General features: G+C 71.7%; 115 protein-coding genes and 1 tRNA gene. 68 read left to right on the forward strand and 48 right to left on the reverse strand.

Annotation, left to right across the window (positions count from 1 at the left end):
* Positions 1-78: 78 nt before the first annotated feature.
* Complete coding sequence (locus ABEB00_RS04280) at positions 79-639, forward strand: GNAT family N-acetyltransferase (protein WP_345617523.1); 561 nt, start codon at positions 79-81, stop codon at positions 637-639.
* A gap of 12 nt (positions 640-651) precedes the next feature.
* On the opposite strand, the gene ABEB00_RS04285 is transcribed toward ABEB00_RS04280, so the two are convergent.
* The 6 genes from ABEB00_RS04285 to ABEB00_RS04310 all read right to left on the reverse strand — a co-directional run bounded on the left by ABEB00_RS04285 (position 652) and on the right by ABEB00_RS04310 (position 7759).
* A complete protein-coding gene (locus ABEB00_RS04285) occupies positions 652-2082 on the reverse strand; it encodes a type IV secretory system conjugative DNA transfer family protein (protein ID WP_345617524.1) in 1431 nt (476 codons plus the stop codon).
* Between the two features lie 22 nt (positions 2083-2104).
* The gene (locus ABEB00_RS04290) at positions 2105-3517 is read right to left on the reverse strand and encodes an ATP-binding protein (RefSeq protein WP_345617526.1); all 1413 of its coding nucleotides are present in this window, start codon (positions 3515-3517) and stop codon (positions 2105-2107) included.
* 12 nt (positions 3518-3529) lie between these two features.
* Positions 3530-5089, reverse strand: a complete 1560-nt coding sequence (locus tag ABEB00_RS04295) for an SCO6880 family protein (protein ID WP_345617528.1) — start codon at positions 5087-5089, stop codon at positions 3530-3532.
* Entirely contained in the window at positions 5086-6432 is a 1347-nt protein-coding gene (locus ABEB00_RS04300) for a hypothetical protein (protein ID WP_345617529.1), read from the reverse strand. Before ABEB00_RS04300 ends, ABEB00_RS04295 begins: the two co-directional genes overlap by 4 nt.
* Complete coding sequence (locus tag ABEB00_RS04305; RefSeq protein ID WP_345617531.1) at positions 6422-7252, reverse strand: DUF8175 domain-containg protein; 831 nt, start codon at positions 7250-7252, stop codon at positions 6422-6424. Before ABEB00_RS04305 ends, ABEB00_RS04300 begins: the two co-directional genes overlap by 11 nt.
* Positions 7253-7450: 198 nt before the next feature.
* Complete coding sequence (locus ABEB00_RS04310) at positions 7451-7759, reverse strand: hypothetical protein (RefSeq protein ID WP_345617533.1); 309 nt, start codon at positions 7757-7759, stop codon at positions 7451-7453.
* Between the two features lie 573 nt (positions 7760-8332).
* Between ABEB00_RS04310 and ABEB00_RS04315 the strand changes: the two genes are divergently transcribed.
* Positions 8333-9280: a C40 family peptidase gene (locus ABEB00_RS04315; protein ID WP_345617632.1), complete on the forward strand. Its 948-nt coding sequence runs from the start codon at positions 8333-8335 to the stop codon at positions 9278-9280.
* A gap of 229 nt (positions 9281-9509) precedes the next feature.
* Positions 9510-10226 (forward strand): phosphatase PAP2 family protein, encoded by a 717-nt coding sequence (locus tag ABEB00_RS04320; RefSeq protein WP_345617535.1) that lies wholly within the window; start codon positions 9510-9512, stop codon positions 10224-10226.
* A 69-nt stretch (positions 10227-10295) separates the two neighbouring features.
* Here the strand turns inward: ABEB00_RS04320 and ABEB00_RS04325 are convergent, their stop codons facing one another.
* The gene (locus tag ABEB00_RS04325; RefSeq protein WP_345617536.1) at positions 10296-11885 is read right to left on the reverse strand and encodes an FAD-binding oxidoreductase; all 1590 of its coding nucleotides are present in this window, start codon (positions 11883-11885) and stop codon (positions 10296-10298) included.
* Positions 11886-12021: 136 nt separating this feature from the next.
* Positions 12022-12201, reverse strand: coding sequence for a hypothetical protein (locus ABEB00_RS36010; RefSeq protein WP_425586431.1), 180 nt, complete (start codon positions 12199-12201; stop codon positions 12022-12024).
* A gap of 76 nt (positions 12202-12277) precedes the next feature.
* On the opposite strand from ABEB00_RS36010, the gene ABEB00_RS04330 reads away from it, so the two are divergent.
* Together ABEB00_RS04330 and ABEB00_RS04335 are read left to right on the forward strand one after the other, a co-directional pair.
* Entirely contained in the window at positions 12278-13144 is an 867-nt protein-coding gene (locus ABEB00_RS04330) for an SCO4651 family lipoprotein (protein ID WP_345617537.1), read from the forward strand.
* 71 nt (positions 13145-13215) lie between these two features.
* Positions 13216-13389, forward strand: a complete 174-nt coding sequence (locus ABEB00_RS04335) for a hypothetical protein (protein WP_345617538.1) — start codon at positions 13216-13218, stop codon at positions 13387-13389.
* Between the two features lie 118 nt (positions 13390-13507).
* Here the strand turns inward: ABEB00_RS04335 and ABEB00_RS04340 are convergent, their stop codons facing one another.
* Positions 13508-13885, reverse strand: a complete 378-nt coding sequence (locus ABEB00_RS04340) for a metal-sensitive transcriptional regulator (RefSeq protein ID WP_345617539.1) — start codon at positions 13883-13885, stop codon at positions 13508-13510.
* 236 nt (positions 13886-14121) lie between these two features.
* On the opposite strand from ABEB00_RS04340, the gene ABEB00_RS04345 reads away from it, so the two are divergent.
* Both ABEB00_RS04345 and ABEB00_RS04350 read left to right on the forward strand, forming a co-directional pair.
* The gene (locus tag ABEB00_RS04345; protein WP_003974832.1) at positions 14122-14742 is read left to right on the forward strand and encodes a DUF47 domain-containing protein; all 621 of its coding nucleotides are present in this window, start codon (positions 14122-14124) and stop codon (positions 14740-14742) included.
* A 9-nt stretch (positions 14743-14751) separates the two neighbouring features.
* Entirely contained in the window at positions 14752-15750 is a 999-nt protein-coding gene (locus tag ABEB00_RS04350; protein ID WP_345617540.1) for an inorganic phosphate transporter, read from the forward strand.
* Positions 15751-15853: 103 nt separating this feature from the next.
* Here ABEB00_RS04350 and pstB read toward each other — a convergent pair whose 3' ends face one another.
* From pstB to ABEB00_RS04385, 7 genes are all read right to left on the reverse strand, one after another.
* Entirely contained in the window at positions 15854-16630 is a 777-nt protein-coding gene (gene pstB, locus ABEB00_RS04355) for a phosphate ABC transporter ATP-binding protein PstB (protein ID WP_345617541.1), read from the reverse strand.
* Between the two features lie 33 nt (positions 16631-16663).
* Positions 16664-17740 (reverse strand): phosphate ABC transporter permease PstA, encoded by a 1077-nt coding sequence (gene pstA, locus ABEB00_RS04360; RefSeq protein WP_345617542.1) that lies wholly within the window; start codon positions 17738-17740, stop codon positions 16664-16666.
* The gene (pstC, locus tag ABEB00_RS04365; RefSeq protein WP_345617543.1) at positions 17737-18741 is read right to left on the reverse strand and encodes a phosphate ABC transporter permease subunit PstC; all 1005 of its coding nucleotides are present in this window, start codon (positions 18739-18741) and stop codon (positions 17737-17739) included. The genes pstA and pstC overlap by 4 nt, the downstream gene beginning before the upstream one ends.
* Before the next feature lie 131 nt (positions 18742-18872).
* Positions 18873-20006 (reverse strand): phosphate ABC transporter substrate-binding protein PstS, encoded by a 1134-nt coding sequence (gene pstS / locus ABEB00_RS04370; RefSeq protein WP_345617544.1) that lies wholly within the window; start codon positions 20004-20006, stop codon positions 18873-18875.
* A gap of 236 nt (positions 20007-20242) precedes the next feature.
* A complete protein-coding gene (locus ABEB00_RS04375) occupies positions 20243-20680 on the reverse strand; it encodes an NUDIX hydrolase (protein ID WP_345617545.1) in 438 nt (145 codons plus the stop codon).
* Between the two features lie 21 nt (positions 20681-20701).
* Positions 20702-21958 (reverse strand): CHAD domain-containing protein, encoded by a 1257-nt coding sequence (locus ABEB00_RS04380; protein ID WP_345617546.1) that lies wholly within the window; start codon positions 21956-21958, stop codon positions 20702-20704.
* A complete protein-coding gene (locus tag ABEB00_RS04385) occupies positions 21939-24302 on the reverse strand; it encodes an RNA degradosome polyphosphate kinase (RefSeq protein WP_425586432.1) in 2364 nt (787 codons plus the stop codon). Before ABEB00_RS04385 ends, ABEB00_RS04380 begins: the two co-directional genes overlap by 20 nt.
* Positions 24303-24633: 331 nt before the next feature.
* Between ABEB00_RS04385 and ABEB00_RS04390 the strand changes: the two genes are divergently transcribed.
* The 5 genes from ABEB00_RS04390 (at position 24634) to ABEB00_RS04410 (ending at position 29406) form a co-directional block, all read left to right on the forward strand.
* Positions 24634-25173, forward strand: a complete 540-nt coding sequence (locus tag ABEB00_RS04390; RefSeq protein ID WP_345617548.1) for an RNA polymerase sigma factor — start codon at positions 24634-24636, stop codon at positions 25171-25173.
* On the forward strand, positions 25170-26042 hold the full coding sequence (locus tag ABEB00_RS04395; protein ID WP_345617549.1) for a cupin domain-containing protein: 873 nt from the start codon (positions 25170-25172) through the stop codon (positions 26040-26042). Before ABEB00_RS04390 ends, ABEB00_RS04395 begins: the two co-directional genes overlap by 4 nt.
* Before the next feature lie 142 nt (positions 26043-26184).
* Positions 26185-27057, forward strand: coding sequence for an ABC transporter ATP-binding protein (locus tag ABEB00_RS04400; protein WP_345617550.1), 873 nt, complete (start codon positions 26185-26187; stop codon positions 27055-27057).
* Entirely contained in the window at positions 27054-28601 is a 1548-nt protein-coding gene (locus ABEB00_RS04405) for an ABC transporter permease (protein ID WP_345617551.1), read from the forward strand. The genes ABEB00_RS04400 and ABEB00_RS04405 overlap by 4 nt, the downstream gene beginning before the upstream one ends.
* A gap of 148 nt (positions 28602-28749) precedes the next feature.
* The gene (locus ABEB00_RS04410) at positions 28750-29406 is read left to right on the forward strand and encodes an ABC transporter (RefSeq protein ID WP_345617552.1); all 657 of its coding nucleotides are present in this window, start codon (positions 28750-28752) and stop codon (positions 29404-29406) included.
* Between the two features lie 139 nt (positions 29407-29545).
* On the opposite strand, the gene mshD is transcribed toward ABEB00_RS04410, so the two are convergent.
* The gene (gene mshD / locus ABEB00_RS04415; protein WP_345617553.1) at positions 29546-30472 is read right to left on the reverse strand and encodes a mycothiol synthase; all 927 of its coding nucleotides are present in this window, start codon (positions 30470-30472) and stop codon (positions 29546-29548) included.
* A 245-nt stretch (positions 30473-30717) separates the two neighbouring features.
* Between mshD and ABEB00_RS04420 the strand changes: the two genes are divergently transcribed.
* The 3 genes from ABEB00_RS04420 to ABEB00_RS04430 all read left to right on the forward strand — a co-directional run bounded on the left by ABEB00_RS04420 (position 30718) and on the right by ABEB00_RS04430 (position 34976).
* Positions 30718-32550, forward strand: coding sequence for a bifunctional metallophosphatase/5'-nucleotidase (locus tag ABEB00_RS04420; RefSeq protein WP_345617554.1), 1833 nt, complete (start codon positions 30718-30720; stop codon positions 32548-32550).
* 434 nt (positions 32551-32984) lie between these two features.
* Complete coding sequence (locus tag ABEB00_RS04425; RefSeq protein WP_345617555.1) at positions 32985-33113, forward strand: hypothetical protein; 129 nt, start codon at positions 32985-32987, stop codon at positions 33111-33113.
* Positions 33114-33224: 111 nt separating this feature from the next.
* The gene (locus tag ABEB00_RS04430) at positions 33225-34976 is read left to right on the forward strand and encodes an ABC transporter ATP-binding protein (protein WP_345617556.1); all 1752 of its coding nucleotides are present in this window, start codon (positions 33225-33227) and stop codon (positions 34974-34976) included.
* Here the strand turns inward: ABEB00_RS04430 and ABEB00_RS04435 are convergent.
* The gene (locus ABEB00_RS04435; RefSeq protein WP_345617557.1) at positions 34942-35220 is read right to left on the reverse strand and encodes a hypothetical protein; all 279 of its coding nucleotides are present in this window, start codon (positions 35218-35220) and stop codon (positions 34942-34944) included. The two genes, ABEB00_RS04430 and ABEB00_RS04435, sit on opposite strands and share 35 nt — an antisense overlap.
* Positions 35221-35339: 119 nt before the next feature.
* Between ABEB00_RS04435 and ABEB00_RS04440 the strand changes: the two genes are divergently transcribed.
* The gene (locus ABEB00_RS04440) at positions 35340-36167 is read left to right on the forward strand and encodes a helix-turn-helix domain-containing protein (protein WP_345617558.1); all 828 of its coding nucleotides are present in this window, start codon (positions 35340-35342) and stop codon (positions 36165-36167) included.
* Positions 36164-36370: a DUF397 domain-containing protein gene (locus ABEB00_RS04445; RefSeq protein ID WP_345617559.1), complete on the forward strand. Its 207-nt coding sequence runs from the start codon at positions 36164-36166 to the stop codon at positions 36368-36370. Before ABEB00_RS04440 ends, ABEB00_RS04445 begins: the two co-directional genes overlap by 4 nt.
* Here ABEB00_RS04445 and ABEB00_RS04450 read toward each other — a convergent pair.
* The 5 genes from ABEB00_RS04450 to ABEB00_RS04470 all read right to left on the reverse strand — a co-directional run bounded on the left by ABEB00_RS04450 (position 36361) and on the right by ABEB00_RS04470 (position 41943).
* Positions 36361-37803 carry a sensor histidine kinase gene (locus ABEB00_RS04450; RefSeq protein WP_345617560.1) on the reverse strand — a complete coding sequence of 481 codons (1443 nt, stop codon included), beginning with the start codon at positions 37801-37803 and terminating at the stop codon, positions 36361-36363. The two genes, ABEB00_RS04445 and ABEB00_RS04450, sit on opposite strands and share 10 nt — an antisense overlap.
* Positions 37800-38534: a response regulator transcription factor gene (locus ABEB00_RS04455; RefSeq protein WP_345617561.1), complete on the reverse strand. Its 735-nt coding sequence runs from the start codon at positions 38532-38534 to the stop codon at positions 37800-37802. Before ABEB00_RS04455 ends, ABEB00_RS04450 begins: the two co-directional genes overlap by 4 nt.
* 146 nt (positions 38535-38680) lie before the next feature.
* A complete protein-coding gene (locus ABEB00_RS04460) occupies positions 38681-39760 on the reverse strand; it encodes a S1C family serine protease (RefSeq protein WP_345617562.1) in 1080 nt (359 codons plus the stop codon).
* Between the two features lie 165 nt (positions 39761-39925).
* The gene (locus tag ABEB00_RS04465) at positions 39926-40948 is read right to left on the reverse strand and encodes a LacI family DNA-binding transcriptional regulator (RefSeq protein ID WP_345617563.1); all 1023 of its coding nucleotides are present in this window, start codon (positions 40946-40948) and stop codon (positions 39926-39928) included.
* 176 nt (positions 40949-41124) lie between these two features.
* The gene (locus ABEB00_RS04470) at positions 41125-41943 is read right to left on the reverse strand and encodes a winged helix-turn-helix transcriptional regulator (protein WP_345617564.1); all 819 of its coding nucleotides are present in this window, start codon (positions 41941-41943) and stop codon (positions 41125-41127) included.
* A gap of 318 nt (positions 41944-42261) precedes the next feature.
* On the opposite strand from ABEB00_RS04470, the gene ABEB00_RS04475 reads away from it, so the two are divergent.
* The 8 genes from ABEB00_RS04475 to ABEB00_RS04505 all read left to right on the forward strand — a co-directional run bounded on the left by ABEB00_RS04475 (position 42262) and on the right by ABEB00_RS04505 (position 47681).
* Positions 42262-43110, forward strand: a complete 849-nt coding sequence (locus ABEB00_RS04475) for an alpha/beta hydrolase (RefSeq protein ID WP_345617565.1) — start codon at positions 42262-42264, stop codon at positions 43108-43110.
* Positions 43111-43165: 55 nt separating this feature from the next.
* On the forward strand, positions 43166-43420 hold the full coding sequence (locus ABEB00_RS04480; RefSeq protein WP_345617566.1) for a MoaD/ThiS family protein: 255 nt from the start codon (positions 43166-43168) through the stop codon (positions 43418-43420).
* Positions 43421-43423: 3 nt separating this feature from the next.
* Entirely contained in the window at positions 43424-44749 is a 1326-nt protein-coding gene (locus ABEB00_RS04485) for a hypothetical protein (protein ID WP_345617567.1), read from the forward strand.
* Between the two features lie 138 nt (positions 44750-44887).
* Positions 44888-45625 (forward strand): LmeA family phospholipid-binding protein, encoded by a 738-nt coding sequence (locus ABEB00_RS04490; protein WP_345617568.1) that lies wholly within the window; start codon positions 44888-44890, stop codon positions 45623-45625.
* A gap of 284 nt (positions 45626-45909) precedes the next feature.
* Complete coding sequence (locus ABEB00_RS36015; RefSeq protein ID WP_350310325.1) at positions 45910-45990, forward strand: putative leader peptide; 81 nt, start codon at positions 45910-45912, stop codon at positions 45988-45990.
* Positions 45991-46121: 131 nt separating this feature from the next.
* Positions 46122-46967: a sulfurtransferase gene (locus tag ABEB00_RS04495; RefSeq protein ID WP_345617569.1), complete on the forward strand. Its 846-nt coding sequence runs from the start codon at positions 46122-46124 to the stop codon at positions 46965-46967.
* An 80-nt stretch (positions 46968-47047) separates the two neighbouring features.
* On the forward strand, positions 47048-47335 hold the full coding sequence (locus ABEB00_RS04500; protein WP_345617570.1) for a DUF1416 domain-containing protein: 288 nt from the start codon (positions 47048-47050) through the stop codon (positions 47333-47335).
* Between the two features lie 88 nt (positions 47336-47423).
* Positions 47424-47681, forward strand: a complete 258-nt coding sequence (locus ABEB00_RS04505) for a DUF3099 domain-containing protein (RefSeq protein ID WP_345617571.1) — start codon at positions 47424-47426, stop codon at positions 47679-47681.
* A gap of 7 nt (positions 47682-47688) precedes the next feature.
* Here the strand turns inward: ABEB00_RS04505 and ABEB00_RS04510 are convergent, their stop codons facing one another.
* Positions 47689-48051 carry a DsrE family protein gene (locus ABEB00_RS04510; protein ID WP_345617572.1) on the reverse strand — a complete coding sequence of 121 codons (363 nt, stop codon included), beginning with the start codon at positions 48049-48051 and terminating at the stop codon, positions 47689-47691.
* Between the two features lie 135 nt (positions 48052-48186).
* Between ABEB00_RS04510 and ABEB00_RS04515 the strand changes: the two genes are divergently transcribed.
* The 9 genes from ABEB00_RS04515 (at position 48187) to ygfZ (ending at position 56278) form a co-directional block, all read left to right on the forward strand.
* Positions 48187-48984, forward strand: coding sequence for a hypothetical protein (locus tag ABEB00_RS04515; protein WP_345617573.1), 798 nt, complete (start codon positions 48187-48189; stop codon positions 48982-48984).
* On the forward strand, positions 48981-49817 hold the full coding sequence (locus ABEB00_RS04520) for a hypothetical protein (RefSeq protein ID WP_345617574.1): 837 nt from the start codon (positions 48981-48983) through the stop codon (positions 49815-49817). Before ABEB00_RS04515 ends, ABEB00_RS04520 begins: the two co-directional genes overlap by 4 nt.
* Positions 49814-50716, forward strand: coding sequence for a hypothetical protein (locus ABEB00_RS04525; RefSeq protein ID WP_345617575.1), 903 nt, complete (start codon positions 49814-49816; stop codon positions 50714-50716). Before ABEB00_RS04520 ends, ABEB00_RS04525 begins: the two co-directional genes overlap by 4 nt.
* 226 nt (positions 50717-50942) lie before the next feature.
* Positions 50943-51518: a heme-binding beta-barrel domain-containing protein gene (locus ABEB00_RS04530; RefSeq protein ID WP_345617576.1), complete on the forward strand. Its 576-nt coding sequence runs from the start codon at positions 50943-50945 to the stop codon at positions 51516-51518.
* Positions 51519-51792: 274 nt separating this feature from the next.
* On the forward strand, positions 51793-52461 hold the full coding sequence (locus ABEB00_RS04535) for a hypothetical protein (protein WP_345617577.1): 669 nt from the start codon (positions 51793-51795) through the stop codon (positions 52459-52461).
* A 15-nt stretch (positions 52462-52476) separates the two neighbouring features.
* Positions 52477-54171: an N-6 DNA methylase gene (locus tag ABEB00_RS04540; protein ID WP_345617578.1), complete on the forward strand. Its 1695-nt coding sequence runs from the start codon at positions 52477-52479 to the stop codon at positions 54169-54171.
* Positions 54168-54836 carry a restriction endonuclease subunit S gene (locus ABEB00_RS04545; RefSeq protein ID WP_345617579.1) on the forward strand — a complete coding sequence of 223 codons (669 nt, stop codon included), beginning with the start codon at positions 54168-54170 and terminating at the stop codon, positions 54834-54836. The genes ABEB00_RS04540 and ABEB00_RS04545 overlap by 4 nt, the downstream gene beginning before the upstream one ends.
* A 28-nt stretch (positions 54837-54864) precedes the next feature.
* Complete coding sequence (locus ABEB00_RS04550; protein ID WP_345617580.1) at positions 54865-55302, forward strand: Fur family transcriptional regulator; 438 nt, start codon at positions 54865-54867, stop codon at positions 55300-55302.
* A gap of 10 nt (positions 55303-55312) precedes the next feature.
* Positions 55313-56278: a CAF17-like 4Fe-4S cluster assembly/insertion protein YgfZ gene (gene ygfZ, locus ABEB00_RS04555; protein WP_345617581.1), complete on the forward strand. Its 966-nt coding sequence runs from the start codon at positions 55313-55315 to the stop codon at positions 56276-56278.
* A 72-nt stretch (positions 56279-56350) separates the two neighbouring features.
* Here the strand turns inward: ygfZ and dtd are convergent, their stop codons facing one another.
* A complete protein-coding gene (gene dtd / locus ABEB00_RS04560; protein ID WP_345617582.1) occupies positions 56351-56776 on the reverse strand; it encodes a D-aminoacyl-tRNA deacylase in 426 nt (141 codons plus the stop codon).
* A 169-nt stretch (positions 56777-56945) separates the two neighbouring features.
* On the opposite strand from dtd, the gene ABEB00_RS04565 reads away from it, so the two are divergent.
* Positions 56946-57563 carry an RsiG family protein gene (locus ABEB00_RS04565; RefSeq protein ID WP_345617583.1) on the forward strand — a complete coding sequence of 206 codons (618 nt, stop codon included), beginning with the start codon at positions 56946-56948 and terminating at the stop codon, positions 57561-57563.
* A gap of 185 nt (positions 57564-57748) precedes the next feature.
* Here ABEB00_RS04565 and ABEB00_RS04570 read toward each other — a convergent pair whose 3' ends face one another.
* A complete protein-coding gene (locus ABEB00_RS04570; RefSeq protein ID WP_345617584.1) occupies positions 57749-57871 on the reverse strand; it encodes a hypothetical protein in 123 nt (40 codons plus the stop codon).
* A 34-nt stretch (positions 57872-57905) separates the two neighbouring features.
* Between ABEB00_RS04570 and ABEB00_RS04575 the strand changes: the two genes are divergently transcribed.
* Positions 57906-58820, forward strand: coding sequence for an asparaginase (locus ABEB00_RS04575; protein WP_345617585.1), 915 nt, complete (start codon positions 57906-57908; stop codon positions 58818-58820).
* 108 nt (positions 58821-58928) lie between these two features.
* On the forward strand, positions 58929-60341 hold the full coding sequence (locus ABEB00_RS04580) for a GNAT family N-acetyltransferase (protein ID WP_345617586.1): 1413 nt from the start codon (positions 58929-58931) through the stop codon (positions 60339-60341).
* A gap of 207 nt (positions 60342-60548) precedes the next feature.
* On the opposite strand, the gene ABEB00_RS04585 is transcribed toward ABEB00_RS04580, so the two are convergent.
* Positions 60549-60734 (reverse strand): hypothetical protein, encoded by a 186-nt coding sequence (locus ABEB00_RS04585; RefSeq protein ID WP_345617587.1) that lies wholly within the window; start codon positions 60732-60734, stop codon positions 60549-60551.
* A gap of 192 nt (positions 60735-60926) precedes the next feature.
* On the opposite strand from ABEB00_RS04585, the gene ABEB00_RS04590 reads away from it, so the two are divergent.
* Complete coding sequence (locus ABEB00_RS04590; protein WP_345617588.1) at positions 60927-61841, forward strand: FadR/GntR family transcriptional regulator; 915 nt, start codon at positions 60927-60929, stop codon at positions 61839-61841.
* 6 nt (positions 61842-61847) lie between these two features.
* Here the strand turns inward: ABEB00_RS04590 and ABEB00_RS04595 are convergent, their stop codons facing one another.
* The gene (locus ABEB00_RS04595; RefSeq protein ID WP_345617636.1) at positions 61848-62090 is read right to left on the reverse strand and encodes a hypothetical protein; all 243 of its coding nucleotides are present in this window, start codon (positions 62088-62090) and stop codon (positions 61848-61850) included.
* Positions 62091-62243: 153 nt separating this feature from the next.
* Between ABEB00_RS04595 and ABEB00_RS04600 the strand changes: the two genes are divergently transcribed.
* From ABEB00_RS04600 to ABEB00_RS04620, 5 genes are all read left to right on the forward strand, one after another.
* On the forward strand, positions 62244-63173 hold the full coding sequence (locus tag ABEB00_RS04600) for a winged helix-turn-helix domain-containing protein (RefSeq protein WP_345617633.1): 930 nt from the start codon (positions 62244-62246) through the stop codon (positions 63171-63173).
* Positions 63173-63904 (forward strand): HAD family hydrolase, encoded by a 732-nt coding sequence (locus ABEB00_RS04605; RefSeq protein ID WP_345617589.1) that lies wholly within the window; start codon positions 63173-63175, stop codon positions 63902-63904. Before ABEB00_RS04600 ends, ABEB00_RS04605 begins: the two co-directional genes overlap by 1 nt.
* A 129-nt stretch (positions 63905-64033) precedes the next feature.
* Complete coding sequence (locus ABEB00_RS04610; RefSeq protein ID WP_345617590.1) at positions 64034-65167, forward strand: phosphotransferase; 1134 nt, start codon at positions 64034-64036, stop codon at positions 65165-65167.
* A complete protein-coding gene (locus ABEB00_RS04615) occupies positions 65164-65769 on the forward strand; it encodes a TetR/AcrR family transcriptional regulator (protein ID WP_345617591.1) in 606 nt (201 codons plus the stop codon). Before ABEB00_RS04610 ends, ABEB00_RS04615 begins: the two co-directional genes overlap by 4 nt.
* 87 nt (positions 65770-65856) lie before the next feature.
* Entirely contained in the window at positions 65857-67869 is a 2013-nt protein-coding gene (locus ABEB00_RS04620) for a HelD family protein (RefSeq protein ID WP_345617592.1), read from the forward strand.
* A 26-nt stretch (positions 67870-67895) separates the two neighbouring features.
* Here the strand turns inward: ABEB00_RS04620 and ABEB00_RS04625 are convergent, their stop codons facing one another.
* Positions 67896-69119, reverse strand: a complete 1224-nt coding sequence (locus ABEB00_RS04625; RefSeq protein WP_345617593.1) for a GDSL-type esterase/lipase family protein — start codon at positions 69117-69119, stop codon at positions 67896-67898.
* Between the two features lie 65 nt (positions 69120-69184).
* A complete protein-coding gene (locus ABEB00_RS04630) occupies positions 69185-69769 on the reverse strand; it encodes a TetR/AcrR family transcriptional regulator (RefSeq protein WP_345617594.1) in 585 nt (194 codons plus the stop codon).
* 105 nt (positions 69770-69874) lie between these two features.
* Between ABEB00_RS04630 and ABEB00_RS04635 the strand changes: the two genes are divergently transcribed.
* The gene (locus ABEB00_RS04635) at positions 69875-70366 is read left to right on the forward strand and encodes an FBP domain-containing protein (RefSeq protein ID WP_345617595.1); all 492 of its coding nucleotides are present in this window, start codon (positions 69875-69877) and stop codon (positions 70364-70366) included.
* A gap of 43 nt (positions 70367-70409) precedes the next feature.
* On the opposite strand, the gene ABEB00_RS04640 is transcribed toward ABEB00_RS04635, so the two are convergent.
* Positions 70410-71102 carry a TetR/AcrR family transcriptional regulator gene (locus ABEB00_RS04640; RefSeq protein ID WP_345617596.1) on the reverse strand — a complete coding sequence of 231 codons (693 nt, stop codon included), beginning with the start codon at positions 71100-71102 and terminating at the stop codon, positions 70410-70412.
* Between the two features lie 53 nt (positions 71103-71155).
* Here ABEB00_RS04640 and ABEB00_RS04645 point away from each other — a divergent pair, with 53 nt between their 5' ends.
* A complete protein-coding gene (locus tag ABEB00_RS04645) occupies positions 71156-72274 on the forward strand; it encodes an FAD-dependent oxidoreductase (protein ID WP_345617597.1) in 1119 nt (372 codons plus the stop codon).
* Positions 72275-72390: 116 nt separating this feature from the next.
* Here ABEB00_RS04645 and ABEB00_RS04650 read toward each other — a convergent pair whose 3' ends face one another.
* The gene (locus tag ABEB00_RS04650) at positions 72391-72639 is read right to left on the reverse strand and encodes a hypothetical protein (protein WP_425586433.1); all 249 of its coding nucleotides are present in this window, start codon (positions 72637-72639) and stop codon (positions 72391-72393) included.
* Between the two features lie 71 nt (positions 72640-72710).
* On the opposite strand from ABEB00_RS04650, the gene ABEB00_RS04655 reads away from it, so the two are divergent.
* The 5 genes from ABEB00_RS04655 to ABEB00_RS04675 all read left to right on the forward strand — a co-directional run bounded on the left by ABEB00_RS04655 (position 72711) and on the right by ABEB00_RS04675 (position 75451).
* A complete protein-coding gene (locus ABEB00_RS04655; RefSeq protein ID WP_345617598.1) occupies positions 72711-73304 on the forward strand; it encodes a hypothetical protein in 594 nt (197 codons plus the stop codon).
* Positions 73305-73335: 31 nt separating this feature from the next.
* Positions 73336-73680 carry a hypothetical protein gene (locus ABEB00_RS04660; RefSeq protein ID WP_345617599.1) on the forward strand — a complete coding sequence of 115 codons (345 nt, stop codon included), beginning with the start codon at positions 73336-73338 and terminating at the stop codon, positions 73678-73680.
* 120 nt (positions 73681-73800) lie between these two features.
* Complete coding sequence (locus ABEB00_RS04665) at positions 73801-74304, forward strand: helix-turn-helix domain-containing protein (RefSeq protein WP_345617600.1); 504 nt, start codon at positions 73801-73803, stop codon at positions 74302-74304.
* Positions 74305-74378: 74 nt separating this feature from the next.
* Positions 74379-74999 (forward strand): hypothetical protein, encoded by a 621-nt coding sequence (locus ABEB00_RS04670; RefSeq protein WP_345617601.1) that lies wholly within the window; start codon positions 74379-74381, stop codon positions 74997-74999.
* A gap of 116 nt (positions 75000-75115) precedes the next feature.
* The gene (locus tag ABEB00_RS04675; protein WP_345617634.1) at positions 75116-75451 is read left to right on the forward strand and encodes a DUF2516 family protein; all 336 of its coding nucleotides are present in this window, start codon (positions 75116-75118) and stop codon (positions 75449-75451) included.
* 86 nt (positions 75452-75537) lie between these two features.
* Here the strand turns inward: ABEB00_RS04675 and ABEB00_RS04680 are convergent, their stop codons facing one another.
* From ABEB00_RS04680 to ABEB00_RS04690, 3 genes are all read right to left on the reverse strand, one after another.
* On the reverse strand, positions 75538-76908 hold the full coding sequence (locus ABEB00_RS04680; RefSeq protein WP_345617602.1) for a PP2C family protein-serine/threonine phosphatase: 1371 nt from the start codon (positions 76906-76908) through the stop codon (positions 75538-75540).
* A 248-nt stretch (positions 76909-77156) separates the two neighbouring features.
* Entirely contained in the window at positions 77157-78299 is a 1143-nt protein-coding gene (locus tag ABEB00_RS04685; RefSeq protein ID WP_345617603.1) for a C40 family peptidase, read from the reverse strand.
* 137 nt (positions 78300-78436) lie between these two features.
* Entirely contained in the window at positions 78437-79264 is an 828-nt protein-coding gene (locus ABEB00_RS04690; RefSeq protein WP_345617604.1) for a class I SAM-dependent methyltransferase, read from the reverse strand.
* A 256-nt stretch (positions 79265-79520) separates the two neighbouring features.
* Between ABEB00_RS04690 and mshA the strand changes: the two genes are divergently transcribed.
* From mshA to ABEB00_RS04705, 3 genes are all read left to right on the forward strand, one after another.
* A complete protein-coding gene (gene mshA, locus ABEB00_RS04695; protein WP_345617605.1) occupies positions 79521-80858 on the forward strand; it encodes a D-inositol-3-phosphate glycosyltransferase in 1338 nt (445 codons plus the stop codon).
* Positions 80851-81354, forward strand: a complete 504-nt coding sequence (locus ABEB00_RS04700; RefSeq protein WP_345617606.1) for a type III secretion system chaperone family protein — start codon at positions 80851-80853, stop codon at positions 81352-81354. The genes mshA and ABEB00_RS04700 overlap by 8 nt, the downstream gene beginning before the upstream one ends.
* A 111-nt stretch (positions 81355-81465) precedes the next feature.
* Positions 81466-82266, forward strand: coding sequence for a hypothetical protein (locus tag ABEB00_RS04705; protein WP_345617607.1), 801 nt, complete (start codon positions 81466-81468; stop codon positions 82264-82266).
* Here ABEB00_RS04705 and ABEB00_RS04710 read toward each other — a convergent pair.
* Entirely contained in the window at positions 82259-83140 is an 882-nt protein-coding gene (locus tag ABEB00_RS04710; protein WP_345617608.1) for a helix-turn-helix transcriptional regulator, read from the reverse strand. The genes ABEB00_RS04705 and ABEB00_RS04710 overlap by 8 nt on opposite strands.
* On the opposite strand from ABEB00_RS04710, the gene ABEB00_RS04715 reads away from it, so the two are divergent.
* Complete coding sequence (locus tag ABEB00_RS04715) at positions 83139-83696, forward strand: DUF2000 family protein (protein ID WP_425586434.1); 558 nt, start codon at positions 83139-83141, stop codon at positions 83694-83696. The genes ABEB00_RS04710 and ABEB00_RS04715 overlap by 2 nt on opposite strands.
* A gap of 21 nt (positions 83697-83717) precedes the next feature.
* On the opposite strand, the gene ABEB00_RS04720 is transcribed toward ABEB00_RS04715, so the two are convergent.
* Positions 83718-85076 carry an MDR family MFS transporter gene (locus tag ABEB00_RS04720; RefSeq protein ID WP_345617610.1) on the reverse strand — a complete coding sequence of 453 codons (1359 nt, stop codon included), beginning with the start codon at positions 85074-85076 and terminating at the stop codon, positions 83718-83720.
* A gap of 170 nt (positions 85077-85246) precedes the next feature.
* On the opposite strand from ABEB00_RS04720, the gene ABEB00_RS04725 reads away from it, so the two are divergent.
* Positions 85247-86008, forward strand: a complete 762-nt coding sequence (locus tag ABEB00_RS04725) for a phosphoglyceromutase (RefSeq protein ID WP_345617611.1) — start codon at positions 85247-85249, stop codon at positions 86006-86008.
* A gap of 125 nt (positions 86009-86133) precedes the next feature.
* Here ABEB00_RS04725 and ABEB00_RS04730 read toward each other — a convergent pair whose 3' ends face one another.
* Positions 86134-86532, reverse strand: coding sequence for a hypothetical protein (locus ABEB00_RS04730; RefSeq protein ID WP_345617612.1), 399 nt, complete (start codon positions 86530-86532; stop codon positions 86134-86136).
* 420 nt (positions 86533-86952) lie between these two features.
* On the opposite strand from ABEB00_RS04730, the gene ABEB00_RS04735 reads away from it, so the two are divergent.
* Genes ABEB00_RS04735 through ABEB00_RS04745 form a run of 3 tightly spaced genes read left to right on the forward strand, consistent with a single transcriptional unit; the run spans position 86953 to position 89269 of the window.
* Positions 86953-87279, forward strand: a complete 327-nt coding sequence (locus ABEB00_RS04735) for a hypothetical protein (protein ID WP_345617613.1) — start codon at positions 86953-86955, stop codon at positions 87277-87279.
* Positions 87279-88562 (forward strand): putative T7SS-secreted protein, encoded by a 1284-nt coding sequence (locus tag ABEB00_RS04740; RefSeq protein WP_345617614.1) that lies wholly within the window; start codon positions 87279-87281, stop codon positions 88560-88562. Before ABEB00_RS04735 ends, ABEB00_RS04740 begins: the two co-directional genes overlap by 1 nt.
* Positions 88559-89269: a hypothetical protein gene (locus tag ABEB00_RS04745; RefSeq protein ID WP_345617615.1), complete on the forward strand. Its 711-nt coding sequence runs from the start codon at positions 88559-88561 to the stop codon at positions 89267-89269. Before ABEB00_RS04740 ends, ABEB00_RS04745 begins: the two co-directional genes overlap by 4 nt.
* A gap of 92 nt (positions 89270-89361) precedes the next feature.
* Here ABEB00_RS04745 and ABEB00_RS04750 read toward each other — a convergent pair whose 3' ends face one another.
* Complete coding sequence (locus ABEB00_RS04750; protein ID WP_345617616.1) at positions 89362-89799, reverse strand: ATP-binding protein; 438 nt, start codon at positions 89797-89799, stop codon at positions 89362-89364.
* A 242-nt stretch (positions 89800-90041) separates the two neighbouring features.
* Between ABEB00_RS04750 and ABEB00_RS04755 the strand changes: the two genes are divergently transcribed.
* Complete coding sequence (locus ABEB00_RS04755) at positions 90042-90827, forward strand: GntR family transcriptional regulator (protein WP_345617617.1); 786 nt, start codon at positions 90042-90044, stop codon at positions 90825-90827.
* A 495-nt stretch (positions 90828-91322) separates the two neighbouring features.
* Here ABEB00_RS04755 and ABEB00_RS04760 read toward each other — a convergent pair whose 3' ends face one another.
* The 4 genes from ABEB00_RS04760 to phoU all read right to left on the reverse strand — a co-directional run bounded on the left by ABEB00_RS04760 (position 91323) and on the right by phoU (position 93222).
* Entirely contained in the window at positions 91323-91658 is a 336-nt protein-coding gene (locus ABEB00_RS04760) for an SCO4225 family membrane protein (RefSeq protein ID WP_345617618.1), read from the reverse strand.
* 171 nt (positions 91659-91829) lie between these two features.
* Entirely contained in the window at positions 91830-92078 is a 249-nt protein-coding gene (locus ABEB00_RS04765) for an SCO4226 family nickel-binding protein (protein WP_345617619.1), read from the reverse strand.
* 154 nt (positions 92079-92232) lie between these two features.
* Positions 92233-92388 (reverse strand): hypothetical protein, encoded by a 156-nt coding sequence (locus ABEB00_RS04770; RefSeq protein ID WP_345617620.1) that lies wholly within the window; start codon positions 92386-92388, stop codon positions 92233-92235.
* A 144-nt stretch (positions 92389-92532) separates the two neighbouring features.
* Positions 92533-93222: a phosphate signaling complex protein PhoU gene (gene phoU / locus ABEB00_RS04775; RefSeq protein WP_345617621.1), complete on the reverse strand. Its 690-nt coding sequence runs from the start codon at positions 93220-93222 to the stop codon at positions 92533-92535.
* Between the two features lie 191 nt (positions 93223-93413).
* Here phoU and phoR point away from each other — a divergent pair, with 191 nt between their 5' ends.
* Positions 93414-94682, forward strand: a complete 1269-nt coding sequence (phoR, locus tag ABEB00_RS04780) for a two-component system sensor histidine kinase PhoR (protein ID WP_345617622.1) — start codon at positions 93414-93416, stop codon at positions 94680-94682.
* A gap of 5 nt (positions 94683-94687) precedes the next feature.
* Complete coding sequence (phoP, locus tag ABEB00_RS04785) at positions 94688-95359, forward strand: two-component system response regulator PhoP (protein ID WP_486389426.1); 672 nt, start codon at positions 94688-94690, stop codon at positions 95357-95359.
* Between the two features lie 158 nt (positions 95360-95517).
* On the opposite strand, the gene ABEB00_RS04790 is transcribed toward phoP, so the two are convergent.
* A complete protein-coding gene (locus ABEB00_RS04790) occupies positions 95518-96228 on the reverse strand; it encodes a copper chaperone PCu(A)C domain-containing protein (RefSeq protein WP_345617624.1) in 711 nt (236 codons plus the stop codon).
* 691 nt (positions 96229-96919) lie between these two features.
* Here ABEB00_RS04790 and ABEB00_RS04795 point away from each other — a divergent pair.
* The 6 genes from ABEB00_RS04795 to ABEB00_RS04820 all read left to right on the forward strand — a co-directional run bounded on the left by ABEB00_RS04795 (position 96920) and on the right by ABEB00_RS04820 (position 103564).
* Positions 96920-97402, forward strand: coding sequence for a CarD family transcriptional regulator (locus ABEB00_RS04795; RefSeq protein WP_003953493.1), 483 nt, complete (start codon positions 96920-96922; stop codon positions 97400-97402).
* A 283-nt stretch (positions 97403-97685) separates the two neighbouring features.
* A complete protein-coding gene (ispD, locus tag ABEB00_RS04800) occupies positions 97686-98462 on the forward strand; it encodes a 2-C-methyl-D-erythritol 4-phosphate cytidylyltransferase (RefSeq protein ID WP_345617625.1) in 777 nt (258 codons plus the stop codon).
* A complete protein-coding gene (gene ispF, locus ABEB00_RS04805; RefSeq protein ID WP_345617626.1) occupies positions 98452-98958 on the forward strand; it encodes a 2-C-methyl-D-erythritol 2,4-cyclodiphosphate synthase in 507 nt (168 codons plus the stop codon). Before ispD ends, ispF begins: the two co-directional genes overlap by 11 nt.
* A gap of 154 nt (positions 98959-99112) precedes the next feature.
* Positions 99113-100513 carry a cysteine--tRNA ligase gene (gene cysS, locus ABEB00_RS04810; protein WP_345617627.1) on the forward strand — a complete coding sequence of 467 codons (1401 nt, stop codon included), beginning with the start codon at positions 99113-99115 and terminating at the stop codon, positions 100511-100513.
* Between the two features lie 122 nt (positions 100514-100635).
* Complete coding sequence (gene rlmB, locus ABEB00_RS04815) at positions 100636-101577, forward strand: 23S rRNA (guanosine(2251)-2'-O)-methyltransferase RlmB (RefSeq protein WP_345617628.1); 942 nt, start codon at positions 100636-100638, stop codon at positions 101575-101577.
* A 124-nt stretch (positions 101578-101701) separates the two neighbouring features.
* Positions 101702-103564, forward strand: a complete 1863-nt coding sequence (locus ABEB00_RS04820; protein WP_345617629.1) for a DoxX family protein — start codon at positions 101702-101704, stop codon at positions 103562-103564.
* Positions 103565-103638: 74 nt separating this feature from the next.
* Here the strand turns inward: ABEB00_RS04820 and ABEB00_RS04825 are convergent, their stop codons facing one another.
* From ABEB00_RS04825 to ABEB00_RS04835, 3 genes are all read right to left on the reverse strand, one after another.
* On the reverse strand, positions 103639-104373 hold the full coding sequence (locus ABEB00_RS04825) for a nucleotidyltransferase family protein (RefSeq protein WP_345617630.1): 735 nt from the start codon (positions 104371-104373) through the stop codon (positions 103639-103641).
* 174 nt (positions 104374-104547) lie between these two features.
* A complete protein-coding gene (locus ABEB00_RS04830; RefSeq protein WP_345617635.1) occupies positions 104548-105003 on the reverse strand; it encodes a hypothetical protein in 456 nt (151 codons plus the stop codon).
* A gap of 260 nt (positions 105004-105263) precedes the next feature.
* A complete protein-coding gene (locus ABEB00_RS04835; RefSeq protein ID WP_345617631.1) occupies positions 105264-106400 on the reverse strand; it encodes an ABC transporter ATP-binding protein in 1137 nt (378 codons plus the stop codon).
* Positions 106401-106704: 304 nt separating this feature from the next.
* On the opposite strand from ABEB00_RS04835, the gene ABEB00_RS04840 reads away from it, so the two are divergent.
* Positions 106705-106778: transfer RNA gene (locus ABEB00_RS04840), tRNA-Thr, on the forward strand.
* Positions 106779-106840: 62 nt separating this feature from the next.
* Here the strand turns inward: ABEB00_RS04840 and ABEB00_RS04845 are convergent.
* A partial coding sequence (locus ABEB00_RS04845; protein WP_425586435.1) for an NADase-type glycan-binding domain-containing protein occupies positions 106841-107701 on the reverse strand: 861 nt, incomplete at its 5' end.

Consider the following 107701-nt stretch of genomic DNA (forward strand, 5'->3'; position numbering starts at 1 on the left):
AAAGCCCCGCATCTTATGATGCGGGGCTTTTCGCATTTCCGGGGCAGTGCGCTCTGCCGGCGTATTACGGTGATCGGTATGACTGCCTTGCCCCCTGGGGATTACGTGATCCGTCCGGTCCGTGCCGATGAGTGGATCGCCGTGCGGGAGCTGCGGCTGCGGGCGTTGCGGGACCCGGTGGCGCACCTGGCGTTCCTGGAGACGTACGAGCAGGCCGTGGAGCGGTCGGACACCTACTGGCAGGAGCGGACCGTCCGCAGTGCGGAAGACGCTGAGGGGGCCCGGCAGGTCATCGCCGAGGGGCCGGGCGGGCAGTGGCTCGGGTCGGTCACCGTACTGATCGAGGAGTCCGGGACCATCGACTGGGCGGGTTTTCCCGTCGAGCGCCGGCAGGGGCACATCGTGGGCGTGTTCGTACGGGGCGAGTGGCGGGGGAGCGGACTGACGAAGGCGCTCTTCGCCGCCGGGCTCGACTGGGCGTGGGCGAGCGGGGCGGAACGGGTACGGCTCATCGTGCACGAGGAGAACGGGCGCGCGCGGGGGCTGTACCGCAAGCTGGGGTTCGCGCCGAGCGGGGTCACCGTGCCGCTGGCCGCGGCGCCCGGCGCGGTCGAGGTGGAGTACGTCCTCGAACCCTGAGGAGCCGCGGGGCTACACCGGGAGTTCGTCGTGCGGCCAGCGGGCGCGGGCCTGTTCGCGGGAGCGGAGCAGGGCCAGGGTGGGCAGGCCCCGGTCCGCTCCCGTGGCCAGCAGCTCCGGCAACTGGGGCAGCGGAGCCACGGCGGCGACGTCGTCGAGGACGAGCGTCAGTGGTGGGTCGAGCCGACCGGAGGATGACCGTGCGGCCATGCGCCGGCCGTGCTCGACCACGCTGGAGGCGAGGGCCGTCAGGAGGGGCATGGCGCCCGGGTGTGTCCTGGGGTCCTCGATGGATTCACCGATCAGATAAAGAGTTCCCCCTTCCTGGATGAAGGAATCCAGGGCGACGGCATCAGTTCGGTGCGGGGTGCAGGATTCCCGGATGTTGACCGTGGCGAGGGCCGACAGCGCGCGGTTCGTCAACTGCTGTGCCATGTCCCGGCGTTCGGGGTGGGCGGTGAGAGCGGCTTCCAGCTCGCCGGCGGCGCCCGGGGCGGCCTCGGAGTGGGTGCGCAGGACGCGTACGGCGTCCTGGACCTGGATGCCCTGGCTCCAGCGGTGGACATGGCGGACGGTGCGGGCGTCTATGGCGGCGGCGTGCAGGTAGCTGCGGAGCAGGGTCTGCGCGGTGTCGGCGACGGCCTGGTCGAGTTTGGCGGTGGGGCGGACCGGGGCGAGCAGGGCGGCGGCTCTCGCGGTGGCCGTCTCCTTGTCCTCGCAGCCGGCCGTGGGGGACCAGTGGAGGCGGGCGGGGGTGTCGCAGCGGTGGGTGGGGTCGTAGAGGTGGACGGGGCCCAGTTTGGCGCGGGCGTCCTTCGTCTCCTGCCAGAGGGACGGGTTCGAGCTGATGACGAGGGCCGGACCGGCCGCGTCCTGGACCGCCTGGGCCGCCGTGCTGTGGCGGGTGGCCGGGGGGCCGTAGCGCACCGTGCCCTCGACGCGGCTCATCTCCCACGGGGGTGCCGCGGGCGTCGGGGGCCGCGGTGCCCTCGGGGTCGGGACCTCGTGGACCGGCATCGGCTGCGGCGCCCGCTCCGGCTCCGGCTGCCACACCGGTGTCGGCTCCGGCGGCTGCTCCCGCCTCCGTCGCCGTACCGCCTTCCAGCGGGTCACCGTGCCCAGTACGAAGACCGTCAGGACCACCAGCACCATGAACTGGCCGATGAACAGGCCCCAGAACAGGCCGTACCCGGGAAGATCCGCGGGCGGGGTGTCGGGCCAGGCACCGGGGACGTCCTCGGGCCGGCCCGCGAGGTGACGTATGGCCAGGGGCGTGTGGGCGAAGGTGACGGCGGCCGGCCAGGAGCCGTGGGCGAAGAGACCGGCCAGGCCGGTCGCCGTCCACACCAGCACCGTCAGGCCGAGGAGGAAGGCCAGCAGGCCGAGCAGCAGGCCGTCGGGGACGCCGCCCCGGTCGTCCTGCCGCCGGTCGTCGGGTCTCATGCGGTCCGTGTCCCCCTGTCGCCTAGGCGACCGTCGATTCGGACGAGTCGCCGAGGTGCTGTTCCATGAAGGCCGCCGCCCGCTCCTCCGCCTCCAGCTCGGCGGCGCGCAGCGCGTCGTCGGCGAAGTCGAGGGAGGACTGGGTCATCGCGCGGTCGGTGAAGACCAGCGGGCGTTCGGTCTCGGTGATCAGATGTTTGACGACCTGCACGTTGCCGTTGACGTCCCAGACGGCGATGCCGGGGGTGAGGGAGGGGATGATCTCCACCGCCCAGCGCGGCAGGCCGAGGACGCGGCCGGTCGCCCGGGCCTCGTCGGCCTTCTGGGCGTAGATCGTCCGGGTCGAGGCCATCTTCAGGATCGCCGCGGCCTCCTTCGCCGCCGCGCCGTCGACCACGTCGGAGAGGTGGTGGACGACGGCCACGAAGGAGAGGCCGAGGCGGCGGCCGAACTTCAGCAGCCGCTGGAAGAGCTGGGCGACGAACGGGCTGTTGATGATGTGCCACGCCTCCTCGACCAGGAAGATGCGCTTCTTGCGGTCCGGGCGGATCCAGGTGTGCTCCAGCCACACGCCGACGATCGCCATCAGGATGGGCATGGCGATGGAGTTGCGGTCGATGTGGGAGAGGTCGAAGACGGTGAGGGCGGCGTCGAGGTCGATGCCGACCGTGGTGGGGCCGTCGAACATGCCGCGCAGGTCGCCGTCGACGAGCCGGTCGAGGACGAGCGCCACGTCCAGGCCCCAGGCCCGTACGTCGTCTATGTCGACGTTCATCGCCTCCGCGGACTCCGGCTCGGGGTGGCGGAGCTGCTCGACGATGTCGGTGAGGACGGGCTGGCGCTCGACGATGGTCTCGTTGACGTAGGCGTGCGCGACCTTGAGGGCGAAGCCGGCCCGCTCGTCCAGACCGTGCCCCATCGCGACCTCGATGATGGTGCGCAGCAGGGCGAGCTGGCCGGTGGTGGTGATCGCCGGGTCGAGCGGGTTGAGCCGGATGCCCTGGTCGAGGGCGGCCGTCGGGTCCAGGCGGATGGGGGTTATGCCCAGTTCCCGGGCGATGAGGTTCCACTCGCCGGCCCCGTCCTCGCCCTGCGCGTCCAGGACGACGACCTGCCGGTCGCGGAAGCGGAGCTGGCGCAGGACGTACGTCTTCTCCAGGGCCGACTTGCCGTTGCCGGACTCCCCGAGGACCAGCCAGTGCGGGGCGGGGAGCTGCTGGCCGTAAAGCTGGAAGGGGTCGTAGATGTAGCCCTTGCCGGAGTAGACCTCGCGGCCGATGATCACACCGGAGTCGCCGAGTCCGGGTGCGGCGGTCGGCAGGTAGACCGCCTGTGCCTGGCCGGTGGAGGTGCGTACCGGCAGGCGGGTCGTCTCGACCTTCCCGAAGAGGAAGGAGGTGAAGGACTCGGTGAGGACGGACAGCGGATCCCGCATCAGGCTCAGCCCCTACCTTCGGATGCCGGTGGCGAACGGAAGTGTGTTCACGAAGGCGCGGTGGTGCTCGCGGTCGCACCACTCCAGTTTCAGGTACGACTTTCCGGCCGAGGCCCGGATCGTCCGCTTGTCGCGGGCGAGCGCCTCGGGGGAGCGGGAGGAGACGGTGAGGTAGCCGACCAGGTTGACGCCGGCGGCGCCGCTCGCGAGGTCCTCGCCGCGCTGGTCCAGGCGGGTGTGGGCGGCGAGGTCGCGGGGGTCGACGGTGCGGTTCATCTTGGCGGCGCGGGACGCCTCCGCCACGTCGTTCGTCTTCTCGGTCAGCATGCGTTCGATGGCGACCTCGGTGGGTTCGAGGTCCATGGTGACGGCGACCGTGCGGATGACGTCCGGGGTGTGCACGAGGAGCGGGGCGAGGAAGTTGACGCCGACCGGGGTCATCGGCCACTCCTTCACCCAGGCCGTGGCGTGGCACCAGGGGGCGCGGGTGGTGGACTCCCGGGTCTTGGCCTGGAGGAACGTGGGTTCCATGGCGTCCAGTTCGGCCGGCCAGGCGTTGCGCTTGGTCATCGCCTGGATGTGGTCGATGGGGTGGTCCGGGTCGTACATGGAGTGGATGAGGGAGGCGAGGCGGCCTTGGCCGAGGGGCTGCCGGACCCGGATGTCGGCCTCCTGGAGCCGGGAGCAGATGTCGGTCAGCTCGCGGGCCATGACGACGGCGAGACCCGCGTCGCGGTCCAGCTTGCGGCCGCCCTGCGGCCTGCTGGCGCGGGCCATGGCGTGCGCCTCGGAGGCCAGTTCACGGGTGTAGTGCATGCAGGCGACGAGGTAGGCGCGGTGCTGCTCGCTGCTGGTGGAGACCATCGACTGCAACTGGTCGTAGGACTGCTGGAGCCAGGGCGGGGACTTCTCGTCGCCGCGGACGGAGACGTCCTTGGCGTGGGCGTCCGGGTCGGCGGGCAGGGTGCGGGCCAGCATCTGGATACGGGTGACGAAGCCGTCGCCGTTGGCCACGTGCTTGAGCAGGGTGCCGAAGCGGTCGACCAGGGCCTCCTGGTCCTCGGAGTCGCGCAGGCCGACGCCGGGGCCCTCGATCTCGATGGCCGCGGTGACCGTCTTGCGGTCGGCGTGCAGCAGGACGGCGATCTCGTCGGGGCCGAAGGGCGCGGCCAGCCAGGTGATGCGGCCGATGCCGGGGGGCGGGCCGACCTCGACCTCGCGGCCGTCGATCCGGGTGCCCGCCTCGACGACTGAGGAACGGTACGCCGTGCCCCGCTTGAGTGTTCTCTTGTAGCTGCGGTTGATCTCGAACCACTTGTAGAACGTGCGGTGCTTGTACGGGAGGTAGACCGCCGCGATCGCGAGCATCGGGAAGCCGGCCAGCAGCACGATGCGCAGGGTGAGGACGGGGACGAGGAGGCCGCACATCATGCCGAGGAACGCGCCCACGATGATCAGGGCGATCTCGCCCGTCTCGCGGTTGCGTCCGACGATCGCGTTCGGCCGGGCCCGGCCGATCAGATATGTACGGCGGGGCGTGACCGTGTGGGACACGTGGGACTCGGTCGTCAACGCCCTTCACCTCCCGTGCGGTTGGTACTGCTGTTGCGGGTGTTGCTTGCGTGGGGCGTGTTGACCGGGCTGCCGGAGCGCGGTGCGGGGGCGGCGGTGGGGGCGGCCGCTCCGCCGCCGTTCGAGGTGCGCCCGCTGTGCGCGGCGACTCCACCGGAGGCGGGGTTGGCGGGACGCGGGGTGGACGAGGCGGACTGGCCGCCCCCCGAGTCGCCGTTGTGGCGGCTGCTGTGGGTCTTGATGCCCTGGGCGACGAGGCTGGCCGGGGAGCTGATCACGGCGGCGGCCTTGCCCTCGGCGCCCTGCATGAGGCGGTTGTTGCGGGAGCCGGCGATCTCGTCGCCGAAGCCGGGGACGAAGCGGTAGATCATCGCGGAGGCGAAGATGGCGAGCAGGATGATCGCGAGGCCGGAGACGACCGCGGAGAAGGCGTCCGGGCCGCCGTCGGCCGAGAGGGCGCCGGCCAGGCCCAGCACGATGACGATGACCGGTTTCACCAGGATGACGGCGATCATGATGCCCGCCCAGCGGCGGACGTGGCCCCACAGGTTCTTGTCGACGAGGCCGGCGTAGACGACGGTGCCGAGGAGGGCGCCGACGTAGAGCAGGGCGGCTCTGACGACCAGTTCCAGCCAGAGGATGCCGGCGGCGAGGATGGAGACCAGGGAGACCACGATCAGCATGATCGGGCCGCCGCCGATGTCCTCGCCCTTCTCCAGGGCGCCGGAGAAGGTGCCGAAGAAGGTGGTGGTCTGGTCGCCGGTGGCCTTGGCGAGGACCTCGGTGACCCCGTCGGTCGCGGAGACGACCGTGTAGAGGATCAGCGGGGTGAAGGCCGAGGCGAGGACGGTGAGCCAGAGGAAGCCGACGGCTTCGGAGAGGGCGGTGGTCAGGGGGACGCCGCGGACGGCCCGCTTGGCGACGGCCAGCAGCCACAGCAGGAGGGTGAGGATCGTCGAGGCGGCGAAGACGACGGCGTACTGCTGGAGGAACTTGGGGTTGGTGAAGTCGACGTTGGCGGTGTCCTCGACGGCGTCGCTGAGCTTGTCGACGGTCCAGGAGGCGGCCTCGGCGCAGCCCTTCGCCAGGGAGGAGAGGGGGTCGGCGGTGGAGGTGTCGGTGAGGGAGGTTCCGCTGCGGGAGCCGCTCGGGTTCTCGCCGCGTCGGCAGTATTCCCCGGCCTTGCCCGGGATGATGTCGCAGTCGCTGCCGCTCTTGGTCGGTGACGGCGTGGGGCTGGGCGTGGGCGCGGCGACGGCACGGGTCGCCAGCAGTACGACAGCGGTCTGGACGGCTGTGACCGCTCCGGCCAGCTTGAGCACACGACGCGGGCTACCGGGCATACGTGAACCCTCCGTACTCCTGGATGGCCTTGCTGATCTCCTCGGAGGTGGCGGCCCTGTCGTCGCCCGGGACCGGGGCGGGGCCGTTCTTCTGGGAGTCCGTGACGATCTTCCAGTCCCCGTCCGACCAGCGAAGGTCGAACGTCCAGGTCTGCCACGTCGAGGTGACGGGGTCGGTCGACCTCTCCCCCGACATGCCGAGCAGCCCCATGCACCAGACGGCGACCCGGGTGTCCGTGTCGCCGTACTTCTTCACGGTGCTGCCCAGCGGGCTCAGGCGTGAGACGAACGTGTTCCCCTCGGGCGGGTTGCCGTCGGCGTCGAGTCCCAGTTTGGCGAGGAAGGCGGTCGAGTAGGCGTCGTCCATCGGGGCCTTGAGCTTCGCCGCGGCCTCGGGGGTGTAGAGGGAGTCGAGGAGGGCGTGCCTGGTGTCCTTCAGGAACATGCCGGTCGATCCGAGGGCCACGGCGTAGTTGGCCGCGGCGGATTCGGCGCCCTGCCGGTCGTGGGCGTACCCCGAGGGAATCCCGCCGGTTCTCGACCGCACCGCCTCCTCCCCCGAAGGGGCCGTCGGGGAGGTCCGGGGCTTGTCGGCGGATTCCGCGGTGGGTGTGGAACCGTCGCCGCCGCGGTTCGCGAAGGCGATCGCGGCGATCAGGACGACCACCACGCCGACCACCGTGACCAGGCTCCGGGACGACGAGCGGCCGCCGCGGCGCGGGTTGCCGTAGGGGTCGCTGCCGGTGTCCGGCAGGTGGGTGCGGGTCTGGCCGGTGCCGCCGTAGCCGCCGGAGGTGTGCTCCTCGTCTCCGAGACTCATGCCGGGTACGCCCCCTCGACGTCGTGCGGAACCGTGCCGTAGAGGTACGACGGTAGCCGCGCTGGTTCCCGCGCGGGCGCGGTGTGGTGACTCGACATCAGGGAGACGCAACCTCAGCCGGGGGACACGGGCGGGTGGAGGGAGGGGTGGGCGGGGGAGGCCCGGGCGGGCCCGCGGGACGCACGGGCCGCCGGGGCGTTACACGGCCATCCCGTACACGATGGTGAAGAGCGTGCCCAGGGACCCGATGATGAAGACTCCGGTCAGACCGGCGACGATGAGGCCCTTGCCCTGCTCGGCGCTGAAGGTGTCGCGGAGCGCGGTGGCGCCGATGCGCTGCTTGGCGGCGCCCCAGATGGCGATGCCGAGACAGAGCAGGATGGCGACCGCCATGACCACCTGGACCAGCGTCTTCGCCTCGGTCCCCAGTGCCCCGAAGGGGCCCCAGTCCGGAGCGATCCCGCCGATGATGGTGTTGATGTCTCCCTTGTCGGCCGCAAAGAGCATGTAAGTCACCGCCCCTGTTGGGTAGTTCCGCATCCTCTGCGGGCGCGCAGAGGTCAGGCATCATTCTCGCTGACAATGACGCCGTCTGATGTCGACTTGGCGTCATTGATTGGCGGGTTTCGTACGAATCCCTTGCCGCCGGGTCACGCCGGGCACCCTCGGGAGGCGTGGCCGGCAGGCGCGGGAGATCATATCGTCACTCTGTGTATCACGGCAGGTCACGCCCGGCAACGAGGTCGGAGCGGAACCTGTCGTGTGGTTCCGTCGTTGTGCCCTTTTCAGGACCCTGGACCGGTTCCTGACGGTCGGTCGGGTGAGCGGTCGCGTCGGTGGCATCGGTGGCATCGGTGGCATCGGTGGCATCGGTGGTGTCGGTGTTTCCGGGGTGAAGGCTACTCGGCCCGGGTGGCGGGTGCGGTGGGGCGGCATCCGGCGGGCAGTGATCACCCCGTGACGGCACCGCCGCCTCTACACTGAGGTCCCGACGGACTTGCGGGCTGCGAGGGGCGGTTGACGGTGCGTAAGGGATGGATCGTGGCGGTCGCCGCCCTGGGATCCGGTCTCGCCTTCGTGATGCTGCTCGTCGTCGGGGTCTACCTCGTCGCGGGCAACGTGGCCGGCGGCGGGTCCGGCGCCGGCGGCAGGACGCTGGCGAAGGGCTCGGTGCCCGCCGCCTACCTGTCGCTCGTCCAGAAGTGGGGCAATCTCTGCTCCGCCATCAACCCGGCCCTGCTCGCCGCCCAGCTCTACCAGGAGAGCGGCTTCAACCCGAAGGCGCAGAGCCCGGCGGCGGCGCAGGGGATAGCGCAGTTCATCCCCGGCACCTGGGCGACCCACGGCATCGACGGCGACGGGGACGGCGACCGGGACGTGTGGGACCCGAGCGACGCGATTCCCTCGGCCGCCTCCTACGACTGCTCCCTCGCCTCGCACGTCGACGACGTTCCCGGGAACTTGACCGAAAACATGCTCGCCTCGTACAACGCCGGTGCCTACGCGGTGATCAGGTACCAGGGTGTGCCGCCGTACGCGGAGACGCGGAACTACGTCAAGACGATCACCACGCTCGCGGAGAGCTTCGCCGCGCCGGAGAGCCGGGTCGATCCCTCCGAGCAGGCCGCCGCGGCCATCGCGTACGCGCAGAAGAAGCTCGGCACGCTCTACCTCTGGGGCGGCAACGGCACCCCTGAGCAGGGCGGACGCTTCGACTGCTCGGGGCTGACCAAGGCCGCGTACGAGAGTGTGGGGATCGAGCTGCCCCGGGTGGCCAACGACCAGTACAACGCGGGACCGCACCCCGCCCGGGACGAACTGCTCCCCGGCGATCTGGTGTTCTTCTCGGACGATCTGACCAATTCCCGCGCCATCCGGCATGTGGGGATGTATGTGGGCGGCGGGTACATGATCAACGCGCCGCGTACGGGTGCCGTGATCCGGTTCGACCCCATTGACACCCCGGACTACTTCGGTGCCACACGGGTGACCGAGGATGGCGCGAAAGCGCTCCCCAGCAACGTCTGAACCGAGCGTGAACCCACCCCCTGAGCTGCGACGATGAGTCTCTCTTCGGTAACGTCTGCGTGATCATTCGGTGGAGTGTGGAACGTATCAACGGGGACCGTGCGTTCCTGTTGGCGTAGGTGTGCGAACCGGGCAAGGCAAGCGGGTCGAGCGGATCTACAACCACGGGGGTGGCAGGAGCGGCGTGCGCACAGGTGCGTCGAAGACTTGACGAAGGGGCCGCAGCACCATGGCTGGACTCGCCGAATCCGGGTCGAACCCCGACGTCGACCTGCTCTACGACATCAACGGCCTGGCCAAGGACGCGCCGCACTGGTTCGACCGCGTCATGGAGTTCACGGGCGAGTACGGCCTGCTGTTCGCGGTCCTGCTGCTGGTGCTCTGGTGCTGGTGGACCGTGCGGCGGCGGGGCGGCGAGGAGGCGGCGTCGTCGGTGGCCGCGCTGATCTGGGCGCCCCTCGCCGCCGGAGTCGCCGTCCTGGTCAACGTGCCGATACGGGGCTTCGTGGAGCGGCCCCGGCCGTTCAAGGACCACGAGGGCCTGGAGGTCCTCGTCTCCGGCAAGAACGACTTCTCCTTCGTGAGCGACCACGCGACGCTGGTGATGGCGATGGCCGTCGCGCTGTTCGTCGCCCACCGCAGGTTCGGCCTGGTCGCGCTCGTGCTGGCGCTGTTCGGCGGGTTCATCCGGGTCTACATGGGCGTGCACTACCCGACCGACGTCATCGGCGGCTTCGCGCTCGGCACGGCGGTCGCCCTGCTGCTCTCGCCGGTGGCGATGGCGCTGCTGACCCCGCTGACCAAGGCCGTCGAGCGCTCCCCGCGCGTGGGGTGGCTGATCAGCGCGCGGGGGCGATCCTCGTACGGGGGCCGGGACACCGTGATCTCGGGGGCGCGCGCCGAGCGGGAGCCCGCCGGGGCGGAGCAGAGCGACCTCGCCGCGTAGCGCGCGCCATCGTCGACCCGACCCGACCCGACCCGACCCGGGCGGGCGGCGCACGGTGTGCTGCGGGGCCTACAGCCCCTGCGGGTAGCTGAAGACGCGGTCCGGGTCGTACCGCTTCTTCAGCTTCGTCAGCCGGGCCGCCGCGTCCCCGTAGTACGCCGTGCGCCAGTCGGTCAGGGTCGGGTCGGTGTAGTTCTGGTAGGCCGCGCCCGAGGCGTACGGGCGCATGGCCCGGTGGGCGGCGGTCAGCCAGGAGCGAGCCGTGGAGCCGCTCTCGCCCTCCGGCCAGGAGACGTAGTACTGGGCGAGCATCCGTGAGCGCCGGTGCACGAAGGCGGTGGCCGTCGGGGAGACCCGGTTGACCGCGCCGCCGAGCGCGGTGAACGCGATGGAGCCGGTGCCGCCGCTGACCGAGCCGACCTGCGACAGCAGGGCGCGGAGGCCGGCCGCCGACAGTGAGCGGTCGAAGAAGTCCGAGGCCGCGGCGTACGTCTCGCGGTGCAGCGACCCCTGCGGGGAGCGGCCCGGGGTGGCGCCGGGCAGGTGGCACTGGGCGTCCGCCGAGAAGGACGAGCAGCCCGCGTACACCTCCATCGCCTCCTCGTAGCCGCGGCGCCGCAGGGAGACGCTGCTCGCCGGGGAGCCGATCCGGTCGGCGAGGCGGTCGACGGCGTTCTGCAGTTCGCCGTAGGTGCCGAGCGAGAAGACGGAGAGGGAGACCGTGGGGGTGCGGCCGGCCGCGCGGTCCAGGTGCAGCGAGGACCAGATCTCGTCGGGCTGGCCGGGGCCCCACTCCTGCCAGACCCGGAAGACGTCGGCGGCCTTCGCCCAGGGCCAGGACAGGTAGCCGGAGACGCCCTGCGGCGCGGGGCGGGTGCGGAAGCGCAGCTCGGTGACGACGCCGAAGTTGCCGTTGCCGGCGCCGCGCAGGGCCCAGAAGAGGTCCTTGTGGTCGGTGGCGTTCACGGTGAGCGGCGTGCCGTCGGCGGTGATCAGGGTCGCCTGGGTGAGGTGGTCGCAGGTCAGGCCGTAGGCCCGGGAGACGACACCGTGGCCGCCGCCGAGGGTGAGGCCGGAGATGCCGACGGTGGGGCAGGAGCCGGCCGGGACGGTGGTGCCCTTCGCGGCGAGCGCCCGGTAGACGTCGATGAGCTTGGCGCCGGCGCCGACGACGGCCTCGCTGCCCGAGGCGCGCACGCGGTTCAGCTTCGAGACGTCGATGACCAGCCGGTCGTTGCCGGAGGAGTAGCCCGCGTAGGAGTGGCCGCCGTTGCGGATCGCCGTGCGGACCCCGTGGGCGCGGGCGTACGCCAGGGCGGTACGGACGTCGTCGGGGTGGGCGACGTAGACGACGCCGGCGGGCCGCAGCGTGTCGAAGCGGGTGTTGTAGAGCTGCCGGGCGGTCTTGAACTCCGCGTCGCCGGGGCGGACCAGCGTGCCGTCGAGGGAACGGCCGAGGGCGGCCCAGTCGGCGGGGGCGGACGCGGCGGCCGTGGTGGCGGCGGTGCGGGAGGTGCCGCTCTCTCCGCCGGGTCCGCTCGTCCGTTTGCCGTCGTCCGTACTACTGCCTGCGTCGCCGGCGTCCGCCCGGCACGCGGCCGTCGTCGTCGCCGTGAGGGCGGCGGCAGTGGTGCCGCCTATGAATGTGCGCCGGTTCATGTGCGCCTCGCCTCCCGTGGGGGTCCGTGGAACGAGACGGAGGGAGGCGGGCGCGGGTTCCATGGCCGCTACAGGTTCCTTGGCCGGTACGGATTGTTCGGCCGCGGGCGGCCGGGCGGCCGGGCGGGCGGCCGGGTCAGGGATCGACGTGTGCGCGGGCGTCCGTGCGGGCCAGGCTTCTGGCCCGGCGGGCCGGGCCGCGCCAGCCGCAACTGCACCGGGCCGAGCAGAAAGGACCCTGCTCGACCGTGGTCGTCCGATGGTCCGGGAGATCCCGGGGGGCTTCAAGACTGTCCTGCTGCGCCACGGCGACCACGTTACCGCCGTCGTCCGCACGTCGTTAAGCGGTCGACGGGGGGCCGGTACCCGCGACGGCTGGGGGTAGGCAGGCGATGAGCAGGAGGCAGGGGCCGCACCGGCGGCCGCGACGGTCCGGTGCGACGGGTGTGGCACTGGGGGTGGTCGCCTGCGTCGGGCTGGGCGTCTCGGGGTGCTCCGGCGGCGCCGCCGCACGGGACGCGCGCGCCGGTGACCCGGTCGAGGTGGTGCGGCGGGCCGCCGACCGCCTGGTCGAGGCGGGCAGCGCCAAGGCGCGTACGTCCATGGAGATGGCCAGCGGCGGGACCCGGGTGACCATCCGGGGCGAGGGCGTCTATGACTTCGCCGCGCGGCTCGGGCGGCTGAAGGTACTGCTGCCGCAGGACCCGGCGGGCACCAGCGGCCGGCGGCCGATCACCGAACTGCTCACGCCCGGCGCGCTCTACATGAAGAACCGGGGCGCCGGCGTCCCCGCCGACAAGTGGGTACGGGTCGAGACCGCGGGCCTGTCCGACGGGAACCTGGTCACCGGCGGGGCCACCGACCCGCTCGCCGCCGCCGAGGTGCTCGGGGGCGTGCGCCGGGCCACCCTGCTCGGCCGCACCGAGGTCGCGGGCACCCCGGTGCGCCACTACCGCGGGGTGGCCGACCTGGCCGGCGCCGCCGAGCGGGCCGGCGCCGGGACCCGGGCGTCCCTGCGGGCGGCGGCGAAGGGGTTCGCCACCGCCGAGGTCCCCTTCGACGCCTACCTCGACGACGAGGGCCGGCTGCGCAAGCTCCGCCACCGCTTCAGCTTCTCGGGCGGCCTCCGGCGAGGCACCGTCGGGGTCGCCTCGACGACGCTGCTGTACGACTTCGGCGTCGCCGTCGCCGTACGCCTGCCGGACGAGGACGACATCTACACGGGGAAGATCGCGGAGGAGCCGGACGGCAAGAACTAGCCCGTCCGTGCCATGCGCCGCGCGTCCGCCGCTCTTTACTCTAGGAAGTCGGTGACGGCAGAGACGAGGTGATGCGCGTGGCTCCGGTCGGCGGTACGGCGGTTCAGGACCACGTGGCCCTCGCCGAGATCGAACTGTGCGGAGAGCTGATCATCGCGGCCTCGGCCGCCCCCGAGCGGCTCAGCCTGGCGAGCATCGACGAGGTGCTGCGCGTCACCGAGGAGCGGGAACCCGGGGATCGGTGACGCGGGGAGCGCTGACGCGGGCGCCGGGAGCGCCGGGAAGCGCCGGGAAGCGCCGGGAAGCGCCGGGGGCGAAAACGAGCCACGCGTGCCCCGGGAGTCGAGCGCGTACCGTCCGGTGTCAGGTGCGCAGCAGGCGTCCGATCGCCTTCGTGGCCTCCTCGACCTTCGCGTCGATCTCCGACCCGCCCTGGCGAGCGGCGTCGGCGACGCAGTGGCGCAAATGCTCCTCCAGAAGCTGCAGGGCGAAGGACTGCAGTGCCTTGGTGGAGGCGGAGACCTGGGTGAGTATGTCGATGCAGTAGACGTCCTCGTCGACCATCCGCTGCAGGCCGCGGATCTGGCCCTCGATCCGGCGGAGTCGCTTGAGGTGCTCGTCCTTCTGCTGGTGGTAGCCGTGCACACCCCGGTCGTGGTCGGTCACCACGGCCGCGCCGTCCGTCGGCCCGGGTGTCGTCGCGGTGGAGGGCGTGCCCGCGCCGGCCTCGGTGGTCGTCATGGCGTCCTCCTGTGGAAAAGATCGGCTTGATACCCCTGGTGGGTATATGGTAACGAACCTCGTTGGGTATAGACCCCTTGGCCAATGCCATGCACGGAGTCCGGGGAAGAGCCTGGGCCGCCCCCCTGCTCATCACGCTGCCTGATGGGCGACACTGGAGGACGGCCCGTTAGCCGTGGCCGGATGATGCGCCTAGCATCAGCCTGACCGAAACCAATGCATCCCGAGGACCCCACGTGCGCTTTCGTCTGACCCCCAGGGAGACGAGCTTCTATGACATGTTTGCCGCGTCCGCGGACAACATCGTCACGGGCTCGAAACTCCTGATGGAACTGCTCGGGGCGGACGCATCCGCCCGGGCCGAGATCGCAGAGCGTATGCGGGCCGCGGAACACGCAGGTGACGACGCCACGCACGCGATCTTCCACCAGTTGAACTCCTCGTTCATCACGCCCTTCGACCGCGAGGACATCTACAACCTCGCCTCGTCCCTCGACGACATCATGGACTTCATGGAGGAGGCCGTCGACCTGGTCGTCCTCTACAACGTCGAGGAACTGCCCAAGGGCGTCGAGCAGCAGATCGAGGTGCTGGCGCGGGCGGCGGAGCTGACCGCGGAGGCGATGCCGAACCTGCGGACCATGGACAACCTCACCGAGTACTGGATCGAGGTCAACCGGCTGGAGAACCAGGCCGACCAGATCCACCGCAAGCTGCTCGCCCACCTCTTCAACGGCAAGTACGAGGCCATCGAGGTGCTCAAGCTGAAGCAGATCGTGGATGTCCTGGAAGAGGCGGCCGACGCATTCGAGCACGTGGCGAACACGGTGGAGACCATTGCGGTCAAGGAGTCCTGAGGCGCGTCCATGGACACCTTCGCTCTGATCGTGACCGTCGCGGTCGCGCTCTTCTTCACGTACACCAACGGTTTCCACGATTCGGCCAACGCGATCGCGACCTCCGTGTCGACCCGGGCACTCACGCCCCGGGCGGCGCTCGCGATGGCGGCCGTGATGAATCTCGCCGGCGCGTTTCTCGGCTCCGGGGTCGCCAAGACCGTCAGTGAGGGACTGATCGAGACGCCCGAGGGGTCGACGGGGATGGGCATCCTCTTCGCCGCGCTCGTCGGCGCGATCGTCTGGAACCTCGTCACCTGGTACTTCGGTCTGCCCTCGTCCTCCTCCCACGCGCTGTTCGGCGGCATGGTCGGCGCCGCGCTGGCCGGCGGTACGACCGTGTACTGGGACGGGGTGATCGACAAGATCGTGCTGCCCATGTTCATCTCGCCGGTGATCGGCCTGGGCGTCGGTTACCTGGTCATGACCGCGATCATGTGGCTGTTCCGGCGGTCCAACCCGCACAAGGCCAAGCGGGGCTTCCGCATCGCGCAGACGGTCTCGGCGGCCGGCATGGCGCTCGGGCACGGACTGCAGGACGCCCAGAAGACGATGGGCATCGTGGTGATGGCCCTGGTCATCGCCGACGTCGAGGACTACGGCGACCCGATCCCGGTCTGGGTGAAGATCGTCTGCGCGCTGATGCTGTCGCTGGGCACGTACGCCGGTGGCTGGCGGATCATGCGGACGCTGGGCCGGAAGATCATCGAGCTGGACCCGCCGCAGGGTTTCGCGGCGGAGACCACGGGCGCGTCGATCATGTTCGGGTCGGCGTTCCTCTTCCACGCGCCGATCTCCACGACGCATGTGATCACCTCGGCGATCATGGGTGTGGGGGCGACGAAGCGGGTCAACGCCGTGCGGTGGGGGGTCGCGAAGAACATCGTCCTCGGGTGGTTCATCACGATGCCGGCGGCGGGCCTGGTCGCCGCGGTGTCGTTCTGGATCGTGAAGCTGGCGTTCCTCTGACGGGAGGAACCCGTCGCCGTAAAGGGTCGGGCCCGCCCCCGGTGAACCAGGGGCGGGCCCGATCGTCCTCGTGGTGGCACCGCCATGCAGCACCACGAGGGGCTTATCCGAAGCGGCCCGAGATGTAGTCCTCGGTCGCCTGCACCGACGGGTTGGAGAAGATCCGCTCCGTCTCGTCGATCTCTATCAGCTTGCCCGGCTGGCCGACCGCCGCCAGGTTGAAGAACGCGGTGCGGTCCGAGACACGCGCCGCCTGCTGCATGTTGTGCGTCACGATGACGATCGTGAACTGTTCCTTCAGCTCCCCGATCAGGTCCTCGATCGCGAGGGTCGAGATCGGGTCGAGGGCCGAGCAGGGCTCGTCCATCAGCAGCACGTTCGGCTCGACGGCGATCGCCCGCGCGATGCACAGCCGCTGCTGCTGACCGCCGGAGAGGCCGGAGCCCGGCTTGTTCAGGCGGTCCTTCACCTCGTTCCAGAGGTTCGCGCCCTTCAGCGACTTCTCGACCACATCGTCGAGCTGGGACTTGCGGACCTTGCCGTTGAGCTTCAGGCCGGCCGCCACATTGTCGTACACCGACATCGTCGGGAACGGGTTCGGGCGCTGGAAGACCATGCCGACCTCGCGCCGCACGGCCACCGGGTCGATCCCGGCGCCGTACAGGTTCTCGTCGTCGAGCATCACCTTGCCGTCGACCCGGCCGCCCGGGGTGACCTCGTGCATGCGGTTGAGCGTGCGCAGGAAGGTGGACTTGCCGCAGCCGGACGGGCCGATGAAGGCCGTCACGGAGCGGGGCTCGACGGTCATCGAGATGTCCTCGATGGCGAGGAAGGAGCCGTAGTAGGCGTTGAGGCCGCTGACATCGATGCGCTTGGCCATGTGAATCACTGCTTCTTTCGGGTCGGAAGGGCCTTAGCGACCGGTCTTGGGGGCCTTCCAGCGGGCTATGCCGCGGGCCACCAGGTTGAGGATCATGATGAACGCGATGAGCGTCAGAGCCGCCGCCCAGGCACGGTCGTAGGCCGCGCCCTGGCCTCCGCTGTTGGTGAACTGGAGGTAGATGTACATCGGCAGCGACGCCTGCGGGTCCTTGAAGGGGTTGGCGTTGATGAAGTTCGAACCCCAGACCAGCAGCAGCACGGGGGCCGTCTCGCCGGCGATACGGGCGACGGCCAGCATGACGCCGGTGGTGATGCCGCCGATCGAGGTCGGCAGGACCACCTTCAGGATGGTGCGCCACTTCGGGATGCCCAGTGCCAGGGACGCCTCGCGCAGCTCGTTCGGGACGAGCTTCAGCATCTCCTCGGTGGAGCGGACGACGACCGGGATCATCAGGATGGTCAGGGCCATCGCGCCGGCGAAGCCGGAGTAGCCCATGTCCAGGATCAGGATCCACACGCTGAGGATGAACAGACCCGCGACGATCGACGGGATGCCCGTCATGACGTCGACGAAGAAGGTGACCGCCTTGGCGAGCTTTCCGCGGCCGTACTCGACCAGGTAGACCGCGGTCAGCACACCGATCGGCACGGAGATCACGGTGGCCAGGCCGACCTGCTCCAGGCTGCCGAGGATGGCGTGGTAGATGCCGCCGCCCGGCTCGGTGTCGGCGACCACGCCCATCGAGTGGGTGAGGAAGAAGACGTCGAGGACGCTGATGCCGCGCTTGACCGTCGCCCAGACCAGGGAGGCCAGCGGGATCACGGCCAGGATGAAGGCGACCCAGACCAGGCTGGTGGCCACCCGGTCCTTGGCCTGCCGGCCGCCCTCGACCTTGGCCGAGATGCCGTAGGTACCGGCGACGAAGAGGATCGCGGCGATCAGGGCCCACTGGACGGAGCTGTCCAGGCCGGCCGCGGCGCTGATGCCGATACCCAGCAGGACTGCGCCGGCGGCGACCGCCCACGCGAACCACTTGGGCAGGGTGGCGCCGCGCAGCGAGCTGGGCGGGCGCTCGGCCGGCTTGTCGGTGAGAGTGGCGTTGCTCATGCGTTGGCCCCCGAGTACTCCTTGCGGCGGGCGATGATCAGTCGGGCCGCGCCGTTGACCACGAGGGTGATGACGAACAGCACCAGACCGGAGGCGATCAGCGCGTCCCGGCCCATCTCGGTGGCCTCGTTGAACTTGCTCGCGATGTTCTGCGCGAAGGTGCCGCCGCCCGGGTCGAGCAGGCTGGCGGTGATGTCGAAGGTCGGGGAGAGGACCATGGCCACGGCCATCGTCTCGCCGAGCGCGCGGCCGAGGCCCAGCATCGAGGCGGAGATCACGCCGGAGCGGCCGAAGGGCAGTACCGACATGCGGATGACCTCCCAGCGCGTGGCGCCGAGGGCCAGGGCGGCCTCCTCGTGCATCTGCGGGACCTGCCGGAAGACCTCACGGCTCACGTTGGTGATGATCGGCAGGATCATGATCGCGAGCAGGATGCCGACGGTGAACAGCGAGCGGGGCGCGCCGCCGTTCCACTGGAGGACGCCGGTCCAGCCGAGGTAGTCGTCCAGCCAGCCGTACAGGCCGTTCAGGTGCGGCACGAGGACGAGGGCGCCCCACAGGCCGTAGACGATGGACGGGACGGCGGCGAGCAGGTCGACCACGTAGGCGATGGTGCCGCCGAGCTTGCGCGGGGCGTAGTGCGTGATGAACAGCGCGATGCCCACCGCGACCGGAACCGCGATCACCATGGCGATGACCGACGACACGACGGTGCCGAAGACCAGGACGGCGATGCCGAACTGGGGCGGCAGACCGCTGGGGTTCCACTCGAAGGTGGTGAAGAAGTTGGCCTCGTCCTTGCTGATCGCGATCGCGGCACGATACGTCAGGAAGGCCGCGATGGCGGCCATGAGTACGAGGACGAAGATGCCCGAGCCGCGTGAGAAACCGAGGAAGACCCGGTCGCCGGGACGAGTGGCGCCGCGGGCGGCGCGCTTCTGGTCGGCCTCGGTGGGCTGGGGTGCTGGGGGGGCTGTGGGGTTCTGTGTAGATATGTCCATCGGTTTCTCCGGTCTGCGGAGCCGTCGTGCCGGACGGCTCGGAGGGAGCCGCCCGCGTGTCGGGGGCTCCTGGCGGCGGTGCACCGGACGGTACGGCCCGGCCCCCTGGGGGACCGGGCCGCACGCTTGGGTCAGCTCAGGCCCGAGATGGTCTCGCGGACCTTGGTGATGATCTCCGCGGGCATCGGGGCGTAGCCGGCGTCCGCCAGCAGGCCCTGACCGTCCTCGGAGGCGATGTAGTTCAGGAAGGACTTGGTGGCGGGGAGGGTCTCCGCCTTGTTGCCCTTGTCGCAGACGATCTCGTACGTCACCAGGGTGATCGGGTACGCGCCGTCGGCGGTCGGGGTGTAGTCCAGCTCCAGCGCCATGTCCTTGCCGGTGCCGACGACCTTGGCGGCGCCGATGGCCGCGGTGGCGTTCTCGACGCTGGCCTTGACCGGCTCGGCGGCCTCGGTCTTGATGTCGACCGTCTTGATGCCGTCCTTGGCGTAGGACAGCTCGAAGTAGGAGATGGCGCCCGAGGTCTGCGTCACCTGCTGCGCCAGGCCGGAGGAGCCCGAGGCGGACTGGCCGCCCTTGGCCTCCCACGACTTGCCCGGCTCGTACGACCAGTCCTTGGGCGCGGCGGCCTTCAGGTACTTGGTGAAGTTGTCCGTGGTGCCGGACTCGTCCGAGCGGTGGAAGGGCTGGATCTTCAGGTCGGGCAGCTCGGCGTCGGGGTTGAGCGTCGCGATCGCCTTGTCGTCCCAGTTGGTGATCTTGCTGTCGAAGATCTGGGAGAGCGTCGGGGCGTCCAGGACGAGGGAGTCGACACCGGGGACGTTGAAGCCCACGGCGATCGGGCCGCCGACCATCGGCAGGTCGATGCCCTGACCGCTGGAGCAGACCTTCTTGGAGGCGGCGACCTCTTCGGGCTTCAGCGCGGAGTCCGAACCGGCGAAGGCGGTCTGGCCCTGGGTGAAGGCCGTGATGCCGGCGCCCGAACCCGTCGGGTTGTAGTTGATCTGCACGCCCTTGCAGGCCGCGGCGAACTGCTTCACCCAGGCGTCGATGGCGTTCTTCTGGGCGGAGGAGCCCGAGGCCTGGAGCTGGCCGCTGGCGTCGTCACACTTGATGTCGCTCGCGGCCGCCGTGCTGCCGGCGCTGGAGCTGCCGCCGTCGCTGTTGCCCGTGTCGTCGGAGCCGCACGCCGTGAGGGCCAGGGCGCCGGAGACGGCGAGAGCACCGAGAGCGAGGGCCCGCCGGTTCATGCGCTGAAGCTTCACTTGAGGAATTTCCTTCCAGGAGCCGCCGGCCTGTTCGGCGGCGTGCGAAGACTGTGCGATACAGACGCGTTTTCGAAGTGCGCCCCGTATCGGGTAAGGCCGAAATTAGGCAGATCAGGTGAAGGCGCCAATGGCCATGAATGAACGCGGGGTGAACCCCTGAAGGCGGTGCGGTGAGGTAACGGAACGCTTACGTCGAGGACACAGGGTGATCCCGGTGATGGCGGGTGGCTCGACTATGCCAGGTGCGCGGTGGCGAGCAGGGCGTCGATCAGGTCGCGGTCCCTCGGTCGGGTGAGCCGGACGCGGGCCGCGGCGGGCGGCAGCCACAGGACGCGGTCGACCTCGTCGTTCGCCGTGAAGGTGCCGGAGACGGCCTCGCCCGCCCAGTAGCGCACCTCTTTGGGCCGGCCGGCCACCTCGTAGCGCGCGGTGGGCAGCTCGGCGCCGGGCGCGGCGGTGTGACCGGTCTCCTCGGCGACCTCGCGCAGGGCGCCGGCGAGGGCGTCCTCGCCGTGCTTCAGCTTGCCCTTGGGGTGGGACCAGTCGTCGTACTTGGGGCGGTGCACCAGACAGATCTCGGTGCGGCCGGTCACGGGCGAGCGGCGCCACAGGACACAGCCGGCGGCCAGCACGGGGGTGTCCGTGCGGCCGGTTCCCTCGGACGTGTTCACCGTCGACCCCCTCCCTCGCCCTTAGGGGGCGCTCACCGAGTCCTTGCGCCAGCAGTGCTGGAACGCGTACCTCGCCGCTTCCACTTCATGCCGCTGGTCGGCGTGGAGCACGCCGAGCGCGTACGCCGTGGCCGGGGCGATGCGGGGCGTACGGGCCGCCTGGGCGGCGGCGCCCGCCGCCTCCGAGGCGTCGCGGTGCCGGTCCAGCGCCTCACCCGCGGCGAGCAGACGTCCGTCGACGGGGGCGACGGGGGCGACAGGGGCGACAGGGGCGACAGGGGCGAGGGGAGTGGCGGGGAGACCGGGGACGCCTGCGAGGTCGGGGGCACCTGGGGTGCCTTGGGTGCCTTGGGTGGCGCAGCCGACGACGACCTCACGGGCGTAACGGTGCAGGCGCAGCAGCAGGCGGACCTGGTGCCAGGGCGCGTCCTGCGGGTGCGGGGACGGGTCCGGGGACAGGCCGTGGATCAGGGCCTCCGCGTTGTACGGGCTGCCCGCGGTGATCAGCGGCAGGGCCGCCACGGCGTCGGTGAGGCGGTCCCGCGCCGCCGCGGCGAGCGGTCCGAGGTCGGCGGTGGCCGCGGCGGGCGCCAGGGGTACGTCACTGGCGAGTACGGCGACCTTGTCGGCCACCGCGTGGAACCGGCTGCTGCCGAGGGCCTGGAGCGCCGTGGAGTGGGCCCGGGTGCGGGCCAGGGTGAGCTGGCGGTCCAGCAGGGCGCCCGCCTTGGCCGCGCCGACGGTGAGGGTGCCGCGCTCGGGGGCCGAGGGGGCCGAGGGGGCCGAGGCGGTGGCGGGGGTGGCGAGGACCGCCGGGGCCGGGTGGGGCACGCGGCCCCGGCGGTCCTCGGCGGGGCGGGCCGGCGTGGCGCCCGGGGCCGGGGGCGGGAACGCCGACGAGCCCGAGAGGCGGTGCAGCGCCTGGAGCAGCCGCTCCAGACGGGAAGCGCACGCGTGTTCGAGTGCGAGGGTGCCGGAGAGCCAGGCCAGCTCGGGGCGCATGCTCTCCGCCCAGTCGCTGTCGAGCAGCGGCTGGAAGGTGTGCAGGCTGCCGCTGATCCGGCGGGCCGCGCGCCGCAGCGCCCGGGCCGCGTCGGCGGACCCTTCGGTGCCGTGGGCGCCCGTGCCGTTCTCCCGGTGCTGGCGCAGTGCCCGGAGGAACTCCGTGGCCTGCGCCCTCAGGTACGCCGCGAGGGCCTCCGCCGGTACGGGCGCGCCCGTCGCGGCTCCCGCCGGACCGGCGGTGGGGTGCGTCGGTTCAAGGTGTCGCTGTGCCACGCCGGCGCCTCCGGGCGTCTATGAGCATCTCCTGGACGTTGCGCAGGGGGTGGCCGTCCGCGTCGGTCGCGTGCCGGGTCCATTCACCGTCCGGGCCGAGGTGCCAGGACGCGGTGGTGTCGGACATGCCCGTCTCCAGCAGGCGGTTCAGGGCCGCCCGGTGGGCCGGGTCGGTGACCCGGACCAGCGCTTCTATACGACGGTCGAGGTTGCGGTGCATCATGTCGGCGCTGCCGAACCAGACCTCGGGCTCGCCGCCGTTGCCGAAGGCGAAGAGCCGGGAGTGTTCGAGGAAGCGGCCGAGTATCGAACGGACCCGGATGTTCTCCGACAGGCCCGCCACACCGGGGCGCAGGGCGCAGATGCCGCGCACCCACACGTCGACCGGGACGCCCGCCTGCGAGGCGCGGTAGCACGCGTCGATGACGGTCTCGTCGACTATCGAGTTGGCCTTGATGCGGATGTAGGCCGGGCGGCCCGCGCGGTGGTGCTGGATCTCCTTGTGTATGCGGGAGACCAGGCCGTCACGGAGCGACTTGGGGGCGACCAGGAGACGGCGGTAGGTCTCGCGCCGCGAGTAGCCGGAGAGCCGGTTGAAGAGGTCGGAGAGGTCCGCGCCGACCTGCGGGTCGGCGGTGAGCAGGCCGAGGTCCTCGTAGAGACGGGCCGTCTTCGGGTGGTAGTTGCCGGTGCCCACGTGGCTGTAGCGGCGCAGCGTGTCGCCCTCCTGGCGCACGATGAGCGACAGCTTGCAGTGGGTCTTCAGACCGACGAGGCCGTAGACGACGTGGCAGCCGGCCTCCTCCAGCTTGCGGGCCCACTTGATGTTCGCGTGCTCGTCGAAGCGGGCCTTGATCTCGACCAGGACCAGGACCTGCTTGCCGGCCTCGGCCGCCTCGATGAGCGCGTTGACGATGGGTGAGTCGCCGGAGGTCCGGTACAGCGTCTGCTTGATCGCGAGGACGTCCGGGTCCTCCGCGGCCTGCTCCAGGAACGCCTGCACGGAGGTGGAGAAGGAGTCGTACGGGTGGTGCAGCAGGACGTCCCTGCTGCGCAGCGCGGCGAAGATGTCCGGCGGCGAGGCCGACTCGACCTCGGCGAGGTCGCGGTGGGTGCCGGCGATGAACTTCTGGTACTTCAGCTCCGGCCGGTCCAGGCTGTGGATGCGGAAGAGGCCGGTGAGGTCCAGGGGGCCGGGGAGGGGGTAGACCTCGGCCTCGCCGATCTTCAGCTCGCGCACGAGCAGGTCCAGGACCTCGCGGTCGATGGACTCCTCGACCTCCAGGCGGACCGGCGGGCCGAAGCGGCGCCGCATCAGTTCCTTCTCCAGCGCCTTGAGGAGGTTCTCGGTGTCGTCCTCCTCCACCTCCAGGTCCTCGTTGCGCGTGACGCGGAAGGTGTGGCTCTCCAGGACCTCCATGCCCGGGAACAGCTCCTCCAGGTGGGCCGCGATGACGTCCTCGATGGGGACGTAGCGGCCCGGAGCGGCCTCCAGGAAGCGGGAGAGCAGCGGGGGAACCTTGACGCGGGCGAAGTGCTTGTGGCCGGTGACCGGGTTGCGGACGATCACCGCGAGGTTGAGGGAGAGCCCCGAGATGTACGGGAAGGGGTGCGCCGGGTCCACGGCGAGGGGCGTGAGGACCGGGAAGATCTGGTGGCGGAAGAGGGTGAACAGGCGGGCCTGGTCCTTCTCCGCGAGTGCGCTCCAGCGGACCAGGTGGATGCCTTCCTCGGCGAGGCCGGGGGCGACGTCCTCGTGGAAGCAGGCGGCGTGCCGGGCCATCAGCTCGCGGGAGCGGGCCCAGATCATCTCCAGGACCTCGCGGGGCTGGAGGCCGGAGGCGGAGCGGGTGGCGACGCCGGTGGCGATCCGGCGCTTCAGGCCGGCGACCCGGACCATGAAGAACTCGTCCAGGTTGCTGGCGAAGATCGCGAGGAAGTTGGCGCGCTCCAGAAGGGGCGTGTTCGGGTCCTCGGCGAGTTCCAGGACCCGTTCGTTGAACGCGAGCCAGCTCCGCTCACGGTCGAGGAAGCGGCCCTGCGGGAGCCGGGTGCCGGGGCCCGCGTCGGTGCCGTCGGCCGGGGTGTCCTGGTCGTCCTCGTAGACGTCGAGGTCGGCGTCGAGATCGGGTTCCAGGTCCGAGACGGTGGCGGCGACCGTGTGCGGGCGGTGCGCGGCGATGGAGCCCACGGAGGGCTGCGTGTGCTGGACCTCTGCCTGGGGGTGCGGCTGGCTCATGGACCCATTCTTCCGCGCCCCGAGCAGGACGGGCGCGTCGGAGCGGAGGAGCGGGAGCGCGGGTCCCTCCGGGGATGGCGTCGGCTCTGGCAGGGCGGGCTGCATTCGGTGAGGGTCGCAAGCCCGTCTGAATCGATGGTTACGGCGACATGACGTGTGGGATAGCGGGGGGCGGCTTGGAGGGGGCGGGGTGGGGTGAGGCCCGTCGGCGGGGTGCGGTGGGGATGCGGTGGGGGTGCGGTGGGGCTGCGAAGGTGTGAACCGGTGGGGAGGCGGGCTGGCGGGGAGGCGGAGCGGCGGGGAGGCGGAGCGGCGGGGAGGCGGAGCGGCGGGGAGGCGGACCGGTGGGGAGAGGAACCGGTCGTGGTGTGGATCGGTCGTGGTGTGGATCGGTCGGGGTGTGAACCGATCGGGTGGGGTCGTGCGATGAGGGGGTGTGAGCGAGACGAGAAGCGACGGGGAGCTGGTGCGGGCCGCCGCGGACGGCGACCGGTGCGCCTTCGAGGAGCTGTACCGGCGGTACGCGCCGTGGCTGGCGGCCCGGCTGCGCGGCCGGTGTGCCGACGCGGGCGTCGTCGACGACGTCGTGCAGGAGACCTTCCTCGCGGTGTGGCGCGGCAGCGCGCGGTACCGGGAGGAGGGGGACGTGGCCGGCTGGCTGTGGCGGATCGGGTCGCGGCGGCTGATCGACGTACTGCGCGGCGAGGGGGCGCGGGGGCGGCTGCGGCAGGCGCTGGCGAGGCTGCGGCACCGGGAGGAGGTCTCGGCGGAGGAGCGCGTGCTCGCCGGGGTCGAGCACGGGGACCTCGCGGGGGCGCTGGTCCGGCTCTCCCCGGAGCTGCGCGCGGTGCTCCAGGCCACGGTCGTCGACGGGCTGACCACCCGCGAGGCCGCAGTCCTGCTCGGCATTCCGCCGGGCACGGTCAAGACGCGGGCGATGCGCGCCCGCAAGCAGTTGCGGGAGGCGCTGGCATGACGGCACACATCGACGGCGGCTGGCACGTGCCGGACGAGGACCTGCGGGCGTACGGGCGCGGCGAGCTGACGCCGCCCGCGCTGTGGTCCGCCGACACCCACCTCGCGGCGTGCGCGCGGTGCCGCGCCGTGCTGGCCCGGGCCGCCGACCCGGTCGCGCTGGACGCCGGCTGGGAGCGGCTCGACGCCGAGCTGGACGCGCCCCGGCCGGGGATCTTCGAGGCGCTGCTGGTGCGGCTCGGGGTCGCCGACCACACCGCGCGGCTGCTGCTGGCGACACCCGTGCTCCGCCTCTCCTGGCTGGGCGCCGTCGTCGCGGTGCTGGCGATGTCCGTCGGCGTGGCCCTGGCGTCCGAGGGGGCGGCCTCGCCCACGCTCTTCCTCGCGCTCGCTCCCCTGCTGCCGCTGGCCGGGGTGGCCCTGTCCTTCGGGCCCGCGCTGGACCCGACGTACGAGATGGCGGTGGTGGCGCCGATGCACGGCTTCCGGCTGCTGATGATCCGCACGGTCGCCGTACTGAGCGTCGGCATCGGGCTGAACGGCCTGGCCACCCTCGCCCTGCCGGGATATGGCCTGCGCGCGCTGACCTGGCTGCTGCCCGCGCTCGCGCTGACCGCGGCGGGGCTGGCGCTGACGCCCCGGCTGGGGCCGGTGGCCGCGCCCTCGCTGGTCGGCGGCGCGTGGGTCGGGCTGCTGGTGGCCGCCGACGCGGCGCGGGCCTCCGCCGACAGTCCGCTCGCGCCGTTCACGGCGGCCGGGCAGGCGGCGTGCGGGGTGGTCGCGGCCCTCGCCGCCGGGCTGCTCTTCCTGCTCCGCGACCGGTTCGACTTCTCGCAGCGGCCCGCCCCCTCCCCGGGGCGTGCGGCATGAGCCTTTGCCGTACCTGACCACCTCCACGCTCCGCCGCCTCCTTCCGTCTTCTCCTTCTCCTTCTCCCTCGTCCCCTCGTCCCCTCGTCTGCTCGTTTCCTCGTCCCCTCTTCCCTGTTCCCTTTTCACCACGGGAGTTCTCTATGTCGTCCACGACCGTCTCGGCCTCCGGGCTGAGCCTTCATTACGGGCGGATTCGCGCCCTGGAGGACGTCGAGCTGCGGCTGGGTCCGGGTGTCACCGGGCTGCTCGGGCCCAACGGGGCCGGGAAGACCACGCTGCTGCGGGTGCTGGCCACGGCCGTCCCCGCAGACCGGGGCTCCTTCACCGTGCTGGGGCACGATCCGGGGAGCGCCCGCGGCCGCCAAGAGGTGCGGCGCAGCCTCGGGTATCTGCCGCAGACGCCCGGCTTCCACCCGGACTTCACCGCCTTCGAGTTCGTCGACTACGTGGCGATCCTGAAAGAGCTGACCGACCGGGCCGGGCGCCATCGCGAGGTGCGGCGGGTGCTGGAGGAGGTCGACCTGGGCGAGGTGCGCGGGCGGCGGATGCGGAAGCTGTCCGGTGGCATGCGGCAGCGGGTGGCGCTGGCCGCCGCGCTGGTCGGGGACCCCGGTTTCCTCGTCCTGGACGAGCCGACGGTCGGCCTCGACCCGGAGCAGCGGATGCGGTTCCGGGAGCTGATCGCCCGCGCGGGGGAGGGGCGGACGGTGCTGCTGTCGTCCCATCAGACGGAGGACGTGGCGATGCTCTGCCACCGGGTGCTGGTCATGGCCGGCGGACGGATCCGGTTCGACGGAACACCGGCCGAGCTGACCGCGCGGGCGGCGGGACGGGTGTGGAGCGGCGCGGAGCGCGACCCGGGGGCGAAGGCCGGGTGGCGTACGGGTACGGGGTTCTTCCGCCACGTCGGCGATCCGCCGCCCGGCGCCGACCTGGTCGAACCCTCCCTGGAGGACGGCTACCTGCTCGTCCTGGACGGCTTGGACGGCTTGGACGCGGAGGCGGCGGCATGAGCGGCGACACCATGAGCGGCGTGCTGGAGCCGGCGCCCCCGGCGGCCGCCCCGCACGACCAGTCGCGCGGGCCGTGGGCGGCCGTGTTCGCCCTCGCCCGCTTCGAAGCACGCGATCTGCTGGGCTACCTCCCGGTCGTGGCCACCCTGCTCCTCAACCTCGGGTACACCGGGTGGCGGCTGGTCTCCGCCGAGGGAACGGACGCCTACCCGGCGCTCCAGGACGCCGACCGGGCCACCCAGGGCCAGCCGCTGCTCCTGGGCATCGTCCTGTTCGTCTGCGTCAACCGGGCCGTCCTGCGGTCCCGCCGGCGCGACACCGACCGGCATTTCGACGTCCTGCCGGTGGCGCCCTGGCGGCGCACGATCGCCCACCTGCTGTCGGTGGTGCCGTTCGGCGTGTTCACGGCGGCTGTCGTGCTGGGCGAGTTCACCTGGCAGGCGCTGCGGCCGGGCGCGGTGGGGCACGGCTCGGCCGGCGAACTGGCCGTGGGACCGCTGACCGTGCTTCTGTGCGGCGCGCTCGGGGTGCTGGCGGCGCGGCTGGTGCCGCACACGTTCGCGGCACCGGTCCTCCTCGTCGGCCTGTACACCCTGTTCGTCTTCGTGACGACGGGGTCGACCGAGGCGAATTGGAGCCGGTGGCTGTCGGCGGCCGTCGGCGAGAACGACGGCGAGACACTGCCGTCGGACCTGATCGGGCGTCCCGCGGGCTGGCACGCCCTCTATCTGACCGGCCTCGTGCTGCTGGCGGCCTGCGTCGGGGTGCTCGCCGCGGGGGGCCGGGCCCGGCCCCTCAAGGTGTGCGCCGCGGTGGCCGTCGGCCTGACGCTGACCGGCGCGGTCGCCCAGTCCGGCGGGGTGTCGGCGGAGCTGGCCGCGGCCCGGAAACAGGCGACGGTGACGCCGGAGAAGGTCCAGTCGTGCGCCGAGCACGGCTCCTCCGTCTACTGCGCCTACCCGGAGTGGACGGGCCGCGCCGGCACCTGGGCCACCGTTGTCGACCGCGTCCAGTCCCTGGCGGGCGGTACGGCGGCTGGGCAGCGGCTGCTCGTACGGCAGCGGGTCGACTCCACCTACGGTCTGGAGAGCGACACGGCGCTCAATGCGTCCACGACGCCCGGCCAGGTCACCGTCGGCACGCGCTGGGGCGGGACCCGGGTCCCCGAGTTCGCGACCGCCGTCGCCTCCGTGCTGGTCGCGGGGGACGAGGAGGCGGGCGGCGAACTGTGCGACGGACGGGTGGTGACCGTGATGTGGCTGGCGCTGGGCGGCGCCGAGGACCCACTGGCCGAACTGCGCACGGTCCGCCTCGACGACAGCGTCAGGGGTTCGGCGATCGCGCTGACGCCGACCGGCTCGCTCAGCATGTCCGCGGGCCAGACGGGCGTGGTCGTGGAACTGCTCGAACGGCCGCGCGCCGAGGTCGCCGCCGCCGTGCGCGCGCACTGGGACGAGCTGACCGGTCCGGGCGTGACCACGGCCGAGGCAGCCCGGACACTGGGCGCCGACGTGCCCGAGGGGGGTGACGAGTGTGAGAGGTGAGGTGAGCCGGGGCCGGCCGCGGGGCGAGCCGGACCGGCAGGTCCGGTGCCGGACACCGGGCGCGGAAGCCGGGCGCGGCCCGGCCCGGACGCGGGAGGCGCGGGACGGGCGCCGCACGCCGGGGGTGGGTGGCGCGCTCATACGGGCGGTGGGGCGCACGGTGCCTTGGCGGGCGCTGGTCCTGGGCGCCGGGGTGGGGCCGGTGCTCGTCGCGCTGCCCCGGCTGTCGGAGGGGCAGCCGGACCCGTGGCTGTCGCTCGTCCTGCTCCGCGCCGCCGTTCTGGCCTTCGTGCTCGGCCTCGCTTTCCTGCTGGACGACCCGGCCCGGCACCTCACGGTCCCCGTGGCCACCGGGCGTTGGGTGCGGACGGGACTGCGGGTGGCGTGGGCCGCGCCGCTCGCGGGCCTGTGGTGGTGGGCGGTTCTGGCCCTCGTGCCCGCTGGCGCGCGGCCCCCGGTCGGCGCGACCACGCTGGAGGCCGCCGCGTCCGCCGTCCTCGTCCTGGCCGCCGCCGCGGCCGCCGTACGGTTCGCGGACGAGTCCGAACCAGGGCTGTCGGTCGCGACCGGGCTGTTGGCCGCGGCGTTCCTGGCCCTGCTGTTCCTGCCGGGGCGGTGGGCCCTGTTCGTCACCGTCGACGACCCGCGCTGGGAGGCTGCCCACCAGCGCTGGGCTCTGCTCCTGGCCGCGGCGGCGGTCGTGTGGGTGGCGTGCGGGCCGGAGCCGGTGCGAAGACGGCGGCTCCGGCCCGCACGCCACCCACCGGCCCCCAGGACCTGCCCAGCGGGCAGCGGCAGACTCTAGCCGCTGGGATTTCGGCGATCCCTGGTATTTCGGCAGCCCTCGGGACCTTGGCAGTCCCCGGAATCTCGGCGGTCCCCGGGACCGTGGCAGTCCCCGGAACCTTGCCCGTCCCTGGGACCTCAACTCTCCGTGCGGTACCTCAGCTCTCCGTGCGGTACATCAGGTCCGTCTCGTGTGTGACGAACCCCAGCCGCTCGTACACGGTCACCGCCGCCTTGTTGTCCGCGTCGACGTACAGCATGGCCGTCGGCAGTCCGCGCCCCGCCAGATGCCGCAGGCCGACCGCGGTGAGCGACTTGCCGAGTCCCCCGCCCTGGACATCGGGCCGGATGCCGAGGACGTACACCTCGCCGAGCCCCTCCGCCTCGTGCACCTTCGTCCAGTGGAAGCCGATCAGCTCACCCGCCCGCTCGGCGAGGAAGAACCCCGCCGGGTCGAACCACGCCTCGGCCTTGCGGTCGTCCAGGTCCCGCTGCGTGAGCGACCCCTGCTCGGGATGGTGGGCGAAGGCGGCGGCGTTGACGGCGAGCCAGGCCGTGTCGTCCTGCCCCGGCACGAACGCGCGTACGGTCACGCCCTGCGGAAACACCGGGTCGGGCAGGTCGAGGCCGGCCAGCGGCCGCCGCATCTGCCGCAGCTCGCGGAAGAGGGTCAGGCCGAGGACCTGGGCGAGATGCCGTGCGGCGGAGTGCCCGCCGTGCGCCCACACCCGCAGCCGCTTGCCGGAGGCGGCGAGCAGCGCCGAGCCCAGCGCCCGCCCGTGCCCCTGCCCGCGGTGCGAGGGATGGACGACCATCTCGGCGGCCGGCGACTCCACCGGGTCGGTGTCCTCCAGTTGGGCGTAGCCGAGGAGTTCGCCGCCGGCCGTGAGCAGGAGATGGGAGACGCCTTCGCGGGCCTCGCCGCGCAGTTGCAGCCGGCCCTGTTCGGACACGGCCTGCTGACCGTCCGTCCGGGCGGCCTCGGTGAGCAGCGCGAGGACGGCCTCGGACTGCTCGGTGGTGAGGGCGGAGTACGTCTCGATCGAGCGGGAGCGGCCGGGCCGCGCGGTGTCGTCGCTGGTCATGCGTACGAGGGTAAGGGGCGGACCCGGCGGAGCGGCGGCAGAAGGTAAACCAGGATGTAACCGCGAACCCCCTGTCGCGCTACGCGCGTTGACTTTAGGCTGCGCCGACGAGCCGACTCCCGCACGGCTCCTCCGCACCGGCCCGTACGGACCCATACAGACACGCACAGAACCGTGCGGACCATACGGACCGATACGGACCCACACGGAAGCACGTATACCCACACAGGCCCACAGGGGGGCGCATGTCAGTCACAGCACAGCCGCGGCAGCCGGGCGGTCGTCGCCGCCGTACGACCCGTCTGCTGGCGGTCGCCGCCGGAGCCGTCACCGTCGGCGCGCTCGCCGCGGCCGCGCTGCCCGCGTCCGCGCACACGGGCGGGCCCGGCAAGGGCGACCACCGCCCCGGCGGTCACCAGCAGAGCCGTTACCAGGACGTCCAGCTTCTCTCCTTCAACGACCTGCACGGCAATCTGGAGCCGCCCGCCGGTTCCTCCGGCCGGGTCACCGAGGTCCAGGCGGACGGCAGCACGAAGACCGTCGACGCGGGCGGCGTGGAGTACCTCGCCACCCACCTGCGCCAGGCCCGTAAGGGCAACCCGTACTCGATCACCGCGGCCGGCGGCGACATGGTCGGTGCCTCCCCGCTGATCTCCGGGCTCTTCCACGACGAGCCCACCATCGAGGCGCTGAACAAGCTCGACCTGGACGTGACCAGCGTCGGGAACCACGAGTTCGACGAGGGCGCCCAGGAACTGGCCCGCCTCCAGAACGGCGGCTGCCACCCCACCGAGGGCTGCTACTCGGACAAGAAGTTCAAGGGCGCCGACTTCCCCTACCTGGCCGCCAACGTCCTCAAGGAGAAGACCGGCAAGCCGGTCCTCGCTCCCTACTGGGTCTGGAAGAAGAACGGCGTCAAGGTCGGTTTCATCGGCGTGACCCTGGAGGGCACCCCGGACGTCGTCTCGGCGGAGGGCGTCAAGGGCCTGAAGTTCAAGGACGAGGTCGAGACGATCAACAAGTACGCCAAGGTGCTCCAGCAGCAGGGCGTGAAGTCGATCGTGGCCCTCGTCCACGAGGGCGGCTTCCCGGCCTCGTCCTCCTACAACTACGACTGCGACGCCGCGGGCGCCGGCTCCGGCATCTCCGGCCCCATCGTGGACATCGCCAAGAACGTCACGCCCCAGGTGGACGCGCTGGTCACCGGCCACACCCACAACGCGTACGTCTGCACGATCCCCGACCCGGCGGGCAAGCCCCGCATGGTCACCTCGGCCGCCTCCTTCGGCCGTCTCTACACGGACACCACGCTGACCTACGACCGCCGTACCGGTGACATAGCCCGTACGTCGGTGGAGTCGGCGAACCACGTGGTCACCCGGGACGTTCCCAAGGCCGCCGACCTGACCGCGCTGGTCGGCAAGTGGAACGCGCTGGCCGCGCCCATCGGCAACCGCGCCGTCGGCCACATCTCCGGTGACATCGGCTCCACCGGCACCGAGTCCCCGCTCGGCGACCTGATCGCCGACGCGCAACTGGCGTACGGCAGGGAACTGGACGCGGAGACCGACCTCGCGCTGATGAACCCGGGCGGTATCCGGGCGCCGCTGACCTACGCGGCGAGCGGCGCCGAGGGCGACGGCGTGGTCACGTACGCGGAGGCCTTCGCGGTCCAGCCGTTCGCGAACACGGTCAACCTCCAGGACCTCACCGGCGCCCAGGTGCTCCAGGTCCTCAAGGAGCAGGTGAGCGGCGCGAACGAGGCCGCGCCGAAGATCCTGCAGATCTCGTCCGGGCTGACCTACACGCTGGACCTGACCCAGTCGGGTGCCGACCGCGTGGTGACGGACTCGGTGCGGCTGAACGGCGCGCCGCTGGACCCGGCGGCCACCTACCGCGTCGCGAGCAACAGCTTCCTCGCGGGCGGCGGTGACGGCTTCACGACGCTGGGCCAGGGCACGGGTGACGTCGTCGGCGCGGACGACCTCACGGCGCTGGAGCAGTACCTGACGGCCCACTCCTCGGCCACCGCCCCGTACGCCCCGCCGGCGGCGGACCGCGTCACGATCGTGCGGTAGCGCGCCGCGGTTCCCCTGAAGCGGGCCCGTGACCGGACACCTCCGGTCACGGGCCCGCTCTCTTTTCCTGTCGCTTTCCGCCGTGTCGTCTTCCGCCGCTTAAATTCTGTGTCAGTTCCCGCCCGGTTCCCCCTCTTCCCTGAATTTCATCTCAGCTCTTCTTCATTGAGGTCTCAGTGGAATCGGTCCTTTTTCGCGCTTGCCTCCCGTAGTGTTTTCCATGTCGACAGCGAACGACACCAACGCAAACGACGAAGGAGATCAGCATGAGCTTCCACAAGGTCACCCCGGTGAAGCAGAGCCGCAAGCCCGCGCCGAAGAAGGCCAAGCCCGCGCCGAAGAAGGCCGCTCCGAAGCGCCGCCCGGTCTCGCACAAGGGCTGAACTGCTTCACAGTCGTAAAGCATCATTCACATAGAGCTGAGAGGTAATTCCATGAGCTTTCACAAGGTCGCCCCGGTGAAGAAGAACCGCAAGCCCGCCGCCCCGGTCGCGAAGAAGGCCGCGAAGCCCGCGCCGAAGAAGGCCGCGCCCAAGCGTCGTCCGGTCTCGCACCAGGGCTGAGGCCACTCACGAGGCGGGGCCGCCGGAGCAGCCAGTGCGCTCCGGGGCCCCGCCTCGGGCACGTCCGGTGGCGGGTGGCCGGTGGCCGGTGGCCGGAGGAGAGAGTTGATCATGAGGGAAGTCCGTGCGGCGTTCCGCCGTTTCTGGCCGCTGACCCGCGGCGACCGCGGGTGGCTCGTGGTGATCGTGGCCTGCGTGGTGGTCGCCGCGCTCGCCGAGACCGCGTCCATCCTGCTCTTCGCGGAGTTGACGGACAACGCGCTGAAGGCCGGTTCGCTCTCCGCCTTCTGGGGGCCGGCCGGTGGCTGGCTGGCCGTCGCCGTGCTCGGCGCGCTCGTCGGCTACCTCGGCAACTCCCTCGCCACCTGGACCGCCGAGAGATTCGTCCGGCGCCTGCGCGCGGGCGTCTTCCACCACCTCCAGGGCCTGCCCCCGCACTTCTTCCAGCGGCACCGGCGCGGCGATCTGGTGGAGCGGCTGACCGGCGACGTCGAAGCGATCGAACAAATGGTCGTTTCGGGGGTCGTCGGCACGGTCTCCGCCGCGTTCTCGGCCGTCTTCTACGCCGCCGCCGCCCTCTACCTCCGCTGGGACCTGGCGCTGGTCACCTTCGTCCTCGCGCCCCTGTTCCTCCTCGCGGCCCGCCGTTTCTCCGGCCGTATCCGCACCGCCTCCCAGGACGAACGGGTCGCCGACGGCGCGATCACCTCCGTGGTGGAGGAGTCCCTCGGCAACATCGTGCTGACCCAGGCGTACAACCGCCGCCACGCGGAAGAGGAACGGCTCGACCGCGAGGCCCGCGCCTGGCTGAAGGCGTCCGTGCGCGGTGCCCGGCTGAGCGAGATGTACGAGCAGTTCGTCGAGGTGGTCGAGACGCTCTGCGTCCTGACGGTGATCGGCCTCGGTGTCTGGGAGATCTCCGCCGGCCGCATGACCCTCGGGCAGCTCCTCGCCTTCGCCGCGTTCATCGGCTACCTCTACCCGCCGGTGCGCAGCCTCGGCCGGCTCGGCCTCACCCTCACCGCCGCCACCGCCGGCGCCCAGCGCCTCGGCGAGATCCTCGACGCCCGCCCCGCCGTCACCGACCCGCCGGCCCCCGTCCCGCCGTGGCCGGTACGCGGCTGGGTCGCCTTCCACGACATCACGTTCCACTACCCGGGGACCGGCCGGCCCGCCCTGCGCGAACTGTCCCTCACCGCCGCCCCCGGCCAACTGGTCGTCGTCACCGGCCCGAGCGGCGCGGGCAAGTCGACGCTGGCCAAGCTCCTGACCCGCTTCTACGACCCCACCACGGGCACGATCTGCCTCGACGGCATCCCCCTGCCGCACCTGTCCCTGGACTTCCTCCGCGACCGGATCACCCTGCTCCCGCAGGAGACCCTGATCCTGCACGGCACGATCCGCGAGAACATCGCGGCCGGGCGCCCCGGCGCGAGCGACGAGGACATCGAACGCGCGGCCCGCTCCGCCGCCGCCCACTCCTTCGTCACGGCCCTCCCCAAGGGTTACGACACCCTCATCGCCCCCGGCACCGCCGCCCTCTCCGGCGGTCAGCTCAAGCGCCTGACCATCGCCCGCGCGATGCTCCGCACGGCCCCCGTCCTGATCCTGGACGAACCGACCGCCGGCCTCGACGCGGTCGCCGCCCGCCGGATCGTCCAGCCGCTGCGCCACCTGATGTCCGGCCGTACGACCCTGATGATCACCCACGATCTGACCCTGGCCCCCGACGCCGACCGCATCCTGGTGCTGGACGGCGGCCGACTGGTGGAGTCGGGCACCCACGAGGAACTGCTCGCGCACGGCGGCACGTACGCGAGCCTCGCCGTCACGAGCCGTCCCGCACCCGCTCTCCCCGGCTGATCGCGACCCGCAGCACGTCCCCCAGCGACTCCACGGCCCGCGTCAACGCGAAGCGCACAGCGCGTTCACCGGCCTTCGGATCGTCCAGCACGGTCCGCGCCGCCTCCCACACCTGCGTCCCCGACGTCAACTGGGCGTCCTCCATGTCGTCCGCGAGCCGCGAGAGCCGACTGTGCGGACCGGCCGCGCTCAGATAACAGGGCTTGCCGTCGGGGGTGCTCCAGGGCAGGAGGCGGTAGGCCATGGTCGGTTCTCCTCGTACGAGCGACGATCACTTTGTGTGGGTAGATCGTCACTGGTTGCGCGTACGCTGCGGAAGGGGGCCCGTGTTGCCGGTGGCCCCGGGCACCGAGGAGGGCTGACGTGACGGAAGTGGTCGACGGGGAGCGGGTGTCGGGACGGTCCGTACTGGGGCGGACGCTGAAGTATCTGCGCGAGAAGGCGGGGAAGTCCCTGGGCCAGCTCGCGGAGGAGTCCGGGTACGACAAGAGCTACCTGAGCCGGCTGGAGTCGGGGGAGCGGCTGTCGAAGATCACGGTGATGGAGGATCTCGACAGTTACTACAAGACCGGGGACTTGTTGGTGAGTCACTGGAAGATCGCGCGCATCGACGCGTTCAAGGACACCTACAAGGAGTACATGCGCCTTGAGGCGACGGCATGCCTCATGTGGGCCTACACGTCCGACGTCCCGGGGCTGTTGCAGACCGAGGACTTCGCCCGCGAGGTGTTGTCGGGGCCGGGGGCAACGGCCGCGGACCCGGAGGCGAGCGAGGAACAGGTGGCCGCCCGCCTCGGCCGACAACTGCTGTTGACCCGCAGGCCCGCGCCGAGCGTGCGTTTCGTCATCGACGAACTCGCCTTCCGCCGCCCGTCGGCCAGTCAGCAGACCTGGATCGGCCAGTTGAGGCATGTGACGGGAGTGCTGGACCAGCGCAACGTCGTCGTCCAGGTGCTGCCGTTCTCCGCCGGAGTGCACCACCTCATGGGGAAGGGATCGCTCACCCTGTTGTGGCAGATGGACGGCACCGCCGCCGCCTACACCGAGGGCGACAGCAGCGGACTGCTGACGGACGAACCGGAAGAAGTCCTCCGGCATCGCTTGTCCTACGATCGGCTCCGAGATCTGGCGCTGTCGCCGTCGGACTCGCTGACGTTCATCAAGGACGTACTGGAGGAGCACAGGTCATGAAGCACACTCCCGACCTCAGCCACGCCGCTTGGCGCAAGTCGAGCTACAGCGACGGGGGAGCGAACAACTGCGTCGAGATCGCCCAGGGTGTCCCCGGCGCGACCCCCGTCCGCGACAGCAAGCTCACGGCCGGGCCGGTCCTCGTGTTCGGGACGTCGGCGTGGAGCGCGTTCCTGGAGGGGGCGGCCCGGCGTCACTCCTGAGCCGGTGGGGGCACCGGTGCCCCCGGCAGCCGTACCGTCGCCGCCGTGCCGGTGCCTTCGGGGGCCGGGGCGAGGGACACCTCGCCGCCCGCCTGCTGGACCGTGCGGGCCACGATGGAGAGGCCGAGGCCGGAGCCGGGCAGGGAGCGGGCCGACTCCGAGCGCCAGAAGCGGTCGAAGACGTGGGGGAGTTCGGCCTCGGAGATGCCGGGTCCGTGGTCGCGGACGGTGAGGACACCGTCGGTGAGCCGTACCTCGACCGTGCCGGCCTCGGGGCTGAACTTCACCGCGTTGTCCAGGATGTTGACCACCGCCCGCTCCAGGGCGGACGGCTCCGCCCGTACGTACCAGGGCTGGACGTCCGCCGTGATCGTCAGCTCGGGGCCGCGCAGCCGGGCGCGGCGCAGGGCCGAGGCGACGATGTCGTGCCAGGCGATGATCTGCGTGCGGCTCGCGTGCTGGTCGGTGTCCGGGCGGGAGAGTTCCTGGAGGTCGCCGATGAGCGCCGCCAACTCGGTCATCTGCGCCTTCACCGAGGCGAGCAGTGCCTTGCGGTCGGCCTCCGGGATCGGGCGGCCGGTCTCCTCGCTGCGGGTGAGCAGTTCGATGTTGGTGCGCAACGAGGTGAGCGGCGTGCGCAGTTCGTGACCGGCGTCCGCGATGAGCTGCTGCTGGAGGTCGCGGGAGCTGGCGAGGGAGGCGGTCATGGAGTTGAAGGAGCGGGAGAGCCGGGCGACCTCGTCGTCGGAGGCGTCCTCGACGGGGATGCGGACGGTGAGATCCTCGGTGCGGGCGACGTGTTCGACGGCCTCGGTGAGCTTGTCGACGGGACGCAGCCCGGCGCGGGCGACGGTGAGCCCCGCCGCGCCGGCGCCGAGCACGCCGATGCCGGAGACGAGGAGCAGGACCAAAGCCAGGTCGTTCAGCGTGGACTGGGTGCCCTTCAGCGGCACGGCCGCGATGAGGGCGGCGTGCGAGCTGGCCTCGGTGATGGGGTTGCTGAGGGTGAGCTGCACGGTCAGCACGCGCAGGGCGTTGCCGTCCTCGTCGGTGCCGTTGCGCAGGAGGTTGGGTTGGGCGCCCGCGCTGTTGATGACCTTCCGGTCGGCCGCGGTGACCGCGATCTCCCCCACCGAGTCGGTGAACAGGCAGGTGGTCCCGTCCGCCGTGACCACCTGGGAGTAGGTGTTGCGGAAGCCTCCCCCGCGGGAGTCCTGCGTGCAGTTGGCCAGGGCGTCCCTGAGCTGACTGACCTGCTGCGGGTCCTTCAGGACCGTGGCCTTGCGCAGCTCGTTGTCGAGCTGGTCGTAGAGCTTGCCCTGCACGATGAACCAGCAGGTCACCGACACCGCTGCGACCGCGAACGCCACCGCCGCCGCCACCAGCAGGGCGAGGCGGGAGCGCAGGGGCAGGTTGCGCAGACGCCTGATCACTCCGCGCCGCCCTGGCGCAGGACGTAACCGACACCCCGGACCGTGTGGACCAGGCGCGGTTCGCCGCCGGCCTCCGTCTTGCGCCGCAGATACATCACGTACACGTCCAGCGAGTTGGACGACGGTTCGAAGTCGAAGCCCCAGACGGCCTTGAGGATCTGCTCCCGGGTGAGGACCTGGCGCGGGTGCGCCATGAACATCTCCAGCAGCGTGAACTCCGTACGGGTCAGTTCCACCGCCCGCCCGCCCCGCAGCACCTCCCGCGTCGAGAGGTCCATGCTCAGGTCGGCGAAGGCGAGGACGTCGTCGTTCTCCGCGGCGGCGGCCACCGCGGACGCGTAGGAGCTGCGGCGCAGCAGTGCGCGGATGCGGGCGAACAGCTCGTCCAGTTCGAAGGGCTTGACCAGGTAGTCGTCGGCGCCCGCGTCGAGGCCGGTGACACGGTCGCCGACGGTGTCGCGCGCGGTCAGCATCAGGATCGGCGTGGTGTCGCCGGTGGCACGGATGCGGCGGGCGGCGGTCAGACCGTCCATGCGCGGCATCTGGATGTCGAGGACCAGCAGGTCGGGCCGGTACACCGCCGCCTTCCGCAGAGCCTCCGCGCCGTCGACGGCGACCTCGGTGCCGTACCCCTCGAAGGCGAGGCTGCGCTGGAGTGCTTCGCGGACCGCCGGCTCGTCGTCGACGATCAGGATGCGCTGGGTGTCACGGTCACCGTCTGCGGGGCTCATGGCTCGGTTCCTCGGATGCAAAGGGAGACAGGGGGCTGGACGCCTTCAGCCTCGCACGTCCGCGGGCGGCGCGGGAAAGCTGTGGACAAGCCGCCTCGCGGGTCGGAAAAGCTGTGGAAAACCCGCCGTCCGGGATCAGGTGCCGGCTACTTGTCGGCGCCGCCGGCCCGCAGCGTGTCCAGGTCGGCCTTGACCGTGTTGACCGGGATCGCGAAGCCGAGGCCCACGCTGCCCGCGTCGGACGACGACGAGGACGAACCGGAGGCCGAGTACATCGCGGAGTTGATCCCGATGATGTTGCCGTTCATGTCGATCAGCGCGCCGCCGGAGTTGCCCGGGTTGAGGGAGGCGTCGGTCTGGAGCGCCTTGTACGTGGTCGTGGACGAGCCGGTGTCGCCGTTGAAGTGCTGGCCGCCGAACTCGAACGGCCACTGGCCGCCCTGTCCCTGCTGCTGTTGCTGCTGGCTCTCGTCGGTGGAGACGGTCACGTCACGGTCGAGGGCGGAGACGATGCCGCTGGTCACCGTGCCGGTGAGGCCCTCGGGGGACCCGATCGCCACGACCTCGTCGCCGACCTTGACGCCGTCGGAGTCGCCGAGGGTGGCCGCGGTCAGACCGGAGGCGTTCTCCAGCTTGATCAGCGCCAGGTCCTTGGAGGCGTCGGTGCCGACGACCTCGGCGGTGTACTCCTTGCCGTCGCTGGTCGACACCTTGACCGAGGAGGCACCGGAGACCACGTGGTTGTTGGTGATGATCTCGCCGTCGCTGGTGATGATCACACCGGAACCGGTGGAGGAGCCCGCGTTCGAGGTCGCGCTGATCTCCACGATGCTCGGGCTGACCGCCTTGGCGACCCCGGAGACCGTGCCCTTGGCGCTGGACGGCACGACGCTGGTGCTGGCGGAGGCGGCGGCGACGGTGTCACCGCCGGTCAGCTCCTGGAAGCCGTACGCGGTGCCGCCGCCCACCGCGGCCGCGACGATCGCCACGGCGGCGAGCAGGGCGAACGGGCGCCGGGCGCGCTTCCTGGGGCGCTCCGCCTCCCCGGCGGGGTGTACCGGGGGCTGCGCGGGCGGAGCCGGCCACTCGGGGTTCACCGGCGAGGCGGCGTAGCCGTACTCGGGGGCCGGCGGAGCGGAGGCGTGCTGCTGGGCGCCCTCGTAGGGGTGGGCGTACGGGTTCTCGGAGGTCTCGTACTCGCCGCTGCGGCGGATGCTCTCGGTCATGTCAACGAGCATGTCCGCCGACGATGAGAGCTTGCTGAGTGCTGCCTGAGAAGCCCGGCAGAAGCTCGTACACCCGTTGCGTCACCCGTTGCGCGTCACCCGTCACCCGTCGCGCGTCACCCTTTACGGGTCACGCGTCACCCGTTACGGGTCACGCGATACGAGCTACTCGCAGCCGCAGGACTTGCGGAGCACCAGCCGGGACGGGAACACCTTCAGGCGCTCGCGCCGGGAGCCGGCCACCCGCAGGCCGTCGTCCAGGACCAGGTCCACCGCGGCCCGCGCCATCGCCGACCGGTCCGAGGCGACCGTGGTCAGGCCCGGGTCGGCCAGCCCGGCCTCCTTGATGTCGTCGAACCCGGCCACCGCCAGTTGGCTCGGCACCTCCAGGCGCAGCTCGCGCGCCGCGCGCAGCACGCCGATCGCCTGGTCGTCGGTGGAGCAGAAGATCGCGGGCGGGCGCCGGGGCCCGGCGAGGATCTCCAGCGCCACGTCGTACGCGTCGTAGCGGTTGTACGGCGCCTCGAAGAGCCGGCCCTCGGTGGGCAGGCCCGCCTCCTGCATCGCGCGCCGCCAGCCCTCGACGTGGTCGGAGACCGGGTCGCCGACGGCCGGGGTCTCGGCGGTGCCGCCCATGCAGGCCACGTACTCGTAGCCGTGTTCCAGCAGGTGGCGTACGGCGAGCTGGGCGCCGCCCAGGTCGTCGGTGACGACGGCGACGTCGTCGATGGCCTCGGGCCGCTCGTGCAGCAGGACGACCCGGGCGTCCCACGCGTCGATCTCGGCGGCGGCCATGTCGTTCAGCGCGTGGCTGACCAGGATCAGGCCCGAGACCCGCATGCCGAGGAACGCGCGCAGGTAGTGCACCTCGCGCTCGCCGACATAGTCGGAGTTGCCGACCAGCACCATCTTCCCGCGCTCGGCGGCGGCCCACTCGACCGCGTGCGCCATCTCCGCGAAGAACGGCTGCCGCGCGTCCGGCACGATCAGACCTATCAGGTCGGTGCGCCGGGAGGCCATCGCCTGGGCGACCCGGTCGGGCCGGTACCCCAGCTCCTTGATCGCGGCGAGGACACGCTCGCGCGTGGCCGGGGCGACCGGCCTCGGTCCATTGTTGATGACATAGCTGACGACGGCAGTGGAAGTCCCTGCCAGCCGCGCCACATCATCCCGAGTCACCTTGGCCACGCGCGGAGTCTACGCGGATGGACCCGCGGTGGGCAGGGCGTTTCGGACCTTGGTCCAGTCCCAGGTCAGTCCCAGGTCAGTCCCAGGTCAGCCCCGGGTCAGTCCCGGGTCTGTCCCAGGTCAGGGCCGTGGTCCGGTCCTGACCTGGTCGCCCCGCCCCCACGCGTGCGCGTGTCTCAGGCGTCGGCGCGGACCTCGGTCGAGGTCGCGCCGGCCCCGCTGTCCGCTTCCTCCGCCTTGGCGTGCTCCGCCTTGGCGTGCTCGGCCTTCGCCTGCTCCGCCGCCTTGGCCTTGGCCTTCGCCTCCTCGGACGCGCGCTCCGGCTTCTCGGGCGTCACGAAGCGGTAGCCGACGTTGCGCACGGTGCCGATCAGCGACTCGTGTTCGGGGCCGAGCTTGGCGCGCAGCCGCCGTACGTGGACGTCGACCGTGCGGGTGCCGCCGAAGTAGTCGTACCCCCACACCTCCTGGAGGAGCTGGGCGCGGGTGAAGACCCGGCCCGGGTGCTGCGCGAGGTACTTCAGCAGCTCGAACTCCTTGAAGGTCAGGTCCAGGACCCGGCCCTTGAGCTTGGCGCTGTACGTCGCCTCGTCCACCGACAGGTCACCGTTGCGGATCTCCATCGGGGAGTCGTCGTTGACGATCTGCTGGCGGCCCATGGCCAGCCGCAGCCGCGCCTCGACCTCCGCCGGACCGGCGGTGTCGAGGAGCACGTCGTCGATGCCCCAGTCCGCGGTGACCGCGGCGAGGCCGCCCTCGGTGACCACGAGGACCAGCGGGCAGCCGGGGCCCGTGGAGCGCAGCAACTGGCACAGGCTGCGCACCTGCGGCAGGTCGCGGCGGCCGTCGATGAGGATCACGTCGGCGCCCGGGGTGTCCACCAGGGCCGGTCCCTCCGCCGGGGCCACCCGCACGCTGTGCAGCAGCAGGCCGAGAGCGGGAAGCACCTCCGTGGACGGCTGAAGGGCATTGGTCAGGAGCAGCAGAGAACTCATCGCACCCCACCTGCCCGGGTCGTCTTGCGTTCGTGCACGGTTCGCTCGCCCATAACGTCTTGGTTCCTCCTCGGTCCCTGCGAGGACGTTTACGGCACTGCTTCGTACTGCGTCGTACTTGTTCGTACTGCGTCGTACGGCGGAGCCGGGGTGCCGCGAGTCCCGCGCCCCGGGACCCGCCGCGGTCCCGTAGGCCCGCTGTGCGCTCGGAGTGCCCCGTACACCTGCGGTTTCCCGTGTCGTATACAGCGCTTCCGAAAGCACAAAAGGACCCGGGGGCTTCGCTGCCCGAGTCCTCTGCCCAGCACAATAGCCGACATGAGCGACGGTCCGGCAGGTCATGTGGTGCGTTCCACCGTTCGTCCGAATTCCGAGACGGGTCGAAAAGGCCCGCTACGGAGGTTTCTCCGCACGTCCGACGGGGTGCGGATCGATTCCGTATACGACCCGGGACCGGTTGTATACGAAAACGGATCGGGCGCCGGGAGTTCACCCGCCGGTGATCCCGTGTTCGTTGTCGCGCACGGTTTCACCGGTGACGTCGACCGTCCCCACCTGCGTCGGATCGCCGAGGCCCTCGCCCGGCACGGGGCCGTGGTCACGTTCTCCTTCCGGGGCCACGGGGCGTCGGGCGGGCGCTCCACGGTCGGCGACCGCGAGGTGCTCGACCTGGCGGCGGCGGTCGCCTGGGCCCGCGACCTCGGGCACGCGCGGGTGGCGACCGTCGGCTTCTCCATGGGCGGCTCGGTGGTGCTGCGGCACGCGGCGCTGCACCGGGGCGTCGACGCCGTCGTCTCGGTCAGCTCTCCGGCCCGCTGGTACTACCGGGGCACGGCACCCATGCGCCGCCTGCACTGGCTGGTGACCCGCCCCGAGGGCCGGGTCGTCGGCCGCTACGGCTTCCGCACCCGTATCCACCACCGCGACTGGAACCCGGTCCCGCTGTCGCCGGTGGAGGCGGTGCCCCGCATCGCGCCCGCGCCCCTGCTGGTGGTGCACGGCGACAGCGACGGGTACTTCCCCGTCGACCACCCCCGGATGCTGGCCGAAGCCGCCGGTGACCACGGCGAACTCTGGCTGGAGCCCGGCATGGGCCACGCCGAGCACGCCACCGGCGAGGACCTGTTGCGCCGCATCGGGGACTGGGTCACCGCGCGGGCGGGCTAGCCTGACCGTGTCCACAGGCGATTCCCAGCGACGAGGAACCGAGGAAGCGAAGCAGATGGCAAAGGTCACGGTGCGCTACTGGGCGGCCGCGAAGGCCGCGGCCGGGACGGCCGAGGAGGCGTTCGAGGCGGCCACGCTCGCCGAGGCGCTCGACGCCGTGCGCGAGCGCCACCCCGGCGAACTCACGCGTGTGCTGCCGCGCTGCTCGTTCCTGATCGACGGCGATCCCGCGGGCAAGCGCGGACATGAGACGGTACGGCTGGCCGACGGCGGCACGGTCGAGGTGCTCCCGCCGTTCGCAGGAGGGTGAGCGATGACCAACCAGCCGTACGAGGAGTACGGGTCCCACGACCCGTACCGCCAGCAGCAGCAGCCAGCGCCCGCCGAGGGCGCGTGGCACGGGTATCAGGGTTACGACGACCCGCAGGCCGCCCAGCAGGACGCCGAGCGGGCTGCCCGGCAAGGCGCCCAGCAGTGGCAGGGGCAGACCTGGGAGACGTCCGTGCAGCCGCCGATACCGGCGGTCTCCGCCGAGGAGACGGCGTACCTGCCGCAGCACGGCTACCAGCCGCAGCCGCAGCCGCAGCCGCAGCGCGGCCACCAGCCGCAGCAGCCTCAGCCGTACCAGCAGCCTCAGCCCTACCAGCAGCCTCAGCAGTACGCGCAGTACGCGCAGCCCCAGCCGTACCAGGCTGAGCCGTACCAGGGGCAGCAGTACCCGCAGAGCGGCTTCGAGCCGCCGCAGCAGCAGCGCTACGAGCCCCCCGCGCCCGCGCCCATCCCCACCTCCGTCCCCACCCCTCCCGCCGCTCCCGCCGCTCCCGCCGTCGCCGAACCGGCCGACGCCGGAGCCGGTTACGGTCGCGCCACCCTCGCGGGGAACGCGCGTGTCACCGATGCGCAGCGGGCCCGGGCCGAGGGTCGTTCGCCGGTCATCGAGCCCGGCATGCAGCCGGCCGCGCTGACCGCGCTGCTCGGGCTGCTGCTGGCCGGCGCCGCGGCGGTCGGCACCTACGCCCTCCTCGTCCCGCTGGTCGTCCTCCAGGCCGTCACCGCGGCCGGCTGGTTCCGGCTGAACGGCATGTGGCCGGCCCGGCAGGGCATCGCCCTGGGCTTCCTGGGCGCGCTGGCCGCGGACGCCGCGCTGCTGGTCTCCGACCGGTCCCCGGCGGCGATCCTCGGCACGCTCGGCGTATGGGTGCTCCTCTCCCTCGTCCTGCAACTGCGCTCGCACGCCGATCCGGACGAGCGGATGTACGGCCTGACGGCGACCGTCGTCGCGGCGGCCCTGGCGATCATCGCCGGCGGCTACCTGGCGGCCGACGCGGACGCGGTCACCGTCGGCGGGATCGCGGTCGCGGTCGCCGCCGTGGCCCGCGCCCTGCCGCTGCCGACGCCCGTCTCCGTGGTGTTCGCGCTGCTCGCCGCCGCCGGCGCGGGCATCGCGGCCGGTGAGCTGACCGGACTGGGAACGGCGGGCGCGCTGCTCGGCGCGGGCGCGGGCGCCTGCGCGCTGATCGGTCACCGGGCCGCGAGCTACGACTACCCCTCCCGGTTCGTGCACTTCACCGCGGGCGTGGCGCTGCCGCTGAGCACGGCGGCACCGGCGGTGTGGGTCCTCGGGCGGGTGCTGGGCTGACCTTGCCCGGGCCCGTTCCCGGCCGGCGCCGGCCCCGTACCGCCGCCCGCCCGTGTCACAGGTGATCGACAATGTCCCGGACGGCCTTCCGCCGAGGGCTACGGTGACCCTCGTCCATGAAGGTCTAGGTGGGGAACTATGCGCGCACTGCGAATACTGCTGATCATCGTCGTGATCCTGGGCGGGCTCTTCGTGGCCGCGGACCGGCTGGCGCTGAACTTCGCCGAGGGCGAGGTGGCGGACCGGCTGAAGACCTCCGAGAACCTCTCCACCACTCCGGACGTGTCGATCAAGGGCTTCCCGTTCCTCACCCAGGTCGTCGGGGGTGAACTGGACGACGTCGAGGTCGGTATCGACGACTTCGAGGCCACCGCGGGCGACAGCGGCGAGAAGATCCGTGTCGACGGTCTTGAGGCGCACATGAAGGGCGTCGAGTTCTCCAGCGACTTCAGCTCCGCCACCGCCGCCGACGCCACCGGCACGGCGACCATCGCCTACGACGAGCTGCTGAAGGCCGCGAAGACCGAGCCCGCCGAGATCGCCCCCGGCGTCAGCGCGAACATCGTCGGCCTCTCCGACGGCGGCAACGGCAAGATCAAGGTCGAGGTCGAGGCGACCGTCCTGGGCAAGAAGCTGGCCGATCCGGTCTACGTGCTCAGCTCCGTGACCGTGAAGGACAACCAGGTCGGCGTGAAGGCCGACAACCTCCCGAACTTCGCCGGCGTGGATCTGGCCGAGGACCGCATCCGGGGCATCACCGACTTCCAGCAGGCCGTCGACGAACTGCCCGGCGGCATCGTGCTCGACAAGGTCGAGGCGGCCAAGGACGGCGTCGACATCACGGTGAAGGGCGCGGACGTCCAGCTCGCCGGCTAGGACGGCGAGCCGGACTCGCCGGGCAGGACGGCATCCGCCGCGCCGGGCAGGACGGCGTCCGACTGGCGAGACCGGGTCGTCCACCGGCGCCCGCGGGGCCGCACATCGGCCCAGCGTCCGCCCCGCACCCAGGCCCGCACCCACACCCAGACTCGCCCCCCACCCGCCCGGGAACCGCTTCACCGCGCCCCGGGCGTTCATGTGTTCCCACATCGCGGACGATCGTGTCTCAAAATGTGACACGCCGGTGACATGCCCCGCTTTCCCTCCCTACGATCGAGGTCATGAAGCGACAGGCGGATCTCACGAAGCGGCGGGCAGTGGACCTGTGCCGCGTTGCCGCCATGCTCTGTCGCACCTTCTGAGCGGAGTAGAGCCGGCCCCGGCCTCCGCATCCCCGCCCTGCTCAGGGCCATCCGCGCGCGCCCGCCGCACCGGCCTGCCCGCGCCCCCGCACTTGCACACCCCGCCGTAGCTGCCCCGGAGGAGAGAGAGCATGAGCCGTACCGACGTACTGGTCGACGCCGACTGGCTGCAGGACCACCTGGACGACGCCGACATCGCGATCGTGGAAGTGGACGAGGACACGTCCGCGTACGAGAAGAACCACATCAAGAACGCGATCCGGATCGACTGGACCAAGGACCTCCAGGACCCGGTCCGCCGCGACTTCGTCGACCAGGAGGGCTTCGAGAAGCTCCTGTCGGCCAAGGGCATCGGCAACGACACGCTGGTGATCCTCTACGGCGGCAACAACAACTGGTTCGCGTCCTACGCCTACTGGTACTTCAAGCTCTACGGCCACGACAACGTCAAGCTCCTCGACGGCGGCCGCAAGAAGTGGGAGCTGGACGCCCGCGAGCTGGTCGACGGCACCGACGTGCCCGAGCGCCCGGCCACCCAGTACAAGGCCAAGCCGCAGGACTCCTCCATCCGCGCCTACCGCGACGACGTCGTCGCCGCGATCGGCGCGCAGAACCTGGTCGACGTCCGCTCGCCCGACGAGTTCTCCGGCAAGCTGCTCGCCCCGGCCCACCTGCCGCAGGAGCAGTCGCAGCGGCCGGGTCACGTGCCCAGCGCCCGCAACATCCCGTGGTCGAAGAACGCCAACGACGACGGCACCTTCCGGTCGGACGAGGAGCTGAAGGCGCTCTACGCCGACGAGCAGGTCGACCTGGCCAAGGACACCATCGCCTACTGCCGCATCGGCGAGCGCTCGGCCCTGACCTGGTTCGTGCTGCACGAGCTGCTGGGCGTGGAGAACGTCAAGAACTACGACGGCTCCTGGACCGAGTACGGCTCCCTGGTCGGCGTGCCGATCGAGCTCGGCGCGGCCAAGTAAGCACGCGGCCGTGTAAGTACGCGGCCGGCCGAGTACGCGGCAGCCCAGTAAGACCGCCCCAACCCCCTCAGGAGTACGACATGTGCGGAGCGAAGGCCGGCGGCCCGGACGCATCTACGCTCAAGCCCGGTGAGACCACGATCCAGGGTCAGGTGACCCGCGACGGCGAGCCGGTGACGGGCTACGTCCGGCTGCTGGACGCGACCGGCGAGTTCACGGCGGAGGTCCCGACCTCCGCGACGGGCCAGTTCCGCTTCTACGCGGCCGAGGGCACCTGGACCGTCCGCGCCCTGGTCCCGGGTGGCACGGCCGACCGCACGGTCGTCGCCCAGCAGGGCGGTCTGGCGGAGGTCGCGATCGCCGTCTGACGGCGACGAGGCGAGGGAGGGGCCGTACCCCGCGGGCTGGACGCCCGGGGTGCGGTCCCTCCGGCACGTCCGGACCTACCCTGAAGGTATGTACGCACGGCGGCGGCATCTGTACTTCGCCATGATGGGCACCTGCGTCGGGCTCTTCGTGCTCGCCTGGGGTGTCGTACGGCTCTGGTCGGTCCCGGTGGCGGTCGGCATGTGCCTGGTCGCCATGGTCATCCCGCCGCTCGCCGCGATCGTCGCCAACCGCCGCGGCCCCGAGGACCGCTGGTGGGACGCCCCCTCCGGCGACCCCAAGTCCGACGACTGGTGGGACGAACTGGACGGCCGCAAGCGGCCGTAGCCTGCCGTCAGTACACGAGCGCCTGGGTGTCGTCGGCCAGCGCCTCCTGGACGAAGACCTGCGCCCCCGCGATCCGTACGCCCTCGATGACGTCCTTCTCGGTGATCTCGCGCCGGGCCGCGCACTGGGTGCACAGCGTCAGCCGGCCGCCGGCCAGGATCGAGTCGATCAGGTCGGGCAGCGGGGCGGCGTGCGGCAGTTCGAACTCCGCCGCCCGGCCCGGCAGCGCGAACCAGGCGGACTCCCCGGTCAGCCACAGGGAGACGTCGACGCCGCTGGCCACGGCCACCGCCGCCACCGTGAACGCCTGCGAGCAGCGCTCGGGGGCATCGGCCCCCGCGGTCACCTTGATCACGAGCTTCTTCGCCATGGCCGAATCGTAATCAACCCCCGTGCAACCCCGAGCATTGGCCACGGGTCTTCTGTGCGCACACATAGCGGAATACGCGATTCAAGTCATGTTCTGTGGGGGGACGTGGACATTTTGGAGCAACAAGAAAAACCGGTGGGTCCGGAGCCGGAGCCGCGACCAGAAACCGAACCACAGCCAGAACCACAGCCAGAACCGGAGCCGGAGCCGGAGCGGCCCTCCCGGCCGTCGCGGCGCGGGCGCACGGCCCGGCTCATCGGTGCCGCCGCCGCGCTCGGCCTGCTCGCGGGCGCCTGCGCCGGTTACCTCGTACAGGCCGAACGGGAGCCGACGCGGTTGCCGTCGCTCTCCCAGCCCACCCTGCCGCAGGCGCGGGGGAACGGTCCCGAGCCGCTGTCCGCCGCCGCCGACCGCCGGGTGAAGACCGACGGTGACCTGCGGGAGCTGCTGCTGAAGAAGCCCCGCGGGGCCGAGGACATCGCATGGCTGGCCGGCGACGACGGCTGGATGGACCTGGCGGCCTACGCCGACTCCTACACGCAGCCGGGCGCGGCCTTCGGCGAGCTGGTCACGGACGAGTTCCGGCGCGCGGCGGTCGTCGCCTGGAAGGCCGGCGACGACTACACCGTGGAGATCCGGCTGATCCAGTTCCGGCAGGAGGAGACCGCGGCCGCCGCCGAGCGCAACGACGAGGCGCAGTCCTGGGCGGACCGGTCGGAGGACGTCGAGAGCTGGCCGCTCCCCGGTACCGGGGACGGCAAGGCGTACCTCCAGCGCACGCCGGGCACCGAGGACGGCTACGGGGCGGTGTACAGCGCGGAGGCCCACGCGTGGCGCGGGGACATCACGATGGAAATGTGGATCTACGGCACCGAGCGGGTCGACAAAAAGACGATCATGGATTTGGCCGAGCGGCAGATGGAGCGGCTGTGAGCGCGCAGGAGAACGAATCCGTCGCGCCGCCGACGATGCCCGCGCTGCCCGACGCGCCCGCGACGGCGGAGGCCGAAGGCGCCGCCGCCCTCCCCTCCGGCGGCGGCAGACGCCGGCGGAGCGGCCGGATCGCCGCGGTGGCGGTGGTGGCGGCGGCCGTGGTCACCGGCGTCGGCTACACCGTCGTGACCGTGAGCGGCGCCGACCGCGACGCCGGTGCCCCGGTGTGGAAGTTGCCCAAGGCGACAGCCGTAGCGGCGGCCCCGGCACCGAAGGGACTGGACGGGGTGCTGGTGCCGTACCGGACCGACGGCTGGATGCGCGGACCGGACCTCGGCGAGTTCGGCTCGGACGCGAAGCTCAGCGGGGCCCGCGCCACCGCGCTGCAGAAGGAGTCGCTGCGCGCCCTGCCGCGCACCGCGCGCAGACAGATGGAGAAGGAGATCGACCGTCGCGACGTCAAGGGCATGGTGATGCGCAGCTACGTCAGCGGGGCGGCCTCCTGGGGCAAGGACATGTACACGGCGTCCATCGTGCTGGCACAGATGAACCGGACGGCCGCTCGGGACCTCGCGCACCAGCAGTCGGAGTTCGCGGAGGCGCTCGACCTCTTCCGCGACGGCCCGGAGGTCGAGGGCCACGAGAACGCCGAGTGCTGGCTGCCACCGGAGGACGACGAGGCCGACCTGGACTCGATGCTCTGCTCGGCGTACGCCGGGGACGTCCTGGTCACCCTCTCGGCCGACGGCGTGAAGCCATGGGACACCGAGAGCGTCACGGCCCTGCTCGCCGAGCAACTGGACCGGATCGCCGAGCCGGGGGAGGCGGTATGACGACCGAACAGACGACGACCGAACCGACGGCGATCGAACAGACGACGACCGAACGGGCGGCAACCGATACGTCCGGCGCGCCGCCGGTACCGGCCTTCGCGCCGGGGGCCGTGCCGGAGCCCGCGCCCGCGGTCCGCAAGGAGCGTCCCCGGCCGCGGGCCGTCCTGCGCTGGGCGGCGGCGGCCCTGGTCTTCGCCGCGGTCGGCTCCGCGACGGCGTACGGCGTCACCGGCCTGGAGCGGACCGACGTACCCGGCCTGGCGACCGCCTCGGACGGCCGGTGGGACTACCCGGCGCTGACCCGGCCGCCGCTGCCCTCGGGGAGCCCCGGGCCCTTCGCCCAGGCCAATCCGGCCGGCACCCACCACGCCGACCTGCGGGCGCTGGTGCTGCCCGCGCCCGAGGGCGCCGCGCCGGACAAGGCGCTGCGCGGCGCGGACGGCTGGCTGGCAACGAAGGACTTCCTGGCGGAGTACGCGAAGGACGAGCGGGAGGAGCTGCGGCAGAAGTTCACCGACGCCGGTCTGCGGCACATCGCCGCCCGGGGCTGGCGCACGGGGGACGGCACGCACACGCGGATCTACCTGCTGCAGTTCGACACGGCGGTGGTCGTGGACCGGATGTTCGTCTCCGATCTCGCCCCCGCGAGCGGGCCGGCGTACTCGGTGCGCGGCGCGGAGTCGTCCGTCTACGACGAGGACTTCCCCGACTCGGCGGTGCCGACGGACCTCGGCCACTCCGTCTACGTCGAGCCCGCGCCCTACGGTGCCGAGCAGGTGCGCCAGGGGTATCTGGCCGCCGGTGACGTCCTCGCCCTGGTGACGCAGTCCCGCGAGGGCGCGGCGCGCGCGGTCCCCTTCCAGCAGACCGTGGTCCTGCAGAGCCAGTTGCTCGGCTGACCGCGAGGAGCACCCTCACCCGGCGGGGCCGGGTCCCGGCCGCGTAAGCTGGGCCCCGGCCCTGTGCACCCATCCGCACCCCCGCTCAAGGAGCACCCCGTGGAGATCTTCTTCGAAGCCCTGCTGGTCCTGGTCTGCGTCGGCGTTCTCGCCTTCGCCGGACTGACCGTGAAGAAGCTGTTCCAGGGCCAGCGCTGACCCCCACGCCAGGAAGTAAGTTCCGCTCATGATCGAGATTCCGTCCGACCTCCACAAGGACCTCGTCCCGCTCGCCTTCCTGCTCGGCAACTGGGCGGGCGCGGGTGTGCACGACTTCCCCGGCGCCGAGAAGTGCAACTTCGGCCAGGAAGTCACTTTCACCCACGACGGCCGGGACTTCCTGGAGTACCGCTCTCACACCTGGGTGCTGGACCAGGACGGCAACAAGGTCCGTCCGCTGGAGACCGAGTACGGCTTCTGGCGCATCGACGCCGAGCGCAAGGTCGAGGCCACGCTGACCCGCGACAACGGCGTCATCGAGATCTGGTACGGCGAGCTGGGCCGCCAGAAGCCGCAGATCGACCTGGTCACGGACGCGGTGGCCCGCACGGCGGCCTCCCCGGCCTACACCGGCGGCAAGCGCCTCTACGGTTACGTCAACAGCGACCTGATGTGGGTCGGCGAGAAGCAGACCCCCGAGGTCGAGCTGCGCCCCTACATGTCCGCGCACCTGAAGAAGGTCGTCACCCCGGAGGACGTCGAGCGCTGGGCCAAGGCCCTGCCCGACGACATGCCGGACGACGGCATCGCTTTCTTCAAGTAGGCACCAGCAGCTCAGTGGCACCCAGGGCCTCGCGGATTCCTCGCGAGGCCCTGTTTCACGTCCCCCGTGGGGTTAACAAAAATCGTTCGCAGTGCACTGCGCTTGATCCGCAGGTGCGTGCGAGCTACTGTGGCACAGGGGGCAAGCAGAAACCCCCGACGCCACGATGGGCGACCGGGGGTCTCCAAGCAGTGCTCTGAGTGGCGTGCTGCGCAGAGGCGGACCCAGAGCTTTCGCGTACGACCATATCACGGCCACTATGGGGGGATTTGCCATGTCCGAGGAACTGCCCGAATGGATGGGGCGCGCCTTCTCAGGGCTCCGCCTCGCTCGTTACCTGCGTGCCGCCCGAGGTGACGTCCGGGTGGCGGAGCGGCTGTACTGGTGGAACGTAGAGGCTTCCGCCGCGTTGTACGGACCGTTGCACTGCCTGGAAGTGGCCCTGCGCAACGCCCTGCACCGGCAGCTCTCGCAGGCCCACGGCCGCGGCGACTGGTGGGCCGTGGCTCCGCTGAGTCCGCACGGGCAGCGGCTCGTGGCCAAGGCGCGGGCCAAGTGCGAGCGTCGGCGACCCGCCCCCGCGCCGCCCGACGACATCGTGGCCGAGTTGTCGTTCGGCTTCTGGGCGTCGTTGGTGAGCGGGGGCTCCGGCTACGACCGGCTGTTCTGGGTGCCCACGGCACACAAGGCGTTCCCCTGCTACTCAGGTCGTCGCGACACCCTGTACGACGGCTTGTGGTCAATGGTGCTGCTGCGGAATCGGATCATGCACCACGAACCGGTCCATCACCGGGACCTCGCCGCTGATCATGCCAAGATCTACCGCATGCTGGGGTACATCGACCCCGAGCTGGCGAAGGAGATCCGGTTCATGGACCGCTTCCCGAGCGTTCTCACGAGCAAGCGGGACGCACTGCGCGGTTCCCGCCCGCCCCGATTCTGAGAGTGGGGAGGAACGGTGAGCGAGTTCGAGGGCGTATTCCTCACTCGGACCGACATCGCGCGCTCCGCCGGCGTGCAGCGGCCCGCGGTGACCAACTGGGAGCGCCGCCACGCGGACTTCCCCGCTCCTGCGGACCGGCCCGCCCAAGCGCCGACGGATGTCGAGGTCTTCTCGGCCGCGGACGTCCTGGCCTGGCTGGACCTCCGCACCGTACCGGCGAACGCCAGGCGGTCGGAGGAGCCCGAGGGCACCACGTACGGCGACCGGGTCCGAGCCACGCTCGGCGGTACCGGGCCCCGGCTCCTGCTCAAGGCGGTGGACCGGTTGCTGGATGTCGAGGCGGAACGGTTCCGCGGTGAGTTGTCCCCGGCCGACTACATCACCTTGCTGCTGTCCCTCCTCTACGTCCGGGCCTGCCTTCCCGACGCGTGGCAGAGGATCAGGGAAGAGGCCAAGGGAGGTTTCCCGCACACCGGCGCGCTTGTCGCGCGGCTGCTCGCGGATGTGGTGGACGGCGGCCTGGGTGCCACGCACAAGGCCCCGCTCGCTGCGCTGTCCCGTGATCTCCGGGACGCTCCGCTGACCGACACCGTCCGACAGTTGGACGCCACGGGACCGGTGGACCTGAGGGAGCACGCCGCAGCCTACGAAAGGCTGCTGGCCCGCTACAGCGACCTTGTCGGGAAGACGGCGGGCGACTTCTTCACCCCACGGGCCGCTGTCGACGTCATCGCGCGGTTCGTCTCCGAAGACGGCCATGACGTCCGGCACGTTCACGACCCGTACGTCCGCGCGGGCGAACTCCTGGCGGCGTCCTGGGACGCGGTGTCGGAGAGCCGGAGACAGGGGCGGGGGCGGGGGCGGGTCGAGGCCAGTGGTGCGGGGGTGGGAGAGCATCCGCTGGCACTGGCGGGGATGAACCTCGCCCTCCACGGAGTGAGCGACGTCGCTCTGCGGACCGGAAGCACCGCACCCTCGAACGCGACCGGTCCCGGGCAGGAACAGAACGGAGGCTATGACCGTGTCGTGACGAACCCCCCGTTCAACGCGAAGCTCACGGGACCCACCGACGACAGTCGATGGCGCTACGGTCCACCGCCCCGGCACAATGCCAACTTCGCCTGGCTCCAGTACGCGGTGACAAGTCTCAAGCCCGGCGGTCGAGCGGCCGTCATCATGCCGGACATCGCCGCGTTCTCCGCCAACCCGAAAGAACAGCGGATCAGGGCCGCGATGGTGGAGGACGGAGCGGTGGAGGCGCTGATCGCCCTGCCGCCGCAGCTCTTCACCTCCACAGGCATCTCGGTCATGGTCTGGCTCCTGCGGTACCCGACGGGCGGATGCGACGAGGTGCTCTTCATCGACGCCGGCCGGCTCGGCACTCCGGTCTCGCGCGTACGCCAAGAGCTGGCGCCCCAGGACTCGCAGCGTGTCCTCGCGGAGTACCGGCGTTGGCTGGCGGATCGGGCGGAGGGGCGTTCCTTTTCGGGCGCCGAAGGGCTCAGCGAAGCCGCGTCCCTCGATCGGATCAGGGACCAGGGCCACTTGCTGAGCCCAGCCCTCTACGTACCGGCTTCGCGAGCGGACGGGCCCGTGCCCGGAGACATCACGGTGCTGGCGGCTCAGGCAGCGCGCCTGGCCGACGCGCGGACCCGAGCCAGGGACGCGGACGCCGCAGTCGAGCGGGTACTGGAGAGGTACGGACTGTGAGCGGAAAAGCCGGTGAAAGTGTCGGGCGCCGGGGGCTGGGCCGGGACCTTCCCCAAGGCTGGGCTTCGGTCCGGCTCGGTGAGATCTGCGACATCCAGGGCGGCGGGCCCGCCGTGCGCACTGCCCAACAGGCGGAGGAGGGCACCCCTTTGGTCCGCCCGGCCGATCTCCGGCATCAAAGACTTCCCTCTTCCCCGTCCGCGATGATCTGTGTCGATCCCGACCGGGCACGCGGCCTGAGCAAGTACCGCATCCTCGCCAACGACATCCTCGTGACGCGGACCGGGACCGTCGGCCGGGTGGCTCTGGTGACCGAGCAGGAGAGCGGGTGGCTGTACAACACCCATCTGTTCCGGGTGCGGGTGCGGGAAACGGTGCAAGCCCCGTACCTGATGGCACTCCTTTCGCACCGCGACGCCGGGGAGTGGCTGGAGCGCCGCGCCGCGGGCACCACCGGTATGCGTTCGATCACCTTGCGCACCCTCCAGGAACTTCAGGTGCCGCTGCCCCCTCCCGAGCGGCAGTCGGAGATCGGGTCGGCACTCCGAGCGGTGGACGAGAAGATCAGGGCACATGAGGAGGTCGTCCGCGCGACCGTCGAACTGCGTGGCACGCTGGCCGATCTTCTCCTGTCCGATCGCCTGCCCGGTCCTTCCGGGCCGTGACGCCCGCCCGTACTCCTACACTGGGCGTGTGGTGAGCACCGACTGGAAGAGTGATCTCAGGCAGCGCGGCTATCGGCTGACCCCGCAGCGGCAGCTCGTGCTCGAAGCCGTGGACGCCCTGGAGCACGCGACCCCCGACGACATCCTCGGCGAAGTGCGGAGGACGGCGTCGGGGATCAACATCTCCACGGTCTACCGCACGCTGGAGCTGCTGGAGGAACTGGGGCTGGTCAGCCACGCCCACCTCGGGCACGGCGCGCCGACCTACCACCTGGCCGACCGGCACCATCACATCCACCTGGTCTGCCGGGACTGCGGCAACGTGATCGAGGCGGATCTGTCGGTGGCCGCGGAGTTCACCGCCAAGCTGCGCGAGCAGTTCGGGTTCGACACCGACATGAAGCACTTCGCGATCTTCGGCCGCTGCCGGGACTGCTCCCTGAAGGGTGCGACTACCGAGTCGTAGGCTTGGGCCCATGAAGAGCCCCCTGCTGTCCCTGCCCGGCGCCGTTCCCGCCGAGGGAGTGGACGAAGGCGTCGCCGCCCACTACGGCGACCTGTTCCGCGAGCAGCGTGCCCTCGCCGACGGTTCCGGTTACGTCGACCTCTCGCATCGCGGGGTCGTCACCGTCACCGGTGAGGACCGGCTGAGCTGGCTGCACCTGCTGCTCACCCAGCACGTCAGCGACCTCCCCGCCGGCCGGGCCACCGAGGCGCTGATCCTCTCCGCCAACGGCCACATCGAACACGCCCTGTACCTCGTCGACGACGGGCGGACCGTCTGGGCCCACGTCGAGCCCGGCACCAGCGGGGCGCTCGTCGACTACCTGGAGTCGATGAAGTTCTTCTACCGGGTCGAGGTCGCCGACCGCACCGCCGACACCGCCCTCGTCCACCTGCCCGCCGGTTCCATCGCCGAGGTCCCCGACGGCGTCGCCGTCCGCGAGACGCCGTACGGCCGCGACCTGTTCCTGCCGCGCGCGGAACTGGAGGCGTACGCCGAGCGGTCCGGGCCGCCCGCCGGGATCCTCGCGTACGAGGCGCTCCGCGTCGAGCAGTACCGTCCCCGGCTCGGCCACGAGACCGACCACCGCACCATCCCGCACGAGCTGGGCTGGATCGACACCGCGGTCCACCTCCAGAAGGGCTGCTACCGCGGCCAGGAGACCGTCGCCCGCGTGCAGAACCTGGGCAAGCCCCCGCGCCGGCTGGTCTTCCTGCACCTGGACGGCAGCGAGGTGCACCTGCCGCCGGCCGGGACGGAGATCCGGCTCGCCGACGACGGCCCCGACGGCCGGAAGATCGGTTTCCTCACCACCTCCGTCCGCCACCACGAGCTGGGCCCGGTCGCCCTCGCCCTGGTGAAGCGGAACGTGCCGGTGGACGCCCGCCTGATGGCCGGGGACACGGCGGCGGCCCAGGAGACCGTGGTCCAGCCCTGAGTCCCGGCGGCCGGACCGCTCGGCGCGCCGGTGCGTCGGCGCGCCGAGCGGTCCGGCCGCCGGGTCGTCCGGTCAGATGTCGAGCAGGACCGTGAACGGGCCGTCGTTGGTCAGCGACACCCGCATCCGGGCGCCGAACCGGCCCGTCGTCACGGTCGCGCCCAGCGCGCGCAGCCGCGCCACCACCTCGTCGACCAGTGGTTCGGCGACGTCGCCGGGGGCGGCGGCGTTCCAGGTGGGGCGGCGGCCCTTGCGGGCGTCGCCGTAGAGGGTGAACTGGCTGATCACCAGCAGCGGCGCGTCGACGTCGCCGCACGACCGCTCGTCCTGGAGCACGCGCAGGGACCACAGCTTGCGGGCGAGCCGCGCCGCCGTCTCCGCCGTGTCGCCATGGGTGACGCCGACCAGCACGCACAGCCCCTCGCCCTCGAACCCGCCGACCGTCTCGCCGTCCACGACGACACTCGCGCCGTCCGCCCTCTGCACCACCGCTCGCATGCCGCCATGATGCCGTGCGCCCCTCGGGCGCCGGTGTGCGGCCCCGTACGGGTTTCTTTTCGTTCCCGAACCCCCCATCTGGGGCTGATCGGGGGCACTGGGTCACATAGCGGCACGGTGTGGTGGCACGATGCCCCCAGACGCCGGTCGAGGGGACGGGTTGGGGCACATGAGCACACCGAGTACAGGACAGCCACCGACGATCGCCGGGTGGACGTACGTGGCCGGCCGGGAGGCACTCCGGACGCCCGTGCAGCGCACGGACAGTCCCGAGCTGCCGCCCGATCCACCGGCTCAGAACCTGGTCGCGCTGAGCCTGCCCGAACTGCGCACCCTGCGGCGGAACGCCCAGCGCGAGGAGGCCGACCTGAGCTACGTGCGCAGGCTGCTGCAGGGACGCATCGACATCCTGCGGGCCGAGCTGGCGCGGCGCGGGCCCGCCGCCGCGGTGGCCGCCGGGGAGATGTCCGTGGTCGAGCGGCTCTCCGAGATCCTCACGGACGCCCCGGCCCGGCACCGTTCCTCGGCCCGGCACGTGACGCTGGGCACCCCGCGCAGCGAGGAGGGCCGGCGGCTGGCGGCCGAGATGCTCGGCGAGGTCGAGCTGTCGGACCTGAAGGCGCGCACCGACCCGGAGCTGACCGCGGCGATGGCCCGGCTGGTCCGCTACGAGCAGCAGGTGTCCCGGCGCCGCCAGCGCCTCCAGCGCACGGCCGACGGGTGCAGCTCCGAGATCGCCCGCCGGTACCGTGAAGGGGAAGCACAAGTAGACGACCTGCTGGCGTGAGGTGCGGGCCCGGTGATCCCGGGCCACCCGCCCGGCGGGTCCCCCGTCGGAAGGCCACCGCCGATGTCCGCGCCCTCGCAGTCCACGCCGCCTCAGCGGCCGCAGCCCCAGCAGCCGCAGTCCCAGCGGCCGCAGTCCCAACAGCCGCAGTCCCAGGCGTCCCAGCCGCCGCAGCCCACGCCGACTCAGCGGCCGCGGTCGGCGCCTTCGCGGTCCGTGTCCGCCAGGTCGCCGGACGCTCCGTCCGCCGCCGCGTCGCCCGCGTCCGCCGCGTCCGGCGCCGCGTCCACCGCGTCTGCCGCGTCCACTGCGTCTGCCGCGTCGCCCGTCCTCGCCGAGGTCGTGCGGTCCGGTTTCGTCGAGGGGCTCCACCGGGGCAGCCTGGTGGTCCTGGGCACCGACGGGGCGGTGGAACTGGCGCTCGGGGACATCGCCGCCCCCATCTTCCCGCGCTCCGCCAACAAGCCGATGCAGGCCGCCGGAGTACTGCGCGCCGGGCTCGACCTCGCGGACGAGCGGCTGGCGCTGGCCGCCGCCAGCCACTCAGGAGAACCGTTTCACCGCGACCTGGTGCTGAAGCTGCTCGCCGAGTACGGACTCGACGCGGCGCAGCTCCAGTGCCCGCCCGACCTGCCGCTGGACCCCGAGGAGCGGGACACCTACCTCGCCGCGGGCGCGGTGCCCGACCGGGTGACCATGAACTGCTCCGGCAAGCACACCGCGATGCTGGCCGTCTGCGCGCAACGCGGCTGGCCCCTGGAGAGCTACCTGGACGCCGGTCATCCGCTCCAGCGGATCATCCACGAGGTGGTGGAGGAGGCCGCCGGGGAGCCGGTCGCCGCCGTCGGCACCGACGGGTGCGGGGCGCCGCTGATGGCGATCACCCTGACCGGGCTGGCCCGCGCCTTCCGCTCCTTCGTCCTCGCCGCGCCCGGCTCGGCCGAGCGCCGGGTGGCCGACGCGATGCGGACCCATCCCGAGTACGTCGCCGGCACCCGCCGCGCCGACACCTGGCTGATGCGGGAGGTGCCCGGCACCCTGTCCAAGATGGGCGCCGAGGCCGTCCAGGCGGTGGCCCTGCCCGACGGCCGCGCGCTGGCCTTCAAGGTGGAGGACGGGTCGACGCGGGCGCTGGGTCCGGTACTGGCCCGCACGCTGACCCTGCTGGGCGTGGACGCTCCGGTGGTCGAGCGGATCGGGCGGGCGCCGCTGCTGGGCGGCGGACGCGAGGTGGGGGAGATCCGGGCCGCGTTCTGACCCGGGGTGCGGGGCGGGCCGGGTCCCGGCCGCCGAGCCGGCCGGCCGCTCCCGGACCAGCGGCTGTTTCCCGCGACGCCGACGGGTCCGTCGGCCTACCGTGAGCCCATGACCCACCCTGCCGACACGCCCCACCCTGCCGACCCGCCCCTCCTTGCCGACCTGCCCCACCTCGCCGACCCGCCCCACCTTGCCGACCTGCCCCACCCCGCCGTCCCGCCCCCCGCCGACCTCACCCACCGCGCCGGCATCGACGTACGCCCCATCACGGAAGCGGAGCTGACGGACTGGAACCGGGCGGTGAACACCGGGTTCCTGCGGCCTCCCACCTCGTCCGAGGAGGGGCTGCGGGCCAGGCGCCACCAGTACGTGCCCGGCCGGCTGCTGGGCGCCTTCGACGGCGGCCGGTGCGTGGCGACCTTGCGCTCCTTCGCGCAGGAGGTCACGGCGGTCGGCGGCACACCGGTCCAGGCCGACGCCATATCCAACGTCTCCGTCTCCCCGACGCACCGCCGCCGCGGCCTGCTCACCCGCCTGATGGTGCAGGACCTCGCGGCGGCGAAGGAGCGCGGGGACGTCGTCGCCACGCTGATCGCCGCCGAGTACCCGATCTACGGGCGGTACGGCTTCGGCCCCGCCACCACGGCGGCCGAGTGGACGGTCGACGTGCCGCGCACCGGCCTCGACCCGCGCCGGTCGGGCCCCGACGACGGCGGCCGGATCGACCTCGTGGACGGCGAGGACATCCGCAAGCTCGGCCCCGAACTGCACGAACGGGTGCGCCGGTGCCAGCCGGGCGCGGTCAGCCGCGACGACCTGTGGTGGCAGGCGAAGACGGGCGAGGTGCGGTTCGAGGCGTCCTGGACCGAACCGTTCTTCGTGGTGTACCGCTCGGCGGCGGGCGCGGTGGAGGGCATGGCCGCCTACCGGGCGGACGACCACTGGGGCGACGCCAAGCAGCCGCTGAACACGGCGGAGGTCGCCTGGCTGATCGGTGCGACGCCGGCCGCCGAGCGCGCCCTGTGGCTGTACCTGTGCTCGATCGACTGGATCACCACGGTCAAGAGCGGCCGGCGGGCCCCCGACGACCTGCTCCCGCACTTCCTGCCCGACCCGCGCGCGGCCCGGATCACCTCGCAGGCCGACTGGCTGTGGGTGCGGATCCTGGACGTCGTACGGGCTCTGGAGGCACGTTCCTACGCCGGTGAGGGCGCGCTGGTGATCGAGGTCGCCGACCGCTGGGGGGCGTCCAGCCCGAGCGGGGCCGGGAGCGCGGGCGGGCTGGCCGGCGGGCGCTGGAAGCTGGAGGCGTCCGGGGCGGGGGCGTCCTGTACGGCCACCACGCGGAGCGCGGACCTGGTGCTGGACGCGGGTGACCTGGCCGCGCTGTGGCTCGGCGACGAGTCGGCCGTGCGGCTCGCGGCGCTCGGCCGGGTGCGGGAAGAACGAGCGGGCGCCGCCCGGATGGCCGACGCCCTGCTGCGTACGTCCAGGCGGCCTTGGTGCCCGGACATCTTCTGAGGTCCCCTTCCTCGCGACGACGGGACGACGGGTGTACGCATCCGTAGCGCTTCCTCCGTCCGTGCGGTGGTGCGGTGGTGCGGTACTGCTTTTCAGTTGTCGTTCTTCGGTTGTGGTTGTGGTTGTTGATCCGTGCGGTGGTGCCTCCCGGCGGGCGGGCTCCCGGCTCCCCTCCGGAAGGGGGCCCGGCCGACGGGTGTGCGGGTTTCAGTTGGACTGGGCGAGCAGCATGACGAGGATCACCGCCCCGATACCGCTGATCGTGGTGTTCTTCGCCTTGATCCCGATGGACAGCGCGACGAACGCGATGATGCCCATCGGCCCGTACTTCCACTGCACGAGCTGTTCGAACGCGATGGCGAGTACGGCGACGACGATGGCGATGAGCGGCATGGCGGTCCCCCTTCGGGACGTCCCCTGCGGGACCTGGTCCCTACTGTCACCCTGCTGGCCAACCCCCGTTTGGTTTGGCCATGTTGCCCAAGTTGGTTGCCAACTTAACTCTAGTTATCTCCGCTTGGAAGAGGCCAATAACCACCTTTCTCCGAACTGCCCAAAGATGGCGAGAAGTTGTAGGGTTCGGACGTGGACCCGGAACATGCCACCGTCAACGGGGTGAAGAGCCCGCGACGGCCGCAGCGAACCCACCGCGAGGTGGCCGACGAGCTCCGCGCCCGGATCAGGTCCGGAGCCCTCCGGGCCGGTCAGCGCATGCCCACCCAGGCCCAGTTGGCCGACGAGTTCGGGGTGGAGCGCGGCGCGGTCCGCCAGGCGCTGCGCATCCTGCAGTCCGAGCACCTGCTCACCAACGTCTCCAAGGGCAGCCCCGCGACCGTGGCCCCCGACCTCGGCAAGGCGCTGACCGGGCCTTTCGCGGTGCCGTCGGCCACCACCGTCGCCCTCGCGCCGCGCATCGCCGCCGCCTTCGCCGCCGAGCACGTCGAGATCGACGTCCTCTGCCTGACCTCGGTCTCCCTCACCCTCGCCATCGGGGAACCGCTGCGCGAGATCTACGCCGGGCGGCTGAAACCGGCCAAGGTCGACCTCCGGGTCCTGCTGCCCGCCCACGACATCCCGCTCGCCTTCCCGGTGCCGGTCACGGGCCGGGGCGGGAGCGGTCCGCTGAGCCCGGTCCACCGGCGGTGGCTCGCCATGCGCAACGCCCAGGGCCGGGTCCTCCGGCACAACATGCTGGCGCTGCGCGCCTCGCACGGCATCGACGTGAGCGTCTCCTTCCGCGCCCTGCCGTTCACGCCCCCGATGAAGCTGTACCTGCTCAACGGCTCGGAGGCGCTCTTCGCGTACTACACGCTCACCCGTCGCGGGCAGGAGGTCGACCACGAGGACCTGGAGATGTACGACGCCGACGGCCTGCAGTCGACGCTGTTCGGCTTCGAACGGGGCGCCGGCCCGCGGGACACGTCGTTCGTGGACCAGTCGCACCGGTGGTTCGACGCGCTGTGGGGGACAATCAGCTCGGAGCTGGCGCTCACGGGCTGACGTCCCTCACAGCGCGGGCCCGGCGACCAGCAGCGCCAGAACCACCGCGCCGGCCGAACTGAGGGACGGGCGTCTGGTCTTGATGCCTATGGTGAGCAGGAGCAGGCCGATGATGCCGGAGGCGCCGTACCGCCACTGGAGGAACTGCTCGAAGGCGACGGCCAGGACGGTGAGGACGGCGGGGGCGGCAGGGGCCGCCGAGACGGCCGAGGCCGAGGACAGTGCGGAGACGAAGGTGAGGGTGGACATGGCTCCTCCTCGGGCGACGGGAGGCGATCGGAGGCCGAGCCTCCGCCAACTCAGATAAGTTGGCAACCAACTCTTACTAGGTAGTCCCCACTTGGTGGCCACCTGTAAACAAGTTGTCGTCAACTCCCGTCGGATGGCGCGGAGTTGTAACGTCTGGTCGTGACTCAGGAGAACGTGGCAGTGGACGGCAGCAGGAAGCGCTCCCCCCTGGAGATCGCCGACGTCCTGCGGGAGCGGATCAGCGGCGGGGAACTCAAGGCGGGGGACCGGCTGCCGACCCAGGCGGAGCTGGCCGAGGAGTTCGGGGTGGAGCGCGGCACCGTACGCCAGGCCCTGCGGGCGCTCCAGGAGGACGGTCTGCTCAGCAACGTCAGCAAGGGCAGCCCGCCGCGGATCGCCGTCCCGGCTCCGGCGCACGGCGAGCCCCAGTCGACGATGGTGGCGCTGGCGCCCAGGCTGGCCGAGGCGTTCGCCGTGCCGCATGTCCGGGTGGACGTCGTGTGCCACACCTCCGAGACGCTGATGCTGGCCCTCAGCGAGCCGCTCCGCCTGATACACGAGGGCCGCATCCGCCCCGAGTCCATCACCTTCCGCGTGCTGATGCCGTCCCGGGACATCAACCTCGCCTTTCCCCGCCTGATCGAGGACGGGGACGACGCCCCCGACTCAGACCCCGACCCCACCCCCACCCCCGACCCCGACCCCACCCCCGACCCCGTCCACGAGCGCTGGCTCCAGATGCGCAACGCCCAGGCGCGCGTCCTGCGGCACAACCTCCAGGCCATCCGCTCCACGCACCGCGTGGACGTCCGCATCGACCTGCGCGCGCTGCCCTTCACCCCGCTGATGAAGCTGTACCTGCTCAACGGCGAGGAGGCGCTGATCGGCTACTACATGCTGACCCGCCGCGAGGAGGAGTGGGAGAGCCAGACCCTCCAGATGTACGACGCCCTCGGCTCCCAGTCCCTGCTGTTCTCCTTCCTCAAGCCGGCCGGCCACCGGGACGCGGTCTTCGTGGACGAATCCCAGAAGTGGTTCGACGCCCTCTGGGAAACCATCGCGACGGACCTGACACTCTCCTAGTGACCTCCGAGACGAAACAGACTGAGGCCGGGACCGACACGGAGACGCTGAGGCGGCGGATCGACGGCGTCCGCGTCGTCCTGTGGGACTTCGACGGACCGATCTGCCGGCTGTTCGCCCGCCACTCCGCGGCCCGGATCGCCGACGACCTGGTGCGCTGGCTGGAGGGGCGCGGGCTGCACGAACTGCTGGGGCGGCCGGAGCGGGAGTCCGGCGACCCGCAGGCCCTGCTGCGGGCGTTCGACCGTGCGCGGCCGGGCGACGACCGGGTCCGGGAACTGGAGGAACTGCTCACCCAGGAGGAGATCCGGGCCACCGGCTCCGCCCTGCCGACCCCGTACACCGACCCGCTCATCCGCACCTGGACGGCCGTGGGCGCCCGGCAGGCGGTCGCCACCAACAACTCCCCGCGCGCCGTCACCGGCTATCTGGCCGCCCGGGGACTGCTGCCCTGCTTCGCGCCCCACATATACGGCCGCGGCCGGCAGGTCCGGCACCTCAAACCCGACCCGCACACCCTGGAGAGCGCGCTCCGCGCCACGGAGGTCCCCCCGTCGGCGGCCGTCTTCATCGGAGACTCGGCCGTCGACCACGAGGCCGCCCGGCGGGCCGGCGTCCCCTTCCTCGGTTACGCGCGCGACGAGGACACGGAGCGGGAGCTGAGGAACGCGGGAGCCGACGCGGTGGTCGGCTCCTTCGCACCGCTGCTGACCCTGCTGCGCCAGGGATAGCGGCCGAGCCGTACCGCCTGCGCGGCGCGCGCTGGAGTACCGTGCTTCCCGCTCGACCTCATCGAACCCATTGACCTCACCCACCTCACCGACCTCATCGGCACCACCGGAACGGGCAGAGCGCGCGCGATGGCACCCCAACCGGTCTCGGCCGCCCGGCAGCGGGCCGAGGCCATGACCGGCGACGCGAGCCTGGTCACGGGCCCGCTGGCGGGCCACCACCACGAGACCTACGTCCTGTCGCTGCCGGACGGCGGCGGTCCGATCAAGGTGCGGGAGCCGAGGTCGCCGATCCTCTGGTTCGACCGGCGGTGCTTCCGGTCGGAGGAGGAGCTGCTCCGGGCGCTGAAGCCGTACGTGCCCCAGGTGCCCGGCATCGTCGAGGTCGAGGGCGTCGGCTTCCAGCGGTTCATCGAGGGACGGACCCTGGGCGCGGGCCACCAGGACCGACGTGACCGCCGGGACGGCCGTGACCGCCGGGAAGGCCGGCGGGTGCCCGACGCCGTTCTCGACCAGATCGTCGGCCTGTTCCGGAGCCTGGTGACCGTCACGCCCGGGATGCTGCCCGTGGAGCGGCGCTGCTCGCCCGAGGACGCCCCCCAGGACGGTGACAGCGACGGGTTCCTGCGACGGCTCGTCGTCTTCATCGCGGACCAGGTGTACGAGCGCAACCGGGCGGAGTTCGGCGGACTCTTCCGGGACCTGGGTGTGGTGGACGAGACCCTCACCCGACTGGAGAAGAACGTTTCCGGCCTCACGCAGAGGCCGTTCTCCTTGCTCCACGCCGATCTGCACCGGCACAACATCGTCATCGACCCGCGAGGTTCGCTCTGGGCCATCGACTGGGAGTTGGCCATGGTCGGCGACCCGCTGTACGACCTGGCGACCCACCTCTACCTGATGCGGTATCCGGTCGATCAGGAGCGGCGGCTGATCGGCGCGTGGTGCGACACGGTCGAGTCGGTCCGGCCGGGCGCTTCCCGGGCCTGGCGGCGGGACCTGCCGCTGATCATGGATTTCAAACGGGCGCAGAGCGTGTTCACCGACGTCATCCGGGTGGCGCTGGCCCTGTGCCACCCGTCGGGATTGCGCTGGGCGGACCTGCCGAGGGCGGCCGGAGAACTGGAGCGGGTCATCCTCGCCGCCGCCGTTCCGCTCGGCCTGGACGAGATCCCCGGCCGGGTGCGGATCACGCGGGCGCTGATCAAGTGGCATTCCCGGCCGGCAGCACGTCGACCGGTGCTGCGTACCCTCACCCCATGACCGAACCCGGCCTCCGAGAGCGCAAGAAGCAGCGGACCTACCGGTTGCTGTCCGAGACCGCCGTGCGGCTCTTCCTGGAGCGGGGTTTCGACGCCGTGTCCGTCGCCGAGGTGGCCGCCGCGGCCGAGGTGTCGAAGCCGACGCTGTTCCGTTACTTCCCGGCCAAGGAGGACCTGGTCCTGTACCGGATCGCCGATCACGAGGACGAGGCCGCCCGGGTGGTCGCCGGGGGGCCGTCGCCGGTCGAGGCGCTGCGGCGGCACTTCCTGGCCGGGCTGGACCGGGAGGACCCGGTGACCGGGCTGAACGACCACCCGCAGGTGCTGGCGTTCCACACGCTGCTCTACGGCACCCCCGCCCTCGCCGCCCGGGTGTACGCGTACCAGGAGCGGTCGGAGGCCGCGCTCGCCGAGGCGCTGGGCGGAGATCTGGACGCCCGGCTGGCGGCGGGGCAGATCATCGCCGTGCAGCGGATCCTCGCCCTGGAGAACTGGCGGCGGATCGCGGCCGGGGAACAGGCGGCGGACGTACGGCGGGACGCCGTGGCCGGGGCGGAGCGGGCGTACCGGCGGCTCGCGGCCGGACTGCCGCACCTGGCCTGAGGGCCGACAGGCCGACAGGTGATGGGCCAGTTTTGAGAGTCGGTAAATAAAGTAACTCGGTTACTTTATTGCGGGTAGGGTCGGGGAATGACGCCGTCCGATGCCGCTCTCCGGCGCGCCCTCGACCAGGAGCGCGCCCACCACGAACACTGCCGCACCGCCCTCACCGCGATGGTCGACGGCGCCCAGGACCACGTCGTCACCGGCGAGGACGTCGCCGCCTCGGGGGCCGACGCCGAGGTGCTCGGGTACCGGCTGCGCAGCCGCGCGAAGGAACTGCGCGAACTGCCCGCGGGCCCGCTCTTCTTCGGCCGTCTCGACCTCGCCGAAGGCCCCCTGCACCTCGGGCGGCTGCGGATCTCCGAGCAGCCCGCCGCCCCGCCGCTCGTCGTCGACTGGCGGGCGCCCGTCTCCCGCGCCTTCTACCAGGCCACCGCCGGCGATCCGCAGGGCGTCCAGGTCAGGCGCCGCTTCGGCTGGGCTCCCGGCAGCCGGGGCGACTCCGCCGACCTCACCGGGATGGAGGACGAGCACCTGGGGCGGGGCGAGTCACGGGTCAGCGACCTCGTCGCCCAGGAGATCGAACGGCCCCGGGTCGGACCGATGCGGGACATCGCCGCGACCATCCAGCCCGACCAGGACGACCTGGTCCGCGCCGACCTGACCACCTCGGTCTGCGTCCAGGGCGCCCCCGGCACCGGCAAGACCGCCGTCGGCCTGCACCGGGCCGCGTACCTGCTCTACACCCACCCCCAGCGCGTCCGGCGCGGCGGCCTGCTCTTCCTCGGCCCGCACCGCGCCTTCCTCTCCTACGTCGCCGAGGTGCTGCCCGCCCTCGGCGAGAGCGGCGTACGGCAGGCGACGCTCACCGAGGAGATCGCCCGGCACCCGGTCACCGGCACCGACGAGGAACGGACCGCCGCCGTCAAACACGACGCGCGGATGGCCGAGGTGCTGCGCCGGGCGCTGTACGCGAGGGTCCGCGCGGAGACCGACCGCTCCCTGGAACTGCCGGACGGCTCCTACCGCTGGCGGGTACCGGCCGGCGAACTGACCAGGATCGTCGCGGGCGTACGGGCCGAGGAGCCGCCGTACGAGACCGGCCGGGAGCGGGTACGGGCGCGGATCGTGTGGTACGTCCAGGAGCGCGCCGAACGCCGCGCCGGGCCGCAGCCCGCCGCCTGGGTGCGCCGGATCGAACGGGCCCGGCCGGTCGGTGCCTTCCTGGACGCCGTATGGCCCCGGGTGCGGCCCGAGGAGGTCCTCGCCGCACTCCTCACCGACGCGGACGCGCTGGCCGAGGCCGCGGAAGGGGTGCTGGACGCCGACGAGCAGAGCGCGGTGCGGTGGGCGCGGCCGCCGCGCTCCTGGCGGTCGGCCCGCTGGTCCGCCGCCGACCTCGTCCTCCTCGACGAGGTCGCCGGGCTCCTCGCCCATCCCGAGGGGTACGGCCACCTCGTCGTCGACGAGGCCCAGGACCTCTCCCCGATGGAGTGCCGGGCGATCGCCCGCCGGGCCGCCTTCGGTTCGCTCACCGTCCTCGGCGACCTGGCGCAGGGGACCACGCCGTGGGCGGCGCGCTCCTGGCGCACGGTCCTCGGCCACCTGGGGCGGCCGGACACCGTGGTGACACCGCTGACCACGGGTTTCCGGGTGCCGAAAGCGGTGGTCGGCCTCGCCAACCGGCTGCTGGAACGGCTCGACGTCGACGTCCCGCCGGGACGCTCCCTGCGCGCGGACGGCGAACTGACGGTGCGCCGGACCGCGCCCGGCGCGGTGCCGGACGCCGTCGCCACCGCCGTACGGGCCGCCCTCGCGCGCGAGGGCTCCGTCGGGGTGATCGCCGCCGACGCCGACCTGCCCCGGGTGGCGGCCCTCGCCGCCGCGGGGATCACCGCGGCGGGCCCCGAAGAGACCGGCGCCCGGGTGGCCCTGGTCCCGGCGGGCCTGGTCAAGGGGCTGGAGTACGACCACGCCGTCGCGGTGGAACCGGCGGCGATCGCCGAGGCGGAGACCCGCGGACCGCACCGGCTGTACGTGGTGCTGACCCGGGCGGTGTCACGACTGGACGTGGTGCACGCGCGGCCGCTGCCGTTCTAGGGCTCTAGGGCGACGCCCCAGGGGGCTCACGGCGCGTCCGGGGCGAAGGGGCCGTCCGTGCCGAGGGGGCCGTCCGGGGCGAAGGGGCCGTCCGGGGCGAAGGCCGTGGCGGCGAAGCGTTCGCCGATGCGCAGGTGGGTGGCGGCGTCCGGGTGGAGACCGTCGGGGAGGGGGAGTTCGGCGTGGTCGGCCTCGCCGTACAGGACCCGGCCGTCGAGCAGGCGCAGGTGCGGGTCCTCGGCCGCGCGGGCGCGCACGACGCGGGCGAGTTCCTCGCGGATGACGGTGAGCGTCAGTTTCCCCGCCGCCACCTCGGCGGGGTCGCCGAGCGCCCGGAACCGGAGTCGCCCGCTGGCGAGCGCGTCGGTGTCGAAGGCGCCGGGGCCGGGGGTGTCCTCGTGCAGCGGGCAGTACAGCGGGGAGACGACCAGCAGCGGCGCGGTGGGGTGCCCCTCGCGGATCGTGTCGAGGAAGCCGTGCACCGCCGGGCCGAAGGCGCGCAGCCGCATCAGGTCGAGGTTGACCAGGTTGATGCCGATCTTGACGCTGATCAGGTCGGCGGGGGTGTCGCGCAGCGCGCGGGCGGTGAACGGGTCGAGCAGGGCGCTGCCCGCCAGGCCCAGGTTGACCAGCTCCACGCCGCCGAGCAGGGCGGCCCGGGCGGGCCAGGTGGCCGAGGGGCTCGCCGCGTCGGAGCCGTGGCTGATCGAGCTGCCGTGGTGCAGCCAGACCCGGCGGCCCCGGTCCGGCCGGGGCGCGACGGGGGCGTCGGTGCGCAGCGCGACCAGTTCGGTGGTCTCGTTGTGCGGCAGCCAGATCTCGACGTCCTTCTCGCGGTCCGGCAGGCCGGTGAAGCGGAGGGTGGCGGGCGGACCGGGGTGGTGTTGGGCGGCGCCGGTGGCCAGGTCGACGGTGAGGGTGTTGCCGCCGGCCGCCGTGGCATGGCCGTGCGGGCGGCCGTCGACGAGCAGGTCGTACACGCCGTCCGGGCGGGGCGGGGCGCCGAGGTAGGCCCGCTTGGTGGGCAGGGTGTCCAGTTCGACGGCGGTGGCCCGGGTGCGGAAGGCCAGCCGTACGCCGGCGGGCTGGGCCTCGGCCATGGCGAGCTGCGGGTCGGCGCACTGCGCGCGGGCGCGCGCGGGCAACCGGTGCGGGAGCAGGCCGTGCGCGGTGCGTTCCAGGTCGAGGGCGCCGCGCAGGAGGTCCGCGGTGAGGGGGGTGCTGATCCAGCCGGGCTCGGTGTCGGGCATGAGGGGGCCTGTCCGTCCGTCGGAGATACGGGGTGGTGGCACGGGGCGGGGGCGGGGCCCGTCCGTCAGGGGGCGGGCGGCGGTGCCGCGGGCCAGTTGCGCAGGAGGGCGTCGAGGGCGTCGAGGATGCGGGTCCAGGACTCCTGCGAGTCGGGGGCGCTGTGGCTGAAGCCGCCGGCCAGCTCCAGGCTGACGTAACCGTGGAAGACGCTGCCCAGCAGCCGTACCGCGTGGGTCTGGTCCGGTTCGGGCAGGTCGTAGCCGCGGAGCAGGGCCCTTGTCATCTGCGCCTGCTGTACGCCGGCGCTGGCCGCGGCGGTCTGCGGGTCGAGCCGGAGCCGCGCCGCGTCGTAGCGGCCGGGGTGCTCCCGGGCGTAGTCGCGGTAGACGTCCGCCAGGGCGGTCAGCGCGTCCCGGCCCGCCCGTCCGGCGAGGGCGTCGGCGGCCCGGTCGGCGAGTTCGGCCAGGGCGAGCAGCGCGATGCCGGTCTTCAGCTCCTGGGAGTTCTTCAGATGCGAGTACAGGCTCGCGACCTTGACGTCGAACCGTCTGGCCAGCGCCGAGACGGTCACCTGGTCGAACCCGACCTCGTCGGCCAGTTCGGCGCCCGCCCGGATCAGGCGCTCAGCCGTCAATCCTGCCCTCGCCATGGTCGTCGCTCTCCCTCTGGTCTGCGGTCTTCCTTGGTCATCCCACCCCGCGCCTAAAGAAGTATGCGTTTGCCTAAAGCCTTTAGGCAAATTACCGTGCCCCACATGAACCCGCTGACCGAACCCGAGATCCGTGCCGCCTTCATCAACCGCACCAAGGGCGAGGCCGGGCGGCTCCATGTCCCGCGCGATCTGGCCGACCGGCCCTGGGCGGACCTGGACTACCTGGGCTGGCGTGATCCGCAGGCCCCCGACCGGGCCTACCTCGTCGCCGAACTGGACGGCCGCGCCATAGGCGTCGCCCTGCGCTCGTCCGCCTCGGCGCCGGGGCAGGCCCGGCGCAGCATGTGCTCGATGTGCCTGACCACCCACACCGGCGGCGTCTCCCTGCTGGTCGCCCCCAGAGCCGGCAAGGCCGGGCGGCAGGGCAACTCGGTGGGCGCCTACCTGTGCAGCGATCTCGCCTGCTCCCTCTACGTACGGGGACTGAAGGACGCGGGCCCGGGCGCCCGGCTGCCCGAGTCGCTCACCCTGGAGGAGAAGATCGAGCGGACGGTGACCCACCTCGCGGGGTTCGTCGCCAAGGTGAGCGGGTGAGTCGGTGAGTGGGTGCGCCGGTGTGCCGGTGTGCCGGTGAGTGTCACGCCGGCGGCGGGGTGAGCCTGGCGGCCACGGCGTCGAGCACCCAGTCCAGGCCGGTCGCGAAGGAGGTCTCGGCGTCCACGTCCGTGCCGTCGTGCACGACCTTGGCCAGCGCGGGAAAGCGGCCCGTGGCCAGCATCCTCGTCATCCGCGGGCCGGAGGCGCGCTGCCAGTCGTGCTTGGACAGGCCCGTGGCGCGCTCGGCCCGCAGGTACGTGATCTCGCGCCGGATCGCGCCGGTGAAGTAGGCGCTGACCGTCTCCACGGCGCGCATGACGGTGTCGACGTCGGCGAGACCGTCGAGGCCGGCCAGCGTGGCCTCGGCCACGGCGAGGCCGTTCGGGCCGAAGGCCGGGCGGCCGCCGAGCAGGTCGGCCAGCCATTCGTGACGGAGAGCGGCCTGCCTGGTGCGGTGGGCGAGGTTCCGCAGCGCCTCCCGCCAGTCACCGGCCGGCTCCGCGGGGAGGATCTCGGCCTGGACCTCGTCCATCATGAGGTCGAACAGCTCCTCCTTGGTGGCGATGTATCCGTACAGCCGCATCGGGCCGGCGTTCAGCCGGGCGCCGACCTTGCGCAACGACACCGCCTCAAGCCCACCCTCGTCGGCCAGCGCGACGGCGGCGGCGACGATCCGCTCCCGGTCGAGCGGCACGGGGCGAGCCGGCGGCTCCGGTCGGTCCCACACAGTCATGACCACACCGTACCCTTGCGATACATCGTATTAGCTCAATACAGTGTATCGACATGAGACATCGCATCGCGGTGGTCGGCAGCGGTCCGGCCGGCCTCACCTTCGCCCGCGTCCTGCACCGCCACGGCCACCCCGTCACCGTCCTCGAACGCGACCCCGCCCCCGACGCCCGCCCGCCGGGCGGCACGCTGGACCTGCGCGAAGGGATGGGTCAGCGGGCACTGGACAAGGCGGGGCTGCTGGCGGAGTTCCAGGCGCTGGCCCGTCCCGAGGGGCAGGCCATGCGCATCCTGGACACGGACGGGACGGTCCTGCGCGACTGGCGCCCCCGTCCGGACGACCGGGCCAACCCCGAGATCGACCGCAGGCAACTTCGCGACCTGCTGCTCGGCCCCCTCGACGTCCAGTGGGGGCGGGGCGTGACGCGGGTGGTGCCGGGGTCCCGGGACGGCGTACAGGTCCATTTCGCGGACGGGAGGCAGGAGACGTTCGACCTCGTGGTCGGCGCGGACGGCGCCTGGTCCCGGACCCGCCGGGCGGTCTCGTCGGTGACGCCGCACTACACGGGCGTCACCTCGGTCGAAACCTCCCTGGACGACATCGACACCCGCCACGCCGACCTCGCCCCGCTGATCGGCGACGGCTCCGTGGCGGCGTACGGCGTGAACCGAGCGCTCGTCGCCCAGCGCAACAGCGGCGGCCACGTCAAGGTGTACGCCCAGTTCCGCGCGCCGCTGGACTGGCACACGCACATGGACCTGGCCGACGCCGAGGCCGTGCGAGCGAGTCTGCTGGCGCTGTTCGACGGCTGGACCGCCCCCGTCCTCGACCTCCTTCGCCACGGCGCCGCCTTCGTCCACCGCCCCCTCTACGTCCTGCCGGTGTCCCACACCTGGCCCCACGTCCTCGGGGTGACGCTGCTGGGCGACGCCGCCCACCTGATGCCCCCGTTGGGGGCGGGTGCGAACCTCGCGATGCTGGAAGGCGCCGAACTCGCCGAGTCCCTCGCCACCGGCCCCGGAGATCTGGACGGGACCGTCCGCGCCTTCGAGGAACGGATGTGGGCGCGGGCCGCCCGATGGGCGAAGATCACGACGGCCGGCCTGGAACGCCTGGTGAGCCCCGACCCCACCGCAGCCCTCGCCCTCTTCGACCAGGTCCAGCCGTCTTGACCGAAGGTCCAGCCGTCCTGACCGAAGGTGTCCGGCCTCGCTCAAGGTGAGGCAGGTGAGTGCCCGACCTGGGGTGCCTCATTTTGAGCGAGACGGGGACGGGCCGGTCGTCTCCTTCATGCCGAGGCAGTATGGGCCGGCTTGGCGGCGATCAGTAGTGCGGCGAACGCGATGGGGGCGGCTGTCTGGTACCCGATCCAAACTTCCCCCCCCCCGGCGCTGCTGCCCTGCCATGCCATCGGGGCGCCGACAAGTGCCGCCAGCACCCAGCCAGTGTCGTAGGCGATCATGAGTCGGGTGTAGGTGCGCGTCGATCGGCTGCGCGTACATCCGATCTCGAGGCCACCGCCGATCAGCAGGGCCACCGGCAAGAATTCGAGTCGACGTGGGCCGCTGCGCGAGAGACCCTCGACGCGGATCGCACCGAGGAGACGAGTTGATCACGGAGTACCAGCAGAAGCTGCGCGAGCGCTACCTCACTGCCTCCGTCCTGCCAGCACCCGAGCCGTGGCAGCCGGTGCTGGACCGCAGGACTCCCATCGGCGGCCTCCTTGGTATCGGATTCGCTGTCCACCCCGATAGCGGCCACGACCTCGTCATGGTCGTGTCCAGCGACGGCCACGGACTCTTCGACGCGGTCACCGGCGAGAAGATCGCCCGCGACAGGGACCCTGACCTCGAAACGAGCACTCCCGACGCCCACCCGGACCTCGTCTGCCCCGGGCTCGGCCCGATCGCAGGCGCCCCGGTGCGCATCGCCGGTCTCTTCGGCGGCGGTCTTCACAGCACCACACCGGACGGCTGGACCCTGGACGTCGTCAGCCCTGACTGGCCGCACGACCGCGTCATCCTCTCCGCCGACGGCGGGTCCCACAAAGGCCCGGCAGGAGGAACGTGGTGGCACATCTTCCACTCCGAGTACTCGGAACTCCGCGCAGCCGGATTCTCCCCCTCCGGCCTGACCCTGGCGGTCGCCACCAGCAGTGACCTCACCCTCTGGACCCGACCTGAGCTCCACTTCGACGACTGAGATAACGGGACCGCACGCGAGAGGACGGCAGATGGACCGGGCGGAACTCGTCGGAATGCTGGGCGACCAGACCACGGCCTGCGAACCCGCCAGAGCGGCGCTTCTCGACGGAGGCGACTTCGTCGTATGGGACGGCAGCGTTCCCAGCCAGGAGCTTGCCGGCATCTACGCGGCTCGTCTCCGACGTGCGAGGAAGCGAGGTACTGAGACTCTCGCCTTGCCGTCCACCGTCGACATCCTCACCCGGCTCGAAGCCGCTCAGGTCAAGATCGGCTGCATCTTTTCACCGGACCGGACGTGGGCCTTCATGCTCTTCCTCGCCGACGACGCCAACGCAGTCCTTGCCTGCACGGGAGTCCGCCAAGCCGAGCGGTGACAGTCGTCCTGCTCCAGTGACAACTATCTTGCTCAGGCCACACTAGCTGTGGCGAGAACTCCTGCAAGCACCTGCTAGCACTTGCTTGCAATAGTTAGCGGAGTCGGGCATCGTGGAAGCATGGCCTCGCTCAACGTCGGCAATCTCGGTGAGTACCTGCGCGAGCAGCGGCGTAGCGCGCAGCTCTCGCTGCGGCAGCTCGCCGACGCCGCGGGGGTGTCCAATCCGTATCTGAGCCAGATCGAGCGCGGGCTGCGCAAGCCGAGCGCGGAGGTGCTCCAGCAGGTCGCCAAGGCGCTGCGGATCTCCGCCGAGACGCTGTACGTGCGGGCCGGGATCCTCGACGCCGAGCGGGACCGGGACGAAGTGGAGACGCGGGCCGTCCTCCTCGCGGACCCGACGCTGAACGAGCGGCAGAAGCAGGTGCTGCTCCAGATCTACGAGTCCTTCCGCAAGGAGAACGGCTTCGGGAGCGGACCGGAGGAGGTGACTCCCGACGGGGTCTCCGGTGGCGGCACCTCGATAGCCGGCCTGCGCGCGGCCGACGGCACCACCGCCGCGCGCCCCCGTACCCGCACGACCGGCGGCGGCGACGACGCCGACCCCCGACGCCCGGCCGGATAGCCACCCCGACCGGCCGGCGCACGCCGACGCACACCTCACCCTCAGCCGAACGTGATCCCAGGAGGACCGTCACCATGGCCATCACCGACGACCTGCGCAAGACCCTCAGCGACCCCACGCCGCTCTTCTTCGCCGCGGGCACCGCCGATCTCGCCTGGCAGCAGGCCAAGAAGGTGCCCGTCCTGGTGGAACAGTTGCGTACCGAGGCGCCGGCCCGGATCGAGGCCGTGCGCAACACCGACCCCAAGGCCGTCCAGGAGAAGGCGGCCGCCCGGGTCAAGGAGACCCAGGGAACCCTCCAGGCCCGGGTCAACGAGTTCATCGGCTCCTTCGACACCGACCTCAAGAAGCTCGGCGAGAGCGCCCAGGACCTCGCGCTGCGCGGGGTCGGCGTCGCCGCCGAGTACGCCGTGCGGGCCCGGGAGACCTACGAGAAGGTCGCCGAGCACGGCGAGCGGTCCGTGCGCACCTGGCGCGGCCAGGCCGCCGACGGCATCGAGGACATCGCCGGGGAGGTCGAGGAACTGGCCGTGGCCGTCGAGCCGAAGCGCGAGCCGGTCGAGGTCACGGAGGACAAGCCGGTGGTCGCGACCGAGCCCGCCGCGAAGAAGGCCCCCGCCCCGCGCAGGGCCGCGGTGAAGAAGTCCGGCGCCAACGGCACCACCGCGAAGAAGACGCCGCCGCCGGCCGAGTGACCGGCATGTGAACGGCCGACCCGCGGGCGGGCCGGGCACCTCTGGGATGCCCGGCCCGTTCTCCGGGTACGGTGACCGCGTAAGGACGACCGAGTCTGGTGGTGGACGTTGTGCTGATGCAGGGGTTCGCGGGCTTCATGTGGCTGCTGAGCATCGCCCTGATCGTTTTCAGCGGCTTCGCTTTGATCGACGCCGCCACGCGCCGCGAGGACGCCTACCGTGCGGCCGACAAGAAGACCAAGCCGTTCTGGCTGATCATCCTCGGGCTCGCCTTCGTGGTGAACCTGATCTTCAACATCCTGTCGTTCCTGCCGATCATCGGCCTCGTCGCGACGATCGTGTACATGGTCGACGTACGGCCCGCGCTGCGCGGCCTGCCGGGCGGCGGCCGCAGCACGCGCCGCGGCTCCAGCAGCGACGGCCCCTACGGGCCGTACAACGGCGGTCGCTGAAGCACCCGGTCACTCGGACACCGGGGCAACCGGATACCCGGGCACCCGGCCGCGGGCTCGCGGCCGGACCGATCGCGGGGGCGTACTCAGGGCGTGCGGTCCAGCAGGACGACCGCCACGTCGTCGGCCAGCTCGCCCCCGTTGAGGGCCCGGACCTCGTTGACGGTCGCCCGCAGCAGGCACTCCCCGCGCAGCCCCTCGGAGAGCTGGCGGCGGACCAGCTCCACCATGCCCTCCTGGCCGAGCCGCTCCCGGCCCTGGCCGATGTGGCCCTCGATCAGGCCGTCGGTGTAGAGCATCAGACTCCACGCGGGCCCCAGCTCCACCTGCGTCCGCGGCCAGCGGGCGCCCCGCAGCATGCCGAGCGCCGGGCCGTTGTTGTCGTACGGCAGCAGCCGTGCGGGCAGGCCGGGCACGGCGACCAGCGGCGCCGGATGACCGGCCAGGCACAGGCCGGCCCGGCGGCCGTCCGGCGTGATGTCCACCGTGCACAGTGTCGCGAAGATCTCGTCGTCCGCGCGCTCGTGTTCCAGTACCTCCTGGAGCGTGCCCAGGAGCTGGTCGCCGCAGAGCCCCGCCAGGGTCAGCGCCCGCCAGGCGATCCGCAGCTCCACGCCGAGCGCCGCCTCGTCCGGGCCGTGCCCGCAGACGTCGCCGATCATCGCGTGCACGGTGCCGTCCGGGGTGCGGACCACGTCGTAGAAGTCACCGCCGAGCAGCGCGCGCGAGCGGCCGGGGCGGTAGCGGGCGGCGAAGCGCAGCGAGGAGCCCTCCAGCAGGGGCGTCGGCAGCAGACCGCGCTCCAGCCGGGCGTTCTCCTGCGCGCGCAGCCTGCCCTCGGCCAGGCGCCGCTCGGCCGAGTCGGAGCGCTTGCGCTCGACGGCGTAACGGATCGCGCGGCTCAGCAGCCGGCTGTCCAGCTCCTCGCGGGAAAGGTAGTCCTGAGCGCCCACGGCCACCGCCTCGGCGCCGCGCTCGGCGTCGGTCGACGCGGTCAGCGCGAGCACGGCGTGCCGCGGCGCCAGCTCCAGTACGTGCCTGAGGACCGCCAGCTCGTCGTCGTCCGGCTCGCCCGCGCGGCCCGGCGCCGAGAGCGCGAGGTCCAGCAGGATGCAGTGCACGTCGTCGGTCAGCAGCCGCTCGGCCTCGGTGAGGTTGCGCGCGGTACGGACCCGGATCGGCCTGCCGGACCGGTCGAACAGGTCGGGCACGAGCGGCGAGCCGGCCGGGTCGTCCTCGATGAGCAGCAGCGTGAGGGGGGTGTGGGCGGCGTTCTCGGCCGGCCCGGGGGCGGCGGCCGTGGCGGTGTCCTTGCCGGTGTCGTCCCCGGCGACCCGGTCACTGTCCTTGCGCGGCGGGGCCTGTTCCACGGACGGGCCGCCGCCGAGGGGCGCGGCCTGCGCCTGACCGCTCTCCACGGCCGGGACCGGTCGCTGCCGCGGTACGGGTACGGACATCGTCTTGGGTTCCTTCCCTCCCCCCGAGGGCATGGCGGGGCGAGGGACCTCGACCCACCGACGGGGACCATAGCGGGTGGGGGCCGGGCAGCGGAATGGTGCGCGGCACGCCACCCGGCCAACGACCACTGTCATATGCCGCTTTACGTACCGCAGTTGGGCAGCCCGGCCGGGCTGCGGGGATGACGAAGGTCACGCGCGCGCCGCCCGGAGGGTGGGGCCGGTCACACCCCTGGCCGCGCCCGCCGTCAGACCCCGGGCCGCACCACGCCGAGGATCGGCATCGTGCCCGCCCCGGCGAGCGTGACCGTCCGCCCCGGGCGGGGGGCGTGCACGACCTGGCCGTCACCCACGTACATCCCCACGTGGCTGGCGTCGTCGAAGTAGATGATCAGGTCACCGGGGAGCATGTCCTCGACCGGGACGTGTGCGAGCTGCCGCCACTGCTCCTGCGAGGTGCGCGGGATGCCCTGGCCGGCCGCGGCCCACGCCCGCGAGGTCAGCCCGGAGCAGTCGAACGACTTCGGCCCCTCGGCGCCCCACACGTACGGCTTGCCGATCTGGTCCGTGGCGTACCGCACGGCCTTCCGGCCCTGTGCGGTGGCCCTGCCGCGGAGTTCGTCGAGGATGCCGGAGCCGAGCCAGGCGGTCTGCGCCCGGTCGGCGGCCTCCCGCTCCAGGCGGGCGAGGCGCTCCTTCTCCTCCTTCGCCAGCGCGGACTCCAGCTTCTCGGCCGCCGCGATCCGCTTCTCGACCTTCTTCCGGGCGGTGGCCTTCGCCGCGCGGTTCGCCTCCAGTCTCTTCCACTGGGCGGAGGCGTCGGCGGCATACGTCTTCAAGGCGTCCTGCGCGCGGGTCACTTCGCCGATCAGGCCCTTGGTGGCGCGCTGGCCCTGGCGGAGCCGCCCCGAGCCGTCCAGGAACTCGGCCGGGTTCTCGCTGAGCATCAGCTTCGCCTCGTCGGGCATTCCGCCGGTGCGGTACTGGGCGCGGGCGGCGGCGGCGGCGCGCTCCCGGAGGCCGTCCAGCTTCTCCTGGCCCTCGACGATCTTCCCGGCCAGCTCCACGATCTCGGCGGACTGCCGCTCGGCCTTCTCCTCGGCCGCGTTGTACTGGTCCGTGGCGGCGGCGGCCTCCCGGTAGAGCAGGTCGAGCTGCTCGCGTACGGCTTCCAGCTCGGCGTCCGCGTACCCGTCGCCGTAACCGTCCGGGACGCCGGCCGGGGCCGTGGGGGTGGCGGGGAAGCCGGGGGCCATGGGTGTGGTGGGGGCCGACGAGCGGGTCGGCACGGGGTTCGGGTCCGCGAACGCCATGCCCGGTGTCGCCAGCACGGTCACCGCGCAGACCACGGTCACGGCCGCGGTGATCAGGCCACGCTTTCCGGGTCCCACAACCCCTGCCCCCCAACTGGTTAACCGCCGGTAACTTCCGCTCTCCGGGGGATCGTGCCATGCCCGTCCGGAAAGCGACAGAGTCCGTCAGAGGCAGACAGAAGCAATTCTTTTCCCCTTCGCCCCGCGGATCGCGGTCAGAGGCCGGGCAGGTCGCGCGGGGCCAGTGCCTCCCACCGCACCGTCACCTCGCCCTGCCGCCACCGCGCCGGACCGTCCGTCACCGGCCAGTCGGCGGTGAGATCGCGCACCGCGTGTGCCCAGCGCTGGCGGGCGCCGTAGGAGGCGTAGGGCGCGGCGGCGGCCCAGGCCCGGTCGAAGTCCCGCAGGAAGGCGTGGACCGGCTCACCGGGGACGTTGCGGTGGATGAGTGCCTTCGGGAGCCGTTCGGCCAGGTCCGAAGGGCGGTCGAGGGAGCCGAGCCGGGTGGCGAAGGTGACCGTGCGCGGACCCTCGGGGCCGAGCGCCACCCACACGTGCCGCCGGCCGATCTCGTCGCAGGTGCCCTCGACCAGCAGGCCGCCGCGCGAGTGCGGACCGGCCGGCGCGAGCCGCGCGCACAGCCGCCGCCAGACGGCGGCGACCTCGGCCTCGTCGTACTGGCGCAGGACGTTCGCCGCGCGTACGAGCAGCGGCGGCCCGGGGAGCGGGATCTCGAAGCCGCCGTGCCGGAAGGCGAGGCCCTCGCGCGCGTACGGCTCGGCCGCCGCCACCCGCGCCGGATCGATCTCGACGCCCACCACGCGTGCGCGCGGCGCGACCGCGCGCAACCGCGTCAGCAGCTCGACGGCCGTCCACGGCGCCGCCCCGTAACCGAGGTCCACGGCGAGGGGGTCGTCGGCGCGGCGCAGCTCGGCGCCGTGCACGGCCGCGATCCAGCGGTCCATGCGGCGCAGCCGGTTCGGGTTGGTCGTCCCGCGCGTGACCGTCCCCACGGGGCGGGTCACGGCGGCGCGGGCTGGCATACGTACGAGGGTATGCGGCGCCGGCCACCCCCTGGGGCTCCAGGGCTCCAGGGCTCCAGGGCTCCAGGGCTCCAAGGCTCCAAGGCTCCAGGGGGGTGTCCCCCCGACCCTTCCCCTCCTCGAACGGTTGAGCGACTTGCGGTAATGATTCGGCAAAGGCGGGGAAACCGGAAATGGAGCACAGTGCTCCGGCGTTGCACCACCTTGGAGGGTGGCGAGTGCCCTCCGGCCTGCCCGCAGCGAGGAGGAACGCCCTGTGAGCCACTACGCCAGCAGGCTCGGGCGACGCTCCACGGTGGCCCCCGCGCGACTGCGGCTGCACCGCCGGCCCCGCCGCGTCGCCATGCTCTCCGTGCACACCTCCCCGCTCCACCAGCCCGGCACCGGCGACGCCGGCGGCATGAACGTCTACATCGTGGAGCTGGCGCAGCGGCTGGCCGCGCTCAACATCGAGGTCGAGGTCTTCACGCGCGCGACCGCCGCCGCGCTCCCGCCGGCCGTGGAGCTGAGCCCCGGTGTCCTCGTCCGGCACGTCGACGCCGGCCCCTACGAGGGCCTCGCCAAGGAGGAGCTGCCCGCCCAGCTCTGCGCCTTCACCCACGGCGTGATGCAGGCGTGGGCGGGCCACCGCCCCGGCTACTACGACCTCGTCCACTCGCACTACTGGCTCTCCGGGCACGTCGGCTGGCTCGCCGCCCAGCGCTGGGGCGTGCCCCTGGTGCACGCCATGCACACCATGGCCAAGGTCAAGAACGCCAGCCTGGCCGCCGGCGACACCCCCGAACCCGCCGCCCGCGTCATCGGCGAGACCCAGGTCGTCGCCGCCGCCGACCGGCTGATCGCCAACACGGCCGAGGAGGCCGCCGAACTGGTCCGGCACTACGCCGCCGACCCCGCCGAGGTCGCCGTCGTCCACCCGGGCGTGAACCTCGAACGGTTCCGCCCCGCCGACGGCCGGGCCGCCGCCCGGGCCCGCCTCGGCCTGCCCGAGGACGCGCTGATCCCGCTCTTCGCCGGCCGTATACAGCCCCTCAAGGCCCCGGACATCCTGCTGCGCGCCGTCGCCGTCCTCCTCGACGACCGGCCCGAGCTGCGCTCCCGCATCGTCGTCCCCGTCGTCGGCGGCCCCAGCGGCAGCGGCCTGGCCAAGCCGGAAGGGCTGCAGAAGCTCGCCGCGCGGCTCGGCGTCGCCGATGTCGTACGGTTCCGCCCGCCGGTCGGGCAGGAGCAGCTCGCCGACTGGTTCCGGGCCGCGTCCGTGCTGGTCATGCCCTCCTACAGCGAGTCCTTCGGACTGGTCGCCATCGAGGCGCAGGCGGCCGGTACGCCGGTGCTCGCCGCCTCGGTCGGCGGCCTCCCCGTCGCGGTGCGCGACGGCCACACCGGCTTCCTGGTCGACGGCCACGAACCCGCCGCCTACGCGCGCGTGCTGCGCGACTTCGCCGACCATCCGGACCTCGCGGCCCGGATGGGCGCCGCCGCCGCCCGGCACGCGCAGTCCTTCGGCTGGGACACGGCCGCCGCCGCCACCGCCGACGTGTACACGGCCGCGATGCAGGCCCACCGCCGTCGCGTACCCTCCCACCATGGCTGACGCACAGACCGCCGCAGGTGTCGTCGTCGAGGAAGCTCTGCGCGACGCCGAACTGGAGTGGGAGACCCCCGGGCCGGGGAACTTCGTCGTCACCCTCCCCGGCACCCGCAAACTCGCCACGACCGTCTCCCTCCTCGTCGGCCGCCACTCCCTCTCCCTGAACGCCTTCGTCATCCGCCACCCCGACGAGAACGAGGCGGGCGTCCACCGCTGGCTCCTGGAGCGCAACCTCAAGCTGTACGGGGTCGGTTACGCCGTCGACCGCCTCGGCGACATCTACGTCACCGCCAAGCTGCCGCTGGCCGCCGTCACCCCCGACGAGATCGACCGCCTCCTCGGCCAGGTCCTGGAAGCCGCCGACGGGGCCTTCAACACCCTGCTGGAACTGGGCTTCGCGAGCGCCATCCGCAAGGAGTACGAGTGGCGCACGGCGCGCGGCGAGTCGACGCGGAACCTGGACGCGTTCCTGCCGCTGATCAACCGCCCGACGCACTGACCGTCCACCGCGCGTCCGCCCCGGGGCCGGTCAACTCCTTCGCGTCCGCCTCCTGTTAACCTGCGGCGATTTCAGCACCCACACCAGTCCCACACCAGTAAGAGGTCGTGCATGCGCGCAGGAAGAACCGGCACCGTGGCCGTACTCGCGGGAGCGCTCGCCCTGGCGGCGTTCACCGCGCCGGCCGCGGAGGCCGCCGACACCGGGATCACCGTGTCGGAGGTCGTCGTGAACAACGGCAAGCCCATCGTGGTGGGCACCAGCGAGACGAAGAACCCCAGCGTCAGTTTCCACATGACCTGGACCTCGAAGCACAGCATGCCGGACGTCGAGGTGAGCCCGTTCCTCTACCGCGGCACCAGCGCCGCCAAGGCAGCCGACAGCGGCGGCATCTATCTCGGCGGCCTCACCTGCTACGACGCCGGAACCCACGCCGCGGACTGCGACGGCGAGCTGTACCTCAGGCCCCGCAACGACCTGGACTCCACGGCCGACGCCACCACCTGGAAGCTCGGCGCCGCCGCCCGCCTGTGGGGCTCCGACGGCCAGCCCAAGACCGAGTACCTGAACGCGCTGTCCACCGCCCGCATCCAGCGGGCCGCCCGCGCCACCGTCAACGCCGCGCCCGAGCCGGTCGCCAAGGGCAAGACCCTCACCGTGACCGGCAAGCTCACCCGCGCGAACTGGGCGACGCACACGTACACCGGCTACGGCAGCAAGCTGGCGAAGCTCCAGTTCCGCAAGGCCGGCACCAGCACGTACAGCACGGTCAAGACGGTCCGCGCGAACTCCGCGGGCGCGCTGAAGACCACGGTCAAGGCGTCCGCCGACGGCTACTGGCGCTACACCTTCGGTGAGACCTCCACGACGGGCGGCGCGACGGCCGCCGGGGACTACGTCGACGTCAAGTGAGCCGCGTGGCACGGGGCGTGGCGCGTGACGTGGCGCGGGGCGTGGCGGGCGGAGCCGTAGGAGTGCTCCCGCCCGCCGCACCTGTCCGGTAGCGCCCGGGGGGCACCCCCACCAGCTTCTTGAAGTGCCGGGTCAGATGCGACTGGTCGTAGAAGCCGGTGGCGGTGGCCACCTCGGCCGGAGCGCGGCCCGCTAGCAGCAGCCGGCGGGCGCGGTCCACCCGGCGGGACATCAGGTACTGGTGCGGGGCGATCCCGTACGCGGCGCTGAACGCCCGTACCAGGTGGGCCGGGTGGGCCGGGAGCAGGGCGGTGGCCTCGTCCAGGGTGAGCCCCTGGACGACGCGCTCGTCGAGCAGTTCGCGCAGGTGCCGGGCGAGGCCCGGGTCGCGGCGCGGCGGGCGGGCGTCGGCGGGCCGCAGATGGCCCCGCAACCGCTCACCGACCAGCGTCAGCCTGCTCTCCGCCTCCAGTTCGTCGCCGGGCCGGGCCAGCGCGGTGTGCAACTGCCCGACCCGCCGCCGCAGTACCGGATCACGCAGGTCGGGGCCGTCCACGGCGGGCCCGATCAGTTCCTCGCCGAGCCGGGAGGCGTCCAGGTACAGGACCCGCTTGCGGAAGCCGCCGGGGGTGGCGGGCGAGCCGTTGTGCGCGACGTGCGGCGGCAGCAGGGACACCGTGTCGTGCGGGGTGCCGTGCCGCTGCCGGTCCAGGTCGTAGCTGACCGCCCCGGAGTCCACGATCAGCAGCGTCCACGCCTCGTGGACGTGCATGGGATAGGCGTACTCGGTGAAACGCGCGTGGAAGACCTCCACGACGCCCGGGACCTGCGGACGCCAGGCGGAGACGGCGGTCTCGTTCCCTCGCGCGGCCATGCAAACAACGTACAAGACCGGGCGGTGCGACCGTCGGCATGCTCGTGCCATGAGCGAGACCACGACCACGATCACGTCCCCCACCGTCTCCACCGACTCCACCGTCGCCGTCGCCGCCGCCGTCGCCGGCGACGCCGAGGCCCCCGTCCGTTTCGACACCAAGATCGCGGTGCTGCTCCGTGCGGACCTGGAGACCTGGCAGCGGCTGAACGTCACCGCGTTCCTGGTCAGCGGCCTGGGCAGCCAGGTGCCGGAGGTGATCGGCGAGCCGTACGAGGACGCGGACGGCGTCGGCTACCTGCCGATGTTCCGCCAGCCCGTGCTCGTCTTCGAGGGGACGAAGGAGACGCTGAAGGCCGCGCACACGCGGGCGCTGTCCCGCGCGCTGCCCCGGGCGGTCTTCACCTCCGACCTCTTCGCCACGGGCCACGACCGCGCCAACCGGGCGGCGGTACGGGCCGTGACGACGGCGGAACTGGACGTGGTGGGCATCGCCGTGCACGGGCCGAAGAACGCGGTGGACAAGGTGCTCAAGGGAGCGCGGATGCATCCCTGAGGTCCCGTGCCCCGCGCCCGGTCAGACGCCGCTGACCTGGTTCTTAGCGGACAAGGCCGCCGGTTCGGGTACGGCCGCCACCGCAGAGACGGCAGCGGCCTCGGAGGCCACTGGGGCCTCTGAGACCACGGCGGCCTCTGCCGGCAGCCGCCGCATCAGCAGCGCGTACCCCGCGCCCGCCACCGTGCCGACCACCGCGCACAGCGCCCACAGCCAGGCCGCCCCGTACCGGTCGATGACCAGACCGGACGACAGGGGGGCGGCCAGGGCGGCGACGGACCACGAGAGGGCGTACACACCCTGGTAGCGTCCGCGGCCGTGCGCGGGGGAGAGGCGGACGACCAGCCCGGTCTGGGTGGGCGCGTTGACGATCTCGGCCAGCGTCCACACGCAGACGGTCAGGGCGAAGACGCCGACCGACCCGGCGAGGGCGGTGAGCCCGAAGCCGTAACCGGCCAGCAGGGACGAGACCACGAGCAGCCGGCGCGGGTCGCGGTGCTCGATGAACCGGGTGACCGGGAGCTGGAGCACCACGATCAGTACGCCGTTGACCGCGATCGCGAGGCCGTAGTCCGCCGCGCTGAACCCCGCCTGCCCCATGGCCACCGGCAGTCCCACGGCCCCCTGCTGGAAGATGAAGGCGACGAGGAACGACAGCCCGACGACGCCCATGAACCGCCCGTCGCGCAGCACGGTGCCCAGCGTGACCCGGACGTCCGCTGCGGCGGCCCCGGTGACCCCGGTGACCCCGATGACCCCGGTGACCCCGGTGGGCGTCCTGGTGGGCGGCCGGGACTCGGGCACCTTGAGGAAGACGACGACCGCGCAGGCCAGCGTCATGGCGGCCTCGATGAGGAACCCGGCGAGGTAGCTGTACTCGGCGATGAACCCGGCGGCCATGGACGACACGGCGAACCCGAGGTTGATCGCCCAGTAGTTCAGGGAGAAGGCCCGGATACGGTCCTCCGGGCGCACGATGTCCGCCATCATCGCCTGCACGGCCGGCCGGGAGGCGCTGCTCGCCATGCCGACGAGGAAGGCGACGGCCGCGATGGCCGCCGGGTCCCGCACGAAGCCGAGCAGCGCGACGGAGAGGGCGGTGGAGGTCTGCGCGAGGAGCAGCGTGGGCCGCCGCCCGAGCCGGTCGGCCAGCACCCCGCCGGCCGGCGAGGAGATCACCCCGCCGAGCCCGTGCAGGGCGGCGACGAGGCCGGCGTAGGAGGCGGAGTAACCGCGGTCGAGCGTCAGGTACAGCGCCATGAACGTCGCGACGAAGGCGCCGAGCCGGTTGACCAGGGTGCTGGTCCACAGCCACCAGAACTCACGCGGGAGACCGGAGAACGATCCCCGCACGGCGCGTCGGGCACCGGTGACTGACATGGGCCCCCCGGGGCGGTCGATCGACCTGTAGGTAAGTGCCCGCAGGGGCGAGCACAACTTACCCGGGGCTCGTTGTCGCAGGCCACTCGTTTGTTTGACACCCGTCCCGGGGCGTCCGTACGCCGGGCGCCCCGCGCGGACGCCACCGCGGTTCGATTACGCTCGGACCCATGGCCGACGCACCGTACAAGCTGATCCTCCTCCGCCACGGCGAGAGCGAGTGGAACGAGAAGAACCTGTTCACCGGCTGGGTGGACGTCAACCTCACCGCGAAGGGCGAGAAGGAGGCGACGCGCGGCGGCGAGCTGCTCAAGGACGCCGGCCTGCTGCCCGACGTGGTCCACACCTCCCTCCAGAAGCGTGCCATCCGCACCGCGCAGCTCGCCCTGGAGTCGGCGGACCGCCTCTGGATCCCGGTCCACCGCTCGTGGCGCCTGAACGAGCGCCACTACGGCGCCCTCCAGGGCAAGGACAAGGCCCAGACCCTCGCGGAGTTCGGCGAGGAGCAGTTCATGCTGTGGCGCCGCTCCTACGACACCCCGCCGCCGGCGCTGGACCGCGACGCGGAGTACTCCCAGTTCTCCGACCCGCGCTACGCGACCCTCCCGCCGGAGCTGCGCCCGCGGACGGAGTGCCTGAAGGACGTCGTCGTCCGCATGCTCCCGTACTGGTTCGACGAGATCGTCCCCGACCTCCTGACCGGCCGCACGGTCCTGGTCGCGGCCCACGGCAACTCGCTCCGCGCCCTGGTCAAGCACCTCGACGGCGTCTCCGACGAGGACATCGCGGGCCTCAACATCCCCACCGGCATCCCGCTCTCCTACGAACTGGACGCCGACTTCAAGCCGCTCAACCCCGGCGGCACCTACCTGGACCCGGACGCGGCCGCGGCAGCGATCGAGGCGGTCAAGAACCAGGGCAAGAAGAAGTAGCCCCACGCCCGTCGGCCCCCGTTCTGCGGTTTCTCGGCAGGGCGGGGGCTTTTCGGTGAGCTGGGGTCGTCTCTGGGCCGTCAGGTGTGACGGCATTCTCAATGAAGCTTCGGGCCCGCCCTGGGTCAGGCCGGTGGTGCCTCGTTGCGCCGCCGGATCGTCGTCGCTCGCGACACCTCCAGCAACTGGCCGCCGCCCGGGACGGAGAGGACGCCGAAACCGCGGGTCATGACACTGCCGTCCCGCCGGGGCTCGCCGGCGTACCAGGCGCCGTGCTCCAGTTCCTCGGGCCAGTGGCGTCGGTGGAGTGGACTCCGCGCGGTCATGAGGCCGGTCAGTTCCTCCCCTTCGCGGTACCGCAGTCGGACGGGCACGCCCGTGGAGTCCTTGACGCCGTCAGGTCTGTGCGCTGCGGAGATGGGCTGCCAGGGGTGCTGCTCAAGGACCCGCCGGATGCGCTTGACAGACGCCATCAGGTCGCGGCGCAGGTAGATGACACACAGGTAGCCGAATGACGCCAGCACAATGCCTCCAGCAGCTCGCTCCTTCGCGTTTTCGCTTGAGACATTCCCGAAGAGGATGATGTATGCCACCCACGAAAGGGCATACAGGAAGTGCCAGACCCAGCCCCCTCTCTTCGTCTTGCGGCGGGCCCTCTCCCAAGCCGCCCGAGTCTCAGGGTGCTCGAAAGCGAACTTGTGCAGGGGCGTCGGTGCATCCGCCGGGCCCTGATCAGCTTGCGCAGCGTGCTTGTCGAAGGAGGGAAGACCCGCACTGCTCTCTTTCACAAGTTCTCCTCGCATATGTATTCGAAGGCTCGTGGAACTGTGATCGACACACCACTCTACTGATATATAAGCTGCTGCCCGGCCAGACAACGCAAGAGGAGTCGTTCTGTCCGCGTTGTCCTGAGTTTTTCTCTTTCGTCACTAGGGGAGCGAACGGTGGGGGACCACTTCAAGGTCGACATCGATCAGTTGGATCGATTCGTCAAGTCGCTGCAGCAGGCGACGAAGGATCTCGACGAGGCACGTAAGGCGCTGTCGCACGTCCGCAGCGCCGAGATCGGTACAGCGCGACTGGACGAGGCCTGTGACGCTTTCCAGGAGAGATGGAAGTACGGGTCCGAACAGTTGGGTGAGATGATCGGCGCCATCAGTGAGGGCGTGAAGGCCAACAAACTGAGTTATGAGGAATTCGAGAACAATCTCGAAAAGACCTTGAAGCAGATGGCGGAATCGGCCACGTCCGGTGCCGGGGGGAAGAAGTGATGGCGGCGAACCCGTACCCCAATCTTGGCTGGAATCCGGTTCCCGGCATTCCCGCCGAAGTCGCCGCGCTGCAACAGAAGGTGAAGGCTGCGGCGAGCGCGTTGGACAACTCCCATCGTCAGATCGAGAAGTTGCTCGGGGAGAGTGCGCACTGGGAGGGCGACGCGGCGGACGCATTCCGGGACGCTCTGGACGGCGAGCTGCCGAAGTACATGGGAAACGCCGCTCGTTCGCTCGAGAAGGCCGCGGCGTGGCTCGACATCTGGAACGGCGATCTCTCCTCCCATCGCGACCTGGCGAAGAAGTACGACGAGGAAGCCGGTGAGAAGAAGGCCGCGGCCGAGAAGGCGAAGCGACACCATGACGATGCCGCCGGCCACCCTGACCTTCAACTGGCCGGGAGGCAGTTTCCCAGTCAGCAGGAGGCCGACGCCGCGACGGCGCGCCTGCGGGCGGCCGAGCGCTCACTGAACGCGGCGACCACTCAGGTCGACAACGCCAACCAGGCTTACCAGGACGTCCTCACCAAGGCCCGTAGGCTCGAGAACGAGAACAGGGGGAAAGCAGTAACCGTCGCCCAGAAACTCGATGAGGCGGACGACAAACTGGCCCCCAAGGAGCCGGGTTGGCTGAGCCGGTCGCTGGAGGCTATCGGGGAGGCCCTCAAGGGGGCCGGGCAGTTCCTGCTGGACCATGCCGGCACCATCGGTGCCATCGCGGGGCTGCTGGCGCTCTTCCCGACTCCCCTTGCTCCTGCCTTCGCCGCCATCGCCATCGTGGCCAGCGCCGCCGCACTGGGCAAAAACCTTTCGAGTGGGGACTTCCGGGACTCGCTCATGGGCGAGCACGGGTGGAAAGCGGGCCTGACCGCATGGGGTTCGGTCGTCGGCGACACCCTGGGCGTCGTCCCCGGTGTCGGCATGCTCGCCCGAGCGGGCAGCGAAGTGGGTCTCGCGGCGGCGGTCGCCAGGGAAAGCGGTGAAGCCATGTCACTGGGTTCGAAGGTCACCTCCTTCGCCGGTGAAGTGAAGGCCGTGAACTGGAACCGTGCCGTGGACACCGCCACCAGCCCCAGCATGGTGCGGGACTGGGCCCTCAACGGTCTCAACGCGACGGCGAACACCGTCTCGTCGGTGGAGACCGCCGGCCTCCTCCCGGACGACGGCATCGGCCACGACTCGACAGAGGCCACCAAAGCGGGCGTGGCCCTCTCCGGCGCAGCAGGCACGCTCGGGACCTTCGGCACCGATCTCGTTGAACTCGCAGGGAGCATCAGGCTGTGAACGACCACCTCGGCGCCGCGGCCAAGGACACCGAAACGAAGCCGAACTTCTGGTACCAGCTCCCCCATGGCTACCTGGAACTGGACTTCCACCCGTCGGAGGAGGGAGTTGCGGAACTCTCCCGACAGGTCGGCGGGCTTCCCCAGGACGCCCGGGACCGGGCCGACCAGACGTTCCGCCTGTACGCCTTGACCGCACTGCTGTTGCGGAATCAGCCGGTGGCCGTCTACGCACTCGGTATGCATCCCGGCGCCGACGGGCAGGCATCGCTGTCGGTTCTCACGATCTCAGCCATCTCCTCGAAAGGCGCGAACCCCGTTCGCGTCCTCGCCGGCATGGTGACCGGCCACGCGGGAGACGGGTCGAGGAACGGTCTGCAACCCGTCGAACTGCCCTCCGGGATCGGGTTCCTGACGGAACGGGTACGCACGACGGTCGCACCCGGCGTCCCACCCGAAGGCCGGCAGGGGCCCCTGGAGGGAACTGTCTGGCAGGGCACCGTGGCGGTACCGGAGCCCCGCACGTCATCGATCGTCACCGTGCAGATGGTGACCTCGTCGGTGGGGCTCGCCGACGACTACCGCTCGATCCTGCTCGGCACCGCCCGCACACTGACGTTCACGGATCCGACGGCCGAAGCGGCACAAGGGACCGGACCGGCGGTGACCGGCTCCGCCGGGGAGGCCATGAAGTCCGACTTCGGGTGACGGTGGACACGGTCCCGGTTCACGGCTGAGCCCAGCGCCGACGACAGATCGGTCAATGCCGGCGGCGCCGCAACGTGGTGCCCACACTTAGCTCAGGCGGGCCACGCGTCGGCCACCACGAAGGAGACGACCGTCCCGCCGAAGGCGCTGGGCCCGGAGTGCCACGACTCGGCGATGGCGTCGACCAGAAGCAGTCCACGCCCGTGAGCGTCGTCGGCGTCCGGCCGACGCAGGCGTACATTCGCCGGGAAACCGGGATTGTGTACGTCCACGCGCAGCGAGGTCCCCTCTCGGAACCACTCCACGCGTACGCACCACCCCTCGTCCGCCCTTCCGTAGAGGATGGCGTTGGTCACCAGCTCGGAGATCATCAGCGTGCAGTCGCCGACCGAGCAGGCGGGGTTGTACGGCGCGATGAACTTCCGGAACCAGCGCCGGGCCCGGGGGACGGACTCCGCCGTCGGCAGCAGGATCATCGCGCCGAGCCGGGGTGACTCTTCGCAGGGATACCGATCGATCACGAAGGTCATCCGCGCTCACTCCTTGCCGCTGTCCGAGAATTCGATGCGACGGCATGCAGTGATCCCGTCGCCGTCCAGGCCAGCGCTCGACCGGCCTCTCTAGACATCCTTACGGTCCGCCACATCTCTAGAGATGTCAAGTTTGGCATGTGGAAACCCCGTCGGGCAGGGAGGCGTCGGCTACGCGCAGCGAGCGGGTGCCCGACCTATGGCCTAAGGTGTCTAGACAGGTGAGGAGAGGGGGTCTCGCGATGGCCACTACCGACGACGACCGTCGGCCCAAGTACCAGCGGATTGCGGACTCCCTGCGCGAGGCCATCCAGGTGGGCCGGTACGGCCCCGGCGACCGGCTTCCGGGAGAGAACGACCTCATGACCACGCACGGCGTGGCCCGCATGACAGCCCGGCAGGCGTTGAGCGTCCTGCGGGACGAAGGCATCGCCGAAGCGCGCAAGGGCGCCGGCGTGTTCGTCCGGGCTTTCCGCCCGCTTCGACGCCGTGGCATTGACCGACTGGCTCGCGACCGGTGGGGCAACGGCCGTTCCATCTGGTCGGCGGAGATCGAGAATCGGGCGCTCGAGGTCGACCGGATCAGCGTGTCGGAGGAGGCGGCGCCCGACCGCATCAGCGCGGTCCTGGATCTGGCCGTCGAGGAGATGACCTGCGTGAGGCGTCGCCGCTTCGTGCTGGACGGCAAACCGGTTCTGCTCGCGACGAGTCACCTCCCCCTGTCCCTGGTGGCCGGGTCCGCCATCGCCCAGGAAGACACCGGACCGGGCGGCACGTACGCCAGGCTCGCCGAACTCGGCTACGAGCCGGTGCACTTCCGCGAGGAGATCCGCTCACGCATGCCCTCGAAGGACGAGGCGGAACGACTCGCCATGTCCGCCGGCACGCCGGTCATCCTCGTCTGCCGCACCGCGTTCACGGACGAGGGCCGCCCCGTCGAGGTCAACGAGATGACCCTGGACGCCGCCTCGTATGTGTTGGAGTACGACTTCGACGCAGGCCCGGGAAGCGCCCGAGTGAAGGACTGAAATGCGGACGCGACGCGGTCGCCGACGTATGGAGAGACCGGTGACCGAGCAGTCCTAGGGTGAGAAAGGACCTGCTGGCAGCCGTTCGGTGTGGCTCAACACTTGTAGCGGCCCTGTCCGAGCGGAGCGCACTCCACGAGCCCCTTTACGGAGTGCTGGAAGATCTGCTGCGGCTTCGCCGGTACTCCATGAACGCTGAAACCCTTGCCGTTGTCAGTGATGTCGCGCTTGCGCGTTCCCTCGGAGTCGGATGTTCATGCTGGGGTGCACCACAGCGGAGTAGTAGACACCGCGATCGTGATGGGCCGTCGAGAAAGCCGTCAGGTCGCCCGGGTGCCCGAGGAAGTGCTGCTTCTCCGCCGCGGTGAACGAGGTGTCGAAGAGTGGCGTACATCTTGCCCCGCGAGGGATGTGTACCGCTCCTGGGTCTGTGTGGGGCCCTTGAAGGAGAACGGGGTGGACTGATTCACCATCGGGGCTGACCGCCCGGGTCGCTCAAGCCGAGCCGAGCCGACGCCCGCGTCCCCGCTCACGCCACGACTCCCACGCCGCCCCCAGCATCAGCGACTGCACCAGTGCCGAGACGACGATGCCGCCGGTCAGGAGCAGGGCCGGGGTCTCCGCCGCGCTGCCCAGCCAGGCGAAGAAGCCGAACGTCGGGAGGGTGAAGAAGGCCGGCCACACCCAGATCATCGAGGCGTCGGAGCCCGGGGCGACCAGGGGCTGCAGGGCCGCCACCGCCATCGCCACGCCGACCAGGGCGAGGTACGCCGCCGAGGCGGGGTTGGCGAGGGTCAGGCGGACCAAGGTGTGCGACCGGGCGTTCTTCATGGCGATCTCCCCGTGATCGTGACGGTGTGGGTGGTGCGTGCGTACCGCTTCATCGTCGGCCCGGGTCGCGACCACGTCGTGAGTACCCGTACTCAACTCCGTATGACGGATGACGGATCACGCACGGCGGATGACGGATCACGTACGACGTACGACCGTGCGGCCGGCGCCTCACACCGCCAGCGGCACCGCGTGGATCTCGTCCGCCCGGTGGCCGGCCCGTTCGTGGACGCGCTGGACCGCGTCCGCCGACGGGGCCTCGGAGAGGCAGTAGACCGTGCCGGACTCCGGGTCCGCCCAGGCGCGCTCGAAGTGGACGCTCTCGTCCTTCTCGACCGCGAGATCCGCCTCGTGCGCCTGGTGCAACTGGTCCGCGGTGATTCCCCGCATGCCGTGGTGGACGTCCATGAACTGAGCCATGACCCCGCACCTCCCTCTTCTTCTCTCTTTCCCTCTTCTCTCTTTCCCTCTTCTCTTCCATGCTGCGCCCGCCGGGGCCCCGGAGCACGGCGAAGGGCCCCGGCGCGGTTGCGTCGGGGCCCTTCGGATCGGACGGTGTGCTACGCCATCGCCATCAGCCGCACTGACAGGGACTGCCCGACTGGCAGCCGCAGCCGCAGCCCGAGCCGCAGCCGCAGGACGCGATCAGCGGCAGTTCCCTGGTGTCGGCGGCCCGCTCGGTCCGGCGCTCCCGCGCGGGGTCGGGCGTCTTGCTGGGGGATTCGGCCATGGGACCCTCCTAGAGGCTCCTAGAGGCTGGTGCCTGTGCCCATTCCATGCCCGGTCCGGCGGTCGCATCAACGGCGCACGGCGGCGCGCTGTTCGAACAACTCCGGCGCGCTCCCGGCACTCCCCGCCCGCCCCGCCCCCCGGCTCAGACCCCGTCGACCCCCGTCACCGGCGGGATGTCGCCCTGCAGCTCGTCCGCGTGCTCGCCGGTCACCAGGTACACCACCCGCTTGGCGACGGCCACGGCGTGGTCGGCGTACCGCTCGTAGTAGCGGCCGAGGAGGGTGACGTCGACGGCGGTCTCGATGCCGTGCTTCCAGCGGTCGTCCAGCAGGTGCTGGAACAGGGTGCGGTGCAGCAGGTCCATCTCGTCGTCGTCCTGCTCGAGCTGGAGCGCGAGGTCGACGTCCTTGGTGATGACGACCTCGGCCGCCTTCGCCATCAGGCGCTGCGCGAGCTGCCCCATCTCCAGGATGGTGGCGTGCAGGTCCCGCGGCACCGCCCGCTCGGGGTAGCGCAGCCGGGCCAGCTTCGCGACGTGCTGCGCGAGGTCGCCGGACCGCTCCAGGTCGGCCGACATCCGCAGCGACGTCACGACGATGCGCAGGTCGGTCGCGACCGGCTGCTGCCGGGCCAGCAGGGTTATCGCCTTCGCCTCCAAGTCGTGCTGGAGCTCGTCCACCTTCTGATCGGCCTCGATGACGCTCTCGGCCAGCTTCAGGTCGGAGTCGAGGATGGCGGTCGTGGCGCGCCCGATCGCCGACCCGACCAGCCGGGCCATCTCGACCAGACCGTCGCCGATCGAATCCAGTTCCTCGTGGTACGCGTCCCGCATCTTCGGTTCCCTCTCGTACGTCCTGTTAGGGGGTTCTCAGTCCCACGCTGCCACGGTCCGGCTCGTACGCGTCCGTTTCCGGCCCCTCAAATGAACCGGTACTGGCTCCAAGGTGAACTCTGGGCGACGAGTGTTCGAGGTCGCACTCCGATGGCTGGGGTGCGACCACGGGCCATGCCTAACCTGGAGGCATGGACGTGAACGCGGCGGTCGCCGCAGCGGCAGCGATCGCCGGAGTGTGTACCGGCGTCATCGCCATGCTCGCGTTCCGCTGGAGCGAGCGCGACCAGAAGCGCCCGACCCGCACCTCGCTGCACATGGACCCCGTGCTCCCGCCGGGCGTGGACACCGTCCTGTCGGTTCTCAGGTCCTCCGCCGTCGTACTCGACGAGGCGGACGAGGTGGTCAAGGCCAGCTCGGCGGCGTACGCCCTCGGACTGGTCCGGGGCGGCAAGCTCGCGGTCGAACCGATGCTGCAGATGGCGCGCGACACCCGGCGGGACGGCGAGATACGGCAGGTCGAGCTGGACCTGCCCAGACGGGGCACCGGACGGGGGGAGGCCCTGGCGGTCTCCGCCCGCGTCGCCCCGCTCGGCTCCCGGCTGGTGCTCCTGCTGGTCGAGGACCTCACCGAGGCCCGCCGTATCGAAGCGGTACGGCGCGACTTCGTCGCCAATGTGAGCCACGAGCTGAAGACGCCGGTCGGCGCGCTCTCCCTGCTCTCCGAGGCCGTGATGGACGCCTTCGACGACCCCGAGGCCGTGACCCGCTTCGCCGGCCGGATGCAGATCGAGGCGACCCGGCTGACCAACCTGGTGCAGGAACTCATCGACCTCTCCCGGGTGCAGAACGACGACCCGCTGGACGACGCCGAGCCGGTCCGCGTCGACGAACTCGTCGCCGAGGCCATCGACCGCTGCCGGCACGCCGCCGGCACCAAGCAGATCACCATGGCCGCCGGAGGAACGGCGGATCTGCACGTGCACGGCAACCGCGGCCAGCTCGCCGCGGCCCTCGGAAATCTGGTCGAGAACGCCGTCAACTACTCGCCCGCCCGCACCCGGGTCGGCATAGCGGCCCGGCGCGTCGCCGCCACCGGTGGTGACATGATCGAGGTGGCCGTGACCGACCAGGGCATCGGCATCTCCGACAAGGACAAGGAGCGCATCTTCGAGCGCTTCTACCGCGTCGACCCGGCCAGGTCCCGAGCGACCGGCGGCACCGGCCTGGGTCTGGCGATCGTCAAGCACGTGGCCGCCTCGCACGGCGGCCAGGTCACGGTGTGGAGCGCCGAAGGCCAGGGCTCCACCTTCACTCTCCGGCTGCCGGACGCGGGCTCCGCCGGCCGCCGCGCCCACCGAACCGACCGTCCCGGGCTCGACGAAGAGACCGGCCGGTCCCCCGCATCCCCGCGAACATCCCCGTACGAAACGCTTCCCGCTCCGGAGGTCCTTCCGTGACCCGTGTGCTCGTCGTCGAGGACGAGGAGTCCTTCTCCGACGCCCTGTCGTACATGCTCCGCAAGGAGGGCTTCGAGGTCGCGATCGCGACCACCGGGCCCGACGGGCTGGACGAGTTCGAGCGCAACGGCGCCGACCTCGTCCTGCTCGACCTGATGCTGCCCGGCCTGCCGGGCACCGAGGTCTGCCGTCAGCTTCGCGGCCGCTCCAACGTCCCCGTGATCATGGTGACCGCCAAGGACAGCGAGATCGACAAGGTCGTCGGCCTGGAGATAGGGGCCGACGACTACGTCACCAAGCCCTTCTCCTCCCGCGAACTGGTCGCCCGGATCCGCGCCGTCCTGCGCCGCCGCGGCGAGCCGGAGGAGGTGACCCCGGCGGCCCTGGAGGCCGGCCCCGTCCGCATGGACGTCGACCGGCACGTGGTGACCGTCGCCGGCGCCAAGGTCGACCTGCCGCTCAAGGAGTTCGACCTGCTGGAGATGCTGCTGCGCAACGCCGGCCGGGTACTGACCCGGATGCAGCTCATCGACCGGGTCTGGGGCGCCGACTACGTCGGTGACACCAAGACCCTCGACGTCCACGTCAAGCGCCTGCGCGCGAAGATCGAGCCGGACCCGGGCGCGCCGCGGTACCTGGTCACGGTCCGCGGTCTCGGCTACAAGTTCGAGCCGTAGACCGGCCCTGCCGTACGACGCCGAAGGGCGGGACCCCGGTCGGGTCCCGCCCTTCGGCGTGTGACGGATGTGTACGGCGTGGTGGCGCGTCGTGCGCTGCCGTGGGCGTCGTGCGGTGCCGCGGGGGTCCGCGGTGCCGTGCGGTGCCGTACGAGGGCTCAGTGGCCGGCGGACGCGCTGGCCGAGGCCGCGTCGGTCGGGGTGCCCGAACCGGACGTCCCGGCGGACGGGGAGCCGGACGGGGAGGCCGACTCGGACGCCTCGCTGCCGGTGTCGCCGGGCGACCTCTCGGAGGTCTGCCCGTCGGCGGAGGCGGACGACGTCGCCGGGTTCTCACTGGCCTCGGACGCCGACGGTACGTCGCTGGGGCCCCACTCGGCGAAGTAGTGCTCGGCCGGCACGACGAACGCCTTCAGGGACACGTCACCGGTCTTGCTGAAGGTGAAGGTGATCTTCTGGGCGTTGCCGTCCTGGACGGCCTCGCGGCTGCTGGGCAGCACGGCGGAGGCGTTGTCCTTGCCGCCGATGACCAGCGAGCCGCCGGCCGGGACGGTCAGGTCCTGGCCCTTGACCGGCTTCAGCTCGGCGGTCTTGCCGGTGCCGTCGACGCTGATGGACTCCAGCGTCTGGGCGGTGCTGCCGCCGTTGAAGACGGTGGCGGCGACCGCGGCGGGGCCGGTGGACTCCAGGTCGGGCTGGGTGATGACGACCGCGTTCTGGATCTTGATGTCGCCGACGGACGTCGCCGCGTTGTCCGGCTTGATCTCCAGGGTCTGGGCGTTGTTGCCGGCGCCGCACGCGGCGAGCGGGAGAATCGAGAACGCGGTGACGACGGCGCCGAGGGCGCCGCGTCGAAGGCTGCTGCTCACGGCGGCGGCACTCCTTGACTCGAACGGGGTCGGCGGCAACGGATAAAGCCGCCCTAAGTGATGGTCAGCGATGTCAGGTTACCGAGCCGTTCGTGCGGCGCCGCACCCGACCCTCCCCCTGAGCCCCTCCTTCCTCCCCCTGGCCCCACCTTCACCCGGCAGGCGGCCCCCCGAGTCGCATTGACCCGGCCGGGTGAGCGCCATTCGGATAAGAAGACCCGGCATACGCCGGGGATACTCCGCCCGACGGCCTCGTATTTTCCGTGCGGAATGTGCGGACGGAACGAGGAACGGATCGGGGAACGGATCGAGGAAGGGGGCGTGGAACGGATCGGGGAGCGGGGGCGGGAAATTGATCACCGTGGCGCGGTGCGGGCGTGTCGTGATCAATTTCGGATTCGTCCGGAAGCACGTCGTCGGCACCGAACGGAGTAGCGGAAGTCGCACGCATGGAACTGGACATATGCGGATGTTCAGTCGCTCGTCCGGCTCTACGGGCGGGCAGGGCGGGCGTGTTTCACCCGCCCCGGACAGCCGCTCCGACCTGCGAATTCTTTCTCCCGCCCGCCTCGCGCAGCACGTTCCTGTTGCTGTTGTCAAGCCCCGAGATATGCCCTGACCTGCGAAAACACCATTCAGAAGCCGCCGTTTCCGTGTTACCCTGGATAGCCACGGAAGGGGTACCTGTCACATGACGTTCAAGGTTGGCGACACCGTGGTCTATCCCCATCACGGGGCCGCGCTGATCGAGGCTATCGAAACTCGCCAGATCAAAGGCGTGGACAAGACCTACTTGGTGCTGAAGGTCGCCCAGGGCGACCTGACGGTACGTGTGCCAGCGGACAATGCGGAGTTCGTCGGCGTGCGTGATGTGGTCGGTCAGGACGGACTGGACCGGGTCTTCGAGGTGCTGCGCGCGCCGTACGCCGAGGAGCCCACCAACTGGTCCCGTCGATACAAGGCAAACCTGGAGAAGCTCGCCTCCGGCGATGTCATCAAGGTCGCGGAAGTCGTACGCGACCTGTGGCGTCGTGAGCGCGAGCGCGGACTCTCCGCCGGTGAGAAGCGCATGCTCGCCAAGGCCCGCCAGATCCTGGTGAGCGAACTGGCTCTCGCGGAGAACACCAACGAGGACAAGGCCGAGGCGCTGCTCGACGAGGTTCTCGCCTCCTGACGCGAGGCGCAGTCCCGCTCGGTCAGCACATGAAATGCCGCGGTGCCCGATGACGTCTCTGCCGTCGCCGGGCGCTGCGGCATGTTCGTACCCGGACAAGGTACGTACGCTCAACTCCCGAGGGACCGCCCCCGAGTCCGAGGGACCACCCCCGAGTCCTGGTGTGCCGGGCCCGGACGGCTGGCTCGACCAGTGTCACGGAAAGGGTCCGGTCAAGGCGTCGCGCCCGGCACTTCCCAGGCCATACCCACGCCAGGCCAGCACACAAACCTGACAGGAACCGATGTCTGACGATTCGCGTCCCGCACCCGCGGCAGCCACCGCGCAGACCGCCGCGGGGGCCCGTACCGCCGCCGTGATCCCCGCCGCCGGCCGGGGTGTGCGCCTCGGACCGGGCGCTCCCAAGGCGCTGCGCACACTGGGCGGCACCCCCATGCTCATCCACGCGATCCGCGCGATGGCCGCGTCCCGCGCGGTCTCGCTGGTCGTCGTCGTGGCGCCGCCCGACGGAGCCGGCGAGGTCAAGAGCCTCCTCGACGCGCACGCGCTGCCCGAGCGCACCGACTTCCTCGTCGTCCCCGGCGGCGAGTCACGCCAGGAGTCGGTACGGCTCGGGCTCCAGGCGCTGCCCGCCGAGTACGACACCGTGCTGGTGCACGACGCGGCCCGGCCGCTGGTCCCCGTCGACACCGTCGACGCCGTCATCGAGGCCGTGCGGGGCGGCGCGCCCGCCGTGGTGCCGGCGCTGCCGCTCGCGGACACGGTGAAGGAAGTGGCCCCGGCCGGTGCGCCGGGGGAGCCGGAGCCCGTGGTGGCCACGCCGGAGCGGGCGCGGCTGCGGGCGGTGCAGACGCCGCAGGGGTTCGAGCGGGGGGTGCTGGTACGGGCCCACGAGACGGTGACGGAGAACGTGACCGACGACGCCGGCATGGTGGAACAGCTCGGGCTCACGGTCGTGGCCGTGCCCGGCCACGAGGAGGCGTTCAAGGTGACGCGGCCGCTGGACCTGGTGCTGGCGGAGGCGGTCCTCGCGCGCAGGAGGCTGAACGATGGGTTCTGAGCACGCGCCGGGTGGGTTCGCGCTGCCGCGGGTCGGGATCGGTACGGACATCCACGCCTTCGAGGAAGGGCGTGAGCTGTGGTGCGCCGGACTGAAGTGGGAGGACGCGGGAACGGGGCTGGCCGGGCACTCCGACGCGGACGTGGTCGCGCACGCGGCCTGCAACGCGCTGTTCTCCGCGGCCGGGCTCGGTGACCTCGGGCAGCACTTCGGTACGGGGCGGCCCGAGTGGGCCGGGGCCTCGGGAGTGACGCTGCTGGCGGAGGCGGGGCGGCTCGTGCGGGCGGCGGGGTTCCGGATCGGGAACGTCGCGGTCCAGGTCGTCGGTGCGCGGCCGAAGGTCGGTAAGCGGCGGGCCGAGGCGGAGAAGGTGCTGTCCGAGGCGGCCGGGGCGCCGGTGTCGGTGTCCGGGGCCACGACGGACGGGCTGGGGTTTCCCGGGAGGGGGGAGGGGCTGATGGCGGTCGCCACGGCGTTGGTGGTCTCGGTGGGGTGATCCGGGGCTCCGCCCCGGGCCCCGGCGAGGGCTGCGCCCCCTGCACCCCCCGGGGGCTCGGCCCCCGCCATCTCCCCCCCCACCTCTGTCACGAATGCATGCCCCCCGCCGAGAAGGTCGTGGGGCACTGGTTCGGGGCCACTACCCTGGAGCCGTGACTATTCGCCTGTACGACACCAGCGCCCGGCAGATCCGTGATTTCGTCCCGCTCACGCAGGGCTGTGTCTCGATCTACCTCTGTGGCGCCACCGTGCAGGCCGCCCCGCACATCGGGCACGTCCGGTCGGGGCTGAACTTCGACATCATGCGCCGCTGGTTCACGTACCGCGGCTATGACGTCACCTTCATCCGGAACGTCACGGACATCGACGACAAGATCATCCGCAAGGCGGCGGAACAGAACCGCCCCTGGTGGTCCATCGGGTACGAGAACGAGCGGGCGTTCAACGACGCCTACTCCGGCCTCGGCTGCCTGCCGCCGAGCTACGAGCCGCGCGCCACCGGCCACATCACCGAGATGGTCGAGATGATGCGCGGCCTCATCGAGCGCGGGCACGCCTACGAGGCCGACGGCAACATCTACTTCGACGTACGGTCGCTGCCCGGATATCTGGCGCTGAGCAACCAGGACCTCGACGACCTGCGCCAGCCGTCCGGCGAGGGCGAGACCGGCAAGCGGGACCCGCGGGACTTCGCCATGTGGAAGGCGGCCAAGCCCGGGGAGCCGAGCTGGGAGACGCCCTGGGGGCGGGGGAGGCCGGGGTGGCACCTGGAGTGCTCCGCCATGGCGCACAAGTACCTCGGCAGCGAGTTCGACATCCACGGGGGCGGGATCGACCTGATCTTCCCGCACCACGAGAACGAGATCGCCCAGGCCAGGGGCATCGGCGACACCTTCGCACGCTACTGGGTGCACAACGCCTGGGTCACCATGAGCGGCGAGAAGATGTCCAAGTCGCTGGGCAACTCGGTGCTGGTCAGCGAGATGGTCACCCGGTGGCGGCCGATCGTGCTCCGGTACTACCTGGGCACGCCGCACTACCGCTCCACCATCGAGTACAGCGAGGAGTCGCTCGCCGAGGCCGAGGCCGCGTTCGGGCGGATCGAGGGGTTCGTGCAGCGCGTCACCGAGCTGGCCGGCGGCGCCGTCGAGCCCGCCGCCGAGGTGCCGCCCGCCTTCGCCGAGGCGATGGACGACGACCTGGGCGTCCCGCAGGCCCTCGCCGTCGTGCACACCACCGTCCGGCAGGGCAACAGCGCGCTGGCCGCCGACGACAAGGAAGCCGCCGTGGCGCGCCTCGCCGAGGTGCGGGCCATGCTCGGCGTACTGGGACTCGACCCGCTCGACGCCCGCTGGGCCGGTGGCGGTGAGAGCGGCGAGGACCTGCACGGCGTCGTCGACAGCCTCGTACGCCTCGTCCTCGATCAGCGCGAGGCGGCGCGCGGACGCAAGGACTGGGCGACCGCGGACGCCATCCGCGACCGGCTCACGGAGTCCGGCCTCGCCATCGAGGACGGCCCGCAGGGACCACGCTGGAGCCTCGGCTCCCGATAGCGCCCACGACCCGGCCGAATGATCAAGTGTGCCGTCCGGGCCGCCGGGCGGCACACTGCATAAGACGTCACACCCCCGCGAGGACACCCGGGGGCACCCGTAAGAGAGCGAGACACGTACTCATGGCCGCTAACAACCGCCGCATGTCCGGCAAGAAGGGCGCGCAGGTCGGCAGTGGCGGCCAGCGGCGCCGGGGCCTGGAGGGCAAGGGACCGACGCCCCCCGCCGAGATGCGCAAGGGCCACAAGAAGAACCGCGTCGCCAACGCCAAGGCGAAGCAGGCCGTACGCCGCCCCACCGCGCGCGGCCGGGGCGGCCGGTCCACCTCCGAGCTGGTCGTCGGCCGCAACCCGGTCGTCGAGGCGCTGCGCGAGGGCGTGCCCGCCTCCACCCTCTACGTGCAGCAGTTCATCGACAGCGACGAGCGGGTGCGGGAGGCGCTGCAACTGGCCGCCGAGCGCGGCGGCATCAACCTCATGGAGGCGCCGCGGCCCGAGCTGGACCGGATGACCAACGGCCTCAACCACCAGGGGCTCGTGCTCCAGGTGCCGCCGTACGAGTACGCCCACCCCGAGGACCTGCTCGCCGCCGCCGACGACCAGCGCGCGGACGCGCTGATCGTCGCCCTCGACGGCGTCACCGACCCCCGCAACCTCGGCGCCGTCGTACGCTCCGTCGCCGCCTTCGGCGGGCACGGCGTGGTCGTCCCCGAGCGGCGCGCGGCCGGCATGACCGCGGGCGCCTGGAAGACGTCCGCCGGCGCGGCCGCCCGTACGCCCGTCGCGCGCGCCACCAACCTGACCCGCACCCTGGAGGCGTACCAGAAGGCCGGTGCCGTGGTCGTCGGTCTCGCCGCCGACGGCGAGGTCGAGGTGGGCGAGCTGGAGGCACTGGGCGGACCCGTCGTCATCGTCGTCGGCAGCGAGGGCAAGGGCCTGTCCCGGCTGGTCGGCGAGACCTGCGACCACCGGGTGCGGATCCCGATGCCCGGCGGCACCGAGTCGCTCAACGCCGGTGTCGCGGCGGGCATCGTGCTCTACGAGGCGGCCCGCAGGCGTGCCTGAGACACGTGTTCGATGTGCTGAGCTGACCCGTACGGGGGGTCGCGGACGGTCCAGATGATCTTGACGCTGTCCGGACACATCCGGCGGGTCAAGGCAGTGTCCTAACCACACGTCACTCGGTTAGATGAGTGTGGACACCAGAACACCCCGCACACCCACGGGCGACCGTTCGCCGGGAATCGACGACGCTCCCGCGCTGAGCATGGTGAAGGTGCCGAGCGATCCGGCCCAGGTAGTCGTCAACCACGCGAGCTTCCGCGTGCAGTTGGGTGCCTCGACGGGGCGGACCCGATCCGCGCGGATCTCGCGGCACCTGAGCGCCACCCAGGGCACCGCCCGCGTGCCCGCCGCCGGCGCGCCCGCGCGCCGCCGGGCGGTCGTCTGGAGCGGGCGGTCGGACCCCGACGACACCGGCGCCCACCGGCTGCTCCAAGCGGTGCGGGCCGGCGCCGAGGAAGCCGCCACCGACGCCGGGGCCACGCAGTTCATCCCCCGCGTCGACGGTCCCGGCAGCTCCGGCGGCACCATCACCACCGGCGGTCCGGGCCGCGACGGCTACGAGGGCTACGACCGTTACGACGGTTACGGCCGTTATGACCGGCATGGTGGCCATGCCGGTCACGACGCTCACGGCGGGTACGACGAGTACGACGGGTACGGGGACGCTCTCACCGGCCAGACCCTCGAAACACCCGTCGTCGGCGCCCAGCGCACCGCCGGCCACGACGACGCGGGGACGCGGCTGCTGCCGCACCTCGCAACCGTCGGCAGCGCCTACGACGAACCCGGCTACACCCACGACGAGTACGCCGCCTACCCGGAGTACCCCGAGTACCCCGGCGACCCCACCGAAGACGAAGACGAAGACGACGACGCCGCCACGGCCGTACGGTCGCGCGACGGACGCCCGAGCGACGACCCCGCCCGGCACGCCTACTACCCCGGCCGCCGCATGAACCTCGGCGTGGTCCTGCTGCCGCTCCGCGTCTTCCTCGGCTTCATCTCCATCTACGCCGGCATGGGCAAACTCTGCGACCCCGTCTACTTCGACGGCGGCGAACGCGGCTCCATGGTCAAGTGGCTCAACACCCTGCACCCCTGGGAAGTCGCCGAGCCACTGCGCCAGTTCGCCCTCTCCCACCCGGTCGGCTCCGGCCTCGTCATCGCCTTCCTCCAGGTCATCGTGGGCGTCCTCACCGTCCTCGGCTGCTGGCAGCGCGTCACCGCCGGCGTCGGCGCGTTCCTCTCCGCCGCGCTGCTGCTCACCGTGAGCTGGAAGAGCGTCCCCGTCTACGACGCGCCCGACATCATCTACCTCGCCGCCTGGTCCCCGCTGATCATCGCCGGCGCCCCCGTCTACTCCGTCGACGGCCGTCTCGCCGGCGGCGCCTGGCGCCGCCTCGGCCCCCGCGCCGACCTCTGGGCGCTGCGCCGGTACGTGCTGCGCCGCGGCGCCCTGGTCACCTTCCTCGTCGCCGGCGTCACCCTGCTGGTCGGCTCGCTGCTCGGCGGCGCCGTCCGCGACGCGGACCGCGTGGTCGTGCCCGGCCCCGGCGAGGCCCCGCGCAACGAACTGCCCGGCGCCCCGCTCTCGCCGGCACCCGGCGAACGGCAGCGCCGCACCCCCGAGGCCACCTCCTCACCCACCCAGAGCGCGACCTCCGGAACGGCCGGACCCGAGGACACCGCCTCGACCGCGCCGGACGCCACCCGCGACACCGGTACCACCACCGGCGGCGGCGCACCGACCGAGCCCCAGGGCAGCACGGGCGGCCAGGCCCCGCCGCAGCAGACCACCCCGGCCGGCCAGGCACCCAGCACCAGCGCCGGACCGACCGGCGGGGGCGGTGGTGGCGGCGGCGGTGCCGCGACGGGCGGTGGCGGCGCCCCACCCGGGGCCAACACCGGCACCGGGAGCAGCACCGGCGGCGACGGCGGAGCGACCTCCCCCGGGGAACCCGGCCTGGTCGGCGGACTCCTGGGATAACGCCCCCGACCACCCCCCCCACACGTCGAAGGGGTCCCGCACGGTGTTTCCGTGCGGGACCCCTTCGACGTGTGTCAGCGGCCCTGTGCGGCCAGCTCCTTCGCCGCCTCGGTGAGATCCTTCGCGGTGTCGATCGCCCGCCAGTAGGAGCCCTGCGGGATCGGGAAACCGGCCAGGCGGCGCTCCCGGGCCAGCCGCGGGAACGTGGTCCGCTCGTGGTCACCGCGCTCGGGGAGCAGCCCCGCGAAGGCCGAGGAGAAGACGTAGACACCCGCGTTGATCTCGACGGTCGACGGGGGCGCCTCGATGAAGTCGGTGATGTGCCCGAAGCCGTCCGTCTTGACGGCCCCCCAGGGCAGCCGCGGCCGGGCCAGGGCGAGGGTCGCGACGGCGTCCCGCTCGGCGTGGAAGTCGGCCATGTCGCGCAGCGAGAAGCGGGTCCAGATGTCGCCGTTGGTGGCGTACCAGGGGCGCTCGGGGTGCGGGAGATGCGCGGCGGCGTACCTCAGGCCGCCGCCGCGGCCGAGGGGCTCACTCTCGACGACGGTGGTGACGGAGAGTGGCAGTTCGGCCGACTCCAGCCACTTCTGCAGCACCTCGGCGAGGTGGCCGCAGGAGACCACCACGTCCGTGACGCCCTCCTCGGCGAGCCAGGTGAGCTGATGGCCGATGATCGGCGTCCCCGTGCCGGGGATCTCGACCATCGGCTTGGGCCGGTCGTCGGTGTACGGACGCAGCCGGGAACCCTGCCCGCCGGCCAGGACGACGGCTTGGACGGGACGACGGGACGCGGCGCTCGGATCGGTCATGCCCGAACTTTACGTGGGCGCGCCCGCCGCCCGACGGGTCCCGGTCCAGGTCCCGGCCGACTCTCGCGCCGCCGGAGCCCGGGGCGCGGGGCGCGGTGTGGTCGCGCGGCCCCGGGCCCTGGGCGCCGCTGTGCGGCTCGCCGGGCCCGGGGGTGGACGCGGGACCCGGGCGGGTCAGTGGTGGGCCGCCAGGACGCCGGAGGCGAAGGCGGTGTCGCAGACGGGGCGGGAGTACGACTGGGCGCGGGTCGGGCCGTACACGCGGACCGCCGCGCGGCCGAGGGCGCGGGCGAGGGAGGCGCAGTGCCTTGCCAGCGACGGACGGTCGTTCACCGCCTCCTGGAGGTGGGTGAGGGCGACGCCCGGGTCCTCCTCCTGGAGCTCCGCCAGCAGCCGGTCACGCAACACCTCGTGGGCGGCGCGGGCGGCGGCCGGCGAAGACGCCTCGGGGGCGGAGGCGTCCGACGCGGTCAGCACCGAGTTCGTCGGATCGCCCGACCAGTTGACCCGGGTGACCGCGAGAGTCCCGGAGAGCACCAGGACGACGGGCAGGACGAAGGCGAGGGAGCGGCCGATCATCTGGGCGGGGCCCCGGCCGCTTCGCGTCTGACGGTTGGTGGAGTGCTTCACGGAGTGCTTCACGCGAGTGAGGGTAGCGCCCGGTGATGATTTGGCGACATTTAGTCACCGGTTCGAGGGATGCGGAAGGGGCCCGGGAAGGGAGACGGGTTGACGCACACTGCTCGAAAAGTCCGTTGTGTTGGGATACTTGTCGACAACGAGAAGGGCCCCGCGGCAAGGCCGCGAAGCCCTTTTCGTCAGTCTGGGTGAAACGTCGGCGTCAGCCGCCCGGCCGCCTCGGTCGGTGAGGCGCCCGGTCGGTGAGGCGCTCAGTCGGTGAGGCGCTCGCCCGTGGAGGTCGAGAAGACGTGGGTCTCGCCCGGCTGCGGCACGACGTGCAGGCTCGTGCCCTTCTCCGGCACCGAACGGCTGTTGACGCGGACCACGAGGTCCCGCGTCTCGCCACCGACCTCGGCCGTGCCGTAGACGAACCCGTCCGCGCCGGTCTCCTCGACGACGTTGACGGAGACCGCGAGGCCCGCCGGGGCGTCCTGGGCGTCCTTCGACAGGGTGCCGGCGACGCCGCCACCCAGCTCCACCAGGTCGAAGTGCTCGGGACGGACGCCGACGGTGACCGTACGGTCACCCTTGTCGGCGGCGGCCTTCAGCGCGTCCCGGTTGACCGGCACCACGCTGTTGCCGAACTTCACACCACCGTCGGTGATCGGCACCTCGATGAGGTTCATCGCGGGGGAGCCGATGAAGCCGGCCACGAAGAGGTTCGCGGGCCGGTCGTACATGTTGCGCGGGGTGTCCACCTGCTGGAGCAGACCGTCCTTCAGCACCGCCACCCGGTCGCCCATCGTCATGGCCTCGACCTGGTCGTGGGTGACGTAGACCGTGGTGATGCCCAGCCGGCGCTGGAGGGAGGCGATCTGCGTACGGGTGGAGACGCGGAGCTTGGCGTCCAGGTTGGACAGCGGCTCGTCCATGAGGAAGACCTGCGGCTCACGGACGATCGCGCGGCCCATCGCGACACGCTGACGCTGACCACCGGAGAGCGCCTTCGGCTTGCGGTCCAGGTACTCGGAGAGGTCGAGGATCTTCGCCGCCTCCTCGACCTTCTGCCGGATCTCCGCCTTGTTCACGCCGGCGATCTTCAGGGCGAAGCCCATGTTGTCGGCGACCGTCATGTGCGGGTAGAGCGCGTAGTTCTGGAACACCATGGCGATGTCCCGGTCCTTGGGCGGCAGGTGCGTCACGTCGCGGTCACCGATGCGGATGGCACCGCCGTTGACGTCCTCGAGCCCCGCGAGCATGCGGAGCGAGGTGGACTTGCCGCAGCCGGACGGGCCGACGAGGACGAGGAACTCGCCGTCCGCGATGTCGATCTCCAGCGCGTCGACGGCGGGCTTGGTGGAACCCGGGTAGATCCGGGTCGCCTTGTCGAACGTGACAGTGGCCATGGTGAGGGCCCCCTTCTACCGGCAGGAACGTGCCGGACGATCCGTTGTAGGAAGGTGGTGCCACGGCGGATGACTCCGCAGTGGTGTCCGTGAGTGTTCAGTTGTGGAGGTTCGCGCCTGGTGTAGGCCACACAGGTGAACTGGTTCAGGACCGTACCCCGCGTTCACCTGGTCTGTCAGTAGCTGGAGGTGGGTGAACTTCGGCGGAATTCTCGCGGGGCCCGGCCGGCACCCGAACTCCGTGGCTCGGGGAAAGCGGCTCTGTGTACAGTGGAGCAGCCCTCGCGCCCGGTCGGCGCGCGGTGCCTCCTTAGCTCAGATGGCCAGAGCAACGCACTTGTAATGCGTAGGTCGTCGGTTCGAATCCGACAGGGGGCTCCGGCAGGGAAAACGGTCCTCCGCTCGCACAGCGGGGGACCGTTTTCCGTGGGTCGTGGAGGTCAGCCGCGGTCGCCTGCCGAGCGGTTGAAGAACTCGATCTCCGCGATGGCCACCTGCTTGCTGGCGGAGGCTCCGTAGGCGGATTCGATGGTGAAGCGGACGGCGGTGACCTCGCCGACGCGGAAGGCGCGGCGCTGGCCGCCGGACGCCTGGTCCAGGGTCAGGTCGCGGATCTTGGTGGTGCCGTCCTTCATGGTGATCTTCGCCTGGACGCGGTGCGGGAGCGCCGACTCGGAGAGCTTCTGGGCGCGGGTGGAGGTGCCGGGGGTGATGATCACGTCGAGCAGGCGGACCGGTTCGTTGAAGCGGGCCTCGATCCATTCGCCCTGGCCGGACTGGGTCACGCCCGGCCCCCACCAGGTGTTGCTGATGCGGTCGAAGGCGAGGGCGGGTTTGTGCCCCGGGTAGGAGCGGGAGGCGCGGATCTGGTCGGGGGCGACGGGGGCGCGTTTGGCGAAGTGGTCGCGGGTGGCCTGGATGCCGTCGGGGATGTAGATGATGCCGAGGACGACCAGGGTGATGGCGACGGCGGCGGCGATCCAGGTGCCGATGCGGTCGAAGGTGCGGCGCAGGCGGGGGCGGTCGCCGGCCCAGTGGGCTTCGCGGCTGCTGGAGCCGAACAGGCGGCGCCACCAGGGGAGGCGTCCGGTGGTGCGGTCCTGGGGGGCCAGGGGCATGGCGCAGCGGACGCAGAAGTGGCGGTCGACGCGGTTGGGGGTGGCGCACCAGGGGCAGGGGGGGCCGTTCTCGCCGTCGTGGGGTCCGAGGGCGCGTACTTGGGGGCGGTCGGCGACGGGGCGGCCGGGGAGGACGGGGGCGACGGCGGGGTCGGTGGGGGCGGGGCGGTGTTCGGGGTCGGC

The organism is Streptomyces ziwulingensis, from assembly GCF_039542605.1.
GTDB lineage: Bacteria > Actinomycetota > Actinomycetes > Streptomycetales > Streptomycetaceae > Streptomyces > Streptomyces ziwulingensis.

Coding starts and splice junctions, on each gene's coding strand:
- ABEB00_RS04485 (WP_345617567.1), top strand. CDS start 43,424: ATGACCAACCAGCCGTACGAGGAGTACGGGTCCCACGACCCGTACCGC.
- ABEB00_RS04615 (WP_345617591.1), top strand. CDS start 65,164: ATGACCGAACCCGGCCTCCGAGAGCGCAAGAAGCAGCGGACCTACCGG.
- ABEB00_RS04340 (WP_345617539.1), bottom strand. CDS start 13,885: ATGACGACCACCGAGGCCGGCGCGGGCACGCCCTCCACCGCGACGACA.
- ABEB00_RS04620 (WP_345617592.1), top strand. CDS start 65,857: ATGACGCCGTCCGATGCCGCTCTCCGGCGCGCCCTCGACCAGGAGCGC.
- ABEB00_RS04305 (WP_345617531.1), bottom strand. CDS start 7,252: ATGAGTCTCGGAGACGAGGAGCACACCTCCGGCGGCTACGGCGGCACC.
- ABEB00_RS04820 (WP_345617629.1), top strand. CDS start 101,702: ATGAGTGTGGACACCAGAACACCCCGCACACCCACGGGCGACCGTTCG.
- ABEB00_RS04530 (WP_345617576.1), top strand. CDS start 50,943: ATGATCGAGATTCCGTCCGACCTCCACAAGGACCTCGTCCCGCTCGCC.
- ABEB00_RS04710 (WP_345617608.1), bottom strand. CDS start 83,140: ATGGCCGCGCGAGGGAACGAGACCGCCGTCTCCGCCTGGCGTCCGCAG.
- ABEB00_RS04435 (WP_345617557.1), bottom strand. CDS start 35,220: ATGGCCTACCGCCTCCTGCCCTGGAGCACCCCCGACGGCAAGCCCTGT.
- ABEB00_RS04495 (WP_345617569.1), top strand. CDS start 46,122: ATGAGCCGTACCGACGTACTGGTCGACGCCGACTGGCTGCAGGACCAC.
- ABEB00_RS04645 (WP_345617597.1), top strand. CDS start 71,156: ATGAGACATCGCATCGCGGTGGTCGGCAGCGGTCCGGCCGGCCTCACC.
- mshD (WP_345617553.1), bottom strand. CDS start 30,472: ATGACCAGCGACGACACCGCGCGGCCCGGCCGCTCCCGCTCGATCGAG.
- ABEB00_RS04325 (WP_345617536.1), bottom strand. CDS start 11,885: ATGAACCGGCGCACATTCATAGGCGGCACCACTGCCGCCGCCCTCACG.
- ABEB00_RS04335 (WP_345617538.1), top strand. CDS start 13,216: ATGCGCGTGGCTCCGGTCGGCGGTACGGCGGTTCAGGACCACGTGGCC.
- ABEB00_RS04635 (WP_345617595.1), top strand. CDS start 69,875: ATGAACCCGCTGACCGAACCCGAGATCCGTGCCGCCTTCATCAACCGC.
- ABEB00_RS04740 (WP_345617614.1), top strand. CDS start 87,279: ATGGCGGCGAACCCGTACCCCAATCTTGGCTGGAATCCGGTTCCCGGC.
- ABEB00_RS04690 (WP_345617604.1), bottom strand. CDS start 79,264: ATGCCAGCCCGCGCCGCCGTGACCCGCCCCGTGGGGACGGTCACGCGC.
- ABEB00_RS04320 (WP_345617535.1), top strand. CDS start 9,510: ATGGCTGGACTCGCCGAATCCGGGTCGAACCCCGACGTCGACCTGCTC.
- ABEB00_RS04610 (WP_345617590.1), top strand. CDS start 64,034: ATGGCACCCCAACCGGTCTCGGCCGCCCGGCAGCGGGCCGAGGCCATG.
- ABEB00_RS04400 (WP_345617550.1), top strand. CDS start 26,185: ATGTCGTCCACGACCGTCTCGGCCTCCGGGCTGAGCCTTCATTACGGG.
- ABEB00_RS04525 (WP_345617575.1), top strand. CDS start 49,814: ATGACGACCGAACAGACGACGACCGAACCGACGGCGATCGAACAGACG.
- ABEB00_RS04585 (WP_345617587.1), bottom strand. CDS start 60,734: ATGCCGCTCATCGCCATCGTCGTCGCCGTACTCGCCATCGCGTTCGAA.
- ABEB00_RS04480 (WP_345617566.1), top strand. CDS start 43,166: ATGGCAAAGGTCACGGTGCGCTACTGGGCGGCCGCGAAGGCCGCGGCC.
- ABEB00_RS04675 (WP_345617634.1), top strand. CDS start 75,116: ATGCAGGGGTTCGCGGGCTTCATGTGGCTGCTGAGCATCGCCCTGATC.
- ABEB00_RS04455 (WP_345617561.1), bottom strand. CDS start 38,534: ATGAGCCCCGCAGACGGTGACCGTGACACCCAGCGCATCCTGATCGTC.
- ABEB00_RS04720 (WP_345617610.1), bottom strand. CDS start 85,076: ATGTCAGTCACCGGTGCCCGACGCGCCGTGCGGGGATCGTTCTCCGGT.
- ABEB00_RS04330 (WP_345617537.1), top strand. CDS start 12,278: ATGAGCAGGAGGCAGGGGCCGCACCGGCGGCCGCGACGGTCCGGTGCG.
- ABEB00_RS04640 (WP_345617596.1), bottom strand. CDS start 71,102: ATGACTGTGTGGGACCGACCGGAGCCGCCGGCTCGCCCCGTGCCGCTC.
- ABEB00_RS04755 (WP_345617617.1), top strand. CDS start 90,042: ATGGCCACTACCGACGACGACCGTCGGCCCAAGTACCAGCGGATTGCG.
- ABEB00_RS04510 (WP_345617572.1), bottom strand. CDS start 48,051: ATGGCGAAGAAGCTCGTGATCAAGGTGACCGCGGGGGCCGATGCCCCC.
- ABEB00_RS04385 (WP_425586432.1), bottom strand. CDS start 24,302: ATGCAGCCCGCCCTGCCAGAGCCGACGCCATCCCCGGAGGGACCCGCG.
- ABEB00_RS04750 (WP_345617616.1), bottom strand. CDS start 89,799: ATGACCTTCGTGATCGATCGGTATCCCTGCGAAGAGTCACCCCGGCTC.
- ABEB00_RS04670 (WP_345617601.1), top strand. CDS start 74,379: ATGGCCATCACCGACGACCTGCGCAAGACCCTCAGCGACCCCACGCCG.
- ABEB00_RS04445 (WP_345617559.1), top strand. CDS start 36,164: ATGAAGCACACTCCCGACCTCAGCCACGCCGCTTGGCGCAAGTCGAGC.
- ABEB00_RS04280 (WP_345617523.1), top strand. CDS start 79: ATGACTGCCTTGCCCCCTGGGGATTACGTGATCCGTCCGGTCCGTGCC.
- pstB (WP_345617541.1), bottom strand. CDS start 16,630: ATGGCCAAGCGCATCGATGTCAGCGGCCTCAACGCCTACTACGGCTCC.
- ABEB00_RS04715 (WP_425586434.1), top strand. CDS start 83,139: ATGCAAACAACGTACAAGACCGGGCGGTGCGACCGTCGGCATGCTCGT.
- ABEB00_RS04660 (WP_345617599.1), top strand. CDS start 73,336: ATGGACCGGGCGGAACTCGTCGGAATGCTGGGCGACCAGACCACGGCC.
- ABEB00_RS04835 (WP_345617631.1), bottom strand. CDS start 106,400: ATGGCCACTGTCACGTTCGACAAGGCGACCCGGATCTACCCGGGTTCC.
- ABEB00_RS04500 (WP_345617570.1), top strand. CDS start 47,048: ATGTGCGGAGCGAAGGCCGGCGGCCCGGACGCATCTACGCTCAAGCCC.
- ABEB00_RS04285 (WP_345617524.1), bottom strand. CDS start 2,082: ATGAGACCCGACGACCGGCGGCAGGACGACCGGGGCGGCGTCCCCGAC.
- ABEB00_RS04315 (WP_345617632.1), top strand. CDS start 8,333: ATGCTGCTCGTCGTCGGGGTCTACCTCGTCGCGGGCAACGTGGCCGGC.
- dtd (WP_345617582.1), bottom strand. CDS start 56,776: ATGCGAGCGGTGGTGCAGAGGGCGGACGGCGCGAGTGTCGTCGTGGAC.
- ABEB00_RS04630 (WP_345617594.1), bottom strand. CDS start 69,769: ATGGCGAGGGCAGGATTGACGGCTGAGCGCCTGATCCGGGCGGGCGCC.
- pstA (WP_345617542.1), bottom strand. CDS start 17,740: ATGAGCAACGCCACTCTCACCGACAAGCCGGCCGAGCGCCCGCCCAGC.
- ygfZ (WP_345617581.1), top strand. CDS start 55,313: ATGAAGAGCCCCCTGCTGTCCCTGCCCGGCGCCGTTCCCGCCGAGGGA.
- phoU (WP_345617621.1), bottom strand. CDS start 93,222: ATGCGGGACGCGTACCACGAGGAACTGGATTCGATCGGCGACGGTCTG.
- ABEB00_RS04680 (WP_345617602.1), bottom strand. CDS start 76,908: ATGTCCGTACCCGTACCGCGGCAGCGACCGGTCCCGGCCGTGGAGAGC.
- ABEB00_RS04760 (WP_345617618.1), bottom strand. CDS start 91,658: ATGAAGAACGCCCGGTCGCACACCTTGGTCCGCCTGACCCTCGCCAAC.
- ABEB00_RS04460 (WP_345617562.1), bottom strand. CDS start 39,760: ATGACCGAGAGCATCCGCCGCAGCGGCGAGTACGAGACCTCCGAGAAC.
- ABEB00_RS04825 (WP_345617630.1), bottom strand. CDS start 104,373: ATGACCGATCCGAGCGCCGCGTCCCGTCGTCCCGTCCAAGCCGTCGTC.
- ispF (WP_345617626.1), top strand. CDS start 98,452: ATGGGTTCTGAGCACGCGCCGGGTGGGTTCGCGCTGCCGCGGGTCGGG.
- ABEB00_RS04475 (WP_345617565.1), top strand. CDS start 42,262: ATGAGCGACGGTCCGGCAGGTCATGTGGTGCGTTCCACCGTTCGTCCG.
- phoR (WP_345617622.1), top strand. CDS start 93,414: ATGGACGTGAACGCGGCGGTCGCCGCAGCGGCAGCGATCGCCGGAGTG.
- ABEB00_RS04405 (WP_345617551.1), top strand. CDS start 27,054: ATGAGCGGCGACACCATGAGCGGCGTGCTGGAGCCGGCGCCCCCGGCG.
- ABEB00_RS04470 (WP_345617564.1), bottom strand. CDS start 41,943: ATGAGTTCTCTGCTGCTCCTGACCAATGCCCTTCAGCCGTCCACGGAG.
- ABEB00_RS04770 (WP_345617620.1), bottom strand. CDS start 92,388: ATGGCCGAATCCCCCAGCAAGACGCCCGACCCCGCGCGGGAGCGCCGG.
- ABEB00_RS04565 (WP_345617583.1), top strand. CDS start 56,946: ATGAGCACACCGAGTACAGGACAGCCACCGACGATCGCCGGGTGGACG.
- rlmB (WP_345617628.1), top strand. CDS start 100,636: ATGGCCGCTAACAACCGCCGCATGTCCGGCAAGAAGGGCGCGCAGGTC.
- ABEB00_RS04725 (WP_345617611.1), top strand. CDS start 85,247: ATGGCCGACGCACCGTACAAGCTGATCCTCCTCCGCCACGGCGAGAGC.
- ABEB00_RS04765 (WP_345617619.1), bottom strand. CDS start 92,078: ATGGCTCAGTTCATGGACGTCCACCACGGCATGCGGGGAATCACCGCG.
- ABEB00_RS04595 (WP_345617636.1), bottom strand. CDS start 62,090: ATGTCCACCCTCACCTTCGTCTCCGCACTGTCCTCGGCCTCGGCCGTC.
- ABEB00_RS04395 (WP_345617549.1), top strand. CDS start 25,170: ATGACGGCACACATCGACGGCGGCTGGCACGTGCCGGACGAGGACCTG.
- pstC (WP_345617543.1), bottom strand. CDS start 18,741: ATGGACATATCTACACAGAACCCCACAGCCCCCCCAGCACCCCAGCCC.
- ABEB00_RS04665 (WP_345617600.1), top strand. CDS start 73,801: ATGGCCTCGCTCAACGTCGGCAATCTCGGTGAGTACCTGCGCGAGCAG.
- ABEB00_RS04490 (WP_345617568.1), top strand. CDS start 44,888: ATGCGCGCACTGCGAATACTGCTGATCATCGTCGTGATCCTGGGCGGG.
- ABEB00_RS04705 (WP_345617607.1), top strand. CDS start 81,466: ATGCGCGCAGGAAGAACCGGCACCGTGGCCGTACTCGCGGGAGCGCTC.
- ABEB00_RS04580 (WP_345617586.1), top strand. CDS start 58,929: ATGACCCACCCTGCCGACACGCCCCACCCTGCCGACCCGCCCCTCCTT.
- ABEB00_RS04350 (WP_345617540.1), top strand. CDS start 14,752: ATGGACACCTTCGCTCTGATCGTGACCGTCGCGGTCGCGCTCTTCTTC.
- ABEB00_RS04430 (WP_345617556.1), top strand. CDS start 33,225: ATGAGGGAAGTCCGTGCGGCGTTCCGCCGTTTCTGGCCGCTGACCCGC.
- ABEB00_RS04300 (WP_345617529.1), bottom strand. CDS start 6,432: ATGCCCGGTAGCCCGCGTCGTGTGCTCAAGCTGGCCGGAGCGGTCACA.
- ispD (WP_345617625.1), top strand. CDS start 97,686: ATGTCTGACGATTCGCGTCCCGCACCCGCGGCAGCCACCGCGCAGACC.
- ABEB00_RS04425 (WP_345617555.1), top strand. CDS start 32,985: ATGAGCTTTCACAAGGTCGCCCCGGTGAAGAAGAACCGCAAGCCCGCC.
- ABEB00_RS04310 (WP_345617533.1), bottom strand. CDS start 7,759: ATGCTCTTTGCGGCCGACAAGGGAGACATCAACACCATCATCGGCGGG.
- ABEB00_RS04795 (WP_003953493.1), top strand. CDS start 96,920: ATGACGTTCAAGGTTGGCGACACCGTGGTCTATCCCCATCACGGGGCC.
- ABEB00_RS04700 (WP_345617606.1), top strand. CDS start 80,851: ATGGCTGACGCACAGACCGCCGCAGGTGTCGTCGTCGAGGAAGCTCTG.
- ABEB00_RS36015 (WP_350310325.1), top strand. CDS start 45,910: ATGAAGCGACAGGCGGATCTCACGAAGCGGCGGGCAGTGGACCTGTGC.
- ABEB00_RS04535 (WP_345617577.1), top strand. CDS start 51,793: ATGTCCGAGGAACTGCCCGAATGGATGGGGCGCGCCTTCTCAGGGCTC.
- ABEB00_RS04290 (WP_345617526.1), bottom strand. CDS start 3,517: ATGCGGGATCCGCTGTCCGTCCTCACCGAGTCCTTCACCTCCTTCCTC.
- ABEB00_RS04625 (WP_345617593.1), bottom strand. CDS start 69,119: ATGCCCGACACCGAGCCCGGCTGGATCAGCACCCCCCTCACCGCGGAC.
- ABEB00_RS04420 (WP_345617554.1), top strand. CDS start 30,718: ATGTCAGTCACAGCACAGCCGCGGCAGCCGGGCGGTCGTCGCCGCCGT.
- ABEB00_RS04505 (WP_345617571.1), top strand. CDS start 47,424: ATGTACGCACGGCGGCGGCATCTGTACTTCGCCATGATGGGCACCTGC.